We start from the raw sequence: 92944 nt of genomic DNA, 5'->3' as shown, positions 1-92944 counted from the left end.
CACTGCTTCATTCATAAAATGGCCTTCAGAAAGGAGGCACGATAATAGACCTGTTGCATGAAACCAGGAATTTATCCCATCCAGTCAGGACAATTCCCTTATTTATTCACTCAACAAATCAATATTACCGTGCGATTCATTAAATCAATGATTATTTAATAAAGCTTACGTGCTTACATATTTCGTCAGCGACGATCTCTTTACGCTGGTTGAATATAACCTTATTTTGCTCAAACAGGTTATTGCCGTGTGTATCAATTGAGACAATCAACGGACCAAATTCTTTCACCCGGCACACCCATAACGTTTCCGGCATTCCCAGGTCGCGCCACTGGGCATCTTCAATCTCTTCGACACAGACCGCAGCAACAACCGCGCAGCCTGCCGGGAAGACACAGTGCAGCGCCTTATGCTCCGCACAGCCCTCTTCGGTGCCTTTGCCCATGCCGCCTTTACCCACGATTAACTTCACGCCGGTTTTAGCAATAAATTCTTTTTCGAATTTTTCCATGCGCATGCTAGTGGTCGGCCCAACGGAGACCATTTCGAATTTATCGTCGCTACCCGGGATCGGGCGAACAATCGGGCCTGCATGCAGAATCGCCCCGCCTTCGATATTTACCGGCAGCTCACGACCGCCTTCGATTAAGCGGCGGTGCGCCACATCACGGCAGGTAACAATATGGCCATTAAGATAAATAATATCGCCCGCTTTAATATCGGCTAAGTCTTCATCTTTAATTGGCGTAGTCAGGATTTTTTTAGTCATCAGAAAGTCACTCCGCTGTGAGATGTAATGGTGTAGTTGAGATCTTTATCGAAAACGATATGGCCCTTACGGTGAGACCAGCAGCCAACGTTGACCGCCACCCCGATGGTGGAAGGGTGACGCGCTGTGTTTTCAATATTCACGCCCATAACGGAGGTGTTGCCCGACATGCCCTGCGGCCCGAGGCCGATTTTGTTAATGCCGTCTTCCAGCATTTTCTCCAGCGAAGCGGCGCGTTCATTTTCGTTGTGGGAACCGATAGGGCGCATCAGCGCTTTTTTCGACAGCAGCGCCGCCGTTTCTACGGAGGTTGCTACGCCCACGCCAACCAGCAGCGGCGGGCAGGCGTTAAGACCGTAGCTGGTCATCACGTCCAGTACAAAACGGGTCACCCCTTCATAGCCTGCGCCCGGCATCAGTACCATGGCTTTACCGGGAAGCGAGCATCCGCCGCCCGCCATGTAGGTATAAATGCTGCACTGGTCTGAATCAGGGACGATCTCCCAGAATACGGTTGGCGTACCTTTACCGACGTTCTTACCGGTGTTGTATTCATCAAAGGTTTCAACGCTATTGTGGCGCAGCGGGGAGTCTACGGTCGCTTTGATAACCGCTTCGCGCAGCAGCGCTTCCAGTTCGCCAATCAGCGGGAAGTTGGTGCCGCACTCCACCAGGAACTGAATAACGCCGGTATCCTGACAGGAAGGACGGTCCAGCTCTTTTGCCAGACGCTGGTTCTCAATCATGGTGGTAAAAATGACGTCCGCCAGCTGGCTGGTTTCTTTCTTATGCAAATCTTTCAGTTTTGCGGTGACGTCATCAGGCAGAACTTTGCCGGTATATCCCACAAACTTGGCCATAACGTCGGTCATATGGGATATCTGTTCACTTTTGCTCATAAATGCTCCTTAGTCTGAACAGCTTCCGTTAATTACGGATGAAAAGGGAATAGGATTGGCAGCAAAATCAGGCTGACAATGGTTGAAACGATAATCAGGGGAATACCGGATTTGGCGTAATCGACAAACTTATAGCCGCCCGCAGAGAGCACCATCATGTTGGCGGGCATACCAATGGGCGTGGCGTAGGCGCAGGAGCCGCCGATAACGGTGGCCATCAGTACGGCGCGCGGATCGGCACCCATGCCCGCGGCAATGGAGAGGCTCACCGGCACCAGCAGCGCGGTGGTGGCGGTATTGGACATGAAGTTGGTCATCACGACGGAGAGGGCGAAGACCACCACCATCAGCATAAACGGCGAAGAGTTCTGGCCCAGCATACCGATAACCTGATCGGCAACCAGCTTGCCCGCGCCCGTTACTTCCAGCGCTTTTGCCAGCGCCAGCGTTCCGCCGAAAATGAAAATAGTTTGTGAATCAATAGCTTTATAAGCCTGTTTCTCATTCAGAACGCCGGTAACAACCAGCACCAGCGCGCCGATGCAGCCCGTTACGGCAAGACTGATGCCAATGCGTTTTTCGAAAATCATGCCGAGGATGGTCACGATCAGCACTACCAGCGACAGGATCTGCTTCCACTGCGGAACATTGCTGTAGTCGCGCTGCTCGCCAACGCTTCCCACGTCGCCGCTGTTGGGATGATTGGGCAGGAATTTATAACCGATAGTCAGGAAGTAGATGATGCCGCAAATCAGCATCGGCAGGCCTACCTTCGCGTATTCAAAAAAGCCGAAGCCGCTGCCGATATTTTGTAACGCCGACTGGGCAATCAGGTTGCCCGGCGCGCCAATCAGCGACAGGTTGCCGCCGAGCGCGGCGGCGAACACCAGCGGCATCAGCAGACGCGAGCGGGTAAAGCCGGATTTTGCCGCCACGCCGATAACCACCGGGATGAGAACGGCGGCAGTACCGGTGTTGGAGAGCACGCCGGACATCACACCCACCACGACCATGATGGTGAAGATGAGCTGTTTTTCCGTTTTAGCAAAGCGGGTGATCACCCCGCCCACTTTGTTCGCCATACCGGTTTCAAACAGCGCGCCGCCGACGATGAACATGGCGACAAACAGAATGACGTTCGTATCAATAAAGCCCGCAAACGCCTGTTTCAAATTGAGCACGCCGGTCAGCACCAGCGCGACACAGACGATCATTGATGTGACCGCTAACGGCAGTTTCTCCAGCACAAACATGACGATAGCAAACACCAATAAACAAAGGGTGATGGTAATCGGTTCCATAAAAGTCCCTATCATTGATATATGATAATGTATCCAATTTTAGCGAGAGGGAAAATATGCCCACACAAAAAACAAGTCAATTCGTTTATCAGGAAAGGTATGGAAATGCGATCTATATCAAGATATTTGCAGGGTATTGATAACTATGGTGAATGTAAGGAGTTAACCCGCCGGGGCGGCGGGTATACATCAGACGCAGGGATCGACAACGTAACGCGTCAGCATGTTCTCCATAGAGCGAATAATATGCGCGCGCATACGCTCTCGCGCCAGCGGCTCGTCATGCCGCTCCAGCGCCTCCAGAATCCCTTTGTGTTCGCCAAGAGAGATGACGGCGTACTCCTCTTCGCTAACTTTGTGGCCCATCGATAGCCCGTTCCACATGTTGCACAGCAGCATCTTCATTTTTTCATTACCCGCCGCGTTCCAGATTTCCATGTGGAACGCCTGGTTCAGGTCTGAATATTCTGCGGAATTGTTCGCCGCCAGCGCTTTTTCCGCCGAGTGGTAAACCTGGGCAATACGGGAGATATCGACGCCGGGCCGGGACGCTTTGCCCACGGCTTCACTCTCAAGCAGCGCGCGAATTTCATAGTGTTCGCGGATTGTTTGCTCGTTTATGCCCAGCACCACGGCACCTTTGTTCGGCCGCACTTTTAGCAGGCCGTCCGCCGCCAGGATCTGAAACGCCTCCCGAACAGGCATGCTGGAAACCCCCACCATGCTGGCGATCGACTCCAGAGTGATCTCCTGCCCCTCCACCAGATCGCGCGACAGAATCGCTTTGCGTAATACCGCAGCAACCTGCTCTTTTGCCGAAAGAAGCTTAATTCGGCCTAACTTATGCTTCGGCATCACTGCACTCCTTTAAGTGATGACGCATGATTTCAGCCAACGACAGAAAATAACGCAGCGTTGTCTGGGTAATTCGCTCCTGGTCCCCTGCGCCGATGCTGTCGGCAAGTTCTGCCAGCAGCTGCGCGGACTCCTGAGCATCCTTTTTCAGGTGCAGAATCACATAAGAGATATACCCCTCTAAAAACTGCAGGTAGACCTTCTCAAGATAGCGATTGTCGACCCAGGCGATCAGCGCCTGATGAAATTCAAGCTCGCGCGCGTTATCGCCAGGCTGCGCCAGTTTTTCAGCCTGCGCCCGTAGCGATGCGCCATTGGACGCAGGCACAAGGGAGAAAAGTTCCGCCGCCATAACGGCAATAATGCGGAAAATATGGCTCACGTGGTCAGGCTCAAGCCTGGCCACCTGCATATGGCGGTTCGGCAGTCGTATCAGGAATCCTTCCTGCTCCAGCGACTGTAAAGCCTCACGAACCGGCATGCGTGAAAGCCCCAGCTGCTCCGCTATACTCTCCTGCGCCAGCTCGTCGCCGGGCTTGATACTGCCGGAGAGGATTTCATAGCGAATCATTTGAGTAATATGGTCCCGGGTCTGCTTTCTCTGGATCTTTTTCACAACGTCCTCGTTTGTTGCCGGTAAAGACGCGGGGGAGTTTAGCAGATTTGCCGATAAATTTTGTATTAGCAAAATGAGAATAAATCTCAAACAGCCATAAAGCTGGCCGCGAATCCCAACGCGGCCAGCCTGAAACCACGATTAATGCAGATGATGCGCCTGCAAAAACGCCTCTCCGCCCAGCTGGCGCATCTGGCGCATGATCCACGCCTGACGGCTGCGCACGTAACCGGATGGGGCATCCACCTTAAAGCGCAGCGGATTGGTTAACACCGCCGCTAACAATGCCGACTCGGACATCGACAGTTTGCTGGCGGGCTTGTGGAAATAGCGCTGCGACGCCGCCTCCACGCCAAATATGCCTTCACCAAACTCTGCGATGTTGAGATAGACGGTCAGAATACGCCGCTTGGTCCATACCACCTCTGTCGTCAGCGTCAGCCCGGCCTCCAGCCCTTTACGCACCCAGCTTTTACCGTCCCATAAAAACAGATTTTTCACCGTCTGCTGGGAGATAGTGGACGCGCCACGAATGCGCGTGGCATGTTTTTCGTTATGGGAGATGGCCTTTTCGATAGCGCCGAAGTCCAGCCCGCGGTGCTCGGGAAAGCGCTGATCCTCTGCGGCAATCACCGCCAGCGCCATCCAGGGGGATATCTCATCCATGCCCACCCAGTCCGAATGGGCCACATAGCCGAAATCGCCGTGCAGCCACGCGCTTATCTGCCGCTCCGCCATGACGGCGGAGAAGGGAACCGGCAGGAAGCTGAACAGCACAATGCCGCCGCCCCAGACAATCGCCAGCGCCAGCAGCAGACGAAGAAACAGCGTTTTCAGCCTGACTTTCGGCCATCTCATTCGGCAAGCACCAGCACCCGCGAGACGAGCTTTTCAATGCCCGCCGCCGCCTGGGCGATATCCTCTGCCAGCATATAAGCCGGGGTGGTGACCACTTTGTTATCTTCATCCACCACGATATCGTCAACCGGACAGGTGATGTGCTCAGCGCCCATATCCTCCAGAACTTCGGCGGTGTCGATATCCGTGCCGATGGTCAGACGCAGCGGAAAGGCGAAGATCTTCGGCAGCATCGCCGGGGCAATGCAGAGAAAACCCAGCGGTTTACCCGCCGCGTGCATCGCCAGCGCCAGACGCTTCAGGTCGGGGTCCACGGTACATTCGCTCCCCTGGCTGGCGAAGCTGCTCAGGTTCTTCGCCGCGCCAAAACCGCCGGGAACAATCAGGGCATCCAGATCGTTTACCGATGCCTGAGCCAGAGGGGTGATGGCCCCGCGGGCGATGCGGGCCGCTTCAATCAGCACGTTGCGGATTTCCGCCATCGACTCGCCCGTCAGATGGTTAATCACATCCGTCTGCGGTTTATCCGGCGCAAAGCAAACCGCCTCCGCCCCCTCGCGGGCAATAGCTAATAGAGTAATAACCGCTTCATGGATTTCTGTGCCGTCATAAACGCCCGATCCGCTGAGGACGACTCCCACTTTTTTCATTTTGCTCATCCTTTATGCAACATGCCTGAGATAATTAAAAATTTTCATAAGGACGCCGTGCTTCACACATTTCACTGATTGATGTAACAAATCGTTTAAGATTTGCTATCTTATGTGCGTGCAGTTCAACTTTTTCCGGCTGCGCCTTTGAAAAAATATGAAAAACTCTTTACGGCGCAGCCACGATTTCCCTGGTGTTGGCGCAGTATTCGCGCACCCCGGTTAATCCGGGGTCATTTTTTTCCAGCGTTTGCCACCCAGGCTTTCAGTACCGCCACGTCGTGCTGCCACTCCTGTTTCATCTCTTCAACCCATTCGCCCACATTATCCCACCACGCAGGTAAATCAGGCGACTGAATCTGTTGACCCAGCTGCTGAAGATGACGAAGCCCCACCGATCCCGCTGCGCCCTTAATTTTATGCCCCTCTTCAACGATCCCTTTCTGGTCACGCGCGGTCAGATTGGATTCGAGGACGCTCAGATAGCCCGGCATCATCTTCTCAAAGACCGCCAGGCCATCGGTAATCAGCTTTGGCCCTACCAGCTCGATATACTGTTCCAGCATGGGGATATCCAGCAGGCTTTGTTTGTGGTTTTCAGCGGCAGGCATGGTCTCATCATCCTCTTTGTCGGTATCCCAAAACTTCTTAATAATGGACGTTAATGCCGGAACCGCCAGCGGCTTGCTTAAGACATCGTCCATACCCGCGTTGAGATATTCCCGTTTGTCTTTCAGCACGTTGGCGGTCAGCGCCACCAGCGGCGGCAGCTCCTCACGGGCGAACTGGCTGGTCAGGATACGGGAGATATCCAGCCCGGTCATATCCGGTAGCTGAATGTCCAGCAGCACCAGGTCGTATTCGCCCGGTCTGAACATATCCAGCGCCGCCTTGCCGGTCATCGCCACGTCAACGCTACAGCCCAGTTTTTCCAGCACCGAGCGGGCGACGATCACGTTCAGTTCAATATCCTCCACCAGCAGCACATGCAGGGCCGGCAGCGGCATATCGTCATCCTCAAAGGCGTCTTCGACCTCTTCCGCCACCGCAGGGGCATGCACCGTCAGGGTAAAGCAGGAGCCTTTGCCCGGCTGGCTGCTCACGATGATGTCGCCTCCCATGCTTTTGGCCAGCCGACGCGATACCGCCAGCCCAATGCCGGTGCCGGTTGCCGGTTTTCCGCCGTGGCTGTCTTTCACCTGGTAATACATGGCGAAAATTTTGTCCTGCTCATCCCGGGGAATACCGATGCCGGAGTCTTCTACTTCAAAGTGCAGCATATCTCCCGCGTCATAGCGAACGCGCACCGTTACCTGCCCGTCGCGGGTGAATTTGACGGCGTTGCTGATAAGGTTCCAGAGAATTTGCCGCAGCCGCGTGCCGTCGGTCACCACTTTATGAGGCAACGGCAGCGTCGGCTCCATGACGAAGCGCAGCCCCTTCTGGTGCGCCTGCAGGCCGGAGAGGTTTTCCAGATCGGCCAGGAAGCTGGTGAAATCGACAGGCTGGTTATCGAGCTGCACTTTGCGCCGCTCCATCTTGTCCATATCGATGATATCGTTAAAGATGTTCCCCAGCGTCACGGCAGAAACGTGGATCGTTTTCAGGTACTTTTCCTGTTCGGCGGTAAGCTCGGTATCAAGCAGAATGCGGCTCAGGCCGACGATGCCGTTTAACGGGGTGCGCAGTTCGTGACTGATGGTAGAGATAAAGGTGGTTTTATCGCGGCTGGCCCGCTCCAGCGCATCCTGATACCGCTTACGCTCGGTAATATCGCGGCCAAACCCCATCAGGCCATGACGGCGGCCCACGCGATCGTAGTAGGGAACCTTACGGATTTCGAAACAGGCTTTTCGCCCGTCCGGGTAATCCAGCCACTGCTCATAGGTTAGTGAGACATTATGGCGGAACACTTTTTCATCGGTTTCAATCACTTTCTCTGCCGCATCCGGGGCGTAAACATCCTGCGGTTTCAGGTTGATAAGCTGCTTTTCGCTTTTGCCGGTGAGCAGCTCCATCGCCCGGTTGCAGCCGGAAAACTCTTTATCTTCGTTACGGTAGAAGACCAGATCCGGCGACGCATCGAGAAATGAGCGCAAAAAAGAGGACTGCTGCTCCAGTTGGATCTGCGTCTCCTCTCGCTCTTTCATTTCCACTTTCAGGCGTTCAAACGTGGACTGGCGTTCCGCTTCGGCTTTCTCGCGATCGACCATCTCCTGATTCAGCCGGGTGATGTTGTCTTTAAGCTGAACATTGAGTTTAAGATCGCGTTCGCGCATCTCCTCCAGTTTATCCACCAGCCGCGACAGGCGCTGGCGCGACTCTTCAAGCTGCTCGACCACCACCGACAGAAAATAGACCGCCCACGGTGTGATCAGCAGGCCGAAAAAGATGGACCGTATAACGTCAATCTTGTCCACTTCGCCCTGCAGCACCATGGTCACCGCCATTTGTACCACCATGGCCAGCACCACCAGCGCCAGCGCCAGCAGCATCGAGAAACGCACCAGCCCGAGCTTCATCATCAGGTCGACGTAATATTGCGCCAGTAAACGGATCTGCTTCATAAGGGTTTCCTTGAACAATTCCGCTCAATAATACCCAATTCTGCGCGCGCCGTTGCACGTTGTGCAAAAAAGTGAGAGCACCGTTGATAGCGGTTAAATTCTCAACGCAAATATATCGTCTAAAAACATTCATAAAATCAATAAATAAGCTTGCTAACTGTTTTTGCTCAAATGTGACGCAATTCAAATTTTCATTTTATGCATACTTGTATGGTAAGTGGCGTATCTCAAGAACGGTTACTGAAAAGGACAATTAAAATGAGAAGCGTCGTCGTACAAGAACCTGGAAAACTCCTTATCGAACAGCGTTCCCTGCCTGTTCCTGCCGCCAATGAACTGCGTGTGAAAGTGGCTTACGCGGGCATATGCGGTTCCGACGTGCACATTTATCACGGGCATAACCCTTTTGCGAAGTATCCTCGCGTTATCGGCCATGAATTTTTCGGCATTATCGATGCAGTGGGCGAAGGCGTTGACGCCAGCCGTATCGGCCAGCGTGTTTCCGTCGACCCGGTGGTGAGCTGCGGGCACTGTTACCCCTGCTCCGTTGGCCGCCCGAACGTCTGCACCGAACTGCAGGTGATCGGCGTTCACCGCGATGGCGGTTTCAGCGACTATGTTTGCGTGCCGCAGCAGAACGCCTGGCAAATTCCGGCCTCTATTAGCGACCAGCACGCCGCGATGGTGGAGCCCTTTACCATTGCCGCCAATATTACGGCGCAGTTGAAACCCACCCAACAGGATATTGCGCTGGTATACGGCGCAGGACCAATGGGCCTGACAATCATTCAGGCGTTGAAAAATGTGTTTGCCGTCAAACAGGTTATCGTCGCCGACCGCATTCCTGAACGCCTCAAAATGGCTAAAGAGAACGGCGCTGACTGGGTTATTGACAATAGCCACCAGCCGCTGGCGGAGGTGTTCGGTAAAGAGGGCGTGTTACCGACCCTGATTATCGACGCTGCCTGCCATCCTTCTATTTTGCAGGAAGCCATCAACCTCGCCTCCCCGGCCGCGCGCATCGGTATCCTTGGCTTTTCAGGCGAACCGTCAACCATCACTCAGCAAAGCATCACCAGCAAAGAGATTTCTATTTTCTCGTCCCGACTGAACAGCCATCGCTTCCCGATGGTGATCGAGTGGATGGAGAAAGGACTTATTCAGCCGGAAAAACTGATCACCCACTGCATGCCGTTGGAAGAGGTGAAACAGGCCATGGAGATTTTTGCTAACGACCAGAAAACCTGCTGCAAAGTGCTCCTGAAACTCGACTAAATCTGTTTATTACCCGGCATTCGCTGGCGACATATTATTTTATGTCGCTGGCCTTCCTTTACTATCGATAATGATGCGGTGTTATTATGCTAAAAAACCTTCGCTGGACTATCGTATTCTTATTATTTCTTGTTTATATGATCAATTATCTGGACCGGGTGGCATTATCCATTACCGTGCCAATGATTGAAAAAGATCTCACCCTTAATCCGGAGCAGTTTGGGATTATTTTCGGCAGCTTCTTTTTGGCTACGCGGTATTTAATTTTATTGGCGGCCTGGCCGTTGATAAATTTGGCGCGACGCTGGTGATGGGGTTAGCCGTTGGGCTGTGGTCGCTGTTTTGCGGGCTGACGGCATTTGCCACCGGGTTTTATTCTATGCTGATCCTGCGGGTGCTGTTCGGCATGGCGGAAGGGCCTATCTGCTCCTCGGCCAACAAGATGATCAACGGCTGGTTTCCCAAGAAACAGGCGGCGACTGCCGTGGGCTTCCTGAGCGCAGGCTCGCCATTAGGCGGCGCGGTGGCTGGCCCGATCGTTGGCTATCTGGCTATCGCTTTTGGCTGGCGTCCGGCTTTCCTGATTATTTTCACTATCGGCATTATCTGGATGATAGCGTGGTTTTTTATTGCCGCGAACTCCCCGGAAAAACATAAACGCGTCAGCCAGCAGGAATTATTGCTTATTCAGCAGATGAAAAAAGAAGAGGAAGCGGTTGAAGTCATTGCCGAAGACAACACCGCAAAATCGCTGGGTTATTACCTGAAACAACCTATTATTCTGGTTACCGCCTTTGCCTTCTTCTGCTACAACTATATTTTATTCTTCTTCCTGAGCTGGTTCCCGTCTTATCTGGTGCAGCAACATCACCTGGATATTAAATCGATGAGTCTGACCACCATGATTCCGTGGATTGTGGGTTTTGTCGGTCTGGCGCTGGGGGGATATATTTCCGATAAGATTTTCAAAATTACGGGCCGCCTGCTGCTGTCACGTAAAATTGTGCTGGTGGTCTGCCTGCTGCTGGCCGCGCTTTGTGTAGGGCTGGCGGGAACCGTAAGCAGCGTAGCCTCCGCCGTGCTGCTGATGTCGGTATCTATCTTCTTCCTGTACGTTACGGGCGCAATCTACTGGGCCATCATTCAGGATGTGGTGCATAAATCCCGCGTTGGCGGCACCAGCGGCTTTATTCACCTGATCGGCAGCATTTCCGGCATTGTCGGGCCGATTGTCACCGGTTATATCGTTCAGTCTACGGGCAAATTTGATAGCGCCTTTATCCTTGCCGGTACGGTTGCCGCGCTGGGGGCGATTCTGGTGCTGTTTGTAATTAAAGCGCCACGCGCGACCCATACTGCCGCCCAGGCATAAGCGGTTTATTCCCCTCCCCCAATGGGGAGAGGGAATTAAAACATCGCCGGGTCCCAGGCGCGCCCCAGCGCCGAGCCCTGCACGCCCTGTTCATTCAGGTAACGATCCAGTTCTACCATTCCCGTCCAGCGGTTCTCACACCACAGCGGCGCCAGCAGCGTCGGGCGGCGTGCGCTGGCGGAGATGCGATGGTAGATAACCTCCGGCGGCGTATGGCGGATCATCTCCCCGGCGGTCACCGTATAGGCGTCCAGTTCAATCCCGTCCAGCCGACCCGCTTCCCAGGCTTTCGCCATAATGCTGCCTTTCACAATATGCAATGGATGCAGCTTGATGCCGTCAACGCCCGTTTCCACAACCTGCTGCAGCGTCTGCAGGCACTCCCGCTGCCCCTCTCCGGGCAGGCCGACAATCAGGTGCGAACAGACTTTCAGCCCGCGCGCGCGGGCAAGGCGCGTGGTGCGCTGATAGCAGGCGAAGTCATGGCCGCGGTTGATGCGGCGCAGCGTTTTATCATGGGCGGTTTGCAGGCCCAGCTCCAGCCATACTTCGTAGCCCTGCGCTTTATATTCGCTGAGCAGGTCAAGCACCGCCTCTGGCACGCAGTCGGGGCGTGTACCGACGCACAACCCGACAATACTGGCCTGGCTTACCGCCTGCTGATACATCGAACGCAGCACCTGCACTTCGGCAAAGGTGCTGGTGTAGGCCTGAAAATAGGCCAGATAGCGTTTGGCGCGGTTTACCAGCCGTGCCTGATGGGCGAGCTGCTCGGCAATAGAGCGGTGCTGCTGCGCCTCATCGGCAAACGAGGCCACATTGCAAAAAGTGCAGCCGCCGCGGCCGATGGTGCCATCGCGGTTCGGGCAGCTAAAGCCGCCGTGCAGGGTGAGCTTATGGACTTTTTGCCCGTAGCGACGGGCGAGATCGCCGCCAAACATATTGACTAATTTTTGTAACTGCATAATCTGACAGGCCGTGCCCTGAAAAAGGGGCCAGCCTGCCATTTTTAGCGCTCAGCGGCGATGATGTGGATCAATCGCCTGGCAACGCTTTTACTCATTGCATAATCAAGCAACATTAACGCAATTTCATTCAGATTTTCGCTCATTACAAATCCTTATGTTCAGCGACCATTTTACAAAAATTAGATGACTGGCTAAAAAGAGTGTATTCCGATGTATATAAGATAATCCCTAGAATAATATTCTGGAATACCCCTTTTGGTTAGTGAAGTAGCGCAACTGCAGCGCTTTGTAATAGTGAGTCAGATCACATTACCCCGCGAGTCCTTCTGCCTTACTGAATCGGTTAAAAACAGACAAAAACCATTAATATCAAAGCGATAACTACGCTTTAGCACATTTTCAGATAAATAAGCCTGGCATTTGACCTGTGTAAGGATTCCCGATAAGTTGGGAATCCGCTGGAAGCTTTCTGGATGAGCGGTTTGCTCATCATATTTATGCAGTTTTGAGACTCCCTCTTACAGCAAGTCCTCAAACTTGTTTTGACCAAAGCGAAAAGGAAATTAAAGAGGGCGAATGCGAGGCTATATCAGCCCCGTCGCCATGCTCTTTCTGCGCCTGTGCGCAACGGTCAGGAGGAAGTCCCGCAGAGCCTGGGGAGGTTCACTGATATGTTGTACGATAAATCTCTTGAGAGAGATAACTGTGGTTTCGGCCTGATCGCCCACATAGAAGGCGAACCTAGCCACAAGGTGGTGCGTACCGCTATTCACGCACTGGCCCGCATGCAGCACCGTGGCGCGATCCTCGCCGATGGCAAAACCGGCGACGGTTGTGGCCTGCTGCTGCAAAAACCCGACCGTTTCTTTCGCATCGTCGCGCAAGAGCGCGGCTGGCGATTAGCTAAAAATTACGCCGTCGGCATGCTGTTCCTGAATCAGGATCCTGAGCTGGCCGCCGCGTCACGACGTATTGTTGAAGAAGAACTTCAACGGGAAACCCTCTCTATTGTTGGCTGGCGCGACGTGCCGACCAACGAAGGCGTTCTTGGTGAAATCGCCCTCTCCTCGCTGCCTCGTATTGAACAAATTTTTGTTAACGCCCCTGCGGGCTGGCGTCCGCGCGATATGGAGCGCCGCCTGTTTATCGCCCGTCGCCGCATCGAAAAACGGCTGGTAGACGATAAAGAGTTCTACGTCTGTAGCCTCTCGAATCTGGTGAATATCTATAAAGGCCTGTGTATGCCGGCGGACCTGCCGCGCTTCTACCTGGACCTTGCGGATTTGCGTCTGGAGTCGGCTATCTGCCTGTTCCACCAGCGCTTCTCCACCAACACCGTGCCGCGCTGGCCGCTGGCGCAGCCGTTCCGCTATCTGGCGCACAACGGCGAAATCAACACCATTACCGGTAACCGCCAGTGGGCGCGCGCGCGCACCTATAAATTCCAGACGCCGCTGATCCCCGATCTGCACGACGCCGCGCCGTTCGTCAACGAAACCGGCTCGGACTCCAGCTCCATGGATAACATGCTCGAACTGCTGCTGGCGGGCGGGATGGATATCGTGCGCGCCATGCGCCTGCTGGTGCCGCCGGCCTGGCAGAACAACCCGGATATGGACCCGGATCTGCGCGCCTTCTTTGACTTCAACTCCATGCACATGGAGCCGTGGGACGGCCCGGCGGGTATCGTGATGTCCGATGGCCGCTTCGCCGCCTGTAACCTTGACCGTAACGGTCTGCGTCCGGCGCGCTACGTCATCACCAAAGACAAACTGATCACCTGTGCCTCCGAAGTGGGCATCTGGGATTACCAGCCCGACGAAGTGGTCGAAAAAGGCCGCGTTGGGCCAGGCGAACTGATGGTTATCGATACCCGTGGCGGGCGCATTCTGCACTCGGCGGAAACCGATGACGATCTGAAAAGCCGCCACCCGTATAAAGAGTGGATGGAGAAAAACGTCCGCCGTCTGGTGCCGTTTGAAGAGCTGGCCGATGACCAGGTGGGCACCCGTGAAATGGACGATGACCTGCTGGCAAGCTACCAGAAGCAGTTCAACTACAGCTTCGAAGAGCTGGACTCGGTGATCCGCGTGCTGGGCGAAAACGGCCAGGAGGCGGTCGGCTCAATGGGTGACGATACCCCGTTCGCCGTGCTCTCCAGCCAGCCGCGCATTATTTACGACTACTTCCGTCAGCAGTTCGCCCAGGTGACCAACCCGCCTATCGATCCGCTGCGTGAAGCGCATGTTATGTCGCTGGCAACCAGTATCGGCCGCGAAATGAACGTCTTCTGCGAAGCGGAAGGCCAGGCGCATCGCCTGAGCTTTAAGTCGCCGATTCTGCTCTGGTCCGATTTTAAACAGCTCACCACCATGCGCGAGCATCACTATCGCGCGGACGTGCTGGACATCACCTTCGACGTGACCGAAACCACGCTTGAAGAGACGGTGAAAGCGCTGTGTGATAAAGCCGAGCAGATGGTGCGCGACGGCACCGTGCTGCTGGTGCTCTCTGACCGCAATATCGCGAAAAATCGCCTGCCGGTGCCTGCGCCAATGGCGGTAGGCGCGGTGCAGACGCGTCTGGTCGATAAGAGCCTGCGCTGCGATGCCAACATCATTGTCGAGACCGCAAGCGCGCGCGACCCGCACCACTTTGCGGTGCTGCTGGGCTTCGGCGCGACGGCTATCTATCCGTATCTGGCTTATGAAACGCTGGCGAAGCTGGTGGATAACAAAGCCATCGAGAAAGATTACCGCACGGTGATGCTGAACTACCGTAACGGCATCAATAAAGGTCTGTACAAGATCATGTCCAAAATGGGCATCTCGACTATCGCCTCTTACCGCTGTTCGAAGCTGTTTGAAGCCGTGGGCCTGCACGAAGAGGTGTCAGCGCTCTGCTTCCAGGGCGTGGTCAGCCGTATCAGCGGCGCCAGCTTCGCCGATTTCCAGCAGGATCTGTTAAACCTCTCTAAACGTGCATGGCTGGCGCGTAAACCGCTGGAAGCGGGCGGCCTGCTGAAATATGTCCACGGCGGCGAATACCACGCCTACAACCCGGACGTGGTGCGCACCCTGCAACAGGCGGTGCAGAGCGGCGACTACAGCGACTATCAGCAGTATGCAAAACTGGTGAATGAGCGCCCGGCAGCCACCCTGCGCGATCTGCTGGCTATCAAGCCAGGGGATCAGGCGGTCAGCATCGACGACGTTGAACCGGCAAGCGAGTTGTTTAAACGCTTTGATACCGCGGCGATGTCCATCGGCGCGCTGAGCCCGGAAGCGCACGAAGCGCTGGCCGAAGCGATGAACAGCCTCGGCGGCTTCTCTAACTCCGGCGAAGGCGGTGAAGATCCGGCGCGTTACGGCACCAATAAAGTGTCACGCATTAAGCAGGTGGCATCCGGCCGCTTTGGCGTCACCCCGGCTTACCTGGTCAACGCTGACGTTATCCAGATTAAAGTCGCTCAGGGCGCGAAGCCGGGCGAAGGTGGTCAGCTACCGGGCGACAAAGTCACCCCGTACATCGCCAAACTGCGCTATTCGGTGCCGGGCGTGACGCTAATCTCCCCGCCGCCGCACCACGATATCTATTCTATCGAGGATTTAGCGCAGCTGATTTTCGACCTGAAACAGGTTAACCCGAAGGCGTTGATCTCCGTGAAGCTGGTCTCCGAGCCGGGCGTCGGCACCATCGCCACCGGCGTGGCGAAGGCCTATGCGGATTTGATCACTATCGCTGGCTACGATGGCGGCACCGGCGCAAGCCCCCTCTCCTCAGTGAAATACGCGGGCTGCCCGTGGGAGCTGGGGCTGGTAGAGACCCAGCAGGCGCTGGTGGCGAACGGCCTGCGCCATAAGATCCGTCTGCAAACCGATGGCGGTCTGAAAACGGGCCAGGACATTATCAAAGCGGCCATCCTCGGCGCGGAGAGCTTCGGTTTCGGCACCGGCCCGATGGTGGCGCTGGGCTGTAAATATCTGCGTATCTGCCACCTGAACAACTGCGCGACCGGCGTCGCAACCCAGGATGAGAAGCTGCGTAAGAACCACTACCACGGCCTGCCGTTCAAAGTGACCAACTACTTTGAATTTATCGCCCGTGAAGTGCGTGAATTAATGGCGCAGCTTGGCGTGAAACGCCTGGTGGACCTGATTGGCCGCACCGACTTGCTTAAAGAGCTGGACGGTTTCACCGCCAAACAGCAGAAGCTGGATCTGGCGAAGCTGCTGGAGACCGCCGAGCCGCATCCTGGCAAAGCGCTCTACTGCACCGAGAACAACCCGCCGTTCGATAACGGCGTGCTGAATGCGCAGCTGCTGCAACAGGCGAAGCCGTATGTGGATGAGCGCCAGAGCAAAACCTTCTGGTTTGATATCCGCAACACCGATCGCTCTGTCGGCGCGTCGCTGTCGGGCTATATCGCCAGCATCCATGGCGATCAGGGTCTGGCATCCGACCCGATCAAAGCGCACTTTAGCGGCACCGCAGGCCAGAGCTTTGGCGTGTGGAACGCGGGCGGCGTGGAACTGTATCTGACCGGCGACGCCAACGACTATGTTGGTAAAGGCATGGCGGGTGGTCTGGTGGCGGTACGTCCGCCGGTCGGCTCTGCCTTCCGCAGCCATGAAGCCAGCATTATCGGTAACACCTGCCTGTACGGCGCAACCGGCGGGCGTCTGTTTGCCGCTGGCCGCGCGGGCGAGCGTTTCGCGGTGCGTAACTCCGGGGCGATTACCGTCGTGGAAGGTATCGGCGACAACGGCTGTGAATATATGACTGGCGGTATCGTCTGCATTCTCGGTAAAACCGGCGTTAACTTCGGCGCGGGCATGACCGGCGGCTTCGCCTACGTGCTGGACGAAGACGGCGAGTTCCGCAAACGTGTGAACCCGGAACTGGTCGAAGTCCTCAGCGTTGACGACCTCGCCATCCATGAGGAGCACCTGCGCGGTTTAATCACGGAACATGTACAGCATACCGGTTCATCCCGTGGGGAAGAGATCCTGGCGAACTGGCCGGCATACTCCGCGAAATTCGCTCTGGTTAAACCGAAGTCCAGCGATGTAAAAGCACTGTTGGGTCACCGTAGTCGTAGCGCAGCTGAGCTGCGCGTGCAGGCGCAGTAAGGGGTAGCAATGAGTCAGAACGTATACCAATTTATCGACTTACAGCGCGTTGACCCGCCGAAAAAACCGCTGAAGATCCGTAAAATTGAATTTGTGGAAATTTATGAGCCCTTTTCGGAGGGCCAGGCCAAGGCGCAGGCAGACCGCTGCCTCTCCTGCGGCAACCCGTACTGTGAGTGGAAATGCCCGGTGCATAACTACATCCCTAACTGGCTGAAACTGGCCAACGAAGGGCGTATTTTTGAAGCCGCTGAGCTCTCTCACCAGACCAACACCCTGCCGGAAGTGTGCGGGCGCGTCTGTCCGCAGGATCGCCTGTGCGAAGGGTCGTGCACCCTGAACGACGAGTTCGGTGCGGTGACCATCGGCAATATCGAGCGTTATATCAACGATAAAGCGTTTGAGATGGGCTGGCGTCCGGATCTGACCGGCGTACGCCAGACGGGTAAACGCGTGGCGATTATCGGCGCGGGCCCGGCGGGCCTTGCCTGTGCGGACGTACTGACCCGCAACGGCGTGAAGGCGGTCGTATTCGACCGTCACCCGGAGATCGGCGGGCTGCTGACCTTCGGCATTCCGGCCTTCAAGCTGGAAAAAGAGGTCATGACCCGTCGCCGTGAAATCTTCACCGGCATGGGCATTGAGTTCAAACTCAATACCGAAGTGGGCCGCGACGTGCAGCTGGACGCACTGCTGAGCGAATACGACGCGGTGTTCCTCGGCGTGGGCACTTACCAGTCGATGCGCGGCGGGCTGGATAACGAAGACGCAGACGGCGTGTTCGACGCCCTGCCGTTCCTGATCGCCAATACTAAGCAGATTATGGGCTTCGGCGAAACCACCGACGAGCCGTTTGTCAGCATGGAAGGCAAGCGCGTGGTGGTACTGGGCGGCGGCGATACCGCGATGGACTGTGTACGCACCTCGATTCGCCAGGGGGCTACCCACGTCACCTGCGCCTATCGTCGTGATGAAGAGAACATGCCGGGCTCAAGACGCGAAGTAAAAAACGCGCGTGAAGAGGGCGTCGAGTTCCAGTTCAACGTGCAGCCGCTGGGCATTGAAGTGAATGCCAACGGCAAAGTCAGCGGCGTGAAGATGGCGCGCACCGAGATGGGCGCACCGGATGAGAAAGGCCGCCGTCGCGCTGAGATCGTTGCCGGTTCCGAGCATGTGGTTCCCGCCGATGCGGTAGTAATGGCGTTTGGTTTCCGCCCGCATAGCATGGAATGGCTGGCTAAGCACAGCGTCGAGCTGGATTCTCAAGGGCGGATTATCGCCCCCGAAGGCAGTGACAACGCTTTCCAGACCAGCAACCCGAAAATCTTCGCCGGTGGCGATATCGTCCGCGGTTCAGACCTGGTGGTCACGGCGATTGCCGAAGGCCGCAAGGCGGCGGATGGCATTATGAGCTATCTGGAAGTGTAAACCTCTCAGGCCCTGCACTCGCGGGGCTTTTTTTCGCCTGGCTTTAATGCCCATCAACGACCATTAGAGCAACATTATCCGACGCATTACTCTCAAGAATCGGCAGCGTTACCTGCCGCTCAACTCGCCTTCCCCACCTTTATCACTCTACAAACTGCCTAAAAACCAGGATAGAAACGTAGGAAAAAACCTAAAGCAAAAACTGCGCGAAGGGCAAATTTAATCAGATAAAACCGCTACTCCAGTTAAGAGCGCTTAATTAAAAGAAAAGCGCCAGCGAAAACACAATCCCCTATTCGCCATGAAAAGTAACAATTCGATAAAACGGTAAAAAAAGCATCGAAAAATCGCCGCGATCCCTCTGTCTGGCGGTATTTGTTGCTTGCAGGCACTTAAATTTTGCAATAAAAAGCGCAACACCGTTTATCAATAAGTAATTCATATATATAAACGATCTCTAATTATTACAGATTATATATTAAATATGCATTATGCTTTATCTCAGCGTGTTATAAGAATTTTTTGCGCTTATCTTTCGCTTGTTTTAATAAATAATTGAATGGCATAACCAACTTTATTTTCATCATAAACAAATTATTATTGTTAGCAGGAAATAATATTTCTTGAGTTGCAAACACATTCCTGCGCAACAGTAAGAAATTCATTTAATAAAAGGATTTCATCATATGAAGTACTACTTCATCTCTGATGACAGGTTACTCCTGTCTGGTATAAAAGAGATCACGCAAGAAATAGCTGGCTCTTCATTATTCCTGAATCCAAATGAAGGGATCCGACATTTTTCTCCTGATATCGGGGATATTGTTGTGCTAGCGGTTGAGAACAGCGAATATCGCAGTTTGTTAATGCGAATTGCGTATAAGAAAAACTGCCGGTTACTGATATTACTCGATATGCCTGTGGTTGCCACAGCGCGCACATTTTTCCCGTGGTTTGCACCTAAGAAGCTGAATGTAGAAGAGTTTTTTACTCTTCTCAGGAAAGCAAAACAGGCCCCTTGCTATCGTAAAAAGAAACCGGTTTCGCAAAAAATCATCGACATCTTTACCTGTTTGGGCAGTGGTCATCCTGTCGAAGAGGTTATTGAAAGCCATAACATTTCGGCAAAGTACATTCACCAGGCCAAGCGAGACATACTGTATAAATACGGTTTTATGAGCTGCAATTCGCTGGCGGTTTTGGTCTGCCGCGACATGCTCGAAATGAAAAGATTCTGACACTTTTATATTTTAAAAAAACATACCTCGAGCAATTTTTATCGCTCCATCATGACTGTGGGCGCTAAATAAGCCAAATGTTTTACAGGATATAAATAATATTACCTCCGGATAGCTATTGCTTTCTGGCTGGTATTTTTCAACAAAAAAATGGAGTTTTATATGAAAACAAATCGTCTCGTACTGGCCGCGCTGGTCTCTTCTGCTCTGCTGTCAACCAACGCACTGGCAGCTGACGGTACTATCAACTTTACCGGTTCAATCACTGCAAGTGCTTGTACCACTGTTGTGGGTGCGGCATCTGCGGGTGGTACTGCTTCTACTAACGCAACTATTGCATTACCGAACCTCCCAACAACAGCGTTCACTGGCGCTGGCACTTTCGCCGGTAACACTGCTTTTACCATCCAGTTAAACGGCTGCCAGTCTACTGCTGCGCTGACTAACGTTCGCGCGCTGTTCACCACTGCAACTCCGCAGCCTACTGATATTTATGTGATGAAAAACACCGCAACAACTGGCCCTGCGACAGATGTAGCGGTTGCGATTCTGACTTCTGCAGGCACCCAGATCGATCTGAACGGCGGCCCTAACCTGGATCCAGGTGCCGCATTACCGTCAACGAGCGGCAATGTTACCCTGAACTACCAGGCAGCATACAAAGCGCTGAGTGCTACCGTAGGCGCTGGCTCTGTAGCGGCTAACGCTGACTACACCATCTCTTACTACTAATAAAAACTTCCCTTTGAAGTGATTACAGCTCCGAAATTTTCGGAGCTGATTTTAACGGCGGACATTCTTTACCGCCTTTTTTGTATCCAGCAGGCCCTGGGACGGATCTGTAGTAGAAAATGGAGTGCGTGTATGAGGCGATCGGTTTGGTTACCTCCCCTCACATCTCATCGCAGGGAGGTGTTAGGCGTGTTGATGCTCGGGGTTACAGGATGGCTGCCCGTCAGCGCTATTGCTGATTCTGACTTCGAGGAAGGCTTTTTAAAGCGCGATAAAAACGGCGCCTCACCGGACGTTTTTATCTACCGTAATGCCGTCACGCCCGGCGTGAAAAATATCGATGTCCGCTTAAATGACCGCCTTGCCAGTCATGAAGAGATCCTTTTTATCAGCGATGAAAAGCAGGACGTGAAAGCCTGCCTGACCCGCAATCAGCTTGAACAACTGGGGGTAAAAGTTGATCTCTACACCGGGTGGCGCACAGCGGAAGAGAGCGCGGGTCCGGTCACTGCCGCGCAGTGCGAAGATATTCCGGCACGTATTCCAGCGGCGGAAGTCAGCTATGACGACACGCAGCAGGTTTTGACGCTGACCGTTCCACAGGAAGCGGTGGACAGCCGACGCTTTACGATGATCTCCCCGACTGAATGGGATCATGGAGTTACCAGCCTGCGCACCAGCTATAACGGCTATTTCTACTCTTCAGAAATAAAATCCCAGGGTTCGTCTTCAAAAGATGAGACCTCACGTAGCGCCTATATCAACCTCAACAGCACGGGCACGCTGGGGGCATGGCGGCTGTACAGTATCGATTCGTTTTACCGTAACCCCGGTGAAAAGTGGGAATCCAACCACGACCGGATGTATTTTGCGCGTGATATCGCCGCCCTGCGCAGCAATTTTCAGGCCGGTGAAATTTACACCCAAACCTCAGGCTATATGACCGGGGCGGTTCCCCTGAGCGGTGTCTCGCTGGCCACCAATGAACAGATCTCTCTTGATAGCCAGTTTAGCTACTCGCCGGTTATTCGCGGCGTCGCCCGTACCAACGCCAGGCTTATCGTCCGCCAGCGCGGCAATATTATCTACAGTACCACCCTGACGCCGGGGGCTTTTGCCATTGATGACCTGTACAGTGCCCAGGTAGGGGCGGATCTGGATGTCACGGTAGAAGAGTCCGATGGCACCTCACAACGTTTTCATGTGCCTTATACCGCGCTGCCGAATATGATCCGCGCGGGCACGATGCGTTACTCACTCGCTGCCGGGCAGTACCGCGATCAAAACTCCGGGTCGGATGAGCCCTGGGTCGCCGCCGCCAGCATGGACTACGGGTTTGAACATTTCACCTGGAACTCCGCGCTGCTGGCCTCGGAGGATTACCAGTTCGCTTCGACCGGCATCTCCTGGAACATCGGCGCTATCGGCGCGTTTTCTACCGATGTGGCCTGGTCGCAGTATAACGAGACATGGAATGACAACCGCTCCCGTAGCGGCCAGGCGGCGCGCTTCCTCTACGCACGCTATTTTGATATCACCGATACCTCATTGCAGATCCTCGGTTATCAGTACCGCTCCCGGGATTTCCGCGAATTTTCAGAGTTTATCTCCCGTCATAATTATAAGAACGACTACAGCAGTTACGATGACGACGACTGGCAAATCAACGACTGGCAGCATAATAAGCGCAGCCGTATTGAAATGAATATGACGCAAAACCTGGAGGATTATGGTTCGTTATATTTCACGCTAAGCCAGGACAGATATTACGGCACCGATAAAAAAACCACCTCTATCAGCGGCGGCGTAGGCACGAATATTGGCCCGGCCACGGTATCCCTGTACTGGACAAAAAATAAGGACTTCGAATACAACGAAAATCAGGTGAACCTGTCCATCAGCCTGCCGTTAGGCAGTCGCAACACCAACAGCCGGGATTATGGCACCCTGAACTACAGTCTGACCCGCGACCGTGATAATCGCTATAGCCAGAGTATGGGTTATTCAGGCAGCGTTCTGGATAACACCATCAATTATTCGGCGAACGTGCAGCGCAGCACTGACAATAAATACAGCGAGTCGGGTACGGTCGGCTATAACGGCAGTCTGGCATCCGTCAACGGCGGCATCAGCCATAGCCATAATTACACGCAATATTCTGCGGGCATGAGCGGTGGCCTGACGTTATATGGCGGCGGTCTGATCTTATCCCCGCAGTTAAATAATACGGTGGCGATTATTGAAACGCCTGATGCGTCCGGCATTGGCGTTTCAGGAACCAATAACGCAAAAACCGACTACTTCGGTCATGCGGTGGTCACCTCGCTGACGCCTTATCGCTATAACGAAATCAACCTCGATACCTCCCAGACAGAGGGCGTGGAGCTAAAAGAAACTGCCCGCAAAGTTGTCCCCAGCGATGGCGCTGCGGTGTTACTGCGATTTGCAACGCGCGTGGGACGCCGGGCAATGGTGGAGATTCGCAGCACCAGAGCGATTCCGATTGGCGCAATGGTCTTTGTCGAAGGCGAAAAAGAAGAGGCCGGCATTGTGGGCACGAAAGGCATGACCTATCTCAGCGGCCTTGATGCGAAGCACGATCAAAAACTGAACGTCATCTGGGGGGAAACCAAAGCAGAGCAGTGCTCGTTTACCCTGCCCGCGCTGCCTGGCGCGCAGCAACCGGATGAATGGTACGAAAAAATTGTTGTGGATTGCCGTTAAGGCCATTCAGGTGGTAACAGGAGAAATCAAATGCAGTTAAAGAAAATATTCCACGCAGGGCTGGCGATTGCGGTACTGGCGGCGGGCAGCGCCTCGGCGGCCGTGCGCCCGCAGCTAACCCGCATCATTGCTTATACCACGGACAAAGAGACCCCGGTTGATATTGTCAACGACAGCAAAGATCCCTTTATGGTGCAGTCATGGCTTGAAGATCTGCAGGGGAAAGACACGGATATTCCCATTGTGCTGACGCCGCCGGTGATGAAGCTGGAAGGCAAAAAGCAGGGCAAGCTGCGTCTGGTCATCATGAAGGGGGCGGTGCCGCAGGATCGTGAATCGGTTTACTGGCTCTCATTGCAGGAGATCCCGCCGAAAGCGAAAGATGTCGATAACCGGCTGGTTGTCGCCGTCCGCAGCCGACTGAAAGTGTTTGTCCGCCCGGCGGGTTTCAACGCCGATGGCTCCCGTAAAGCGGCAGAAGGCCTGACCTGGAGTATTGAAAAAGAGGGCAATAAAAGCTGGATCAAAACCAGTAATAACGCCGCCTACTACGTGAGCTTTGGTGAGCTGGCGGTGGCATTCCCCGGCTATAAAAAGAAACGCATCGAAGAAAAAAGTGAAATGGTGCCGCCAAAAGGCAGCGCGCGTTATCTGCTGCCAGAGAGCTATAAAGGCGGCAAAGTCACCATCACCTGGAGCGGCATGCACGACTGGGGCGGCGCTGGCGCGGAAAAGACGTTAGAGGTCGCACCGTAATGAATTCTGTCAGTACTTATTGAGCGCTTTAAACATCAGGCTAAGCCCCTAAAGCGGGGCTTAGCCATAAAACCATAAGGCCATCATTCATTTTTTATTGTTACTTCATCTGTTATCTCAGCCCGATAAAAACTCTCCTTAATCATGTAAAGATCATTTTTACCTCTCTGGACAAAACAATGAAAAAAAATCTCTGGCACCCCGCTTCAATTAATACAAAAACAAACCGCTACAGCTTCCTGGCATGCGCTATCGCTATCACCACTTTTTTGACAGCCAGCACAGCGCAGGCGGCTGTCTATTACTATAACCGTACATGGCTAAACGGCAGTTATCCGGGATATGTGGCGGCAAATTGTTATGTTCAGCTACCCGATCAAAGACCGATGGCCGTGCCCAGAACCCTGGTAGTGAGTGAGGACACGCCGAATAATACGGTAATCTTTAACTTCGGTGAGATGTTCGGCGCTTATTTCACAACGAACTGTGTGAGTACTGGCAGCGTAAACACGACGGCCGGAACAACGAACGGTACTTATACCTACTGGGATATGAATATATTGATCACGGCCGCCGGAGGGGTAGAGGGGATACAATTAAACGATCCAGGTCTTCGCCTGCGTTTATATATTACCCCCGCGGCGCTGGATACATACTCATTGCCGGTCGTTGCCGCAGGCGCTTACAGTTCCAGTACGCGAATGTTTGTCAATCAAACCTATAAACTTACCGGGATAGGTTCTGGCAACACGACGCAGGTCCAGTATCTGCTAAACCCGCACGGCGGAGGCACTTCGTGGGCGCTAGGAGGCTGGAGCTCTTTTGCCATTAGCGGTGAAATTGTCAAAGTGGGTAACCTCACCTATCCCGCTGCGTTATCAACCGTCAGCTCCTCTGCTTTTTCAGTTCGGACGCCGCCTGCCGTAATAAACGGGATGCTGGACGGCACAGGGATTAGAGTGGTTCGCCCATCCTGCGTCCTGAATACCACTGATTATACTATCCCGATGAAATCGTGGTTCTCCTGGCCATCGTCATTACCGGCTTACGGGCCTAAAGAGCCGGTTAACTTGACCATTAAGTGCTCGGGCAAAATGAACCATGTCCGTTTCCGTTTTGAAGATACGGGCTCATCTCCGTCGAGCACAAAAAACGTAACGCTGTATGACTCCCTGGGCGGCACTAAAATCACTGGCGTAGAGATAGAGATGCTCTACAACAACAGTAAAGTGAATGTCGACAGCGTGACCAAAATTGACGCCGGGAGTTTTGGCCAGGCAAAATCCAATTTCTGGGCGACACCAATATACGACTCCTTTGGCACCGCCGCATTCCAGGCACGCTATGTGCAAACGGCGGCGATTAAAAAATCAGGCAGTAATTACACCGGCCCTATCGTAGGTAAAGTGAACATGTACGTGACCTATGATTAGTCATGCTGGCGGCCAGCGCCCGCTGGCCGCTTAATCTCTACCGGCTCTCCTGGTATATCCTCCCCGTCAGATAGTCCGGCCAGTTCTTTTCAAAGAAAATCGTCGACAGATCGCCCAGCGGACGCAGCGGTTTTGCCTCAACCGTAAACTCGCCGTTTTGCCAGCGAACCTGCAGCTGCTCCTCACGATGCGCCGGGTTTTCGGAAAGGAAACGGAACGCCGTCAGCTCCCCTTCGCGGGTCTGCGGCGCGACGTCCCCCTGCGCTGAACAGAGCATTCGCGCGCCACGGCTGCCGCCGCCACGGGCAATGTAGGTTTCCAGCGCCACCAGCAGCGCTTCGGACGCCAGCGCCATCTGCCGCCACTGGCAGCTGAACGCGGCCTGATTAGGGTGCTCAAGGGCGATACCGTGTTCGGCGATGCGCTGGTTCAGCTGCCGGGCCGCCGCTACAGCAGCAGGTACCTGCGCGGCATCGCAGACAAACCCGGCGCGCTCGCTCATGCGCTGCTGGATTTCGGCGCGTACCTCTTCAATATGCAGCGCCTGCGGATGGCTACTGTCGCGTTGGAACTGGCGCAGCAGCGTGGCCGCCTCTTCCACAAACGGGGATGACGGCGCGCTGTAACCGGCGGCAGCAATATGTTTGGCGCAGCGCAGGCCAAAAACCTGCCCGGCATTGAGCGCCGCGCCGCCGGGGCGTGTTACGCCATGCGTGCCCGCCGCCTCGCCAATGGCATAGCACCCGCTCAGGGAGGAGTGTCCCCACGTATCTACGGCGATGCCGCCGTTCATATGCTGATGATTAACGTTAAACGGCAGCGGCTGCGCCGCCAGATCGTGGCCATGATGTTTATACAGCTCGATAGCCAGCGGGTTCATACGCCGCAGACGGTCGATGGGCATCTCCAGGCAGGCCTCGTTATTACGCAGATAGTTGTAGACATCCTCATCCAGATTGCCAATGGCGAAAGGCTCGTCGCCCGGCACCGGTAAAGGGTTACGGTTAAAATCCATATAGATGGTTCGCCCGGCCTGCGACTCATTGTAAATCGCCAGGTCAACCAGGCTTGAGCCGAAATCCAGCATCCGGCTGGCATGAATCGGCCACTGGTAGCCCTTGCGGAAGATATTCGACGCCAGCTCGCGGGTGGTACGGTAGTAGCGGGCAAGGAAATTATGTTCCTCTCCCTGCGCGTCCACAGAGTAGATGTAGGGCATACTCTGCACATAGGTGCCGGAGAGGTTCCACGGGAAGTCATCGCGCCGGGTGCCAATGCCAAACTGGTGCTCCGTCAGATTGACGGTGGCAATCCCGGCCTCCAGCGCCAGCCCCAGCGAGCCGAAACAGCGCTTCGGGTAGACGCTGTCGCGGAACAGCTCCCCCGGCCCACCTGCCGCCAGCACCACCGTCGCGCTGCGCAGCAGGCACAGCCCCCACGGGTTATCTGGCGCTTTCGCGCCTTTAACAATAGCCAGCACCCCCGCGACCCGCCGCTGTTCGCCCTCTCCTTCGGTCAGCAGGCGCACTGCCGTGGCGTGATCGACAAACGGCACGCCAAGCAGCACCGCCTCTTCCGCCAGCACTTTAACCATCAGCCGCGAGGTGCGCGGCCCACAGCTGGTCGCGCGCCCCACTTCATCATGATCGGTCTGATAGCGCAGCACCGCGCCGTAGCGATCTTCCGGCAGCGGCAGACCGATACTCTTAAGGCCGATAAACGCCTCCACTGACCCCACCGCCTCGACGTAGGCGGTATCGGCGTCCATGGCGCCGCCTGCGCCAATGGCCCCGGCAAGGGCGGTAAAATTATCGCCCCGGTAGCTGGTGGAGGCGGTATGCAGCGTCTGTTTATCCGACCCAGAGCAGGCGGAAGTCCCCCAGAACAGCGTCTGGGTCGCTACCAGCACATCCATCTTACGGCGCTTTAGCTCCACCGCCGCCCGCAGCCCGGCAGCGCCGCTGCCGATAACCAGCGCCCCGCTGGTGTATACCGGGATGCGATATCCCTCCACCTCCAGCATCTGCTGCGGCTCCGCCTGCAGGACGTGGCGCGGCATGGTCACATTCGTCAGGTTCTCGAGGATCGCTTGCGGGATCGCTGTACTCATGGTTTACCTCGTTAAATTCGTGAAGAGAGACCGGAGACTTCCATCTCGCGCGCCGGTTTTGCCACTTTGCGCACGCCCAGCAGCAGCACCGAACTCACGATCATCACGCAGGCGGCGACAAACCAGACAGTGGACATGGAGTATTTATCCGCGAAGTAGCCCGCCAGCACCGGTGAAATCCCGCCAGCGGTCATGCCGACATTCATCACGAAGCCGATAGCGGACCCGCGCAGCTGCGGCGGCACCAGTTCAGCGGTGAAGGAGAGCACCAGCGGCGTGATAGGGTAGCCCAGCAGCCCCAGCAGCAGCACAAGGATGACCACCGCGAAGACCGGCAGTTGCAGCACCATTGCCGCCATCAGCAGGCTGCTCACCAGCGTGACGCCAATCAGTACGGCGCGCTTGCGGGAGAAATCGCCGCCGTCGCAGAAACGCCCAAGCAGAAAGCCGCCCAGCGCCCCGGTCAGCCCCAGCAGGCTGGCGATGGTGCCCGCCACGCCGATGGAGAGCTGCTTAACGTTTATCAGGAAGGTGGGCGCCCACAGCAGCACAATCCACCAGCCACTCAGCAGCAGGAAGTAGTAAAAGGCCATTAGCATCACAGACTGATTGCGGAACAGCTGCTTGAGCGGCACTTTTTCATGGGCGGCAACGGCGACGACCTTTTTCGGCTCTGATTTCACCAGTACGGCGTAGGCAATGGCGACCAGAATGCCCAGCCCCCCGGCAACATAGAACACCACGCGCCAGCCGTACTCCGGCCCTAATACTGCCCCCAGCCAGGTGCCGAAAAAGCCGCCGATGGGGTAGCCCATCCAGTAGAGTGACATCACCGTGGTGCGCTGTTTTTCCGTGGTGACGTTCGCCACCTCCAGCGAGGCGGCGGGCCAGAAGACCCCTTCGCCGATGCCGGTCATCACGCGGTAGAAAATGAGCGAGGTCAGGCTTCCCGCCACGCCGGTGAGCATGGTAGCCAGCGAGAACATCACCAGCCCAAGGATCAGCACCGGTTTACCGCTCAGCTTGTCGGCAATGATCCCGGAGATGAATAAAAAACCAATAAAACCGTAAAAGAACGAACTCATCAGGATGCCGGACTGAGCTTTACCCAGGCCAAAATCCGTGGCGATAAGCCCGATGGCGGAGGAGACGGTCATGCGGTCCACGGAGTACATCATGTAGCCCAGGCCGCACAGCACCGACACCAGTATCATCTTCTTTGTATCTGTATTCATAAGTTCCTCGACTAACCTGGTAAGACTGACGAGACATCAGATACAGCCAAATCTGATTAACCATGCGCCAGATGGCGCGCTTTGCAGGTAGCCAGCACCGTATCCGGGTCCCGTTGCCACCACTCCTGCGAGAAAATCTCCACCTCATGCGCGCCGGTGTAACCCAGCGCCTCCACCGCCAGGCGGGCGGCGCGAATATCAATCACCCCGTCGCCCATCATGCCGCGATCCAGCAACAGGTGCCGGGTTGGCACCAGCCAGTCGCAAATGTGAAAACCGAGAATGCGCTTGCGTCCGGCGCGTTCGATCTGCGCATAGAACTGCGGATCCCACCAGGTGTGGTAGAGATCCACCGCGATGCCCAGGCCATCGTCACCCAGCTCATCGCAAAGATCGTTGGCTTGCGCCAGGGTATTGACGCAGGCGCGGTCCGCCGCGTACATCGGATGCAGGGGCTCAATCGCCAGCGGCATCCCTGCGCGGCGGGAGTAGTCCAGCAGGCGGCCCAGGCCGTCCCGCACCTGGCTGCGTGCGCCGGCAATATCTTTAGAATCCCCGGGCAGGCCGCCCACTACCAGTACCAGGCAGGCGGCATCCACCGCCAGCGCTTCGTCCACGGCCCGGCGGTTGTCGTCATCAGCGGCACGGCGCGCCGCATCGTCCACCCCTGGAAACATCCCGCCCCGGCAGTAGCCGCTGACGGTAAGCTCATTGCTGCGGATCAGCTGCGCGGTGCGTTCCAGACCCAGCGCCTGCACCTGATCACGCCAGGGCGAGATGCCGCGAATCTCATGGCGGGCGCAGCCGTCGATAATTTTATCCAGCGTCCACTGCTGGCGAACGGTGGCGGTATTCAGCGATAACCGCCGGGAATCAGGCTGTTGCATATCGCCCCCTTAGCGCACCAGTGATGGAACGTCGACCCAGCGGCGCTCCTGCCAGCTTTGCAGGGCCAGCTCAACCAGCTGCACCCCTTTGGCCCCTTCCAGCAGGTTCCAGCGGAAATCCGTCTCGCGGTGTACGTGGCGCAGGAACAGCTCCCACTGCACCTTGAAAGCGTTATCGTAGGTGGTGGTATCCGGCACCGGCGACCAGTCATCAAAGAAGTTATGCGTCTGGCGCACGTCCGGGTTCCAGATGGGTTTGGGCGTATTCACCCGGGACTGAGTGAGGCAGTCGGTAAGGCCCGCGACCGCTGAGCCGTTTACGCCATCCACCTGGAAGGTCACCAGGTCGTCGCGGCGCACGCGCACGCACCAGGAGCTGTTGATCTGCACGATGGTGCCATTGTGCAGTTCGAAGGTGGCGTAGGCGGCATCGTCAGCGGTGGCCTGATATGCGTTGCCCTGTTCATCAAAGCGTTGCGGGATATGGGTCGCCCCCAGGCAGCTTATGCTCTTGATCTCGCCGAACAGATTATCGACGACATAGCGCCAGTGGCAGATCATATCGAGGATAATGCCGCCGCCATCCTCTTTACGGTAGTTCCAGGAGGGCCGCTGGGTCGGCTGCAAATCCCCTTCAAATACCCAGTAGCCAAACTCGCCGCGCACCGACAGCACCTGACCAAAGAAGCCTGCCTGGTTGAGCATCTGCAGTTTGCGCAGCCCAGGCAGCCACAGCTTATCCTGCACTACCCCGTGGCAAACGCCCTGCTGCTCCGCGTAGTGATAAAGCTCCATCGCCTCTGACAGGCTTACCGCCACCGGCTTCTCACAGTAAATGTGTTTCCCGGCGGCAATCGCTTTTTTCAGCAGGCCCGGGCGTGCCTGGGTGGTCGCGGCATCGAAGAAAATGGTGTCAGCGGGGTTTGCCAGCGCCGCCTCCAGGTCAGTGCCCCAGCGGCTGATGCCGGTCTGTTTCGCCAGCGCGGCGATTTTCTCTTCGTTGCGGCCAATCAGGATAGGGTCGGGAAGCAGGCGGTCGCCATTCGACAGCGCCACGCCGCCCTGCTCGCGGATCGCCACGATAGAGCGGATCAGGTGCTGGTTTTTGCCCATCCGACCGGTTACGCCGTGCATGATGATGCCAACGGGAATTGTAGCCATTATTGTGCCTCGCGATTAAAAGTGGGATTTGGTCAGGCCGCCGTCGACCTCAATAATCTGTCCGACGGTGAAAGGGAGTTTGCCGCTGGCCAGCGCGTCAACCACGGTGGCGATATCTGCCGGCTGTCCCCAGCGTTTCATGGGCACCAGCCCGTCGCTGATAAGCTGGTCGTATTTCGGCTTCACGCCGCTGGTCATGTCGGTCTCGATAATGCCGGGGCGAATTTCGTAAACGCCGATGCCCTCCTGCGCCAGCCGCAGGGCGAAAAGCTGCGTCACCATGCTGGCCGCCGCTTTCGATACGCAATATTCGCCGCGGGAGACAGAGAGGCTGTAGGCGCTGCAGGAGGTGATATTGACAATGGCGCGGTGCTGGCCGCCGATTTCACCCTGCTGCAGCATGGCGCGCGCCGCTTTCTGGCAGAAGAAGAACATCGCCCTGGTATTGACGTCCTGGCAGTACTGATAATTTTCCGCCGTCACCTCCAGCAGGTCGCCCCGCTGCTTCGCTGCCGTTCCGGCGTTATTGACCACGCAGTCCAGCCGCCCCCAGCGCGCCAGCACCTTGTCGATCATCGGCTGCTGGAGGGCTAAATCTGAAACATCGCCCGGCAAGGCAAGCGCTTCAATGCCAAACTGTTCTAATTCCGTTACCATGGCTTGCTGTCGGGCGCGTCCCTCTGCATTATCGCGCCCGTTAATCGCGACATGAAATCCGGCACTGGCCAGCGCCAGCGCGCACGCTTTACCAATTCCCCGTGTCGAGCCTGTCACCAATGCTACCGGACGTTGCGAATGGATCATGAGCATACTCCCTGATGAAATTGCTACATTTCAACTAATCAGTTGAAACTACGGAAACAGTATAGAAAGGGAGAAAAATTAAATTCATGATCGACTTCTCAAAATCAACTAGATGGTTGATTTAATTAAAACTATAATTAAAACAAGAAATTGAATGGAGAATCTATGAAAGGGGAAGCCAGAACGAAACGTCGGCATGATCCAGATCTCACAAAGAGCCTGATTCTTGAGGCGGCGAAAAAGGAGTTCGCGGAGAAGGGTTTTGACGGCGCGAGGATCGATCAGATCGCCGCAACGGCGCACGTGAACAAGCAGCTGATCTATTACTACTTTGAGAACAAAGATACCCTCTTCACCCACGTGTTGCAGGTGGCGTATAAGGATATCCGCAGCAAAGAGGCGGCGCTGGAGCTGGATCATCTGCCTGCCCGCGACGCGGTGCTGGAGCTGATGGATTTCACCTGGCGCTACTATCTGGAGAACCCGGAGTTTATCCAGCTGCTCAATAGCGAAAACCAGCTTAAAGCGCGCCATCTGAAAGGGGTGGACACGATTGTGCCTATCAACAGTAGCTGGCTTGCTATTACCCAGCGCATACTTGAACGTGGCCAGCAGGATGGCACTATCCGCCCGGGGATCGATGCGATGCAGCTGAACATCACCATGTCGGCGCTGGGCTTTTTCTATTTGATCAACCAGTCAACGCTGTCGATTATTTACCAGCAGGACTTAAAACGGCCGGAGGCGCTGGCGACCAGACGCCAGGTTATGCGGGAGACCATCGCCTGCTGGCTGATGCCGGGGACGAAGGCATAAAAAAAGCAGGGTTTGAGAACCCTGCTTTTTGCAATTACTTCACGACACGCAGCGATGGACGCCCACCGCGCGGCGGCGGATCGTCATCCGGTTCGTTATCGTCACTGTGATCGGGCTTGTCGCCGTCGATCACTGACATAACGGTTTCGCTCTCCTCAACGGAGGGCTGTTCGTCATCGTTCACCGTGGCCATCTCTTCGTCATAAGCGGTTTCCGGCTCGAACATCGTACCGGCGCCGTTTTCACGCGCATAGATAGCAAGCACAGCAGCCAACGGAACGGCGACCTGACGCGGAACGCCGCCAAAGCGCGCGTTGAAACGCACTTCGTCATTCGCCAGCTCCAGGTTACCCACGGCGCGCGGCGCAATGTTCAATACGATTTGACCGTCGCGTGCGTATTCCATAGGCACCCGCACGCCCGGCAACGTTACGTCCACCACCAGGTGCGGAGTGAGCTGGTTATCCAGCAGCCACTCGTAAAATGCACGCAGCAGGTAAGGACGACGCGGTGTCAGTTGCGACAAGTCCATTCAGTTAGCCCCGGCCCAGACGCATTTCGCGCTCGGCTTCTGTTAAAGATGCGAGGAAAGAATCACGCTCGAAGACGCGCGTCATATAGCCTTTCAGCTCTTTCGCGCCCGCACCGCTCAGCTCAATACCCAGCACCGGCAAACGCCACAGCAACGGCGCCAGGTAGCAATCCACCAGGCTGAACTCATCGCTTAAGAAATAGGGCTTCTGGCCGAACACTGGCGCAATCTGCATCAGCTCTTCACGCAGCTGACGACGCGCGTTGTCAGCCTGCGCGCCGCTGCTGGACATGATGACTTCCATCAGCGTGTACCAGTCTTTCTCAATACGGTGCATGTACAGGCGGCTTTCACCACGCGCAACCGGATAAACCGGCATCAGCGGCGGATGAGGGAAACGCTCATCCAGATATTCCATGATAATGCGTGATTCCCACAGAGTGAGTTCACGATCGACAAGGGTCGGTACGCTTTGATTCGGGTTGAGGTCAATCAGATCCTGAGGAGGATTATCCTTTTCCACGTGCTCAATTTCGAAGCTGACACCTTTTTCGGCCAGCACGATACGGACCTGATGGCTATAGATGTCAACAGGACCAGAAAACAGCGTCATTACCGAACGTTTGTTGGCAGCGACAGCCATGAAAACCTCCAGGTATAGTCAAATTTTTACTGCTACCGGCCTTAACCCGACCGGCCCAGATGTCGGTTACCTGCCCACGCGCACCGTCAATTCTGTTCAAAAAGCAAACAAAAAATGAACAATCCCAGGCATTTGGGCAGAAAATTGGATGATAGTTTACCAGATTTTGCGGGCTTTGTGGTGAGGGGATTCTGGAAATGCTGAAAAAGAAGCGAGAATCAATCCATTACTGTGGATAACGTGATTTTTATCCATAAAAAAACCCGGCATAAACCGGGTTTTTTCGCCAATCGTTCTGCTTGCGCAGAGGACAATTAACGTTTGGAGAACTGCGGACGACGACGTGCTTTACGCAGACCGACTTTCTTACGTTCAACCTGACGAGCGTCACGAGTAACGAAGCCAGCTTTACGCAGTTCAGAGCGCAGGGACTCGTCGTACTCCATCAGAGCGCGGGTGATACCGTGACGGATCGCACCTGCCTGACCGGAGATACCACCACCTTTAACGGTGATGTACAGATCCAGTTTCTCAACCATGTCGACCAGTTCCAGCGGCTGACGAACTACCATGCGGGCAGTTTCGCGACCGAAGTACTGTTCCAGAGAACGCTGGTTGATAACGATTTTACCGTTGCCCGGTTTGATGAAAACGCGAGCTGCGGAGCTTTTGCGGCGACCAGTGCCGTAGTATTGATTTTCAGCCATTGCCTATAATCCCGATTAAATGTCCAGAACTTGCGGTTGCTGTGCCGCGTGGTTGTGCTCGTTACCCGCGTAAACTTTCAGTTTACGGTACATAGCACGACCCAGCGGGCCTTTTGGCAGCATGCCTTTAACCGCGATTTCAATCACACGCTCAGGACGGCGGGCAATCATCTCTTCAAAGGTCGCTTCTTTGATACCACCGATGTGGCCGGTGTGGTGGTAGTACATTTTGTCAGAACGCTTGTTGCCGGTTACAGCAACTTTTTCTGCGTTCAGAACGATGATGTAATCACCGGTATCAACGTGCGGAGTGTATTCCGCTTTATGCTTACCGCGCAGGCGACGTGCCAGTTCAGTAGCCAGACGGCCCAGAGTTTTACCGGTCGCGTCAACAACATACCAGTCGCGTTTTACGGTTTCTGGTTTAGCTGTAAAAGTTTTCATTAAAAGCTTACCCAAATAAATAAGTTACACGTTGGCGAACACCCAAACGTTTTAAAATGTTGAGGTTCACACGACATTGTCCAGTAAACCTACCCCCTCGGATATGTTTCACCGGCACACAAAGTTTCGGGAAAAAAACTTCGTTGTAACGTGGGGTCGCAGGATTATAGAGAAGTCGGGGTCAAAGATCGACCCCTTTTGTGATTTGAATGCGGTTTTTCCGGGTTGGGAGGCGCAGCCCTTCCCCGGGGGCAGCGTTGCCGGTTAGGGCATATGCTCGCGTTTGAGGTACTCTTCGCTCTGCATCTCCTGTAAACGCGACAGGCAGCGCTGAAACTCAAACTTGAGTCGTTCGCCCTTATAGATATCAAACAGCGGCGCCGCCGCGCTCACCGCCAGCTTGACATGGCGCTCGTAGAACTCGTCCACCAGCGCAATAAAACGCCGCGCCTCGCTCTCCATGAGCGGCGTCATCACCGGTACGTCAAAGAGCATCACGGTATGGAACATGCGCGAGAGGGCGATATAGTCATGCTGGCTACGGGCATCCACGCATAAGGTGGTAAACGATACGGCGAGCGTCTGGTTAGCCACCCCCATCGTTGGCAACGGACGGTGGTTAATTTCCAGCGCTGGCGACGACGCGCGTTTTTCCCCGGCCAGCGCCAGCCACAGCTTGTCCATCTGCTGCGCGGTCTCTTCACCCAACGGCGACAGCCACAGGTGCGCCTGGGTCAACGTGCGCAGACGATAATCCACACCCGCGTCGACATTCATCACCTCGCAATGCTGTTTTATCGCCTCAATGGCCGGTAAAAAGCGCGCCCGTTGCAAACCGTTACGATAAAGTTCATCGGGCGGGATATTTGAGGTGGCAATCAGGGTGATCCCCCGGGCGAAGAGCGCCTTCATCAGGCCGCCAAGGAGCATGGCGTCTGTAATATCCGAGACAAAAAACTCATCAAAGCAGAGCACGTCGGTCTCGGCCTTAAAGCGATCGGCAATGGTCTCCAGCGGGTCGGTCTGCCCTTGCAGCGCCCCCAGCTCTTCGTGCACCCGCAACATAAAGCGGTGAAAATGAAGACGCTGCTTTCGCGTGCCCGGCAGGCTCTGATAAAAGAGATCCATCAGCCAGGTTTTGCCGCGCCCCACGCCGCCCCACATATAAAGGCCGCGCACGGGCTCAGGCGCTGCGGTTTCTCGCCGGGTTAGTAGCTTGCTGAATCTGGAGAGCAATCCGCCGCTTTGCGCCGCTGGCGCTTCTTGCGCGATAAGCTGTTGGTAGATGGCATCCAGTCGGTTAACCGCCTCTTTTTGCACATTGTCCGGCTGATGACTACCCTCCTTGAGGGCATTGAGATAACGCGATGACGGGGAAAGGCTTTGCATGGTATTAACGTTTTTCCTTGAAAATCGTTCCGATCCGCAGGGTTGGCGAAAAAAAGATCGTCCTACCCTACGCGATGCCGCGTCGGGATTCCACTTCTGCGCGAATAGCGGTTATAGTGGCATAATCAGGCGCAGGCAAGGCGCTTGTCGCCAACACCCTACGGAATCATAAGCTATTGGGAGAAGTACATGACCTGGGAATATGCGCTAATTGGGCTAGTGGTCGGTATCATTATTGGTGCCGTGGCCATGCGTTTTGGAAACCGTAAATTACGCCAGCAGCAGGCGATGCAGTACGAGCTGGAAAAAAATAAAGCAGAGCTGGAGGAGTACCGCGAAGAACTGGTGAACCATTTTGCCCGCAGCGCTGAACTTCTCGACACCATGGCGCACGACTATCGCCAGCTGTACCAGCACATGGCGAAAAGCTCCAGCAGCCTGCTGCCGGAAATGTCTGCCGAAGAGAACCCATTCCGCAATCGCCTGGCCGAATCCGAAGCGGGTAACGATCAGGCACCGGTGCAGATCCCTCGCGACTACTCCGAAGGGGCTTCCGGCCTGCTGCGCGGCGGCGCAAACCGCAAATAAATTTTGTTCTGCATTTTTAACGGGCGCACAGGTTGCGCCCGTCCTGTCTTTATAATCACAGCTATTATTTAATCATTATCCGCATTGTTACCCGGTTGAAAATTCAATAACATCAAGTTGTTTTGCGCCGTTTCCCTTTTACTTTAGGTTGCGAGAGCCGCATCAATGAAGAAACAAACCCTGCTGTTGAGTGCGTTAGCGTTAAGTGTCGGGTTATCTCTCTCGACGCCCAGCCAGACCATTGCGGCCATGCCGTCACAGGTGCCGGGCCAGGGAGCGCTTCCCAGCCTCGCGCCGGTTCTGGAAAAAGTTCTGCCTGCGGTTGTCAGCGTGCAGGTGGAAGGAACGGCGGTACAAGGCCAGAAAATTCCGGAAGAGCTGAAAAAATATTTTGGCGACGAGCTGCCAGACCAGCAAGAGGCGCAGCCGTTTGAAGGGCTTGGCTCCGGGGTCATTATTGATGCCGCGAAAGGCTATGTTCTGACCAATAATCACGTTATCAACCAGGCACAGAAGATTAATGTCCAGCTCAACGACGGGCGCGAATTCGAAGCCAAACTGATTGGCGGCGACGACCAGAGCGACATTGCGCTGCTGCAGCTGCAAAACCCCAGCAACTTAACCCAAATCGCCATTGCCGATTCCGACAAGCTGCGCGTCGGCGACTTTGTAGTGGCCGTGGGCAACCCCTTCGGACTTGGGCAAACCGCCACCTCCGGCATTGTCTCCGCCCTTGGGCGCAGCGGCCTGAATCTGGAAGGGCTGGAAAACTTCATCCAGACCGACGCCTCTATCAACCGCGGTAACTCCGGCGGCGCGTTGCTTAACCTCAACGGCGAACTGATCGGCATTAATACCGCCATTCTCGCCCCCAGCGGCGGCAGCGTCGGGATCGGCTTTGCCATCCCCAGCAACATGGCGCAGACGCTCTCTCGCCAGCTGATTCAGTTCGGCGAAATCAAGCGCGGGCTGCTGGGCATTAAAGGCACCGAAATGAGCGCCGACATCGCCAAAGCCTTTAACCTTAATGTGCAGCGCGGCGCGTTCGTCAGCGAAGTGTTGCCCAACTCCGGCTCGGCGAAGGCGGGAATAAAATCGGGCGATGTGATTGTTAGCCTGAACGGTAAGCCGCTGAACAGCTTCGCCGAGCTGCGTTCGCGTATCGCCACCACCGAGCCGGGCTCAAAAGTGAAGCTTGGCCTGCTGCGCGACGGCAAACCGCTTGATGTGGAAGTCACGCTCGATAAAAGCACCTCGTCTTCCGCCAGCGCCGAGATGATCTCCCCTGCCCTGCAGGGCGCAGCCCTCAGCGACGGGCAGTTAAAAGACGGCACCAAAGGGATAACCATTGAGGACGTAGAGAAAAGCAGCGCCGCCGCGCAGGCCGGGCTGCATAAAGATGACGTCATCATTGGGGTTAACCGCACGCGGGTGCAGTCTATTGCGGAAATGCGCAAAGTGCTGGAGACGAAGCCATCGGTTATCGCGCTGCAAATTGTGCGCGGCAACGACACGCTTTATCTGCTGCTGCGCTAGCTTCTGGCGTGGTCATAGTGCGGTTCCGGACATCACCGCCGCATGTGATGTCCGGATAACTCGTGGTATGCTGCTGCCGGTTCCCTTATAACGACGTCCGTATCATGTTTTTGAAGCTTTTACGCTCAGTTGCAATCGGTTTAATTGTTGGTGGCCTGATCCTCGCCGCCATGCCCTCGCTACGCCAGTACAATGCCATGACGACGCCGCAATTCGATAGCGACGACGACAAACCGGTGAGCTATAACCAGGCGGTACGTCGCGCGGCGCCCGCCGTGGTGAACGTCTACAACCGTAGCATGAACAACTCCTCCCATAACCGCCTGGAGATCCGCACGCTCGGCTCCGGGGTTATCATGGATCAGCGCGGCTATATCGTCACCAACAAACACGTCATCAACGATGCGGATCAGATAATCGTCGCCCTGCAGGATGGCCGCGTGTTCGAAGCCCTGCTGGTAGGCTCAGACTCGTTAACCGACCTGGCGGTACTCAAAATCAACGCCACGGGCGGCCTGCCGGTGATTCCCATTAACGCCCGGCGCGTCCCCCACATTGGCGACGTGGTGCTGGCGATCGGCAACCCTTATAACCTTGGGCAGACCATTACCCAGGGGATTATCAGCGCCACCGGGCGTATCGGCCTGAACCCGACGGGCCGCCAGAATTTCCTGCAAACCGACGCCTCCATTAACCACGGCAACTCCGGCGGCGCGCTGGTGAACTCGCTGGGCGAGCTGATGGGCATCAACACGCTCTCCTTTGATAAGAGTAACGATGGCGAAACGCCGGAGGGGATCGGCTTTGCTATCCCCTTCCAACTGGCGACCAAAATTATGGACAAGCTCATCCGTGACGGGCGCGTTATTCGCGGTTACATCGGCATTGGCGGCCGTGAGATCGCCCCGCTGCATACCCAAAGCAGCGGTATCGACCAGATTCAGGGAATTGTGGTGAACGAAGTGGCGCCTGACGGCCCGGCGGCAAGAGCGGGTATCCAGGTCAACGATGTGATTATCAGCGTCAACGGCAAACCGGCGGTCTCGGCGCTGGAAACCATGGATCAGGTGGCGGAGATTCGCCCTGGCTCAGAAATTCCGGTGGAAGTGATGCGTGACGATAAGAAACTGAAGCTGAAAGTGACCATTCAGGAGTATCCGGCCACCAGTTGATATGGGGTGTGGACGTTGTCCCGGATGCGCTGCGCTTATCCGGGCTACCCCGGCACCGGATGTAGCCCGGGTAAGGCGCAGCCGCACCCGGGACGGTCAGGCTTATTTATTCACAAAATCTTCGCCCAGCTGAATATCCTTTTTCAGGGTATCCAGCATACCTTCCAGCGCCTGCTGTTCGAAGGCGCTCAGTTTGCCAATCGCCTTGCGCTCTTCGATACCGTTTTTACCTAACAGCAGCGGCTGCGAGAAGAAGCGAGCGTACTGGCCATCGCCTTCTACGTATGCGCATTCAACCACGCCCTGCTCACCTTGTAACGCGCGCACCAGCGACAGGCCAAAACGCGCCGCCGCCTGGCCCATAGAGAGCGTTGCCGACCCGCCGCCCGCTTTCGCTTCAACCACTTCGGTCCCCGCATTCTGGATGCGTTTTGTCAGGTCAGCGACCTCCTGCTCGGAGAAGCTAACGTCAGAGACCTGCGACAACAGCGGCAGGATGGTCACGCCAGAGTGGCCGCCGACCACCGGGACTTCAATGTCGCCCGGCTGCTTGCCTTTCAGTTCGGCCACAAAAGTATTTGAGCGGATGATGTCCAGCGTGGTCACGCCAAACAGCTTGTTCTTATCATAGACGCCCGCTTTTTTAAGCACTTCTGCAGCGATAGCGACCGTCGTGTTAACCGGGTTAGTAATGATGCCAATGCATGCCTGCGGACAGGTTTTGGCAATCTGCGCGACGAGGTTTTTGACGATACCCGCGTTGACGTTAAACAGGTCTGAGCGGTCCATACCGGGCTTGCGCGCCACGCCTGCGGAGATGAGCACAACCTCTGCGCCCTGCAGCGCTGGCGTGGCATCTTCGCCAGAAAAGCCCTTGATTTTAACAGCGGTGGGAATATGGCTCAGGTCGACGGCAACCCCGGGAGTCACAGGAGCAATATCATAGAGGGAGAGTTCAGAACCTGAAGGCAGTTGTGTTTTCAGAAGTAGAGCTAACGCCTGACCGATACCACCAGCGGCGCCGAGGACTGCGACTTTCATCATAAACTCCTTATTATGGTTAGCTAAATATCTTGTTACTCCATTGCGGCGACCATAATTCACCCTGATAATCATGGCAGCGAACGTGGCAAAATTCTGCCGCACGGCTCGCTTTTAAAATATTATAATGGGTTTTTAACGATCGTTAGGCCAGCAAACTAAGCAACTAACACTAAGAGTCTACAATATAGCTCTGATATCGAGCGAAACAATATCATTTTCATAACATTTATTTTACTTTTGTTCAAATTTGCGACACATCACACACTGTGTTCGCCATAACGGATACTGATAAAATTTGCGTTACTCATAATATTATTTCAGTTATTCCTCCAGCGGATTATTTGCATAAAAATTCATCCACATGCATAATAATGTAGTTTTCACGACCTGAATACGGGTGGCTTATGCGAAGCTCGGCAAAACAAGAAGAATTAGTTAAGGCGTTCAAAGCGCTGCTTAAAGAAGAAAAATTCAGCTCACAAGGCGAGATCGTTCAGGCTTTGCAGGAGCAAGGCTTCGACAACATCAACCAGTCCAAAGTCTCCCGCATGCTGACGAAATTCGGCGCGGTACGTACCCGTAACGCGAAGATGGAGATGGTCTACTGCCTGCCGGTAGAGCTGGGCGTCCCCACGACATCCAGCCCGCTTAAAAACCTGGTGCTGGATATCGACTATAACGACGCGGTGGTGGTTATCCATACCAGTCCTGGCGCTGCGCAACTTATTGCGCGCCTGCTGGATTCACTGGGTAAAGCGGAAGGGATCCTCGGCACCATTGCCGGTGATGACACTATCTTTACTACCCCGGCCCGTGGTTTTACTGTTAAAGAGCTCTACGAGGCGATCCTCGTGCTGTTCGAGCAGGAGCTGTAATCTCTTCTCCCCCGCTAACCCGGGGGAATCATCCCTTTCGGCACTTCACGCTTCATTTTTTTAACACAAAATGCGATTTTCTGACGCAATTCATTCATCCCATCAATACCAGCGCCAAAAAGCGACGATCTATTAACCCATTAATTTATAAGCTTTTTAAATCCTGCAAGCCGTTCCGCTTACACATTTTTATATCGATTCAGATATAAAAAAAGGTTTCTTTACGACTTACTTTCGATAGAAATAATTAGCGGGGTATTAATTTTTCACGTTATTAGTGTATACTTGATTTTGTGATGAGGGTCACGAAAAAAGACTCTCAGGAAGAAAATACGACGAGGAAATCATTATGAAAATCAAATCAACTGTAGCAACACTTAGCCTTCTTTCCGTTCTCTCTTTTGGCGCTTTCGCCGCTACCTCTATTGACGCGCAGCAGGCGCAGAACCGTCAGTCATTAGGCACGGTATCTATTGGCGCGGTAGCAAGCTCGCCGATGGACATGCACGAAGCGCTGGATAAAAAAGCCGCTGAACAGGGCGCATCTGCTTATCGCATCATTGAAGCGCGCACCGGCGACGAATGGCACGCAACGGCTGAACTGTATAAATAATCACTACCCTTCACCCTATGAAACACGGCTCGACGGCACCAGGCATAAAAATAGCAGTTCAACCCTTCCTGCCGTCGGGTTTTGAGGAGAAAAGACTATGAAACGCAATCTCATCATCGCGACCCTTGGTTTAGCTTCACTGATGTCGTTTGGCGCAGGCGCCGCAACGCAGCTCTCCAGTGAGCAAACGCAGAATTTACAGCCGATGGGCAGCATCTCTGTTTCCCAGACGGCCAGCTCTCCAATGAGCATTCGTGAAGAATTATCAGCCAAAGCAGACAAAGCGGGCGCGACCGGTTATCACGTAACCGAGTTGCAGGAAGGGGATACCTGGCACGCTACTGCGCAACTGTATAAATAAACCCTCGTCGTCTACACTGACGACTTGCCCCCGCCTGTCGGGGGCTTTTTTTTGCCCGGCGCTAGCGGACATTAAAACGCAGCTGTCCCTCAAGCTCCTCTTCGGCTTCATCAAAGAGCAAAATTAACGCGCCAAAACGGCGGCGGGTTCTCTCCGGCAGGTGGATAAACTCAATCTCCACCGGCACAGGCAACTTTTGCGTCACGACATCCCATAGCGAATCCAGATCGGTAATGGCTTCCCGATCGATAGCAAACTGGCGGGAAAATTCGCGATAGAATGAATTCTGATTGTCTATCTTATTGAAATCGAAAGTGTAGGTAGTCATTATCCGCCATCCAGCCGGTGGGGCGGCAGCTGCCGCCCCGAATGATTATAATCCCCCAATATGCAGGGTTTTTACTTCCAGGAACTCTTCCAGCCCCAGTACAGAGCCTTCACGCCCCAGCCCGGACTCTTTTACCCCGCCAAATGGTCCCAGCTCGGTAGAGACCGCACATTCATTAATGCCGATCATGCCGCTTTCAATGGCCTGCGAAACGCGGAAGACGCGGGAAAGATTCTGCGTATAGAAGTAGGCAGCCAGCCCGAATGGCGTAGCGTTGGCGCGCTGAATAACCTCGTCTTCGGTGGTGAAACGGAAACAGGCCGCCACCGGGCCGAATGTCTCTTCGCTCGCCAGCTTCATGCCGTCGCTACAATCGCCCAGCACCGTTGGCTGCCAGAAGTTGCCGCCCAGCGCATGGGCCTTACCGCCAGCCAGCACTTTCGCCCCTTTGGCCACGGCGTCTTCAACGTGCTCGCGCACTTTGTCTACCGCGGAGGATTCAATCAGCGGGCCGACAACCACCCCCTCCTCCAGTCCGTTACCCACTTTCAGCGCTTTCACTTCGTCAGCAAGCTTTTGCGTAAACGTATCGTAGACGGACTCGTGAATATAGAAACGGTTAACGCTGACGCAAACCTGCCCTGCGTTGCGGAATTTGTTGGCAATCGCCCCTTTCACGGCGGCATCTATGTCAGCATCGTCAAACACGATGTACGGCGCGTTACCGCCAAGCTCCATGGAGACTTTCTTCATGGTCTCCGCCGCGTTACGCACCAGCGTTTTGCCAACGGCGGTGGAGCCGGTAAAAGAGATTTTGCGCACGTCGGAACTGGCCATAATGGCGTCGCTAATTTCAGACGTATTCCCGGCGACGGCATTGAGTACCCCGTCCGGCACGCCGGCTTTTTTAGCCAGCGCCAGCAGCGCGAAGGCGCTGAGCGGGGTGTTGTTGGCGGGCTTGATCACCCCGGTACAGCCTGCCGCCAGCGCCGGACCAAGCTTACGGGTCAGCATGGCCATGGGGAAGTTCCACGGCGTGATAGCCGCAACCACGCCAATCGGTTCGCGGGTGGCGAGAATACGCGAGCCCGGCTTCACCGGGGGAATGATTTCCCCGTTGGCGCGTTTCGCCTGTTCAGCAAACCACTGAATAAAGCTGGCGGCGTAATCCACTTCCCCCTCCGCCTCTTTCAGCGGCTTGCCTTGCTCGGTGGTCATCAGCTGTCCAAGCCAGCGCTTGTTTTCGATAATCAGTTCATACCAGCGATAAAGGATGGCGGAGCGCTCTTTGGCGGTTTTCGCCCGCCAGGCAGGAAACGCTTTCGCGGCGGCGGCAATAGCCTCCTCGGTCTCTTTTTTTCCCGCTTTCGCTACCTGAGTGATGACCTCGCCTGTTGCCGGGTTCAGTACGTCAAATGTCGTATCGAGCGATTTCCAGACGCCATCAACCAGATAACCGGTCTGGAAAAGTTCGCTGTCCTGCAGTGCCTGCGTTGTCATTGGTTCTCCTTCGCTGCAATTGACAAAACCTCCTCAAAGTATAGCCATAAAAAACCGACGCTTCTGGCGTCGGTTCGGGGGTTAGCTGCTGCTGGTCAGCGCATGCTGGTATTTATGCATTATGCCGACCAGACGGCTGACCGGCTCAGTGACCTGCGGCGGAGCATCCCAGGCCTGGAGTTTTTGCTGGTAGATATCCAGCTCCTCCAGCAGGCGGGAGAAGTAGTACCGTCGCTTACTGTCGCTGCTGGCGGCGATCACCGCATCTGCGGTGCGCCGGAGCTGACGGTGAAAAGCAGAGAGATCGCTGTTTACCGGCACCGGCGCGTCGCGCAGACGCTGATGGGCGATAATCAGGGTCAGCGCCAGGCGAAACTTCGGCAGATCGCCGGGGAATTTATTGAGCAACAGGAACAGCTGCTGGTAAAGCGCAGGCAGATGATTTTCCTTACGCCGCGCCATATTCGTCGTCATCGCGGAAACCGCCGCCGAGACAAACTGGTTCAGCAGCACACGACCGGTGCGCGCCTGGGAGTTATCCCTGACCAGCAGAATAACCAGCAGCGCCAGCGCACAGCCAACTATCTGCCCAAGGGCGCTATCAAGAAACTGGCTGAAATGAAACGTCATCGGGTTATCCAGCACGATGATATTAATGGTACTCGCCAGCGCCCCCAGCGAACCGAGCCGCCGCTTCTGCACTTCGATGCCGATAAAAAAGGCCAGCACCGCCAGGCTGATACATAACAGCAGCATGCTTTGCTGGGTCGACGGGATGATGACCAGGAAATAGAGCGCCCCCAGCGGCAGCGCCGCCAGCGTACCGTAGATAAAATCAACGGCCACCATTTTGGGGTTGGGCAGACGCATGGCCAGCGAGGTAACAACCGCAATCATTACCATCGCGCCGCTGCCGGATGTCCAGCCGGTCCACAGCCAGAACAGCGTCCCCAGCATGCAGGAGAGCGCCGTACGCCAGAAGTTGACCATCGCATGGTGCCGCTCCGCCGAAGGGGGCTTCACGATCGCTTCCGCTTGCAGCACCTCTTCTTCGGTAGCGCTGATTTTGGTGTTGCCCACCACGCCGCGTCTGAGCAGCAGATAGCGCGTCGCCGCCCCCACCCAGCTGTAGATAGTGACAGGCGTATCGCGCTCGCCGGTCCAGGCGATAACCCGGCGCATGCGCTTCATCTGTTTATGAATGTCCTGCACGCTCTCCACCGGCTCGGCAAAAAGCTCGCGGAACGTGTCGGTGATAAGCTCAGGCCGGGTATTCTGAATCAGGTAGGTTTCACACGCCTGGGTTATGAGCGTCAGGGAGAGGGTATTAATGACTTTCAGGCGTCGGTTTGCCCGCCCCCAGCGCGAAGATTCAATTTGCAGGTTGCTGCGCATCCCCTCCAGCGCCGTAGTGCGGCGCACCAGCGCCCCCCAGGCTTTATCCACCTCTTCGGATTCGCCATGCCTGATGCAAAGCTGCATCAGTTGATATTGCGCAACCAGCAGGCTGTCCAGCTCGCGGTCAATTTCGCGCTTAATGGAGCGGGGAGAAAAGAGCAGGTCCGCCACAATCGCGCACACAATCCCAATGACGATTTCGCTACAGCGTTCGACGGCAAACTGCGGCGTCAGCAGCGGCTCAGCCTGAATGGTGATGACGATAATCAGCGCGGTGTAGCCCGCCAGCCCCCAGGCATAGGAGTTCTCTACGCGTACCAGCGATGAGACCCAGGTGCAGAACCCGGCCCACAGGCAGCACACCATCAGCATCAGCAACGGCGCGCGGATCATCGCGATGATAATAATCAGCCCGGCAATACAGCCAATAAAGGTGCCGATAATACGCAACATGCCGCGGTAGCGAATAGCGCCCGACCACGGTTCTCCGCCTGCCGCAAACGCCGGGCCTGCCGCCACGATGGCGGCCGTCAACACCGCCCAACGCGGTGTTTCCAGCTGGAAATGAAAGCCGACGAATAGCGCCAGCACGATAGCGCAGGCCAGCTTTACGGCGAAGCGAATGTGCTGGCTGGCAATGGTGAAGATGCTCATGGCGATTAACCAAACTCGCGCAGGCGGTGGGCCAGTTTACGGAAGAAAGAGTCGTTGCTCTCATCACGATCTTTTTCGCCGGTGACCACTACGGTCGCGGTAGTGCCCGCAGGCCACAGGTTACCCTGCTGACGATCGAGATGAATGCGTACCGGCACGCGCTGCGCCAGGCGGACCCACTCCAGGTTTGAGTCGACCGTCGCCATGCCTTTGCTGTCTTTGCTGCTGCTGGCATTGGTGACGCCGGCGGCGATGCTCTCCACCGTACCTTTCAGTACTCGGTTACTGCCCAGGGGGGTGATTTCAGCGCGAAAGCCAGGGCGCACACCTTCCAGTTTGGTCTCTTCCATATAGGCCATAACGTAAAAGGAGTTCTGCTTAACCAGCGCAACGGCGGTGGAACCGCGGGTAATAAATTCACCGGTATACACGTTCAGGTTGGTTACCCAGCCATCAGCCGGGGCGCGAATCACCGTGCGCTCCAGATCCAGACGCGCCAGGTCGCGGGTCGCCTGGGCTTTGGCAAGCTGATGCAGCACCGTTTGCAGAACGTTGTTGGCCTGATCTATCTCCTCACGGGACATGGCCTGCACGCCCAGCTGGTTACGCCGCCCGGCTTCTTTCCGCTTTTCGTTTACCAGCGCCTGATAATAGGAGACATCAGCCTCTGCTTCTTCCAGCGCTTTCTGATAACGCGGCCGGTCGATGGTGAACAGCACCTGATCTTTTTTCACCAGCTGGTTATCGTGGACATTTACCTCAGTGATTAACCCGGCTACATCCGGGGCAATTGCGACCACATCGGCGCTAAAGCGGGCGTCTCGGGTCCAGGGGGATTCGGTGTAGTAGACCCATGCGCGAAAAATAGCGATAAAAGCCAGTATTACCAGCACCACAGTGACGGCGGTACGGGAAAGATTTCTTGTTAGTGTTTTCACTTCTACCTCAGATAAACAGACGCGACAGCAGGTAAAACAAGCAGCAGTAAAGCGCCGTATTAAACAACGCCGGATGCCAGACAAAATCGTAGATCCCGGTGGGGATAAGCACGCGGCGCACCAGCCAGAAGATCGCCAGTGACAAAAGCAATTCAAAGAAAATCGGTGGGAACGACAGACCGAACACCACGATAACAGGAAACAGACTCATGTTGACCTTGATTAGAGAGAGTGCAGGCGACAGTATTTCTTATTGGCGCCGCTACCAGAGCAGAAAGCAGAAGACAGGCGAAAGCGGCGCAGTAATTATTCAGCGAATAGTATATTAGCGTAACTGTTATACTGTTATCTATATTATGTGATCTAAATCACTTTTAAGCCAGAGTGAATAATGGAACGACTAAAACGCATGTCGGTGTTTGCCAAAGTGGTGGAACAGGGCTCCTTCACGGCCGCCGCCCGACAGTTACAGATGAGCGTCTCCTCCATCAGCCAGACGGTGGCGAAGCTGGAAGACGAGCTGCAGGTCAAGCTGCTCAACCGCAGCACCCGCAGCCTGGGCCTGACGGAAGCGGGAAAAATCTACTTTCAGGGCTGTCGGCGGATGCTCCATGAAGTGCAGGACGTTCATGAACAGCTCTACGCCTTCAACAACACGCCCATCGGTACCCTGCGTATCGGTTGCTCTTCAACCATGGCGCAAAATGTGCTGGCGAAAATGACCGCGGAAATGTTGAAAGAGTATCCGGGCTTAACGGTCAATCTGGTCACGGGTATCCCGGCCCCGGATCTTATCGCTGACGGGCTGGACGTGGTGATTCGCGTAGGCGCATTACAGGATTCAAGCCTCTTTTCACGCCGTCTGGGGACGATGCCGATGGTGGTGTGCGCGGCAAAGAGCTATCTGGCGCAGTATGGCACGCCGGAGAAACCCGCCGATCTGGTTAACCATTCGTGGCTGGAGTACAGCGTGCGGCCCTATAACGAATTCGAACTGATCGCGCCGGAGGGGATCTCAACGCGGCTGATCCCGCAGGGCCGTTTCGTTACAAACGATCCGATGACCATGACCCGCTGGCTAACCGCCGGGGCCGGGATCGCCTATGTCCCCCTGATGTGGGCGATCGAGGAGATCAATAACGGCAACCTGGAGATCCTGTTTAGCCGCTATCAGTCCGATCCCCGGCCGGTTTGGGCACTGTATACGGAAAAAGATAAGCTGCCGTTGAAGGTGCAGGTCTGCATTAACTACCTGACGGACTATTTCATTGATGTCGCGAAGCTGTACCAGGGGATGCTGGGGCGGGGATTGTGATTGCGGTTCTCCCTCAGGCCGAGGGAGAACGCGGTAGAAAACGTCGCCCGGATACGCGTTAGCGCATCCGGGACGCTGGCGGTGGTTACGCCGTGCCGCCCACGGTGAGGCTGTCCACTTTCAGGGTTGGCTGACCCACCCCTACCGGCAGGCTCTGCCCCTCTTTACCGCAAACGCCCACGCCGTTATCCAGCTTAAGATCGTTACCCACCATCGAAATTTGCTGCATCGCCTCGATTCCCGAGCCAATTAGCGTCGCGCCTTTCACCGGCTTGGTAACTTTCCCTTTCTCAATCAGATACGCTTCTGAGGTAGAGAAAACAAACTTGCCGGAAGTGATATCGACCTGCCCGCCGCCGAAGTTTGGCGCGTAGATCCCAAACTCCACCGATTCGATAATCTCCTGCGGCGTGGATTTACCCGCCAGCATGTAGGTGTTGGTCATACGCGGCATTGGCAGGTGCGCATAGGATTCGCGGCGGCCGTTGCCGGTCGGCGCAACGCCCATCAGGCGCGCATTGAGTTTATCCTGCATGTAACCTTTCAGGATGCCGTTTTCAATCAGCACGTTGTACTGCCCCGGCGTGCCTTCATCGTCAATGGACAACGAACCACGGCGGTCAGCCATCGTTCCATCATCCACGACCGTACACAGTTCAGAGGCGACGAGTTCACCCATCTGGCCGCTGAATACCGATGTGCCGCGACGGTTGAAATCCCCTTCCAGCCCGTGTCCGACGGCTTCATGCAGCAACACGCCGGGCCAGCCTGCCCCCAGCACCACCGGCAGCGTTCCGGCCGGTGCGGCAACGGCTGACAGGTTTACCAGCGCCATGCGTACCGCCTCTTTCGCCCAGGCATCCGCCCGGACATCACCGTCCACGTCACGCAGGAACCAGTCATAGCCAAAGCGGCCGCCGCCGCCGCTGGCGCCGCGCTCGCGTTTACCGTCCTGCTCCACCTGCACGCTGACAGAGAGGCGAACCAGCGGGCGAACGTCCGCCGCCAGCGTGCCGTCGGTGGCGGCAACCAGAATCAGTTCATAAACGCCGGTCAGGCTGGCGGTTACCTCCTGTACGCGGCTATCGGCAGCGCGCGCTACTTTATCCACGCGGCGCAGGATATCCAGCTTCTCTTCGCGGCTCATGCTCTGCAGCGGGTCGATGCTGGCGTAAAGCGCCTGATGTTCTACCGCGCCCAGAGTCTGTACGCGGCCGTCGCCAGCCTCGCGCACGATGGTGCGGGCGGCTTGCGCGCTCTGTTCAAGCGCCAGCAGGCTGATTTGATCGGCATAGGCGAAACCGGTTTTTTCGCCGCTCACGGCGCGTACGCCCACGCCCTGATCGATATTGTAAGAGCCATCTTTAATGATGCGGTCTTCTAAAACCCAGGATTCGTGATAGCTCGACTGAAAATAGAGGTCGCCATAATCGAGTCGACGTTCGGTCAGTTGGCCGAGAATGGAAAACAGATCCTGATGGCTCAGGCCATTTGCTGCCAGCAGGTGTTCACTTACCAGGTTCAGACTCATTGTTTGCTACTCGTCGTTGCCGCCGCAGCGGGCACTAAAAAAGAGGATATAAGGAGCTTGAGGCAATTCGCTGACCACGTCAAATCATTGCTTTTTATCTGTTCGCGGCTGGCGCATGACTTCATTAATCTGCGGTTTATCTACCGGCCCGGTGATCTGATAGCGCAGAATAGAGACTTTATTCCACAGCGGCCCCAGCACCTTACTGGCCGCGAACACCGCCGCGCCGACAATGGGGTTAACCGCAAACGCGGCCGCAACGCCCACGGTGGCGGAGATCTCCGGCGCGACAACCGCTTCGATATCAAGCTCGCGGCGAACCAGATCAACCGACCCTTTCAGGGCGATATCCGCCTCCAGGCCATCCACCAGCGTCTCATCGGTATGCAGCATACCGTCTTTAATCCATGCGGTGCTGCGAATGGAATCGAAGTAGAAGCCGTCATTGCTAAAGGTATCGCTGAAATCAAAACGCAATTTGCGCAGCAGCGCGTCCACGCTGAAAAGGCGTAGCAGCTGCCCGGCATGGCCGGTGCTGATATCAGTAATATCGCCTTTGCCAAGGCGGGTCCGTAAAATACCGTTAAGCGATGCTTCCTCTGGTTGCCACGGCGTGCTGCGCCAGTGCAAATCGTAATTCACATCGAAAGGCGCGTTGCGCACCGGCGTAGAGATGCCGAAGAAGTTCATCGCCGAATCAATTTTGTCGCCGTGCAGCGCGCCTTTAATGGAGGTGCGTTCGTCACCCTGGCGGTTAACCCACTCCCCCTCGGCGGTGAGCCGCGCGAAACCGATATCCACCAGCCCCTTCGCCAGGCTGAGGGTGTCATCCTTAACGGCGAAATCGCCCTCTATGCGGCCATATTTCTGCCCCCACAACCAGCACTCCGCACAGCGGAGCTGTAGATCGGGCCAGCCGGAAAAGTCCAGCTGCGACGCGCCCTTAAACAGGGTATCGGGAGACGAAATATCGTTATCATTCGCAGCGGCGGCCGACGGATTGTAATAGAGGTAGCGAATCGCCGCCTGCCACGGCGCATTATCGCGCAGGGTCAGCGTGGCGTTGATCTCGCGCCCCTGCGCCTCAACCACGGAGCCAGCCAGCTGCGGCTGGGCGACAATGCTGAGGTTGTTCCACTGCTGCCCGCCGAGGGTCAGCGCCGGGGTGCGCAGCGTTACCCGGGAAGGGAACTCGGTGTTGCTGCTGACATTATTCGCAACCCCCTGACGGAACAGCCCCAGCCACTGCGCGCCATCCATCGGCGGCAGGTTTAACTCTACTCCGGCCTGTTGAGGCAGCGGCGGCACCGTGCGGCTATCTGAGGCCCAGATAGCCCTGTCCAGCGTGAGCTTCTGGTTGAGCAGCCAGCGGCTGTTAAAGTGGTTATCGCCCCCGGCGCTGCCCGTCAGATCAAAGCTGCGCAGGTTCCCTTTAACGTTCAGCTTCACCGGCAACGATTTGCCCGCCGGCTTATCAAGCGGTGACGGTAGCTGGCTGGCGAGATTTTTTAAATCGCCTTCGATATCTACCCCATAACGCGCGCCAGCGTGGTAGGGCAAGTCGATATTCACTTTCCCTTTCCAGCCCATGCTGCCGCTTAGCGCCTTGCTGACCTGCGGCGGCAGAACGCCGAGGCGCGCGGGCTGCCAGTTACCGTTCAGGTTCACCGCCACCTGATAGGCTTTTTCACCTTCGGTGGTGGTGAAATCCAGATTGAGCGGCTGGTTAAACCAGGTGGCGCGCAGCGGCTCGCTTTTCAGGTTGCCGTTCACAAAGCTGAATTTACCGCTCAGGTCGTGGACCGTGCTGTTAAGGGGTTTGATAAACAGTGTATTGCGGTTCAGCGCCACATCGCCTTCGGCGGTGGTCATCTCGCCGTCGAGGGGAATATCGAGATGCAAGCGAGCGCTCACATCGCCATCAAGCTGTAGCTCATCCAGCGCGGCGGCGAGGGTATCGTCCAGCGGCGTCTCTTTGAAATAAGGCCCAACCGCCTTGCCCGGCCCGTTAATGTCGGCGTCAATCAGCAGCTTCTCTTTGATGTAGTCCGGGATTACGGCGGTCAGATTGCTGGCCTTAACGCCGCCGAGCGCCACTTCGTCTGATTTCATCCACAGACCGTCGTTGATGAAATCGAGATCGATGGCAAAATTTTTCAGCGCGGGCCAGCCCGGCTGGAAGGCAAACGTGGCGTTGCGCAGCGGCACCAGGACTTCAAACTGCCCTTCATTATGCTTGTAGGGGAAGAGATGCGGGTTGCCGCCATAGACCAGCGTGGCGTTCTCCGTCTGGCCGCCCTGAATCGCGCCGCTGAGGTAATCCACCAGCTTTTTGCCCATTAAATTTTCCGGGAAATAACGCCAGGCCTGTCCGGCATCGCTGACGTTTATCCCCGCGAGAATACCGAGCCAGGGCTCATCGCCTTCCGGCTGCAGGTAACGAAAGTCGCCACGGGCATGGATAGCATTGGCCTGAACGTCAATATTGCGCCCATCAAGCTGCAGCCCGCGCGCATCTTTTTGCCAGTTAAGGGTGGCGACGCCTTTTTCGATCTCCAGCGGCGCGCGAAACACCGTGGCGTAGGGCATTTTCGCCTGCGCGATCTCGGCGGTGACCCGGCCATCCTCTACGCTGCCTGACAGCGTGCCGGAAAGGTTCTCGACGCCCGGCAGCAGCTGCCACTGACGCCAGGAGATATTTTTCCAGCTTGCCTGAAAACGGGTTTTTTCGGTGGCCTGCAGAGGAATATCCAGCGCCAGGCGCTCAAGTGACCCTGCGGGCTGCATCGTACGCCATACCTCGCCGAGCGCAGGAGAGAGCTTTTCGGCAATCGGCAGCGCGCCTTTCAACGCGTCGAGTTCAATATTGTTCGCCCGCACGCGAAGCTCATCGCTACGCACGCCATCGGGGCCGCCCGCCTCCTGAGCAGGCACCCAGGCAAGCGACAGCGCCCCCTGCGGCCAGGGGCGATCGTCTAAGGTAATTCGCGTCACGGGGATGTCGAACTGCCACCCCTGCTGCTGACGGGAGACGTGCGCCGTCAGGTTGTCTACCGCCAGCCGATGGGTGGTTTTATCCCCCTGCCAGCTGGCACCCCCTTTTTTCAGCCAGACGTCGCCGCTCTCGATATCGCCTTTATTAAGCGTCATCCAGCCCTCAAGGCTAAAGCGGGCCGTATCAAGGGCGATATTGTCCTGCATCCATTTGCCAAGCCAGGGCTTAACGTCGATATCGTCCGCCTGCAGCCAGACCCGCCCGTTATTCAGCAGCCCGTTATCATCCCGCAGATCCATACGCACCTGCATGATGCCATGCTGCCCGGTCAGGCTGGAGAGGCTCACCTGCCCCTCCGCACGGTGGCGATCGGCGCTGTTAAGCCAGGTTAACTGTGGAATGGCGAGCTCGGCGCGCTGGCCGGACAGAGTCAGGAAGCTGAGACGGCTGTCGCGCAGATCGAAGTGATCGAACTGGCGCAGAAAGAGATCGCTGATACGATCGCTGGCCGGGCTTTCGCCGTCTTCATTACGCTGTATCGGGGTGTTGGTACGCGCCGCAAGCTGGTAAAAGGTGAGATCGCGAAACTGCGGGCGCAGATGCAGCAGGCTTTGCCATACATCCAGCGCCAGCGTGACGCGTTTAATCGAGAGATAGCCGCCGTCTTTCAGGCGGGCGTTGATATCGCGGACATCGAGGTTCGGCCCGTAGTTTTCCCAGCTCGCCTGCAGGCTGCTGGCTTCCACGGCAATGCCGGTTTCCGCCTCGATTTTGGCCAGAATCGCCGGACGCCAGCTGTCCAGATGGGGCAGCATAAGGCGCAGACCGCTTACCAACAACGCCACGATAACAATCAGCGTTGCCCCTGTAAGCAGTAAAATCCCCGGCAATCGCCTCACGCACTTCTCCTTGTTAAAACCACGGGGCGTCAGCCCTTACATCATCACCACATCAAACTGCTCCTGATTATAGAGCGGCTCAATTTGTACTTTTACCTGCTTGCCGACGAAGATTTCCACTTCGGCCAGCGCGTGCGACTCTTCCCCTTTCAGGGTTTCCGCCACCGCAGGAGAAGCATAGACCAGGAAGCGATCCGAGTCGTAGGCATGATGCACGCGCACAATTTCGCGCATGATTTCGTAGCAGACGGTTTCCACCGTTTTCACCGTGCCGCGTCCGTGGCAAGTTGGGCATTCATTACACAGCACATGCTCTACGCTCTCTCTGGTACGCTTACGCGTCATTTCTACCAGACCAAGCTGTGAGAAGCCGTTAATGCTGGTTTTCACCCGATCTTTACTCAACGCCTGCTCCAGCGAATGCAGCACGCGGCGGCGGTGGTCTTCATTATTCATGTCGATAAAATCGATGATAATGATCCCGCCCAGGTTGCGCAGGCGAAGCTGACGGGCGATGGCCTGCGTGGCCTCGATATTGGTGTTAAAGATGGTATCGTCGAGGTTACGGTGGCCGACAAACGCGCCAGTGTTGATATCCACCGTGGTCATCGCTTCGGTCTGATCGATAATCAAATAGCCGCCCGATTTCAACTCGACTTTGCGCTCAAGCGCCCGCTGGATCTCATTCTCGACATCGAAAAGATCGAAGATCGGCTGACGACCGCTGTAGTGCTCCAGCTTGCTGGTCATCTCAGGGATATACTCCGCCGTGAACTCCTGTAACGCTTCATAGGTAAGGCGGGAGTCGACGCGGATACGATCGAGATGGGCATCGGCGAAATCACGCAGCACGCGCTGCGCCAGCGCCAGCTCGCCATAGAGCTTGCAGCGGGTTTGATGGCGCTTTTTACGCTCCATCACTTTAGTCCAGACGCGCTTGAGATAGGCCGCATCGGCGGCGAGATCTTCTTCGCAGACCCCTTCCGCGGCGGTGCGGATGATAAATCCACCCTGCTCGTCGCAATAGGCGGCCACCACCTGTTTTAAACGCTCGCGTTCCGCTTCGCTTTCAATGCGTTGCGAAACGCCGACGTGCGACGCGCCGGGCATAAATACCAGGTAACGGGAAGGCAGGGTGATATCCGTGGTCAGGCGCGCGCCTTTGGTGCCCAGCGGATCTTTCACCACCTGGACCATTAAATCCTGCCCCTGACGTACCAGCTCAGAGATATCGCGTACGGTGAAGTTCTTTTGCTCTTCCCCCGCGACGCATTCGGTATGGGGCATGATGTCCGAAGCGTGAAGAAAGGCCGCCTTATCCAGGCCAATATCTACAAAAGCCGCCTGCATACCCGGCAGTACGCGACTGACACGGCCTTTGTAGATATTGCCCACGATCCCGCGTCGCGCCTCGCGCTCGATGTGGATCTCCTGCAATATGCCGCCATCGATATAGGCCACACGTGTTTCCGATGGCGTGACATTGACTAACAATTCAGCCGTCATGATTCTCTCTTCCCTCGCGTAACGCATTAAAATTGCTCAACAATTCCCAGGTCTCCACCAGCGGCAAGCCGACCACCGCATGATAGCTGCCATTAATTTTTCTGACGAAGCAGCCGCCGAGCCCCTGTATTCCATATGCGCCAGCCTTGTCCAGCGGCTCGCCGCTGGCCACGTAGCCGGTAATATCTTTTTCGGAAAGCGTACGGAAGGTCACCTCCGTCATCACCAGGCAATCCAGCAGATGCTGGCGATCCGCCAGCGCCACCGCCGTCATCACCTGATGGGTTTGACCGGAGAGCTGCCGTAGCATTTTAGCAGCATGCGAGGAGTCCTTCGGTTTTTCAAGCACTTCACCATTAAATATGACAATGGTGTCCGCGCCGAGTACCGGCAAATCGCGCGGCGCCATCGCCACGCCCGCCTGCGCTTTTTCCCGCGCCAGCCGCACTACGTATTGTTGCGCGCTCTCCGCCACACCACGCTGCTCCTCAATACCGGGGACAATTCGTTCGAAGCTGACGCCCAGCTGAGTGAGCAGTTCCTGACGACGCGGGGAACCAGAGGCAAGCCAGATATCTGTCATAAAAACCTTATTGCACGGCAAACTGCTGACGAATTTTACGCATTAACAGGAAGAGCCACGGCCAGAGCAGGCCATTAACAAAGCTGCTCCAGAAAATCTCAGGTTTAAACGAGACGTTAATCACCAGGAATTCAGCCCAGAAGACGATAACTTCGGTCGCCAGCGATAACACCATCACCATCAGCGCCTGTTGCCAGAGCGCCAGATTGCGAAACAGCTGAAACTTAAGCGCCACCAGATAGGCGATGATGCTCAACGATAACGCGCGTACGCCAAGCGTGGAGCCGCTAATCAGATCCAGTATGGCACCCATCACGAAACCCGTACCGACATTTACGCGATGCGGCAACGCCAGGATCCAGTACAGCAGAATGAGCAAAACCCAATTTGGCCGGTAGACAAGGATGTCGTCCGGCCAGGGCATAACCTGAAGCAGCAGAGCAATAAGAAACGAGAGCCAGATAACCCAGCGCCCCTGGCTACGGTAACTTGCCACTATTGGCCTCCCCGGCTGCCCTGAGCAGGCGGCGCGGCGATACCGGTTGCCGGTGCAGGGATCGGCGCAGGCGGCCCCATGGCATCAGGCGACGGCAAAACTTGCGGCATCATCTGCATTAAACGCTCGTTCGCCACGCGGTGTACCTCTTCCGGCGTCATAGGATTGGAGCCATTCCGATCGGCTCCCCACAGCAGCAGCAGATAACGCAGACGCTGTAAGCCAGCGGTTGGGCGCGCCTGAATAACGGTATAGGCGCGCTGGGTATCCAGCTTCACGGAGGAGACCACCCCAACCGGATATCCCTCAGGGAAACGCCCGCCCAGCCCGGAGGTCACCAGCACGTCGCCCACGCGAATATCCGTGTTGGCGGGAAGGTGTTCCAGCTGCAGGTCGTCGGTGCAGCCGTTACCGGCGGCAATCACCCGAATATCGTTACGCAATACCTGGATCGGCAGCGCGTGCGTGGCATCGCAAATCAACAGCACCCGGCTGGTTAATTTCGCAACGGCGACCACCTGGCCGACCACGCCTTTATCGCTGATGACCGGCTGACCTTCGTACACGCCATTCACGCTGCCTTTATCGATAACCACCTGGTCGCTATAAGGGTCGTTCACCGTGGAGATGACCTGCGTCACCATTTTTTGTTCGTCCTGGCGCAGCGGCGAACCCAGCAGCTCGCGCAGACGCGCGTTCTCCTGTTTGTATTGACCTAACATCAGCAGTTCGCTGTTTTTCAGCAGTAACTCCTGACGCAATGCCCGGTTTTCAAGCTCAAGTTGATCGCGCGAGGAGAGCGTTTGCGACACGCTGTCCAGTAATTCGCGGGGACCGTTGGATATAAAGTAGAAGGGGCTGACGGCAGTATCCATGTACGTTCTGATTTGACTGAACGTACCGAGGCGGCTGTCGGCAATGATAACTCCAAGCGCCACCAGCACCGCCAGGAAAAGGCGAATCTGTAGCGACGGGCCACGGCTAAAAATTGGCTTCATAGGCTTTGCGTATTCTCAGGCCAGGCAGATTCGGAGCACATTCGCGCTCCGAACCTGACGCAGACTACTCTTCGCTGAACAAATCGCCGCCGTGCATATCGATCATTTCCAGCGCCTTGCCGCCGCCACGGGCTACGCAAGTCAGTGGATCTTCTGCAACTACGACAGGAATACCTGTCTCTTCCATTAACAGGCGGTCGAGGTTACGCAGCAATGCGCCACCACCGGTCAGAACCATACCGCGCTCAGAAATATCAGATGCCAGCTCCGGCGGGCACTGCTCAAGGGCGACCATGACGGCGCTCACGATGCCGGTCAGCGGTTCCTGCAGCGCTTCGAGGATTTCATTGGAGTTCAGGGTAAAGCCGCGCGGAACGCCTTCCGCCAGGTTACGGCCACGGACTTCGATTTCGCGGACTTCATCGCCCGGATAAGCCGAACCGATTTCATGTTTGATACGCTCTGCGGTCGCTTCACCGATAAGCGAGCCGTAGTTACGGCGCACATAATTGATGATGGCTTCATCAAAGCGGTCGCCGCCGATGCGTACGGAAGAAGAATAGACCACGCCGTTGAGGGAGATAACGGCTACTTCGGTTGTACCGCCGCCGATATCAACCACCATGGAGCCGGTTGCTTCGGAAACCGGAAGACCCGCACCAATTGCTGCTGCCATCGGCTCTTCAATCAGGAATACTTCACGGGCGCCAGCGCCCTGGGCGGATTCACGAATAGCGCGACGTTCAACCTGGGTCGCGCCGACCGGTACGCAGACCAGCACGCGCGGGCTCGGACGCATGAAGCTGTTGCTGTGCACCTGTTTGATAAAGTGCTGCAGCATTTTTTCCGTCACGAAGAAGTCGGCAATAACGCCGTCTTTCATGGGGCGAATGGCAGCAATATTGCCCGGAGTACGCCCAAGCATCTGCTTCGCATCATGACCAACCGCAGCCACGCTTTTCGGCGAACCGGCACGATCCTGACGAATGGCCACAACGGAAGGCTCATTCAATACGATGCCTTGTCCTTTTACATAAATGAGGGTATTCGCGGTACCCAGGTCAATGGACAGGTCATTGGAAAACATGCCACGAAATTTTTTCAACATACTAAGGGATAATCCTGAAAGCTGGGGCGGAAAACAAAATCCGCTTACTTTACCAACCACGCGCAGCAGCGACAAGGCGGAAAAATCATCTGCTGCGGTGAAAATTAGTGCAGTTTGTTTCCTTTGTTACAAACACCCCAGCCTCCTTACGGAAGGAATATCGAATGGAGCATTCCCTGCCCTGCGTTTGCAACCTGTCAAAGGTAAAAACTTGCGTTCACGCTGCGGCATTCTGGCGGGCAGACAAGCACACCCCCATACGATACAGCGCGCGTTATTCTACGTGAAAAAGGCTTAAACGGCAGTTCAAACCGAGTATCTTTGCGAATATTTTTTCACGCTGGTATCAAGCGGCTGAGACGAGGCAAAAAAATCGCCCTGACCGCCGGAGACACCGCGTTCAACCAGCGTCTGCCATTCGCCGCGCGAGCGGACGCCGGTGGCAAAAACCCGCGTGCGCGTTCCTTTGCAGGCTTCCACCAGGCTTTGAACCAGCAGCTGGTTTTCCGTGCGTTTTTCAATATTCCTGACCAGCCCCGGATGAAGCTTCAACAGCTCCACCTCCAGCGCTTTAATCCAGCTGGTGCTGACCAGTGTGAGACCCGCTTGTGTGACAGCCACTCGCGCGCCCAACGCGTTAATTAACCGCACCACCGGTTGTAACCGGCTGATGTGTTGACAAACATCTGCCTCGGCAAGTTCAATAATAATCCGACTTCGCTGCGATTTTTCGCACTGCATCAAGGTATCGCGCAGCCAGCGCTGAAAACGTGGGCGAATCAACGACTCTACCATCACCTGCAGCGCAAGGGTCTCTTCCGGCCAGAAACGTAAAAAAGAGATAAGGCGGCTAACCTGCTGCCGGTCGTACTCTTCCGACAGACCAAACTGCAACACCATCGGCATATATTCTGCCGCAATCACCTCTTGCTCGCCGTCGTAGATGCGGCACATCAGCTCACGGTGATGCACCATACCCTCACGGTTGACCGCCGGTTTCTGGTACACCCGCGGGCCGCCGCGGCTTAGCATCTGTTCGATGAGGGTGCGCCAGCGCACGTTGCCGCGCCCCTGCTCCGGCAGGGAATCGTCATAGACGGACCAGCTGTTCCCCCCTTGCAATCCGGCATTACGGGCCGCCGCTTCCGCATGCTCCATCACCTGCTCGGTCGACTGGCCGCTACGCCAGGCACAGATGCCAATATGAATCATATCTTCCCAGACGAGCATCTTACTGGGCGGCAGCCCTTCCACCGCCTTTAAGATTTGCCCGGCGATACTTTCCGCCTCTTTAAGCGTGCGATGGGGGAGCAGAACGGCAAAATCGCTGCGGTAGTAACGCGCCAGCAGCGCCCCCGGGTAGCGCATAATAAATGTCGACAGCAGGTTAACCAGCATAAAGAGGTGGTCTTCCACCGCCGGTTTTCCCCAACTGTCACGCAGCAGATCAAAATCAGGCAGGCGGATCATCATAACGACGCCGTATGCGCCAACTTTCTCCTGGTCTTCCAACAGCGTCGCCAGCTGGTTGTCGAAGAAGAGCCGGTTATTGAGGCCGGTTTTGGTATCCTGGGCGACATAAGAGCGGATCATCGTGTCGATATGGCTACGCTGCTCGCTGGCAAAGTGGATTTCAGAAAGCAGTACATCCAGCGCGCTGCTGGCGCGTGAAGGCCATTCATGAATGGAACCGCGCACCCGTGCGCCACGCTCACCGTTAAGAATGCGGGTAGCGCGCATCTCCAGTAATTCCTGACCCGAAAGCTGACGCCGCAGCCAGCGCACCGACAGAAAAATGATAACAATCATAAAGCCGATCGCGAGGGTCAGCGGCACTGTATTCGCCAGCGAACTGAAATAGTGGGCCATCGGATCCTGGTAGAGCATGGTGATGGTCATACCGGGGTTCTTGATTGAATCAACCTGCAGTTTACGGTATTGATAGGCGCTGCCCGCGGGGCGGTAAGTGCTGTTGCGGGTATGTTCAAGAATGGTCTTTTGCCCCTGACGCACCTCGACGCTGACAATATCGACGGGCACCATCAGTTCATCCAGCCGGGTTAACAGAATCTCAGGCGGCATAGTGATCAAACGCGTGTCCACCACCGCCGCGACCGAGTGCACGCGGTTGGCGACTTTTTGCTGGATCGCGTTATAAAAGCTTAACGAACAGCCAAACAGGGTGACGAATATCGCCAGGCCCGTTAGCAGCGTTAAAAAAGCGGAAAATCTCGTCGTTAATCGCATCCTTGTGTTAACTCCGTCGTGTAAAAGAACAAGGCGCAATGACCTGCCGAATGCAGAGTAAGCGCTAACTTGCAAAACGAGACGGCATACTAACAGTCCTGCCGCGTCTGGCAACCCGTATTGCGCCTGAATATGCGAGTATAGTTCGCAGATTTTTTTTGCCAATCTTCGCGGGCACCCGCTTTCCAGCGCTTTTTTCAATGATTAGTAACACACTCTTGTTAGCGTTTTGTTAACGTTTCCACCATGATTAAAGAGCTAGGGTAGAGGATGACATGAAAGATGAAAAAACTGACCGAAGCCGATGTCACCGCGGAAGCGGTTTTCCTGCTGCAACGTCGGCAGATCCTAAAGACGTTGGGAATCAGCGCCGCGGCGCTCACGCTTGCCCCTGCCGCGCGGGCCGATCTGCTGGACTGGTTTAAAGGCAACGACCGTCCTAAAGCCCCCTCAGGCAGACCGCTGGAATTCAGTAAGCCCGAACAGTGGCGAAGCACCCTCGCCTTAACGCCGGAAGATAAAGTCACCGGCTATAACAACTTCTATGAGTTCGGACTCGATAAAGCCGATCCGGCCGCCAACGCCGGGAGCATGAAAACGATGCCCTGGACGTTGAAAATCGACGGTGAAGTGGCGAAACCCCTGACGCTCGATTACGACGATCTGACGAAAAAGTTTCCGCTTGAGGAGCGCATCTACCGAATGCGCTGCGTGGAGGCCTGGTCAATGGTTGTCCCCTGGATTGGCTTCCCGCTGCATAAGCTGCTGACGCTGGTCGAACCCACCAGCAAGGCCAAATATGTGGCTTTTCAGACGCTCTACGCGCCTGACGATATGCCCGGACAAAAGGACAGGTTTATCGGCGGCGGCCTGGAATACCCCTATGTAGAAGGCTTACGCATCGACGAAGCCATGCATCCGCTCACCCTGCTATCTGTTGGGGTTTACGGTAAAGCGCTGCCGCCGCAAAACGGCGCGCCGATCCGCCTGACCGTACCGTGGAAATACGGTTTTAAAGGCATTAAATCCATTGTCAGTATTAAACTGACCGAAAAGCGCCCGCCCACCACGTGGAATCTCGCCGCGCCCGACGAGTACGGTTTTTATGCAAACGTTAACCCGCACGTCGATCACCCTCGCTGGTCGCAGGCGACCGAGCGTTTTATTGGTTCAGGCGGTATTCTTGATGTAAAAAGGCAGCCGACGCTGCTCTTTAACGGCTACGCCGAGGACGTCGCTTCGCTGTATCGCGGTTTAGATTTGCGGGAGAGTTTTTGAGTGCGCTTAACGCTAAAACAGATTAGCTGGCTGAAAGTAGTGCTGCATCTGGCGGGCTTCCTGCCGTTTGTCTGGTTATTCTGGGCGGCATCGCAGGGCTATTTCAGCGCCGATCCGGCCAAGGATATTCAGCATTTTACCGGCAGAATGGCGCTCAAATTTCTGTTAGCCAGCCTGCTGGTCACTCCCCTCGCGCGCTATGGTCGTCAGCCGCTGCTGATCCGCACCCGCCGTCTGTTAGGGCTATGGTGTTTTGCATGGGCGACGCTCCATCTGACCAGCTATGCGCTACTGGAATTAGGGATTAACAACCTGCTTTTACTGGGCAGCGAACTCGTCTCGCGCCCCTATCTGATGCTTGGCATCGTCAGCTGGCTGATCCTGCTCGCGCTTGCCGCCACGTCTACTCAGTGGGCGCAGCGAAAATTGGGCAGACGCTGGCAACAGTTGCATAACTTCGTCTATCTTGTGGCGATCCTCGCATCCGTTCATTACCTGTGGTCGGTGAAGATCCTGTCGCCCCAGCCGCTCGTCTATGCCGCCATCGCATTTGCCTTATTAGCGTTGCGATACAAGAAGTTCCGTCAGTGGTGGCGTTAATGATTCGTTATGTGCTGTTCTCCGCAGTTCCCTTATCAATTACTGTTATAGCGCTAATAGCGGTTGATAATCTTCCCTGATAAGACCAGTATTTAGCTGCCAAATGCTACGAAATCGTTATAATGTGCGACTTTGGTTTTGCCGACGGGGTTTTTAGGACTCTGAAAAGGTGACAACCACGCAATCAAGGTATATGTTGTTTTTTACCGATAAATTGCAGGAGATACCGGCACAATGGCGCGCAGATTGCGGATTTTGCTTTTTGAACGCAGCCATTTTAACATGCCGGAAACAGACGGCTGAAAAGGCCCGCACCGTTCACATTGCAGTTCGCTTTTTATGCAGTGTTAGTACGCATGAACCTTTTCGTTTCCGCCCAGTCTCTATGAAATCGCTGCTGACGCCAGCACCCCTGTTTCGGCGTCGCAGCTATTCACACGCTTTACAGACGGCGGTAAAACGCCTGTCACAATCAAACTAAACAAGAGTACGGAACCCACTCATGGATATTCGTAAGATTAAAAAACTGATCGAACTGGTTGAAGAATCAGGCATCGCTGAACTGGAAATTTCTGAAGGCGAAGAGTCTGTACGCATCAGCCGCGCACCGGCGAACACGGGCTTCCCGGTGATGCAGCAAGCTTATGCGGCTCCGGTTATGCAGCAGCCTGCGCTTGCAGGCGCGGTCGCTCCGGCGGCTCCGGCCCCGGCGGCAGAACCTGCGGCTGCGCAAATCAGTGGTCACATCGTACGTTCCCCGATGGTCGGGACCTTCTACCGCACGCCGAGCCCGGACGCGAAAGCGTTCTGCGAAGTTGGCCAGAAAGTCAACGTAGGCGACACCCTGTGCATCGTTGAAGCCATGAAAATGATGAACCAGATCGAAGCTGACAAAGCGGGCGTAGTAAAAGCCATTCTGGTTGAAAGTGGCCAACCGGTTGAATTTGACGAGCCGCTGGTCGTCATCGAATAACGAGGCGCACATGCTGGATAAAATTGTTATCGCTAACCGTGGCGAGATCGCACTGCGTATTCTTCGTGCCTGTAAAGAGCTGGGCATTAAGACGGTCGCCGTGCACTCCACCGCGGATCGCGATTTAAAACATGTACTGTTGGCGGATGAGACGGTCTGTATCGGGCCAGCCCCGTCCGTAAAAAGCTATCTGAATATCCCCGCGATTATCAGCGCCGCTGAAATCACCGGCGCGGTAGCGATTCACCCCGGCTACGGCTTCCTCTCCGAGAACGCCAACTTTGCCGAGCAGGTTGAGCAGTCCGGCTTTATCTTTATTGGCCCGAAAGCCGATACCATCCGTCTGATGGGCGATAAAGTGTCTGCCATCACCGCCATGAAAAAAGCGGGCGTACCGACCGTACCGGGCTCTGACGGCCCGCTGGGCGACGATATGGATAAAAACCGCGCCCATGCTAAACGTATCGGCTACCCGGTTATTATCAAAGCCTCCGGCGGCGGCGGCGGTCGCGGTATGCGCGTCGTGCGCAGCGACACCGATCTGGCCCAGTCCATCTCCATGACCCGTGCGGAAGCGAAAGCCGCTTTCAACAACGACATGGTGTATATGGAAAAATACCTGGAAAATCCGCGTCACATTGAGATCCAGGTACTGGCCGACGGCCAGGGCAACGCGATTTATCTGGCAGAGCGCGACTGCTCCATGCAGCGTCGCCACCAGAAAGTCGTTGAAGAAGCGCCGGCGCCGGGCATCACCCCGGAACTGCGTCGCTATATCGGCGAGCGCTGCGCGAAAGCGTGCGTGGATATCGGCTATCGCGGGGCGGGTACGTTCGAGTTCCTGTTCGAAAACGGCGAGTTCTACTTCATTGAGATGAACACCCGTATTCAGGTAGAGCACCCGGTAACCGAGATGATCACCGGCGTAGACCTGATTAAAGAGCAGCTGCGTATCGCTGCCGGTCAGCCGCTGTCCATCAAACAGGAAGAGGTGCAGGTTCGTGGTCATGCGGTAGAGTGCCGTATTAACGCCGAAGATCCGAATACCTTCCTGCCGAGCCCGGGTAAAATTACCCGCTTCCACGCGCCGGGCGGTTTCGGCGTGCGCTGGGAGTCTCATATTTACGCCGGTTACACCGTACCGCCGTACTATGACTCCATGATCGGTAAGCTTATCTGCTATGGCGAAAACCGTGATGTGGCTATCGCCCGCATGCGTAACGCGCTGCAGGAGCTGATCATCGATGGCATTAAAACCAACGTCGATCTGCAAACCCGCATCATGAACGACGAGAACTTCCAGCATGGTGGTACCAATATCCACTATCTGGAGAAAAAACTTGGACTGCAGGAAAAATAGTTCTGCATTCCCAGCAAGAGGCCGGATTTTCCGGCCTTTTTTATTTCTGGGGCGACCCCAGGCGCGTAAGGTACAATCCCCACTTTCTTCATCCACAAGGGACAAACAATGGACAAGCGTTTTGTTCAGGCCCATAAAGAGGCGCGCTGGGCGCTGTGGCTGACCCTTCTTTATCTGGCTGCATGGTTAGTGGCCGCTTACTTACCAGATTCGACGCTGGGTTTTACCGGGCTTCCACACTGGTTTGAGATGGCCTGCCTGCTGCTGCCGCTGGTCTTTATTGTGCTCTGCTGGGCGATGGTGAAGTTTATCTATCGCGATATTTCGCTGGAGGATGACGATGCAGCTTGAAGTGATTCTGCCGCTGGTCGCCTATCTGGTTGTGGTATTCGGCCTGTCGCTATACGCCATGAAAAAGCGCCACACCGGCACATTCCTCAACGAGTATTTTCTTGGCAGCCGCTCTATGGGCGGTGTCGTGCTGGCGATGACCCTGACCGCCACCTATATCAGCGCCAGCTCCTTTATCGGCGGGCCGGGCGCGGCCTATAAATATGGCCTGGGATGGGTGCTGCTGGCGATGATCCAACTGCCTGCAATCTGGCTCTCGCTGGGGATTCTGGGGAAAAAGTTCGCCATCCTTGCGCGGCGATATAACGCCGTGACGCTTAACGATATGCTCTTCGCCCGCTATCAGAGCCGCGTGCTGGTGTGGCTGGCAAGCCTGAGCCTGTTGGTGGCGTTTATCGGCGCGATGACGGTGCAGTTTATCGGCGGCGCGCGTTTGCTGGAGACGGCGGCAGGGATTCCATATGAGACCGGCCTGTTGATTTTCGGGGTCAGCATCGCGCTTTATACCGCTTTCGGCGGTTTTCGCGCCAGCGTCCTTAATGACACCCTGCAGGGGCTGGTCATGCTGATAGGCACGATTGTCTTGCTGGTAGGGATTGTTCACGCCGCCGGCGGGTTAGGCCATGCCGTTGAAACCTTACAGACCATCGATCCGAAACTGATTTCCCCTCAGGGCGCGGATGATATTCTATCTCCCGCCTTTATGACCTCCTTCTGGGTGCTGGTGTGCTTTGGCGTCATTGGGCTGCCCCATACCGCCGTGCGCTGTATCTCGTACAAAGACAGTAAAGCCGTCCACCGGGGAATGATCATTGGCACTGTCGTCGTCGCTATCCTGATGTTTGGCATGCACCTGGCCGGCGCGCTGGGGCGGGCGGTGATCCCCGACCTGACCGTGCCGGATCTGGTGATCCCTACCCTGATGGTCAAAGTGCTGCCTCCCTTTGCCGCCGGGATCTTTCTGGCGGCGCCAATGGCGGCGATCATGTCGACGATCAACGCCCAACTGCTGCAAAGTTCCGCTACGATCATTAAAGATCTCTACCTGAATCTGCGCCCTGAGCAGATGAATAACGAGCGGCGGCTCAAGCGTATGTCGTCGGCCATTACGCTGCTGCTGGGCCTGTTGCTGCTGCTGGCCGCCTGGCGTCCGCCTGAAATGATTATCTGGCTGAACCTGTTAGCGTTTGGCGGGCTTGAGGCCGTTTTCTTATGGCCGCTGGTGCTGGGGCTGTACTGGGAGCGCGCCAACGCCGCTGGCGCGTTGAGCGCCATGGTCGTCGGCGGCGTGCTGTATGCCGTGCTGGCGACGTTAAAAATTCAGTATCTGAACCTTCATCCGATTGTGCCGTCGCTGGTGATTAGCCTGCTGGCGTTTCTTATCGGTAACCGTTTTGGCCGCTCCGTTGCCGGGGCGGATACATTGAGTGAATAAATAAAGAGTTTCCTATGCCGTGGATCCAACTGAAGTTAAATACCTCCGGCGCTAACGCCGAAGAGCTAAGCGATGCGCTAATGGAAGCGGGCGCCGTATCCATCACGTTTCAGGATACGCACGACACGCCGGTGTTTGAGCCGCTACCGGGCGAAACGCGCCTGTGGGGCGATACCGATGTTATCGGCCTGTTCGATGCCGAAACCGACATGAAAGAGGTGGTGGCGATACTGGCGCATCATCCTCTGCTTGGCGCAGGCTTCGCGCATAAAATCGAACAGCTGGAAGATAAAGACTGGGAGCGCGAATGGATGGATAACTTTCATCCGATGCGCTTTGGCGAGCGCCTGTGGATCTGCCCAAGCTGGCGCGACGTGCCGGATGCGAATGCGGTCAACGTCATGCTCGACCCTGGCCTTGCGTTCGGGACAGGTACGCACCCAACGACCTCCCTGTGTCTGCAATGGCTGGACGAGTTGGATTTAGCAGGCAAAACCGTTATCGATTTTGGCTGCGGCTCCGGCATCCTCGCCATCGCGGCCCTTAAGCTGGGCGCGGCGAAGGCGATCGGTATCGATATCGACCCGCAGGCTATCCAGGCAAGCCGTGACAACGCCGAGCGCAACGGCGTCTCTGAGCGCCTGGAGCTTTATCTGCCGAAAGACCAGCCAGAAGCGATGCAGGCGGACGTGGTGGTCGCGAATATTCTGGCTGGCCCGTTACGCGAGCTTGCGCCGCTTATCAGCGTACTGCCTGTTTCAGGGGGCCTGCTGGGCCTTTCTGGCATCCTCGCCAGCCAGGCGGAGAGCGTATGCGAAGCCTATAACGAGACTTTTGCGCTTGATGCCGTGGTGGAAAAAGAGGAGTGGTGCCGTATTACCGGGACTAAAAAGTAAGCGTAACGGCATACTGTGACGGCTACGTCATATTCATCAGCATAATGCTCCGAAAGGTGAAAATGGGAGTGAGATCTCATTTTCACCATGGTTTTTGGCGATTAAAACAGCAAATTATGCCGTCCGGACCGCCCTCTCTTTAAGAAAAAACAAGAAGTTTTACGAATTTATATTTGCTCACAAATCAATCGTAATTGCTTAACACCATGATTTTAATAAAATAATATTTTGACGTAATCGCACAGACCGGGATTCATTGATCTACGACAGTGGATTGCTCAAAGTTTGGCCTTTCATCTCGTGCAAAAAATGCGTAATATACGCCGCCTTGCAGTCACAGTATGGTCATTTCTTAACTCATGCGCATCGGAAACCACCAGCTCAGAAACCGCCTTATCGCAGCGCCAATGGCTGGCATTACCGACAGACCCTTTCGTACCTTATGTTACGAGATGGGAGCGGGGTTGACCGTATCCGAGATGATGTCCTCCAACCCGCAGGTTTGGGAGAGCGATAAGTCCAGGTTACGTATGGTGCATATTGATGAGCCCGGTATTCGTACCGTGCAAATTGCTGGGAGCGACCCGGAAGAGATGGCGCAAGCCGCGCGTATCAATGTGGAAAGCGGCGCCCAAATTATTGATATCAATATGGGCTGTCCGGCCAAAAAAGTGAATCGTAAGCTTGCGGGCTCGGCCCTGCTGCAGTACCCGGATCTGGTGGAGTCTATCCTGACCGCGGTAGTGAAGGCAGTGGATGTTCCCGTCACGCTAAAGACGCGTACCGGCTGGGCTGTGGAACACCGTAACTGTGTAAAGATTGCCCAACTGGCTGAAGACTGTGGCATTCAGGCTCTGACCATTCACGGACGCACCCGCGCCTGTTTGTTCAACGGAGAAGCTGAATACGACAGCATTCGGGCAGTTAAGCAGAAAGTTTCCATTCCGGTTATCGCGAATGGCGACATTACTGACCCGCTTAAAGCCAGAGCTGTGCTCGACTATACGGGGGCGGATGCCCTGATGATAGGCCGCGCAGCTCAGGGAAGACCCTGGATCTTTCGGGAAATCCAGCATTATCTGGACACTGGGGAGTTGCTCCCGCCTCTGCCTCTGGCAGAAGTTAAGCGCTTGCTTTGTGCGCATGTTCGGGAATTGCATGACTTTTACGGTCAGGCAAAGGGGTACCGAATTGCGCGTAAACACGTCTCCTGGTATCTCCAGGAGCACGCTCCAAATGACCAGTTTCGGCGCACATTCAACGCCATTGAGGATGCCAGCGAACAGCTGGAGGCGTTGGAGGCATACTTCGAAAATTTTGCGTAATAGAAATAAAGAGCTGACAGAACTATGTTCGAACAACGCGTAAATTCTGACGTACTGACCGTTTCTACCGTTAACTCTCAGGATCAGGTAACCCAAAAACCTCTGCGTGACTCGGTTAAACAGGCACTGAAGAACTATTTTGCTCAACTGAATGGTCAGGATGTTAATGACCTCTATGAGCTGGTACTGGCTGAAGTAGAGCAGCCACTGTTGGACATGGTGATGCAATACACCCGTGGTAACCAGACCCGCGCAGCCCTGATGATGGGCATCAACCGCGGTACGCTGCGTAAGAAACTGAAAAAATACGGCATGAACTGATACTAATCAGTTAAGTGTTTGTTTAAAAAGGCGCTACTCGGCATGGGATAGCGCCTTTTTTATTAGAATGACTACACCATTGACTACACCATTTAATAAACATTAACAAACTTTAACGAACAAGCTTGATCTCTGTGTAGGTTTAAATAAAGTTAGGAGGAGAAAAAATTACACAATAGGAATAAGCCCAAATGAAAGGTACTGAAATAAGTATACATATGGTGCCCCCAGTTCCCCTAGCTCCATCAGAGATAGCGCTTCTGCAAAGTGCATTATCTACTGTTCGTGATGAAGTTACGGACTGTCCCTATATTTCTGAGGCATTACGCGTATTACCAGTAAAAGGATACAGAAGTGCCATTACTGCCTACTGGAATGCTGTAGTTGATGACTTACGTAAGAAAATCATGCATCGCAGTCTTGATCTCTTCAATAAAGAATGTAAGCAAAAAAAGACATTAAAACCTACGAAGATTTTCAAGATTACGTTAGTGATTTTGATTTAATAGATGGCGCCTTCAAAATTGGTGTAATAGACCGGGAAGGCCATAAACTCTTGCAGCAAGCTCGTGATACAAGAAATCTTTTCGGTGGACATCCACAAAGTAGCGACCCTGATCTAATTAAAGTTGTAAACCTTATCAATGATTGTAATAAATACGTTCTTTCTAAGGAATATCCACCAAGCATTATTGACATTGCAACTTATTTATCAGAAATGGATTCGGCGACATTTAATAAAAATAAGTTAGCTGTTGAGCAGGCATTTTCCGACCTTCCTGATATTTATATAAGTGAATTATCAACCCGTTTTTTTGGTACATATTGCTCGGCAAATATTTCAAGTGAATTACGTAACAACATAGAATTTTGCGCACCAATTTTATGGGGGCTACTAAAAAAAGATGATAAAAGAAGAGTTGGACAACAATTCGATAAATATCTTGTTTCAGGAAACATAAGTAAGATTGAGAAAGCTCAACAATTTATTCTTCTTGTTGATGGCCTGATGTATATTAGCCCCGCATCGCGTAAAGTTATCATAGAGCCACTCATAAGTAACCTTGCAGAGTCTTTAGATAGTTGGGCTGATGAAGAAAAACACACCACAGCTTTAATGCCATTCTCAAGCTTTATCCCAGAAGATAACATATTCGAATTTGTATCAGCTATAACTAAGACATATGTTGGGCATCGTGGTTCTAGCTTCCAATATAGCAGAAAGAACTTTTATTCAGATGGGGCGGCACCATTAATTTTAGAAATGTTTGAGCACTTTGATATTAATAAAGTTTCAGCATTTGTTGAGGTTATAAAAACTGACAGTACTCTTAGATATAGAATTCAAGAAGATGGTCAGTTCTTAAGGCTTAGAAAGTTAGGTGAAACTTTACTCAACCAAAGCACGTGCGCTCCAACCGATAAAACTTTCTTAAAAGCTTTAACAGATTCAGGAAAGCCAAAAGAAATATTTTTAAAGACACTCCCCAAAATAATAGCAAAATGATTACAAGGCATGATGCTATTTTAGCATCATGCTTTTTCACCCCCATAAAAACACTCACTCCAAATAAAGTCTTAATATATAAATGAATTAGATGCCATCAAAATTCGCTAGCCGTTTTTTATAGCTACCGCTCATCTCAAAGGCAAAATCCTCATGCTCTGCCTGGAAGGCGCCGAACGCCATTAGCGCAGACACAGCCGGGTCGATCTTGTTGGAGGATTTCTTTTTGTTGGGCTTGATGTTGGCATTGGCGTCAGACTCCATCACCACGTTACCAATCGCCCAGGCCAGAACCGGATCACCACGATGGCGCACCACCTTACGGTTAACGAATACCTCAAAGGATTTAGCCACTGGACTGAACTTGATATAGGTTTGCGGGAACGGCTCCACATCAAGCCCTGCCCCCTGTAACTGGGTGCGTAAATGCGTGGCGTTCCACGTATCGAAGCCCACCAGCCGGATATTGAAGGTTTCAGCGTCGCGCAGGATATCGTCACGGATACGGTCATAGTCGATACAGTCGCCGGGTGTGGTGCGTATCCAGCCCGCTTTCACCCACTGGCGGTAGATGGCGCGGTTTTTGTTGGCGACGTTAAGCAGTTGGGCTTCCGGCAGATAATGACGGGTCAGCAGGCGGATCTCCCTGTCGAATGGGAACGCGTAGCTCACGCTGGTAATGTCGCTGGTTGAGGACAGGTCAAATCCGGCGTAACACTCCATCCCGGCCAGGTCTTCTTCGGCATAGTCGAGTGCACAGGCATCCCATGCGCCAGCACCCATCCACGGCGTGGAGCCCTGACACCAGATATTGAAACGTTTGGTGAGCATTTCCACCCATTGCGACGGTATACCCCGCGCTTTCTGAATGGTGGATTCCAGCTTCGCGGCATCAACGGAAACATGAAGGTTAGGGTTAGCCTTGATCCACATTTCCGGCTGCTCAACCTCGCTTTCGTCGTCAAACTCGTAGATGAGGACAAACAGCGAATCGTTGCTCTCTTCCCCGGCCAGAATCTGACAGCAGTAGTCATAATGCTGCTTACAGGCCGAGACAACGTTACTCCCGGCGGTGGTGATGGCGAACAACATCGCCTCCGGACGAGCGCCCATACCCAGCTCAAGCGCGGAATAAACGCCGTTATCCGGGTGAAGGTGGTACTCATCGACAATCGCCAGGCTGGGGTTAGTCCCTTCAATCGTGGCCGCTTTCGCCGCCAGCGGCTTTAACAGGCTGTTGCTCTTAGGGAAAATGACCTTGTGCGCCTGAATACTGACGCGCTTTTTCAGCGGTTTTGACAGCAGACACATCTGGCGGGCATCGTCGAACACGATTCGGGCCTGATCCCGGCTTACCGCCGCCGTGTAGATATCCTGCTGGCCCTTCTCCATCACCAGAAACCAGTTAGCCAGCATTGCAGCCACGGTGGATTTGGCATTTTTGCGCGGCACTTCAATAAAAGCGCTGCTGTACTTCCGCCGGCCTGACTCCCTGACTTTAAACCCCAGCAGGTTAGCAAAGGCGAACTGCTGCCACGGCTCCAGCTCGATAGGCTGCCCGCGCAACGGGCCTTTGACGTGAGGACAGAGCCGCGAAAACGCAATAAACCGCTCTACGGTCGCCACATCGAACACATAACGAGGGTCATTCAGGTCTGAAAAGTACCGTTCGACGGCCTGTTTCACCCGCTTACAGGCGGGAATTTCGCCCGTTTTTATCGCGTTTGCGTACTTATCCCAGACGGTCAAGATCGTCTTCCTCTTCCGTTTCTACCGGGTTACGGCGGCGGCTTACCGGATCAAACCCCAGCAGCGACGACATTTTAATCATGATTTTTTCAGCGTCGGATTTCGCTTTCAGCGCCGGATTGCTGGTGGTTGCGCCGCGCGAACCTTCGACGGAAAACCCACGCAGGGCAATGTCTTCAACGGCTTTCCGGTACATCGAGTAGTTAACGCAATAAAGCTCCAGGCTGTTCCAGTCGGCAGGAGTCAGATCTCCGCGTTCGGCCAGTTGCTTCGCTTTCGTCTTCCACTGCTGCCCTGCAATTTCATCAAGGTAAGCGGGTGGTTTAGGTGGTCTTGCCATAACGTCCCGTTTCCTTAAGGCTTACTGCTGTCAAAAAAATCACCGTGCGTAAAAATTTGAGGGGGCGGGCGGTGCCTTGCACCCGGGGTTTTGTCCTGAAAACCTCCCCCACCCTGCCCATGCGTCCCGTCAGCGGTTGCGGAAACATTCCATCACCTCCCGATCACGTTCACTCATACGCTTCACGGGCTGGCCCTCATCGCGTCTGACACGGCCCTTCATGAAGCCATCACGGCAGCGCATTAATGATCGGTACAGATTCACCACGTCTTTCTCATTCATCGCGTGCCTCATACATCCAGTCATTACGTTGTGCTGCACGCTCTTCCTGCTCGCGGTAAAGACCTGCTTTGCGCTGCACTTTGGTGATTGGGTCTTGCTGTGTGGTCTTCTGGTTATGATGCGTCTGGCATAACGGCTGGTGATTCCACTCAGGCCAGAACAGAACATCATTACCGCCGTCGACAGGGATGATGTGATCGACAATCTTTGCAGGTACGTAGAGGCCCAGCTTCTGGCACTCAACGCACAGGGGATGACGTTTCAGATACTGAGCGCGGTACTTCTCCCATGAAGCTGAATAACCGCGGGCGCGACGGTGGCCGCGTCGGGCATCCTCTGCCCGCCACGCTTCCCTCTTGTGTTCATCGCATTTGCCGGACTTCACCCGCTTATTGCATCCCGGCTCGGTGCACCGTCGTAGTGGTTGCCACGGCATCAGTACACCCCCACATCACGGTAGACAGACCACAAAGCAGAGACCGCCATCGGTATCTCTCTGGCGTCGGTATCACCAATCATTGTGCGGTACTCATACAACTGAGAGACGTACATCAGGCAGCCAATCCTGATAGCGGGGGTAAACTCCAGACCGTTATCAAATCGCTTGCCGATATGCTTCTGGCAAACTTCCAGTGCCGCTTCTATATACGCCTGTATCAGAGTGTCTTCGTAATCATCATCAATACGGCAATGCAGCTTTGCTTCTTCAAGTGTGATTTCTGCTGTCATTTTTCCGTTCCTGTCTTACAGAGAATTTCCAGCCGCGTACCTTCCGCATCAGGTACAGGAGGCCCGATAATATTGAGAGTGCTGCCAGCAAATGGGCCAGTGAGTACTTTCAGACGACTGGCGGCCGTGATATCACGGCGAAAACGCACCCACACGCGGATTGTCGCTTCGGCAAGCTCAGCACCTGACGCCATTAATTCCCGACCGCTGATCCCCTTTACCTCAGCCCAGATAGTTTCCCCGTCTTCCCATACCTGAATAACCTGCCCGGAAGGTGTTCTCGATGAAGTGAAAGTGCGGATAGTGACGCGATTTCTCAGTCCTCCGGCTCTCATTCGTCACCTTCCTTGTTGTCATTGCTGATCTTCACTTCCTGTTTCCATGCCTGGCTGTATTCGTCGCCACCTTCACGCGGCGGCATCCCCTCTTTTTCTCGCGCTTCGTTCGGATTAATAATCCCGTTCTTGATCCCGCGCTCATAAGTGGCGTAACGGTCGGTAGGGGTGGCACGAAGAAGATCGGCAGAGTCGAATTCCACCTGGTAGCGGATGCCCGGGACAGGTGATGCCACCAGCAGCGCGGATTTAATCTGCTGCTCGAAGTTGGCCAGCCAGGGGCGCATTGTCATGGTGAGAAAGGCGCGGCTCGCCTCACTGAAGTTGCTGTAGGTGCTGTTGCTGTATTCCTGCAGAAAGATGGGCGACACGTTGAACATGCGGGCAATGTCTTCAATAGAGAACCGGCGGGAGGCCAGCCACTCGGCATCCTGATTGCTCATGCCAAGCTGCTCGTATTCCATGCCACCTTCAAGGATCGGCGTTTTACCGGCATTTCTGGCACCTTTGTAACGCTCCAGCGCATCCAGCGCTTTCTTGCCGTTAGTGCTGTCGAGCCACTCTTTAGCCTTCACGATACCCGCCGCCATCATGCCGTCTTTCATAATGCTGGCGCCGTGGCGCTGCTGGGCCAGACCTAACCCCAGCGCCTCACGGCAGATGGTGATCGGCGAGCGCCCCAGAAAACCATCATCGGTCGAGTAACGCAGGTGCAGAATCTCTTCCTGCAGGTAGGTACGTACTACCCCGGTAAACGGTTCAGTGATGGTGTATTTGTACTTATGCTCGCCGATACGCTCAGGCACCACTGCACCCGGCGCATACGGATGCAGGGACTGCGGCTGGCCGTCTCGGCCCCACTGGATCACCGCATAGGCGTTACCGTTCAGCAGACAGTGGCGCATCATCGTGCGCTTGAACTGGTAAGGTGTCTGGCAGTCGTTCGGCTGCTCATTCAGGAGAAAATCGACCGGGTGATTGCTCAGCCATTCCCGCGCCTCGCGCCCGTTATCGTTGCGCACCCGGTACAGATAGCAGGGCATTGTTGCCACCGCCTCGCTGATAACCGCCACGGCATTCATTACCGCCGGCAGGGATTCCGCAGTACCCGCAGACACATATTCGCCTGATCCGGTATTTGGAATCCCTGCCATCGCCAGAAACTCATCAATGGTCAGGCTGCGCTGATCTGTTTTGCGGCCAAAAGGCCAGATATTCCACATATCACAGCCCCGCCAGGTCAGCCCAGCGGCGACGGTTATCACCAGTGCGCATAAGTTCAGGATGCTGGGAGAAAAGCGAACGGTGCGCGATTTCCACGCCGGATTCAGGGTAAGCAGGCATTGAGGTAACGGTGATTTCCCGCAGTTCGGCAGCGGTCACGGTACGCAGGTAAGGAGACTGGCCGACATCCCACGCCTCTTTCAGTGCCCGGAAACCAAAGCTCATGCCGGAAATATCCCCGCGCTCCACCAGCGCCAGCACATCATTACCAAGCTGAGTGTCTGGTGGCGTCAGCTCGAAGCGCAGCCCGGTATCATCTTCGGACAGTACCAGCGTGCCGGATTTGGTACGCCCCAGCAGTTGGGCATAGTTATGCTCATACAGCGCACGCACATCACTGCCGGAAGCCAGGCTGTCTTTAAACGCTCCCGGCGCGAACTGCTCGCGGAACTCATCCCAGATCACTTCTGAGAGGCTGTTCCAGCGCACCGCGTACCCCACCAGCTTTTTGTTGCTGGCGCTCAGATCGGAAGTGCGGATTTCAAAATCGATTGTTTTCATTGTCTGGACTCCACAGAGGGCAAAAAGGGGCCGGAGCCCCTTAAACATCAGATCAGGAACCGGAGCCGGAAAGCTCAAGCACCTTGATGGCACTGGAGTCCACCACACCACCGCCCAAGTATTTATCGGTGTGCACCTTGTAGAAACCGGGTTCGGTGATGTTGTCGGGACGGGTGCGCACGCCAGTGGTGTGATCCACGATGAAGTAACCGCGCTTGAAGTCGCCGACTGCCAGGAACGCTTCACCGGCAGCCGCATCAGGCATCGTCTCCAGATACTGAACCGGACGGCCCAGCAGGGTATCAGGGGAGTCAGCGACAAGACGATCGCGCCAGATGTAATCGCCGTTGCCGTTTTTCAGCTTTTGAAGCGTGGCGGCGGTGTTGGAGTTCATCACCCATACAGCATTTTTGCGGTATTTGGCTTTCAGCTTGTACAGCAGGTCGATCAGGCCATCGGAGTTAACAGCAGCGGTGGTCATCTTCTCCAGCGTGCCGAACGGACGGGTTTTATCGCTGGTGGCCGCGCGTGGATAGGACAGGAACCCTCTGGATTTTTTATCACCGTCGCCGTTCACAAAGTCGCTTTCTTCGGTAGCGGTGAAGGTGTCGGTAATTTCGGAAGACAGCCAGCCCAGAATATCCACCTCGGAGAAGTCGAGGATCTCCTGAGTTGTTTTCGGGTAGGCGTAGATCGGGTTGAGTTTGATATCAACGCGCTCCATCTTCGACGTGCTGGTTTCGGTACGTGCTTCGCCTTCGGTGCCACGTTTAACGGTAGTCCCACCCACAGACACCAGCTTCTGGTATTCATTGGTTTTAGTGGTCTTCACCGTGGCGATAGAGCGCATAATGCTGTCATCCTGCAACTGGCGCATGATCTCTTTGTCCAGCTCAGGGATAACGGTATAGCCGCCGTCAGCCTGCACCAGCGTGGAAAGAGAACGGGTATCGCCGGTCATGATGTAGTGGCGCAGCTCATCGTTGCTCACGCCTTTACCTTCAACAGAAGTACCAGGCAAATTGCGCTGATCGTCAGCGACAGCTTCAAGGCGGGTAATTTCAACTTCAAGCGCATCAGCCTGGGCGCGGAGTTCGTCGAACTGCTTGCCCTCTTCATCGTTCAGGCTGCGCTTTTCGCTGTCGGCTTTTTCCAGCAAGGCGCGCATCTGGGTTTTGAGTGCTGCTTTCTGCTGGCGTAATTCGAGTAATTTCTTCATGGAGTGGTTTCCGTAACAATTAACGTTGAGACGTGAAACCAGCGCTTGGAGGGAAGGCCGTCAGTAAAGGAGCCTGTCTGATGGGCAAAAAACCTGACGGCCAGTGGCGGCTCACGTCTGAGTGCCACTCTTTAAGATATATATTGAATTATTGATGTAAACGAGTATTTTTTGATTCAAACAGCAATGAACAACATTGAACAAATAATTTACAAAGCAAGGACCGATTAATGGAAAAAGAAACAATCTTTAATAACACCTTTGGTTTGGGCAATGGTCGATTTGATTGGCTGAATGCTTGCGTCGGAACGAATGGTTTCCCTGACTCATTAACTTATGCTGAAGGTTACCTTAGAACCCCAGAGATACTTACTGACTATATATACAAAAATAACAAGAGAGGAGAAGTTGATTTACTTGTTTATCCGATTGCCTACTCTGCCAGGCACGGAATTGAGCTTTCTCTAAAGACTATCCTCATTGACATGGCAGATCTCCGAGGATTGGCGATATCAGTTCCTGATGTGACAAAAATCCACAGCATCAAGAAACTATGGGATGCCACGATTAATGTCGCTGAGAGGACAGATATACGACTATTTCACATTACAAAAAAATCGAGCCTTATATATTAGACTTTGTGGCTATAGACGACACAGCACAAACTTTTAGATACCCTGAGTCCAATGTCGGAGCGACACATTTGGAAAAAACACCAATCATTAACCTTGTAAGATTTGTTGTTTATTTCAAAAAGCTCACGGAAGGTTTGCGAGAAATAATTAAGCTCACTCTAAATCTGAAAGATGAGTATAAAACAGGTACGTTTACCGATAAATTTTCACGCCGTGATCTAATCAAGCTTTCAAAAGCTCTAGGTAATAAAAATGAATGGGTAACTACACTTACAGTGAAAAAAAGGAATTCATCAAGAAAAATTTAATCTCAATAGCAACAAACAACTTATAAAAGCAATCGACAAAATTGTTGTAAATAGATACCTATCATCTTTAATTGGCGTTGAATTTCCACTTAAACATAGCGGGAAAAATACACTATTGCGTTTTAAAAAAGCTTGGTACGCACTACATATAAAAGACGTAATGAAAAAAATAGCGTATTTCTGGACCCTCTACAGGATTCAGGCATTAGTTTATCCGATATCAGAGCAGAAGATTTTTTAGACTACCTACGGTTAAAAATGCACATCACCACTACTTACCTACCTCTCTTTTCAGAGGAAGAATTAGCAGATTTAACCACATTGATTATTATGGGCCGACAATCCAATCAATATTACGCAGAAGATTATGAAAGAGAATTTGAAAGAAATTTAAGAGATGCACAACAAGATAAAAATGAAGCCTTCCGCTACATTATCGACAATACCGCTGCTTTATATTACATTCGAAAAGCTTTAAAATTATTGGGCTGCAAACAACTTTCAGTTGAAAGTCACTTTAATTATTGAAACATTCAGGGGCTTGGAATCAGCCCCTAACAAATTTCTAGGCAGAAGGCATTCTGTCTCTGTATTGTTGTAGATGCTCAATTATTGCATCTAGTTGCTCCTTGTTTGTTGCCAAGATTTCATCGGAAAGAGTGCTGCGAACAAAATCATGATGATCCATCCAGAACAAAGCACCATTAGCTAAAATCTGTTGGTATTCTTTCGTTGACATTGAGACCATATCATGAAGCCCGTAATAATCGTAATGTTCCTTTATTTCATGAATCGTAATAGGCATAAATTCTCCTTGTTTGTCTAACTTGCCGCATTTAGTGCCGCGTTTAGTAATGCCGCACTTAGCGCCGCACCAGTTATCTCAAAAAATCATGCAAAACCAGTAATGACGGTGGTTTCAGTGAAATGCCGCACTTAGCGCGTGTATACAGGGGCTAAGTGCGGCATTTGGTCATAAAACATACTAAATGCCGCACATGCCGCACTTACCGCCGCATTTACTCGACTGTTACCGGGTAAAGGTTCTCACCCTCGATGCGAATAATTTGCTCACTCTCCAGCTTGTCCAGCCAGCGCGAGAATGACTTTCTCACTTTATCTGCCCCCAGTGTTGCACGCAGATCATCTTTAATGACGGAGATAGTGCATGGCTCCCCCTTAGCTGTGCGGCTGCGTACTGCCTGCCATAATGCATGGTGGTTATCGCTAAGACGGGTTACATTGGCCAGCTCAGGCTCAACCTCTTTAGCCTCTCTCGGCTGATCGTGCACAACCAAAGAGCAAACAAGCTCGCCATCTTCATCGGTGTAAAGCTCTGCCGTTCTAAGGTCATACGCCTTACGTTCTGGCTCTTCAGCATCTTTCATCTTGGTACAGGACAGGATCAGTGCCTGCCCTTCTCCCTCCCGCTTCACATTGAATTCAGCATCCAGCGCAGCCCGGAAAGAACTGGAACCGCGCGCGCCTTTGGCCTCATCCTTGCCGGAGTGGTGCACCACCAGCACCGTGGCGCCGGTTTTCTGTTTGATAACGTCGCAGCCCTCGATAAACGCCCCCATATCGCGGGCATCGTTTTCATCATTACCACCGAAACAGCGGGCCAGAGTGTCGATCACCACCAGGCGAACCGGCATGCCGCATTCCGCAGTGATCTGCCTTGCGGCAAGAATCACCTCTGATACTTCGGATTCACGCACCGGGAACACCGGGCGATTCACCAGCCAGAGATTGTCCACCTGCTGCCCGTGCACCTGCTCCCATGCCCTGATCCGGCGTGGCACACCCACACCACCCTCACCAACAACATACAGCACCGCGCCCTGTTCAACTTTCCGGCCAGACCAGACAACACCAGCGGCAATGTGACAGGCCAATGACACTGCGAGGAAGCTCTTATACGAACCGCTCGGGCCGTAAATGCTGCACAGGGACTGAGCAGGGAGCATATGCTTGATCACATAGTCCTGCCGGACGTTATATCCCTCAGAGCCACGGGTAAGCGGTAACTTTGAACGTCGATCGCCAGTAGTGGCATCAGGGAAAGCACGCTGAATGCGCTGTGTGTCCGCCAGCAAGGTATTCATTTCAACCTCGCCTATCTCCTCCACCAGTACAGAACGGCGGGCAATAATCATCTGCTTACGGTCGGTATCGAGATAACCGGCATCACACAGATCCTCATACGACATTTCTACGATCTGCTTTAACCGAACCGCCAGCTTGCCGTAGCGGGTTGTCGGGTCTTTGTGCTGGTGGAGCGCTTTATCAGCATCCGTGCGGCTGTAGTTCCGGCCATGCGCCCACAGATACGAACAGGTAAACAGTGCATCAGATACTGTCTCTACTGCTGCGAGTTGAGCCGTCATTGCGGGATACCTCCGCTCATCTGGAACTTGCCAAGCAGTGGATGAAACCAGTAGGCCGAACCGTATTTACGTTTGGCGCTGCGTAGCACCAGCCGTGCCGCCTCCCTGAATTTTTCATCAGGTGCAATGAATCCACCGGATCTCATTTTGACCAACATAACGCCGGTGTTTTTCGCCAGTTCTTCGGCCTTTTTAGTCGATATGCCAAACTCGGCCGCCAGTGTGGCAACAGGTGTCATCCCCGGCGGGATCTCCCCGCCCTGGCTGTCAGTCAGTGAGCGGACATGCTGCTCAAGCTCAAGCACGCGGTTAACCAGCAGATCAACGCGCTTTTCCAGTTCATTGAATTTAACGTTGCTGATCATGACTTTTTCCCCTTGTCACGCTGGGTGCGCACATAGTCCGCTGCATCACTGTTTTGATTCAGAGCCTGAGCCATTCTCGGAAGGTGACGCAACGCGTGGCTGATAAGCACCAAATCCCGGCGCGCATCTTCATCGGAATAGTCTTCTGCATTGGTTGCATCGAACGCCAGATTGCCAATCAGCGTGAGCGCACTGTTGATGGCAAATGCGCCAGCAGCATAGAGATCACTGGATTCAGCTAAATCCTGATCAGAGAAGTGCTTAAAATCGGGCGTACTCTTTACAAGCTGATGGTAAATATCACGCATTTTTACGCCCTCCTTCATCACGGAAGGCCTGGTCAATTTCACGAACACGAAACAGTGCCTTATCCAGAAGCTCGAAGGAGAGCTCATTTTCATCAGGATCTGTCCCATGCAGCTCTGCGCTGGCAGTCAAAAGGGCGCTCAGTCGGCGGAACTCATCTTCAAAATCGAGATCTGCAATTTTCCTGATCATGAAAGCTCCTCCGGTGCTGGCAGACGAGCAGCCAGAGAAAGGATGAAGTGTGGAGCCAGAATGCAGCGAGCTTCGCGCTCGGTTGATGCCTCAACTGACAAGCGGCATGGTTTAGCTTTTTTATCGTGACGGTTCAGCGCCAGAAAACGCCAGATGTAAATATGCCGCCCTTGCGGGTGTGTGATAAGATCTTTCATAGCTGCCTCGTTACTTGCGATAACGTTGGTGGTAAGAGGCCCGGTTAGTGTTGACGCACTGCCGGGCTTCGCATTTTCAAGGTGTATTTCACCTTCACTTTTAAAATTAGCCCAAAGTGAAATACACCTCAAGCCTTTTCTTCTCATTTCTTTTGCGTATACTGACATACACCTAACACATGGAGTTTCAGCAATGGCAACTGGTGCGAAGAACGCAAAATCACAAATGACCACCGTAAGAATCCCCCACGAAGTCATGGAAGACATTGAACGGCTCAGGGAAGAGGGCGAGAGCACTGCTGGTTTTTTAGTCACCGCTGCTAAGGGCGAGATCAAACGCCGGCAGCGCAAAAATGCCAAAGAAGCAGATAAAAAGTGATACCCAAATCCCAGGTAACTGTAGGCGGAATTCCGCCCTCGGTTAAAAATCAGTCGCCCCAAATCTGGGGAGATTGCAGGGGTTACAAAATTTTTATAGGTCTGCGCCGATGGCGCAGACCTCTGCCGGGTGCAAGCCGCGAGTTGCAGATTTGCAACACGGTTACTCGGTAACTTCCACCAGTGGTGTAAGTCAATAATCTCTGAGATTTCGGTGGCGGCTAACTCCCTCCAATGGAGGACGTTAGGATCGGCTGAAATTTCAATGCCCAACAACTCACCCCATTGGGGGAAGTTAAGCGCTCCTGTATTTGCAGGAACGGTCAGGCTTTGACCACCAGCGCAACGCCTGGTATGCTGATCCTGTTTCGTTGTAGTGCATTGGCGGCCATGCGGGGCCGCCTTTGTTTTATCTGGCATGACCCACCCCTTACGCTGCTTTGCTGCGGCTCTGCTGCCAAGCAGAAACTTCGGACAATAGCCAGCCAACAGCGCGACCACCCAACTTACGGCGGGCCGGAAACTTTCCCTCTTTTTCCATCATGTAGCGGGTAGTGCGGCAAATACCAGTTAACTGGCGACATTCAGCCTCGCGGATGACACGTTCTGCGAGTGGAAATGGTTGTTTTAATTGATTCATAAAGAAACGCCCTCGTTCATTAATATTCAATAAGCGAGGGCATTAAATATCGGTACATGATATTGCTGTGGAATATTCCAGATAAACTATGGAAGTTCCATTAACTCTTATCTATATCAATGTCCTTGAGCCATGTCTCGATGGCCTTTCCGCTTGGAATTCGAAGCCCTTTGCTTTCGAAATCAACTTTTATTTTACTTCGAGGGTTATCAAGAAATTTACGTGGGCTTTCTGCTGCCTCTTCGCCATAGCAGACATACAGTAAAGATTTAATAAACATCGCCCTGTAATTCATAGTTTTTGGATTATTTTCTGCGATGATATTGTTAGGTTTTTCATCCTGAAAATTTGCTAATGATAATAAAACTTTCTGTCTTACACCTGAGATCAGTTCAATGCTTTCTCTAGATATAAACAAATCAGAGACGGAAAACTCGCTGCCACCCCAGTATGTTGCATGTCCTACCCACTCATGCTTGCATCTGAATGGCCTAACAGTATGCAAATTAACCATACCGTCATCAATTGAAAAATTAGCCAACTCCCAAAAACCAGATAGATTACACTCCAAGGTATACTCAATCATGTCATGTTCAGCATTGATCTCACCATTGAATTCATAATCTTCATAATCATCTGGTGTAAGTGAAAACGAGCAAAACTGAGACAAAAGAAAATCGCCAAGACCTGGATCTATGTCCCGCAGGCTTTTGTATAAATCAACGCTATCACTGAATTCAATTCTCGCGGCGCCTGAAACTTTATTTGTGAATTTAACCATCAATGGGATAGCTCTTATTTCTGCCCAATGTAATAAATCTTCTAATTCACATCCAAGTAATCGGCTGGCCCGGTCAAGTGAACAATATTCTAATGCAGGTAAATCGAAGTCTTTCATTTTTCCATCTCCAGAATAGCAACGTTGGAATAGTCAGAAGAAATAACCTCTAACCGCTCCATCCATTTATTCAACGCATCCAGTTTCTCAGGAAGGTACTGACTGCGGTTATATACGGCCATCACGCCGCCCAGCGTATGCCCCAGCAGTTGTTCAACAACATGAGGCGCAATCCCCATATTGTTCAGTGTGGTGGCGAATGTGCGGCGCAGGTCGTGGAGCGTCCAGGGTTCGGCGTGGCCAAGACGTTTATAGATACCCCGCCCCCACTGGCTGACAGCTTCCGGTTTCTTCATTTCGCCCAGCAGCAGGCCGCTATCCCGGTTTTGCTCTATCAGGGCAGTGATAAACGGCCTTATGGCATCGGGTACCGGGCGCAATATCTTCTCGCCGCCCTTACTGTGCTCCTTCGGCACTGTCCAGATCCAGTCCTGCAAATCCCACTCCCTGATCGCTGATAACCTCAGTTCCTGGGTGCGGCAGCCGAACACCACCAGCAGGCGCAGCAGCGAGGTATAGTAAGGTTTGAATTTCAGACCGGTACTCTCGCGCCAGATATCGGCAAGCTCCTGCCGGGTATGCTCCCTGTCGCGCTTCTCCTGCTTTTTACCCACATCATCAATGGTCAGATCGCTTAGCGCGTTACTCGATGCGTAGCGGTGAACACGGCAGAATTTCAATGCCTGTTTGCACATCTGCAAGAGGTAGCCGGCGGCAACCGGTGCATTTTTACTGACGCGGGAAAAACACTCCAGCCAGTGGCGAGTTTCACACATCGAAAGCGGGTGATCACCTATATACGGAAAGATATGCTTATTCAGTTGCTCGACGTGCTTATCAACGTTCGCGCGACGCCGGGAAGCATACTCACGGATCCAGTAATCAAGTGCTTCTTTTACCGTGACAGGCTTTAAGGCTTCCTGAGTGGCGATGTTGAGATGGTGCTTCGGGTTTTTACCCTCGGCCAGCCAGGTGCGGCACTGCTCCCGCTTTTCGCGCGCTGACTTTAGTGATAGGTCAGGATAGTTACCCAGCTTCATACGCTGCGGCGCTGTGGTGCGGCCGCCAATACGGTATGTGTAATACCAGGTCATGACGCCAACCTTTGACACCTTGACGCTCAGGCCGTCTCCATCGGCGTAAAAGCTGTCGCCGGGGCTTTCCCTCCCGATCATCTTACGCAGCGATGTATCGCTTAATTTATTCGTACCACCAGCCATAAAAACCTCAGTTCATTCGCAGGACTGACTACACCACTGACTACACATCTTAATGCTACCCCATGAACGACGACGAACAAAGCCGAGCGATAAAAGATAATTTATCTTTTTATATCAAAAAGTTGAATGAACACTACTAAACAGGCACGAACCATAAAAAACACAGGTTTTGAAAATACGGCATGAACTGATACTAATCAGTTAAATGCTTGAATTAAAAGGCGCTACTCGGCATGGGGAAGCGCCTTTTTTATTGCCTGTTATTGCCGCAAAAAAGTTCTTTCGCCTCATCTTCTCTCCAGGCTGATTTCGTGTATATTCGCTGCGAATAATTGCGAGAAAAGGATACGCGGGATGATTAGAAAGTACTTCTGGCTGGTTATTTTTGCCCTTTCTGTCCTGTTGCTGGATGCATTGATCATGCAGTGGATCGAATTCCTGACAACGGAGACCGACAAATGCCGAAACATGAATTCCACCAATCCACTCAAACTGGTGAACTGCGCCGACCTTGAGTAGCCAGACGCCGCCCCTGGCGTCCGTCCCGCTCCCGCTCAGCCCCGCCATATTGAGTCGTTAATGCATTGATCATGCCCTGCGTTGTAACCACTCCCCTTAATTAAGCATTAACGTCTTTTTGTGAATGGGTTGATGACACCATGCTGGTTAGCCAATATGACCAAATCCTTGTTGTAGTCTCTTTTATTGTCGCCATCCTGGCTTCATACACCGCACTGAACATGGCAGGCCGCGTCTCCACCAGCACAGGCACCTCTTCCTGGGCATGGCTGGCTGGCGGCGGCGTGGCGATGGGCATCGGCATCTGGGCGATGCATTTTATTGGAATGCTGGCGATGGATATCTCCATGCGCCTGAGCTATGACCCTTTCCTGACGGCCATATCCATGGTCATCGCTATCGGCGCATCGCTTTTTGCTCTCTGGATGGTCAGCAACACCGAGCTTACGATGCGCCGTCTCCTGCCTGGCTCATTTATTATGGGGATGGGGATCGTCGCCATGCACTATACCGGCATGGCGGCATTACAGGTGGAACCGGCTATCGTCTGGAAGGCAAGCTGGGTTGCGGCTTCCATTGTTATCGCGCTCGTCGCCTCCTTTGCGGCGCTGTGGCTGACGTTTCGCCTGCGTCATGAAGCCGCTCAGGTCGCGCTGATGCGTTTCGGCGCCGCCGTATTGATGGGGATTGCCATCGCGGGTATGCATTACAGCGGCATGATGGCGGCGCAATTCCCCCACCAGCATGCGATGCACCATCATGGGGTCGACGGCAACTGGCTGGCAGTGCTGGTCAGCGTTGTGGCCTTTTCCATTCTGGGTATTACGCTGCTGGTCTCAATGCTCGATGCGCGTCTGCAGGCGCGAACATCGCTGCTGGCCTCTTCCCTGGCGCAGGCGAACCGCGAACTGGCGCAGCTGGCTCTGCACGACACCTTAACGCGCCTGCCGAACCGGGTACTGCTGGAAGATCGTCTGGAACAGGCTATCAATAAAGCGAAACATGAAGGCACCTTTTTCGCGCTGATGTTTATGGATCTCGATGGTTTTAAGACCGTTAATGATGCCTATGGTCACGACGTAGGGGATAAGCTGCTCATTGAGGTCGCCGGTCGGCTCAGGCAGCAGCTTAAAGGGCAATATACGCTGGCGCGAATGGGCGGCGATGAGTTTGTCCTGCTCACAGAGGTAAACGCGCCGGATGATGCAGCCACCCTCGCCGCCTCGCTGGTACGGGTTATCGATAAGCCCTTTAATATCGATCCGTACGATATGATGGTCACCCTCAGCGTAGGGATAGCGCTCTATCCACACGATGGTAAAAACGAGCGTGAACTTATGTTCAATGCCGATGCCGCGATGTACCACACCAAACATACCGGGCGTAATGGCTACCATTTCTTCCAGCCTACTATGAACACGCTGGCGCAGACGCAGTTGCAGCTGATGAATGATTTATGGCTGGCAGCGGAACGTAAAGAGTTCCGCCTGGTTTACCAGCCGAAGTTTCAGGCGCCGTCCGGGCCCATCATTGGTTTTGAGGCATTACTTCGCTGGCAGCATCCGAGGCGTGGCCTTCTCACTCCCGATGTATTCCTTCCGCTGGCTGAAAAAACCGGCCTGATTGTGCCGCTGGGCAACTGGGTGATTGATGAAGCCTGTCGCCAGCTAAGCGAGTGGCGGGCGTTGGGCTACCTGTCATGGTCGGTAGCCGTCAACCTGTCAACGCTACAGTTTGAACAGCCTGCGCTGGTGCAGAACATCCTCGAGAGCCTGCGTAACCACGGCGTACCTGCTGAACAATTAATTCTGGAAGTGACAGAAACCACGGCAATGAGCAACCCGGATGAGAGCGTGCGAATTTTAACGGAGCTTACCGCGGCGGGCGTTCAGGCTTCTATTGACGACTTTGGTACCGGCTACTCAAGCCTGCTGTACCTGAAACGCCTTCCCGCGTGCGAATTAAAAATCGATCGGGCATTCGTGCGGGAACTGAGCACCGACAGTGATGATGCAACCATTGTCTCTGCCATCATCGCCCTGGCAAAAACGCTGAACCTTAAAGTTGTGGCGGAAGGCGTCGAGACCCGCGAACAGCAAGCTTTCCTGACGCAGCTGGGCTGTAATACGCTGCAAGGGTATCTGCTGGGGCGGCCGGTCCCGGCAGAAATTATTAGCGCTCAGGGTGATATGCTGTGCCAGCAACAGTTAAATTAACGGCAGAGTACAAAAGCGCCTTCGGGCGCTTTCTCGTATTTATTGCTCCCCGCTAAGCGCACCGTAATGTTAACCTGTCGATATATCATATTCATCTTCATAATTCCTGCACGATCCTGAAATTTCCGCCGCTTCTCTTCACGATGTTTACAAAGCTCATACTTTGAGATTATTAAAGCCGGGCGGAGCCGAATTACCCGGTGGTAAAATGGCGCATCGATTCCAGACTGGTGTCGATTTTAGATATCGGGAATCGCGTTATTTTGAGGTAACATTATGAAAAGATTAATTTCCGTTGCGTTGCTGACCGCTACCCTTGCAGGGTGTGCACATGATTCGCCGTGCGTGCCGGTATATGACGATCAGGGCCGTCTGGTCCATACGAATACCTGTATGAAAGGCACAACCCAGGACAACTGGGAAACCGCAGGCGCAATCGCTGGCGGCGCGGCCGCACTGGCAGGGCTTACGCTGGGTATCGTGGCCTTAACCAAATAACAATCCAAAGCGCGGCATTCCGCGCTTTGCTTTATTAGAGTGCACCGTTTTTAGAATTACCCGATTGTTTTCCTCAAATCCGGGCATTTGTATTCACTATTTAAAACCCTTCCCTGTTATTTCCCCGGTCATTCCCTTTTTATTTAACATCGGATGTGACGCGTTTCACAAATAAACGTTAATCGCTTCCAAGCTTATATTAACCTGCGTAATTGTTTTTATGAAATGACCTGACGCTGAAAAGTTTTTGCTCTATTTTGTGGCGCAGGTTGGAATTTTGCACCGTTGCAGGGCGCTGCGATTATTTTTTCCTGTCTACACTCATCCTGATGCAGGCGAAATTAAGATTTTTCCGCATTCGCAAACCTGGCATCTCCTTTGCTTTAAAAACTATGGCCACAGCCACAGACAGGTACAAAGCGTTTCACCAACGCTTATATAACGATAATTTTAGCCACACAGGATGCATTATGAAAAAGATGATGATTGCCAGCCTGGCCGCTGCCGGCGCGCTGTTTGCCGTCGTAAACCAGGCTCACGCAGGCGCAACGCTGGATGCCGTTAAAAAGAAAGGCTTCGTACAATGCGGTATCAGTGATGGTCTGCCTGGCTTCTCGTATGCAGATGCGAACGGTAAATTCACCGGTATCGATGTGGACGTTTGCCGTGGGGTCGCAGCGGCCGTATTCGGCGATGACAGCAAAGTCAAATATACGCCGCTGACCGCTAAAGAGCGTTTTACCGCTCTGCAGTCCGGCGAAGTGGATGTCCTTTCACGCAATACGACCTGGACCTCTTCCCGCGATGGGGGAATGGGCATGTCGTTTACTGGCGTGACCTATTACGATGGCATCGGCTTCCTGACGCATAATAAAGCCGGTCTGAAAAGCGCCAAAGAGCTGGACGGCGCGACCGTCTGTATTCAGGCGGGGACGGATACCGAGCTGAACGTGGCGGATTATTTCAAATCCAACAACATGAAATATACCCCGGTCACCTTTGACCGCTCTGATGAATCCGCTAAAGCGCTGGAATCCGGGCGCTGCGATACGCTGGCTTCCGATCAGTCTCAGCTGTATGCGCTGCGTATCAAATTAAGCAATCCGGCAGAGTGGATCGTGCTGCCGGAGGTTATCTCCAAAGAACCTCTTGGCCCGGTTGTTCGCCGTGGCGATGACGAATGGTTCTCTATTGTTCGCTGGACGCTCTTCGCCATGCTCAATGCCGAAGAGATGGGCGTCAACTCGAAAAACGTTGATGAAAAAGCGGCCAACCCCGCCACGCCGGATATGGCGCACCTGCTGGGTAAAGAGGGCGACTTCGGTAAAGATCTGAAGCTTGATAACAAGTGGGCCTACAACATTATTAAAAAGGTCGGCAACTACGCGGAGATTTTCGAACGTAACGTAGGTTCGGAAAGCCCGCTGAAGATCAAACGTGGCCAGAATAATCTCTGGAATAACGGCGGTATTCAGTACGCTCCGCCGGTACGCTAAGCCGCAAGTGCTGTAACGGGCGTCGCCCTGCGCGACGCCCAGCCCAGAGTCATGGTTACCGAGGTTTCCTTATGTCCCATCGCCGCCCAACCGTGAAAGGCGCCTTCTCCTTTTCAAACCCTGCGGTTCGTGCCTGGCTATTCCAGATTATCGCCATCCTTGTCGTCGTTGGCGTCGCCGCCTGGTTGATTCACAACACGGTGACCAACCTGAACAATCGGGGGATTACATCCGGTTTTGCCTTCCTCGATCGCGCTGCCGGTTTCGGCATTGTCCAGCACCTGATTGACTATGAGCAGGGTGACACGTATGGCCGGGTCTTTTTTGTCGGCCTGCTGAATACGTTACTGGTCTCGGCGCTGTGTATTGTTTTTGCCTCATTCATCGGCTTTTTTCTTGGCCTTGCGCGGCTTTCGGAAAACTGGCTGCTGCGAAAACTCTCTACCATCTATATCGAGACTTTCCGCAATATTCCGCCGCTGCTGCAGATCTTTTTCTGGTATTTCGCCGTACTGCGTAATCTTCCCGGCCCGCGCCAGGCAATTGACGCCATGGATCTGGTTTTTTTGAGTAATCGCGGCCTCTATATCCCTTCTCCTGAAGCGGGCGAAGGCCTTGCTGCTTTCATCGTTGCCATTATCCTGGCCGTCGCAGTAACCGTTGGGCTGTCCCGCTTCAATAAAGCGCACCAGATGAAAACCGGGCAGCTCCGGCGGACATGGCCTACGGCGGTAGTACTGCTGGTAGGGCTTCCGCTCATAGCGCAGTGGCTATTCGGCGCGGCGCTGCACTGGGAGATACCCCAGCTGCGCGGCTTCAACTTCCGCGGTGGGATGGTTTTAATTCCGGAGCTGGCGGCACTGACCATCGCGTTATCCGTTTACACCTCGGCCTTTATTGCCGAGATTATCCGTGCCGGTATTCAGTCTGTACCTCATGGGCAGCATGAAGCGGCACGCTCTCTGGGCCTGCCCCACCCGGTCACTCTACGCCAGGTCATTATTCCGCAGGCGCTGCGCGTGATTATTCCCCCGTTGACCAGCCAGTACCTGAACATTGCGAAAAACTCCTCGCTGGCGGCGGCGATTGGCTACCCGGATATGGTGTCGCTCTTTGCCGGTACGGTGTTGAATCAGACCGGCCAGGCTATTGAGACCATCGCCATTACCATGTCGGTCTATCTGATTATCAGCCTGTCGATTTCATTGCTTATGAATATCTACAACCGTCGCATCGCCTTAATCGAGCGCTAAGGAACTCCGATGACAAAAGCGATTCTGTCTCACTCTTCGCGCCCGGCCCCCACAGGGAGCAGCGGTGTGCTGATATGGGTAAAGAAAAACCTCTTTTCCAGCTGGTCAAATACCCTGCTTACCCTGTTTTGCCTGTGGCTGATGTGGGAATTACTACCGCCACTGCTGAACTGGGCTTTTCTGCAAGCCAACTGGATAGGCTCTACCCGGGCTGACTGTACAAAAGAAGGTGCCTGCTGGGTGTTCATCCACCAACGGTTTGGTCAATTCATGTATGGCCTCTATCCCCATGACCAACGCTGGCGGATTAACCTGGCGCTTATCATTGGCCTGGTCTCCATCGTGCCGATGTTCTGGCAAGGCTTACCACGACGGGGCCGCTATATCGCCTGCTGGGCGATCCTCTATCCCATTGTGGTCTGGTGGCTGATGTATGGCGGTTTTTTAGGGCTTGAGCGGGTAGAAACCCGCCAATGGGGCGGCCTGACCCTGACGCTTATCATCGCCTCGGTGGGTATCGCTGGCGCGCTGCCGCTAGGGATCCTGCTGGCGCTGGGGCGACGCTCCAGGATGCCTGTCGTCCGGATTCTGTCGGTCATCTTTATTGAATTCTGGCGCGGCGTGCCGCTGATTACCGTGCTGTTTATGTCTTCCGTCATGCTGCCGCTATTTATGTCGGAAGGGACCAGCATCGATAAACTGATCCGCGCGCTGGTAGGGGTGATTTTGTTCCAGTCCGCCTACGTGGCGGAGGTGGTGCGCGGCGGTTTACAGGCGTTGCCGAAGGGGCAGTACGAGGCCGCAGAATCACTGGCGCTGGGCTACTGGAAGACGCAGGGATTAGTGATCCTGCCGCAGGCGCTCAAGCTGGTTATTCCAGGTCTGGTTAATACCATTATTGCGCTCTACAAAGATACCAGCCTCGTGATCATTATCGGCCTGTTCGATCTGTTTAGCAGCGTGCAGCAGGCCACTGTCGATCCTGCATGGTTGGGGATGTCTACTGAGGGCTACGTTTTCGCCGCCCTCGTCTACTGGATTTTCTGTTTTAGCATGTCGCGCTATAGCCAGCATCTGGAGAAGCGCTTCAATACCGGGCGTTCAGCGCACTGAGGAAAATATGAGTCAAATTACTATGCAGCCTGCCGATGCGATGATTACGCTCGATAACGTGAATAAATGGTATGGGCAGTTTCATGTCCTCAAGAACATCAATTTACGCGTAAAGCAGGGGGAGCGTATCGTTTTATGCGGTCCGTCAGGATCAGGAAAGTCGACAACGATTCGTTGCATTAACCATCTCGAAGAGCACCAACAGGGGCGTATTGTGGTTGATGGGATCGAGTTAAATGAAGACATTCGCAACATTGAAAAGGTGCGCCAGGAAGTAGGAATGGTATTCCAGCATTTCAATCTCTTTCCCCATTTGACGGTACTGCAAAACTGCACGCTGGCGCCGATCTGGGTGCGGAAAATGCCGCGTAAAGAGGCGGAAGCGCTGGCTATGCACTATCTGGAGCGTGTGCGCATTGCTGAGCACGCCCATAAATTTCCGGGGCAAATCTCTGGCGGTCAGCAGCAGCGTGTCGCTATTGCTCGCTCACTGTGTATGAAACCTAAGATCATGCTTTTTGATGAACCCACTTCCGCGCTCGATCCGGAGATGGTGAAAGAGGTGTTGGATACCATGATAGGTCTTGCCGAATCAGGAATGACAATGCTTTGCGTGACGCACGAGATGGGGTTTGCCCGAACCGTAGCAGATCGGGTGATCTTTATGGATCGCGGTGAAATCGTTGAACAGGCTCCGCCGCAGGAGTTCTTTGCGCATCCTAAATCCGAGCGTACACGCGCGTTCCTTTCGCAGGTTATTCACTGACGATACGGGCCATCCATAAGGATGGCCTTTTGCTTTGCCGAAGTAATGCATAAACAAAAGGCCCGTTCTTTCGAACGGGCCTTTTG

Annotated in this window: 90 protein-coding genes and 1 pseudogene; 40 read left to right on the top strand and 51 right to left on the bottom strand. The window is 54.4% G+C overall.

The features are described 5' to 3' along the window. Positions 1–151: 151 nt before the first annotated feature. The 8 genes from ttdB to arcB form a co-directional block, all read right to left on the bottom strand. On the bottom strand, positions 152–769 hold the full coding sequence (gene ttdB, locus ENTHG_RS10830; RefSeq protein WP_044179569.1) for a L(+)-tartrate dehydratase subunit beta: 618 nt from the start codon (positions 767–769) through the stop codon (positions 152–154). Continuing rightward, positions 769–1668, bottom strand: a complete 900-nt coding sequence (gene ttdA / locus ENTHG_RS10825) for a L(+)-tartrate dehydratase subunit alpha (RefSeq protein ID WP_044179567.1) — start codon at positions 1666–1668, stop codon at positions 769–771. The genes ttdB and ttdA overlap by 1 nt, the downstream gene beginning before the upstream one ends. Positions 1669–1700: 32 nt before the next feature. Beyond that, positions 1701–2969, bottom strand: coding sequence for an SLC13 family permease (locus tag ENTHG_RS10820; protein WP_044179564.1), 1269 nt, complete (start codon positions 2967–2969; stop codon positions 1701–1703). A 189-nt stretch (positions 2970–3158) separates the two neighbouring features. Beyond that, positions 3159–3824, bottom strand: a complete 666-nt coding sequence (locus tag ENTHG_RS10815; RefSeq protein ID WP_044179563.1) for a GntR family transcriptional regulator — start codon at positions 3822–3824, stop codon at positions 3159–3161. Continuing rightward, positions 3811–4440, bottom strand: a complete 630-nt coding sequence (locus ENTHG_RS10810) for a GntR family transcriptional regulator (protein WP_044179561.1) — start codon at positions 4438–4440, stop codon at positions 3811–3813. Before ENTHG_RS10810 ends, ENTHG_RS10815 begins: the two co-directional genes overlap by 14 nt. 141 nt (positions 4441–4581) lie before the next feature. Further along, a complete protein-coding gene (gene mtgA / locus ENTHG_RS10805) occupies positions 4582–5298 on the bottom strand; it encodes a monofunctional biosynthetic peptidoglycan transglycosylase (protein ID WP_044179559.1) in 717 nt (238 codons plus the stop codon). Continuing rightward, positions 5295–5948 carry an isoprenoid biosynthesis glyoxalase ElbB gene (gene elbB, locus ENTHG_RS10800; RefSeq protein ID WP_044179557.1) on the bottom strand — a complete coding sequence of 218 codons (654 nt, stop codon included), beginning with the start codon at positions 5946–5948 and terminating at the stop codon, positions 5295–5297. Before elbB ends, mtgA begins: the two co-directional genes overlap by 4 nt. A gap of 233 nt (positions 5949–6181) precedes the next feature. Continuing rightward, the gene (arcB, locus tag ENTHG_RS10795) at positions 6182–8515 is read right to left on the bottom strand and encodes an aerobic respiration two-component sensor histidine kinase ArcB (protein WP_044179555.1); all 2334 of its coding nucleotides are present in this window, start codon (positions 8513–8515) and stop codon (positions 6182–6184) included. Between the two features lie 258 nt (positions 8516–8773). Between arcB and ENTHG_RS10790 the strand changes: the two genes are divergently transcribed. Next, positions 8774–9790 (top strand): Zn-dependent oxidoreductase, encoded by a 1017-nt coding sequence (locus tag ENTHG_RS10790; protein WP_044179553.1) that lies wholly within the window; start codon positions 8774–8776, stop codon positions 9788–9790. Positions 9791–9876: 86 nt separating this feature from the next. Then, positions 9877–11162: pseudogene (locus tag ENTHG_RS10785) on the top strand (MFS transporter). Positions 11163–11197: 35 nt separating this feature from the next. Here the strand turns inward: ENTHG_RS10785 and mnmL are convergent. Beyond that, positions 11198–12127 (bottom strand): tRNA modification radical SAM protein MnmL/YtqA, encoded by a 930-nt coding sequence (mnmL, locus tag ENTHG_RS10780; protein WP_044180655.1) that lies wholly within the window; start codon positions 12125–12127, stop codon positions 11198–11200. 674 nt (positions 12128–12801) lie between these two features. Here mnmL and gltB point away from each other — a divergent pair. The 7 genes from gltB (at position 12802) to ENTHG_RS10745 (ending at position 25573) form a co-directional block, all read left to right on the top strand. Further along, positions 12802–17262 (top strand): glutamate synthase large subunit, encoded by a 4461-nt coding sequence (gltB, locus tag ENTHG_RS10775; protein ID WP_044179551.1) that lies wholly within the window; start codon positions 12802–12804, stop codon positions 17260–17262. A 9-nt stretch (positions 17263–17271) separates the two neighbouring features. After that, positions 17272–18690, top strand: coding sequence for a glutamate synthase subunit GltD (gene gltD / locus ENTHG_RS10770; RefSeq protein WP_044179549.1), 1419 nt, complete (start codon positions 17272–17274; stop codon positions 18688–18690). A gap of 686 nt (positions 18691–19376) precedes the next feature. Further along, positions 19377–19928, top strand: a complete 552-nt coding sequence (locus ENTHG_RS10765; RefSeq protein ID WP_044179548.1) for a hypothetical protein — start codon at positions 19377–19379, stop codon at positions 19926–19928. A 162-nt stretch (positions 19929–20090) separates the two neighbouring features. Continuing rightward, complete coding sequence (locus tag ENTHG_RS10760; RefSeq protein WP_044179546.1) at positions 20091–20660, top strand: fimbrial protein; 570 nt, start codon at positions 20091–20093, stop codon at positions 20658–20660. 195 nt (positions 20661–20855) lie between these two features. Continuing rightward, positions 20856–23384: a fimbria/pilus outer membrane usher protein gene (locus tag ENTHG_RS10755; RefSeq protein WP_044179544.1), complete on the top strand. Its 2529-nt coding sequence runs from the start codon at positions 20856–20858 to the stop codon at positions 23382–23384. A 30-nt stretch (positions 23385–23414) separates the two neighbouring features. Continuing rightward, a complete protein-coding gene (locus ENTHG_RS10750) occupies positions 23415–24140 on the top strand; it encodes a fimbrial biogenesis chaperone (RefSeq protein ID WP_044179542.1) in 726 nt (241 codons plus the stop codon). A gap of 179 nt (positions 24141–24319) precedes the next feature. Continuing rightward, positions 24320–25573: a hypothetical protein gene (locus ENTHG_RS10745; protein WP_044179541.1), complete on the top strand. Its 1254-nt coding sequence runs from the start codon at positions 24320–24322 to the stop codon at positions 25571–25573. 37 nt (positions 25574–25610) lie between these two features. Here ENTHG_RS10745 and ENTHG_RS10740 read toward each other — a convergent pair whose 3' ends face one another. The 5 genes from ENTHG_RS10740 to ENTHG_RS10720 are packed head-to-tail and all read right to left on the bottom strand — an operon-like array spanning position 25611 to position 31770. Beyond that, positions 25611–27683: an FAD-dependent oxidoreductase gene (locus ENTHG_RS10740; RefSeq protein ID WP_044179539.1), complete on the bottom strand. Its 2073-nt coding sequence runs from the start codon at positions 27681–27683 to the stop codon at positions 25611–25613. Positions 27684–27694: 11 nt separating this feature from the next. Further along, positions 27695–28918, bottom strand: a complete 1224-nt coding sequence (locus ENTHG_RS10735) for an MFS transporter (RefSeq protein ID WP_081653620.1) — start codon at positions 28916–28918, stop codon at positions 27695–27697. A 56-nt stretch (positions 28919–28974) separates the two neighbouring features. Then, entirely contained in the window at positions 28975–29805 is an 831-nt protein-coding gene (locus ENTHG_RS10730) for a sugar phosphate isomerase/epimerase family protein (protein WP_044179534.1), read from the bottom strand. Positions 29806–29814: 9 nt separating this feature from the next. Further along, positions 29815–30966 (bottom strand): Gfo/Idh/MocA family protein, encoded by a 1152-nt coding sequence (locus ENTHG_RS10725; protein ID WP_044179532.1) that lies wholly within the window; start codon positions 30964–30966, stop codon positions 29815–29817. 15 nt (positions 30967–30981) lie between these two features. Further along, positions 30982–31770, bottom strand: coding sequence for a 3-ketoacyl-ACP reductase (locus tag ENTHG_RS10720; RefSeq protein WP_052332700.1), 789 nt, complete (start codon positions 31768–31770; stop codon positions 30982–30984). Between the two features lie 165 nt (positions 31771–31935). On the opposite strand from ENTHG_RS10720, the gene ENTHG_RS10715 reads away from it, so the two are divergent. After that, the gene (locus tag ENTHG_RS10715; protein ID WP_044179528.1) at positions 31936–32586 is read left to right on the top strand and encodes a TetR/AcrR family transcriptional regulator; all 651 of its coding nucleotides are present in this window, start codon (positions 31936–31938) and stop codon (positions 32584–32586) included. Positions 32587–32620: 34 nt separating this feature from the next. Here ENTHG_RS10715 and sspB read toward each other — a convergent pair whose 3' ends face one another. From sspB to zapE, 5 genes are all read right to left on the bottom strand, one after another. Beyond that, positions 32621–33118 carry a ClpXP protease specificity-enhancing factor gene (gene sspB, locus ENTHG_RS10710; RefSeq protein WP_044179526.1) on the bottom strand — a complete coding sequence of 166 codons (498 nt, stop codon included), beginning with the start codon at positions 33116–33118 and terminating at the stop codon, positions 32621–32623. Positions 33119–33122: 4 nt separating this feature from the next. Then, positions 33123–33761 carry a stringent starvation protein SspA gene (sspA, locus tag ENTHG_RS10705; RefSeq protein WP_044179524.1) on the bottom strand — a complete coding sequence of 213 codons (639 nt, stop codon included), beginning with the start codon at positions 33759–33761 and terminating at the stop codon, positions 33123–33125. Between the two features lie 314 nt (positions 33762–34075). Further along, positions 34076–34468: a 30S ribosomal protein S9 gene (gene rpsI, locus ENTHG_RS10700; protein WP_000829818.1), complete on the bottom strand. Its 393-nt coding sequence runs from the start codon at positions 34466–34468 to the stop codon at positions 34076–34078. A gap of 15 nt (positions 34469–34483) precedes the next feature. Next, on the bottom strand, positions 34484–34912 hold the full coding sequence (gene rplM, locus ENTHG_RS10695) for a 50S ribosomal protein L13 (protein ID WP_002437467.1): 429 nt from the start codon (positions 34910–34912) through the stop codon (positions 34484–34486). A 264-nt stretch (positions 34913–35176) separates the two neighbouring features. Next, the gene (gene zapE / locus ENTHG_RS10690; RefSeq protein ID WP_044179520.1) at positions 35177–36301 is read right to left on the bottom strand and encodes a cell division protein ZapE; all 1125 of its coding nucleotides are present in this window, start codon (positions 36299–36301) and stop codon (positions 35177–35179) included. A gap of 189 nt (positions 36302–36490) precedes the next feature. On the opposite strand from zapE, the gene zapG reads away from it, so the two are divergent. The 3 genes from zapG (at position 36491) to degS (ending at position 39597) form a co-directional block, all read left to right on the top strand. Beyond that, positions 36491–36889 carry a Z-ring associated protein ZapG gene (zapG, locus tag ENTHG_RS10685; protein ID WP_044179517.1) on the top strand — a complete coding sequence of 133 codons (399 nt, stop codon included), beginning with the start codon at positions 36491–36493 and terminating at the stop codon, positions 36887–36889. Between the two features lie 165 nt (positions 36890–37054). Beyond that, positions 37055–38425, top strand: coding sequence for a serine endoprotease DegQ (gene degQ / locus ENTHG_RS10680; RefSeq protein ID WP_044179515.1), 1371 nt, complete (start codon positions 37055–37057; stop codon positions 38423–38425). A 104-nt stretch (positions 38426–38529) separates the two neighbouring features. Further along, positions 38530–39597: an outer membrane-stress sensor serine endopeptidase DegS gene (gene degS / locus ENTHG_RS10675; protein ID WP_044180652.1), complete on the top strand. Its 1068-nt coding sequence runs from the start codon at positions 38530–38532 to the stop codon at positions 39595–39597. Positions 39598–39699: 102 nt separating this feature from the next. Here degS and mdh read toward each other — a convergent pair whose 3' ends face one another. Then, positions 39700–40638 carry a malate dehydrogenase gene (gene mdh / locus ENTHG_RS10670; RefSeq protein ID WP_044179513.1) on the bottom strand — a complete coding sequence of 313 codons (939 nt, stop codon included), beginning with the start codon at positions 40636–40638 and terminating at the stop codon, positions 39700–39702. A 407-nt stretch (positions 40639–41045) separates the two neighbouring features. Between mdh and argR the strand changes: the two genes are divergently transcribed. The 3 genes from argR (at position 41046) to yhcN (ENTHG_RS10655) (ending at position 42490) form a co-directional block, all read left to right on the top strand. Beyond that, positions 41046–41516 (top strand): transcriptional regulator ArgR, encoded by a 471-nt coding sequence (argR, locus tag ENTHG_RS10665; RefSeq protein ID WP_044179511.1) that lies wholly within the window; start codon positions 41046–41048, stop codon positions 41514–41516. Between the two features lie 349 nt (positions 41517–41865). Next, entirely contained in the window at positions 41866–42129 is a 264-nt protein-coding gene (yhcN, locus tag ENTHG_RS10660; protein WP_044179509.1) for a peroxide/acid stress response protein YhcN, read from the top strand. Positions 42130–42226: 97 nt separating this feature from the next. Further along, positions 42227–42490, top strand: a complete 264-nt coding sequence (gene yhcN / locus ENTHG_RS10655; protein WP_044179507.1) for a peroxide/acid stress response protein YhcN — start codon at positions 42227–42229, stop codon at positions 42488–42490. Between the two features lie 61 nt (positions 42491–42551). On the opposite strand, the gene ENTHG_RS10650 is transcribed toward yhcN (ENTHG_RS10655), so the two are convergent. The 5 genes from ENTHG_RS10650 to aaeX form a co-directional block, all read right to left on the bottom strand. Beyond that, a complete protein-coding gene (locus ENTHG_RS10650; RefSeq protein ID WP_044179505.1) occupies positions 42552–42818 on the bottom strand; it encodes a barstar family protein in 267 nt (88 codons plus the stop codon). Between the two features lie 45 nt (positions 42819–42863). Next, entirely contained in the window at positions 42864–44318 is a 1455-nt protein-coding gene (locus ENTHG_RS10645) for an NAD-dependent succinate-semialdehyde dehydrogenase (protein WP_044179503.1), read from the bottom strand. Between the two features lie 81 nt (positions 44319–44399). Continuing rightward, positions 44400–46370: a p-hydroxybenzoic acid efflux pump subunit AaeB gene (gene aaeB / locus ENTHG_RS10640; RefSeq protein WP_044179501.1), complete on the bottom strand. Its 1971-nt coding sequence runs from the start codon at positions 46368–46370 to the stop codon at positions 44400–44402. Positions 46371–46375: 5 nt separating this feature from the next. Beyond that, on the bottom strand, positions 46376–47308 hold the full coding sequence (aaeA, locus tag ENTHG_RS10635; protein WP_044179499.1) for a p-hydroxybenzoic acid efflux pump subunit AaeA: 933 nt from the start codon (positions 47306–47308) through the stop codon (positions 46376–46378). 7 nt (positions 47309–47315) lie between these two features. Further along, positions 47316–47519: a p-hydroxybenzoic acid efflux pump operon protein AaeX gene (gene aaeX / locus ENTHG_RS10630; protein ID WP_044179496.1), complete on the bottom strand. Its 204-nt coding sequence runs from the start codon at positions 47517–47519 to the stop codon at positions 47316–47318. A gap of 180 nt (positions 47520–47699) precedes the next feature. Here aaeX and aaeR point away from each other — a divergent pair, with 180 nt between their 5' ends. Next, on the top strand, positions 47700–48623 hold the full coding sequence (gene aaeR / locus ENTHG_RS10625; protein ID WP_044179493.1) for an HTH-type transcriptional activator AaeR: 924 nt from the start codon (positions 47700–47702) through the stop codon (positions 48621–48623). An 85-nt stretch (positions 48624–48708) separates the two neighbouring features. Here the strand turns inward: aaeR and tldD are convergent, their stop codons facing one another. The 7 genes from tldD to mreB form a co-directional block, all read right to left on the bottom strand. Then, on the bottom strand, positions 48709–50154 hold the full coding sequence (gene tldD / locus ENTHG_RS10620; protein WP_044179490.1) for a metalloprotease TldD: 1446 nt from the start codon (positions 50152–50154) through the stop codon (positions 48709–48711). An 84-nt stretch (positions 50155–50238) separates the two neighbouring features. After that, positions 50239–54048 (bottom strand): AsmA2 domain-containing protein YhdP, encoded by a 3810-nt coding sequence (yhdP, locus tag ENTHG_RS10615; protein WP_044179487.1) that lies wholly within the window; start codon positions 54046–54048, stop codon positions 50239–50241. Between the two features lie 36 nt (positions 54049–54084). Then, on the bottom strand, positions 54085–55554 hold the full coding sequence (gene rng / locus ENTHG_RS10610; protein WP_044179484.1) for a ribonuclease G: 1470 nt from the start codon (positions 55552–55554) through the stop codon (positions 54085–54087). Continuing rightward, entirely contained in the window at positions 55544–56137 is a 594-nt protein-coding gene (locus tag ENTHG_RS10605) for a Maf family protein (protein ID WP_044179480.1), read from the bottom strand. The genes rng and ENTHG_RS10605 overlap by 11 nt, the downstream gene beginning before the upstream one ends. 7 nt (positions 56138–56144) lie before the next feature. Continuing rightward, positions 56145–56633 carry a rod shape-determining protein MreD gene (mreD, locus tag ENTHG_RS10600; protein ID WP_044179478.1) on the bottom strand — a complete coding sequence of 163 codons (489 nt, stop codon included), beginning with the start codon at positions 56631–56633 and terminating at the stop codon, positions 56145–56147. Continuing rightward, positions 56633–57631: a rod shape-determining protein MreC gene (mreC, locus tag ENTHG_RS10595; protein ID WP_044179476.1), complete on the bottom strand. Its 999-nt coding sequence runs from the start codon at positions 57629–57631 to the stop codon at positions 56633–56635. Before mreC ends, mreD begins: the two co-directional genes overlap by 1 nt. A 64-nt stretch (positions 57632–57695) precedes the next feature. After that, on the bottom strand, positions 57696–58739 hold the full coding sequence (mreB, locus tag ENTHG_RS10590) for a rod shape-determining protein MreB (protein WP_000913396.1): 1044 nt from the start codon (positions 58737–58739) through the stop codon (positions 57696–57698). Here mreB and ENTHG_RS25465 point away from each other — a divergent pair. Next, entirely contained in the window at positions 58708–59037 is a 330-nt protein-coding gene (locus ENTHG_RS25465; protein WP_161624523.1) for a hypothetical protein, read from the top strand. The genes mreB and ENTHG_RS25465 overlap by 32 nt on opposite strands. 8 nt (positions 59038–59045) lie before the next feature. Here the strand turns inward: ENTHG_RS25465 and csrD are convergent, their stop codons facing one another. Then, a complete protein-coding gene (gene csrD / locus ENTHG_RS10585; protein WP_044179474.1) occupies positions 59046–60986 on the bottom strand; it encodes an RNase E specificity factor CsrD in 1941 nt (646 codons plus the stop codon). 282 nt (positions 60987–61268) lie between these two features. Here csrD and msrP point away from each other — a divergent pair, with 282 nt between their 5' ends. The 11 genes from msrP to ENTHG_RS10535 all read left to right on the top strand — a co-directional run bounded on the left by msrP (position 61269) and on the right by ENTHG_RS10535 (position 71032). Then, complete coding sequence (gene msrP, locus ENTHG_RS10580) at positions 61269–62264, top strand: protein-methionine-sulfoxide reductase catalytic subunit MsrP (RefSeq protein ID WP_044179472.1); 996 nt, start codon at positions 61269–61271, stop codon at positions 62262–62264. Continuing rightward, on the top strand, positions 62265–62864 hold the full coding sequence (gene msrQ, locus ENTHG_RS10575) for a protein-methionine-sulfoxide reductase heme-binding subunit MsrQ (RefSeq protein WP_044179470.1): 600 nt from the start codon (positions 62265–62267) through the stop codon (positions 62862–62864). A gap of 502 nt (positions 62865–63366) precedes the next feature. Continuing rightward, positions 63367–63837 carry an acetyl-CoA carboxylase biotin carboxyl carrier protein gene (gene accB, locus ENTHG_RS10570; RefSeq protein ID WP_044179466.1) on the top strand — a complete coding sequence of 157 codons (471 nt, stop codon included), beginning with the start codon at positions 63367–63369 and terminating at the stop codon, positions 63835–63837. Positions 63838–63847: 10 nt separating this feature from the next. Continuing rightward, the gene (gene accC / locus ENTHG_RS10565) at positions 63848–65197 is read left to right on the top strand and encodes an acetyl-CoA carboxylase biotin carboxylase subunit (protein WP_044179464.1); all 1350 of its coding nucleotides are present in this window, start codon (positions 63848–63850) and stop codon (positions 65195–65197) included. A 108-nt stretch (positions 65198–65305) separates the two neighbouring features. After that, the gene (locus tag ENTHG_RS10560; protein ID WP_044179461.1) at positions 65306–65548 is read left to right on the top strand and encodes a YhdT family protein; all 243 of its coding nucleotides are present in this window, start codon (positions 65306–65308) and stop codon (positions 65546–65548) included. Continuing rightward, positions 65538–66983 carry a sodium/pantothenate symporter gene (gene panF / locus ENTHG_RS10555; RefSeq protein ID WP_044179458.1) on the top strand — a complete coding sequence of 482 codons (1446 nt, stop codon included), beginning with the start codon at positions 65538–65540 and terminating at the stop codon, positions 66981–66983. The genes ENTHG_RS10560 and panF overlap by 11 nt, the downstream gene beginning before the upstream one ends. Positions 66984–66997: 14 nt before the next feature. Further along, positions 66998–67879: a 50S ribosomal protein L11 methyltransferase gene (prmA, locus tag ENTHG_RS10550; RefSeq protein WP_044179455.1), complete on the top strand. Its 882-nt coding sequence runs from the start codon at positions 66998–67000 to the stop codon at positions 67877–67879. A 359-nt stretch (positions 67880–68238) separates the two neighbouring features. Further along, positions 68239–69204 carry a tRNA dihydrouridine synthase DusB gene (dusB, locus tag ENTHG_RS10545; protein WP_044179453.1) on the top strand — a complete coding sequence of 322 codons (966 nt, stop codon included), beginning with the start codon at positions 68239–68241 and terminating at the stop codon, positions 69202–69204. A gap of 24 nt (positions 69205–69228) precedes the next feature. Beyond that, positions 69229–69525: a DNA-binding transcriptional regulator Fis gene (fis, locus tag ENTHG_RS10540; RefSeq protein WP_000462905.1), complete on the top strand. Its 297-nt coding sequence runs from the start codon at positions 69229–69231 to the stop codon at positions 69523–69525. A gap of 191 nt (positions 69526–69716) precedes the next feature. Continuing rightward, a complete protein-coding gene (locus tag ENTHG_RS26025) occupies positions 69717–70031 on the top strand; it encodes a hypothetical protein (protein ID WP_237567477.1) in 315 nt (104 codons plus the stop codon). 50 nt (positions 70032–70081) lie between these two features. Continuing rightward, entirely contained in the window at positions 70082–71032 is a 951-nt protein-coding gene (locus ENTHG_RS10535; protein WP_237567476.1) for a hypothetical protein, read from the top strand. 87 nt (positions 71033–71119) lie between these two features. Here the strand turns inward: ENTHG_RS10535 and ENTHG_RS10530 are convergent, their stop codons facing one another. The 9 genes from ENTHG_RS10530 to ENTHG_RS10490 form a co-directional block, all read right to left on the bottom strand. Next, positions 71120–72781, bottom strand: coding sequence for a terminase large subunit (locus ENTHG_RS10530; RefSeq protein ID WP_044179450.1), 1662 nt, complete (start codon positions 72779–72781; stop codon positions 71120–71122). After that, the gene (locus ENTHG_RS10525) at positions 72765–73121 is read right to left on the bottom strand and encodes a phage terminase small subunit P27 family (protein WP_044179447.1); all 357 of its coding nucleotides are present in this window, start codon (positions 73119–73121) and stop codon (positions 72765–72767) included. Before ENTHG_RS10525 ends, ENTHG_RS10530 begins: the two co-directional genes overlap by 17 nt. A gap of 129 nt (positions 73122–73250) precedes the next feature. Next, positions 73251–73403, bottom strand: a complete 153-nt coding sequence (locus ENTHG_RS25700) for a hypothetical protein (protein WP_044180648.1) — start codon at positions 73401–73403, stop codon at positions 73251–73253. After that, entirely contained in the window at positions 73396–73839 is a 444-nt protein-coding gene (locus ENTHG_RS10515; RefSeq protein ID WP_044179444.1) for an HNH endonuclease signature motif containing protein, read from the bottom strand. Before ENTHG_RS10515 ends, ENTHG_RS25700 begins: the two co-directional genes overlap by 8 nt. Further along, complete coding sequence (locus ENTHG_RS10510) at positions 73839–74132, bottom strand: head-tail connector protein (RefSeq protein WP_044179441.1); 294 nt, start codon at positions 74130–74132, stop codon at positions 73839–73841. The genes ENTHG_RS10515 and ENTHG_RS10510 overlap by 1 nt, the downstream gene beginning before the upstream one ends. Continuing rightward, complete coding sequence (locus tag ENTHG_RS10505; RefSeq protein WP_032979707.1) at positions 74129–74467, bottom strand: phage head closure protein; 339 nt, start codon at positions 74465–74467, stop codon at positions 74129–74131. The genes ENTHG_RS10510 and ENTHG_RS10505 overlap by 4 nt, the downstream gene beginning before the upstream one ends. After that, positions 74464–75690 carry a phage portal protein gene (locus tag ENTHG_RS10500; protein ID WP_044179436.1) on the bottom strand — a complete coding sequence of 409 codons (1227 nt, stop codon included), beginning with the start codon at positions 75688–75690 and terminating at the stop codon, positions 74464–74466. Before ENTHG_RS10500 ends, ENTHG_RS10505 begins: the two co-directional genes overlap by 4 nt. A gap of 1 nt (position 75691) precedes the next feature. After that, a complete protein-coding gene (locus ENTHG_RS10495) occupies positions 75692–76252 on the bottom strand; it encodes an HK97 family phage prohead protease (RefSeq protein WP_044179433.1) in 561 nt (186 codons plus the stop codon). A gap of 52 nt (positions 76253–76304) precedes the next feature. Then, positions 76305–77471, bottom strand: a complete 1167-nt coding sequence (locus ENTHG_RS10490) for a phage major capsid protein (RefSeq protein ID WP_044179430.1) — start codon at positions 77469–77471, stop codon at positions 76305–76307. A 230-nt stretch (positions 77472–77701) separates the two neighbouring features. Here ENTHG_RS10490 and ENTHG_RS10485 point away from each other — a divergent pair, with 230 nt between their 5' ends. The 3 genes from ENTHG_RS10485 to ENTHG_RS25070 all read left to right on the top strand — a co-directional run bounded on the left by ENTHG_RS10485 (position 77702) and on the right by ENTHG_RS25070 (position 78942). Beyond that, on the top strand, positions 77702–78106 hold the full coding sequence (locus ENTHG_RS10485) for a hypothetical protein (protein WP_044179427.1): 405 nt from the start codon (positions 77702–77704) through the stop codon (positions 78104–78106). 5 nt (positions 78107–78111) lie between these two features. After that, positions 78112–78414 carry a hypothetical protein gene (locus ENTHG_RS25460; RefSeq protein ID WP_145973663.1) on the top strand — a complete coding sequence of 101 codons (303 nt, stop codon included), beginning with the start codon at positions 78112–78114 and terminating at the stop codon, positions 78412–78414. 258 nt (positions 78415–78672) lie between these two features. Then, positions 78673–78942, top strand: a complete 270-nt coding sequence (locus tag ENTHG_RS25070; protein ID WP_106403253.1) for a DUF3775 domain-containing protein — start codon at positions 78673–78675, stop codon at positions 78940–78942. A gap of 37 nt (positions 78943–78979) precedes the next feature. Here the strand turns inward: ENTHG_RS25070 and ENTHG_RS10480 are convergent, their stop codons facing one another. The 6 genes from ENTHG_RS10480 to ENTHG_RS26020 form a co-directional block, all read right to left on the bottom strand. Continuing rightward, positions 78980–79219 (bottom strand): hypothetical protein, encoded by a 240-nt coding sequence (locus ENTHG_RS10480; protein WP_006178879.1) that lies wholly within the window; start codon positions 79217–79219, stop codon positions 78980–78982. A 214-nt stretch (positions 79220–79433) separates the two neighbouring features. After that, on the bottom strand, positions 79434–80801 hold the full coding sequence (locus tag ENTHG_RS10475) for a helicase RepA family protein (protein WP_044179419.1): 1368 nt from the start codon (positions 80799–80801) through the stop codon (positions 79434–79436). Then, entirely contained in the window at positions 80798–81166 is a 369-nt protein-coding gene (locus ENTHG_RS10470) for a hypothetical protein (RefSeq protein WP_044179416.1), read from the bottom strand. The genes ENTHG_RS10475 and ENTHG_RS10470 overlap by 4 nt, the downstream gene beginning before the upstream one ends. Then, positions 81163–81474 (bottom strand): hypothetical protein, encoded by a 312-nt coding sequence (locus ENTHG_RS10465; protein ID WP_044179413.1) that lies wholly within the window; start codon positions 81472–81474, stop codon positions 81163–81165. Before ENTHG_RS10465 ends, ENTHG_RS10470 begins: the two co-directional genes overlap by 4 nt. Continuing rightward, positions 81467–81664, bottom strand: coding sequence for a hypothetical protein (locus ENTHG_RS10460; RefSeq protein WP_044179410.1), 198 nt, complete (start codon positions 81662–81664; stop codon positions 81467–81469). The genes ENTHG_RS10465 and ENTHG_RS10460 overlap by 8 nt, the downstream gene beginning before the upstream one ends. Beyond that, the gene (locus ENTHG_RS26020; protein ID WP_044179408.1) at positions 81661–81861 is read right to left on the bottom strand and encodes a host cell division inhibitor Icd-like protein; all 201 of its coding nucleotides are present in this window, start codon (positions 81859–81861) and stop codon (positions 81661–81663) included. The genes ENTHG_RS10460 and ENTHG_RS26020 overlap by 4 nt, the downstream gene beginning before the upstream one ends. Positions 81862–82054: 193 nt before the next feature. Between ENTHG_RS26020 and ENTHG_RS26015 the strand changes: the two genes are divergently transcribed. Next, on the top strand, positions 82055–82240 hold the full coding sequence (locus ENTHG_RS26015) for a YlcI/YnfO family protein (RefSeq protein WP_044179405.1): 186 nt from the start codon (positions 82055–82057) through the stop codon (positions 82238–82240). A gap of 429 nt (positions 82241–82669) precedes the next feature. On the opposite strand, the gene ENTHG_RS24215 is transcribed toward ENTHG_RS26015, so the two are convergent. The 3 genes from ENTHG_RS24215 to ENTHG_RS10435 form a co-directional block, all read right to left on the bottom strand. Further along, entirely contained in the window at positions 82670–82879 is a 210-nt protein-coding gene (locus ENTHG_RS24215) for a helix-turn-helix transcriptional regulator (protein WP_032981747.1), read from the bottom strand. A gap of 100 nt (positions 82880–82979) precedes the next feature. After that, positions 82980–83777: a hypothetical protein gene (locus tag ENTHG_RS10440; RefSeq protein WP_044179397.1), complete on the bottom strand. Its 798-nt coding sequence runs from the start codon at positions 83775–83777 to the stop codon at positions 82980–82982. Beyond that, positions 83774–84997, bottom strand: a complete 1224-nt coding sequence (locus ENTHG_RS10435; RefSeq protein ID WP_044179395.1) for a tyrosine-type recombinase/integrase — start codon at positions 84995–84997, stop codon at positions 83774–83776. The genes ENTHG_RS10440 and ENTHG_RS10435 overlap by 4 nt, the downstream gene beginning before the upstream one ends. Before the next feature lie 354 nt (positions 84998–85351). On the opposite strand from ENTHG_RS10435, the gene ENTHG_RS24210 reads away from it, so the two are divergent. From ENTHG_RS24210 to ENTHG_RS10400, 7 genes are all read left to right on the top strand, one after another. Continuing rightward, a complete protein-coding gene (locus tag ENTHG_RS24210; protein WP_044179392.1) occupies positions 85352–85516 on the top strand; it encodes a DUF2556 family protein in 165 nt (54 codons plus the stop codon). 140 nt (positions 85517–85656) lie between these two features. Continuing rightward, positions 85657–87732: a putative bifunctional diguanylate cyclase/phosphodiesterase gene (locus ENTHG_RS10425; RefSeq protein WP_044179389.1), complete on the top strand. Its 2076-nt coding sequence runs from the start codon at positions 85657–85659 to the stop codon at positions 87730–87732. A 276-nt stretch (positions 87733–88008) separates the two neighbouring features. Next, entirely contained in the window at positions 88009–88230 is a 222-nt protein-coding gene (locus ENTHG_RS10420) for a lipoprotein (protein WP_044179385.1), read from the top strand. A 470-nt stretch (positions 88231–88700) separates the two neighbouring features. Next, positions 88701–89726, top strand: a complete 1026-nt coding sequence (locus ENTHG_RS10415) for an amino acid ABC transporter substrate-binding protein (protein WP_044179383.1) — start codon at positions 88701–88703, stop codon at positions 89724–89726. Positions 89727–89797: 71 nt separating this feature from the next. Beyond that, positions 89798–90979, top strand: a complete 1182-nt coding sequence (locus ENTHG_RS10410) for an amino acid ABC transporter permease (protein ID WP_044179381.1) — start codon at positions 89798–89800, stop codon at positions 90977–90979. Between the two features lie 9 nt (positions 90980–90988). Beyond that, a complete protein-coding gene (locus tag ENTHG_RS10405) occupies positions 90989–92092 on the top strand; it encodes an amino acid ABC transporter permease (RefSeq protein ID WP_044179379.1) in 1104 nt (367 codons plus the stop codon). Positions 92093–92099: 7 nt separating this feature from the next. Further along, the gene (locus ENTHG_RS10400; protein ID WP_044179377.1) at positions 92100–92858 is read left to right on the top strand and encodes an amino acid ABC transporter ATP-binding protein; all 759 of its coding nucleotides are present in this window, start codon (positions 92100–92102) and stop codon (positions 92856–92858) included. The last annotated feature ends 86 nt before the right edge of the window (positions 92859–92944 follow it).

Origin of the sequence: Phytobacter massiliensis JC163 (assembly GCF_000321045.1) — a bacterium.
GTDB lineage: Bacteria > Pseudomonadota > Gammaproteobacteria > Enterobacterales > Enterobacteriaceae > Phytobacter_A > Phytobacter_A massiliensis.
Note: the sequence above shows the minus strand (reverse complement) of the source record. Positions and strands in the feature narration are given on the sequence as shown.

Coding starts and splice junctions, on each gene's coding strand:
- csrD (WP_044179474.1), bottom strand. CDS start 60,986: ATGCGATTAACGACGAGATTTTCCGCTTTTTTAACGCTGCTAACGGGC.
- sspA (WP_044179524.1), bottom strand. CDS start 33,761: ATGGCTGTCGCTGCCAACAAACGTTCGGTAATGACGCTGTTTTCTGGT.
- prmA (WP_044179455.1), top strand. CDS start 66,998: ATGCCGTGGATCCAACTGAAGTTAAATACCTCCGGCGCTAACGCCGAA.
- ENTHG_RS10435 (WP_044179395.1), bottom strand. CDS start 84,997: ATGGCTGGTGGTACGAATAAATTAAGCGATACATCGCTGCGTAAGATG.
- ENTHG_RS24215 (WP_032981747.1), bottom strand. CDS start 82,879: ATGAATCAATTAAAACAACCATTTCCACTCGCAGAACGTGTCATCCGC.
- ENTHG_RS10725 (WP_044179532.1), bottom strand. CDS start 30,966: ATGGCTACAATTCCCGTTGGCATCATCATGCACGGCGTAACCGGTCGG.
- ENTHG_RS10525 (WP_044179447.1), bottom strand. CDS start 73,121: ATGGCAAGACCACCTAAACCACCCGCTTACCTTGATGAAATTGCAGGG.
- degS (WP_044180652.1), top strand. CDS start 38,530: ATGTTTTTGAAGCTTTTACGCTCAGTTGCAATCGGTTTAATTGTTGGT.
- tldD (WP_044179490.1), bottom strand. CDS start 50,154: ATGAGTCTGAACCTGGTAAGTGAACACCTGCTGGCAGCAAATGGCCTG.
- ENTHG_RS10470 (WP_044179416.1), bottom strand. CDS start 81,166: ATGATCAGCAACGTTAAATTCAATGAACTGGAAAAGCGCGTTGATCTG.
- yhcN (WP_044179509.1), top strand. CDS start 41,866: ATGAAAATCAAATCAACTGTAGCAACACTTAGCCTTCTTTCCGTTCTC.
- gltB (WP_044179551.1), top strand. CDS start 12,802: ATGTTGTACGATAAATCTCTTGAGAGAGATAACTGTGGTTTCGGCCTG.
- ENTHG_RS10755 (WP_044179544.1), top strand. CDS start 20,856: ATGCTCGGGGTTACAGGATGGCTGCCCGTCAGCGCTATTGCTGATTCT.
- ENTHG_RS10460 (WP_044179410.1), bottom strand. CDS start 81,664: ATGATCAGGAAAATTGCAGATCTCGATTTTGAAGATGAGTTCCGCCGA.
- ENTHG_RS10605 (WP_044179480.1), bottom strand. CDS start 56,137: ATGACAGATATCTGGCTTGCCTCTGGTTCCCCGCGTCGTCAGGAACTG.
- ENTHG_RS10500 (WP_044179436.1), bottom strand. CDS start 75,690: ATGTGGAATATCTGGCCTTTTGGCCGCAAAACAGATCAGCGCAGCCTG.
- mreB (WP_000913396.1), bottom strand. CDS start 58,739: ATGTTGAAAAAATTTCGTGGCATGTTTTCCAATGACCTGTCCATTGAC.
- ENTHG_RS10740 (WP_044179539.1), bottom strand. CDS start 27,683: ATGAGTACAGCGATCCCGCAAGCGATCCTCGAGAACCTGACGAATGTG.
- ENTHG_RS10400 (WP_044179377.1), top strand. CDS start 92,100: ATGAGTCAAATTACTATGCAGCCTGCCGATGCGATGATTACGCTCGAT.
- ENTHG_RS26025 (WP_237567477.1), top strand. CDS start 69,717: ATGAAAGGTACTGAAATAAGTATACATATGGTGCCCCCAGTTCCCCTA.
- rng (WP_044179484.1), bottom strand. CDS start 55,554: ATGACGGCTGAATTGTTAGTCAATGTCACGCCATCGGAAACACGTGTG.
- arcB (WP_044179555.1), bottom strand. CDS start 8,515: ATGAAGCAGATCCGTTTACTGGCGCAATATTACGTCGACCTGATGATG.
- ENTHG_RS10715 (WP_044179528.1), top strand. CDS start 31,936: ATGAAAGGGGAAGCCAGAACGAAACGTCGGCATGATCCAGATCTCACA.
- ttdB (WP_044179569.1), bottom strand. CDS start 769: ATGACTAAAAAAATCCTGACTACGCCAATTAAAGATGAAGACTTAGCC.
- ENTHG_RS10735 (WP_081653620.1), bottom strand. CDS start 28,918: ATGAATACAGATACAAAGAAGATGATACTGGTGTCGGTGCTGTGCGGC.
- yhcN (WP_044179507.1), top strand. CDS start 42,227: ATGAAACGCAATCTCATCATCGCGACCCTTGGTTTAGCTTCACTGATG.
- ttdA (WP_044179567.1), bottom strand. CDS start 1,668: ATGAGCAAAAGTGAACAGATATCCCATATGACCGACGTTATGGCCAAG.
- ENTHG_RS24210 (WP_044179392.1), top strand. CDS start 85,352: ATGATTAGAAAGTACTTCTGGCTGGTTATTTTTGCCCTTTCTGTCCTG.
- dusB (WP_044179453.1), top strand. CDS start 68,239: ATGCGCATCGGAAACCACCAGCTCAGAAACCGCCTTATCGCAGCGCCA.
- ENTHG_RS10650 (WP_044179505.1), bottom strand. CDS start 42,818: ATGACTACCTACACTTTCGATTTCAATAAGATAGACAATCAGAATTCA.
- ENTHG_RS10510 (WP_044179441.1), bottom strand. CDS start 74,132: ATGACAGCAGAAATCACACTTGAAGAAGCAAAGCTGCATTGCCGTATT.
- argR (WP_044179511.1), top strand. CDS start 41,046: ATGCGAAGCTCGGCAAAACAAGAAGAATTAGTTAAGGCGTTCAAAGCG.
- ENTHG_RS10485 (WP_044179427.1), top strand. CDS start 77,702: ATGGAAAAAGAAACAATCTTTAATAACACCTTTGGTTTGGGCAATGGT.
- aaeR (WP_044179493.1), top strand. CDS start 47,700: ATGGAACGACTAAAACGCATGTCGGTGTTTGCCAAAGTGGTGGAACAG.
- ENTHG_RS10490 (WP_044179430.1), bottom strand. CDS start 77,471: ATGAAGAAATTACTCGAATTACGCCAGCAGAAAGCAGCACTCAAAACC.
- sspB (WP_044179526.1), bottom strand. CDS start 33,118: ATGGACTTGTCGCAACTGACACCGCGTCGTCCTTACCTGCTGCGTGCA.
- degQ (WP_044179515.1), top strand. CDS start 37,055: ATGAAGAAACAAACCCTGCTGTTGAGTGCGTTAGCGTTAAGTGTCGGG.
- accB (WP_044179466.1), top strand. CDS start 63,367: ATGGATATTCGTAAGATTAAAAAACTGATCGAACTGGTTGAAGAATCA.
- ENTHG_RS26015 (WP_044179405.1), top strand. CDS start 82,055: ATGGCAACTGGTGCGAAGAACGCAAAATCACAAATGACCACCGTAAGA.
- ENTHG_RS10465 (WP_044179413.1), bottom strand. CDS start 81,474: ATGCGTGATATTTACCATCAGCTTGTAAAGAGTACGCCCGATTTTAAG.
- ENTHG_RS10410 (WP_044179381.1), top strand. CDS start 89,798: ATGTCCCATCGCCGCCCAACCGTGAAAGGCGCCTTCTCCTTTTCAAAC.
- elbB (WP_044179557.1), bottom strand. CDS start 5,948: ATGAAAAAAGTGGGAGTCGTCCTCAGCGGATCGGGCGTTTATGACGGC.
- aaeB (WP_044179501.1), bottom strand. CDS start 46,370: ATGAGCATCTTCACCATTGCCAGCCAGCACATTCGCTTCGCCGTAAAG.
- mnmL (WP_044180655.1), bottom strand. CDS start 12,127: ATGCAGTTACAAAAATTAGTCAATATGTTTGGCGGCGATCTCGCCCGT.
- ENTHG_RS10745 (WP_044179541.1), top strand. CDS start 24,320: ATGAAAAAAAATCTCTGGCACCCCGCTTCAATTAATACAAAAACAAAC.
- ENTHG_RS10760 (WP_044179546.1), top strand. CDS start 20,091: ATGAAAACAAATCGTCTCGTACTGGCCGCGCTGGTCTCTTCTGCTCTG.
- aaeX (WP_044179496.1), bottom strand. CDS start 47,519: ATGAGTCTGTTTCCTGTTATCGTGGTGTTCGGTCTGTCGTTCCCACCG.
- fis (WP_000462905.1), top strand. CDS start 69,229: ATGTTCGAACAACGCGTAAATTCTGACGTACTGACCGTTTCTACCGTT.
- ENTHG_RS10425 (WP_044179389.1), top strand. CDS start 85,657: ATGCTGGTTAGCCAATATGACCAAATCCTTGTTGTAGTCTCTTTTATT.
- rplM (WP_002437467.1), bottom strand. CDS start 34,912: ATGAAAACTTTTACAGCTAAACCAGAAACCGTAAAACGCGACTGGTAT.
- accC (WP_044179464.1), top strand. CDS start 63,848: ATGCTGGATAAAATTGTTATCGCTAACCGTGGCGAGATCGCACTGCGT.
- mreC (WP_044179476.1), bottom strand. CDS start 57,631: ATGAAGCCAATTTTTAGCCGTGGCCCGTCGCTACAGATTCGCCTTTTC.
- ENTHG_RS10730 (WP_044179534.1), bottom strand. CDS start 29,805: ATGCAACAGCCTGATTCCCGGCGGTTATCGCTGAATACCGCCACCGTT.
- ENTHG_RS10720 (WP_052332700.1), bottom strand. CDS start 31,770: ATGATCCATTCGCAACGTCCGGTAGCATTGGTGACAGGCTCGACACGG.
- gltD (WP_044179549.1), top strand. CDS start 17,272: ATGAGTCAGAACGTATACCAATTTATCGACTTACAGCGCGTTGACCCG.
- ENTHG_RS10645 (WP_044179503.1), bottom strand. CDS start 44,318: ATGACAACGCAGGCACTGCAGGACAGCGAACTTTTCCAGACCGGTTAT.
- mdh (WP_044179513.1), bottom strand. CDS start 40,638: ATGAAAGTCGCAGTCCTCGGCGCCGCTGGTGGTATCGGTCAGGCGTTA.
- ENTHG_RS10405 (WP_044179379.1), top strand. CDS start 90,989: ATGACAAAAGCGATTCTGTCTCACTCTTCGCGCCCGGCCCCCACAGGG.
- ENTHG_RS26020 (WP_044179408.1), bottom strand. CDS start 81,861: ATGAAAGATCTTATCACACACCCGCAAGGGCGGCATATTTACATCTGG.
- ENTHG_RS10440 (WP_044179397.1), bottom strand. CDS start 83,777: ATGAAAGACTTCGATTTACCTGCATTAGAATATTGTTCACTTGACCGG.
- ENTHG_RS10820 (WP_044179564.1), bottom strand. CDS start 2,969: ATGGAACCGATTACCATCACCCTTTGTTTATTGGTGTTTGCTATCGTC.
- panF (WP_044179458.1), top strand. CDS start 65,538: ATGCAGCTTGAAGTGATTCTGCCGCTGGTCGCCTATCTGGTTGTGGTA.
- ENTHG_RS10475 (WP_044179419.1), bottom strand. CDS start 80,801: ATGACGGCTCAACTCGCAGCAGTAGAGACAGTATCTGATGCACTGTTT.
- ENTHG_RS10815 (WP_044179563.1), bottom strand. CDS start 3,824: ATGCCGAAGCATAAGTTAGGCCGAATTAAGCTTCTTTCGGCAAAAGAG.
- ENTHG_RS10750 (WP_044179542.1), top strand. CDS start 23,415: ATGCAGTTAAAGAAAATATTCCACGCAGGGCTGGCGATTGCGGTACTG.
- ENTHG_RS10415 (WP_044179383.1), top strand. CDS start 88,701: ATGAAAAAGATGATGATTGCCAGCCTGGCCGCTGCCGGCGCGCTGTTT.
- zapG (WP_044179517.1), top strand. CDS start 36,491: ATGACCTGGGAATATGCGCTAATTGGGCTAGTGGTCGGTATCATTATT.
- ENTHG_RS25070 (WP_106403253.1), top strand. CDS start 78,673: ATGCACATCACCACTACTTACCTACCTCTCTTTTCAGAGGAAGAATTA.
- mtgA (WP_044179559.1), bottom strand. CDS start 5,298: ATGAGATGGCCGAAAGTCAGGCTGAAAACGCTGTTTCTTCGTCTGCTG.
- ENTHG_RS10505 (WP_032979707.1), bottom strand. CDS start 74,467: ATGAGAGCCGGAGGACTGAGAAATCGCGTCACTATCCGCACTTTCACT.
- ENTHG_RS10480 (WP_006178879.1), bottom strand. CDS start 79,219: ATGCCTATTACGATTCATGAAATAAAGGAACATTACGATTATTACGGG.
- ENTHG_RS10420 (WP_044179385.1), top strand. CDS start 88,009: ATGAAAAGATTAATTTCCGTTGCGTTGCTGACCGCTACCCTTGCAGGG.
- ENTHG_RS10495 (WP_044179433.1), bottom strand. CDS start 76,252: ATGAAAACAATCGATTTTGAAATCCGCACTTCCGATCTGAGCGCCAGC.
- ENTHG_RS10515 (WP_044179444.1), bottom strand. CDS start 73,839: ATGCCGTGGCAACCACTACGACGGTGCACCGAGCCGGGATGCAATAAG.
- msrP (WP_044179472.1), top strand. CDS start 61,269: ATGAAAAAACTGACCGAAGCCGATGTCACCGCGGAAGCGGTTTTCCTG.
- ENTHG_RS10765 (WP_044179548.1), top strand. CDS start 19,377: ATGAAGTACTACTTCATCTCTGATGACAGGTTACTCCTGTCTGGTATA.
- ENTHG_RS10560 (WP_044179461.1), top strand. CDS start 65,306: ATGGACAAGCGTTTTGTTCAGGCCCATAAAGAGGCGCGCTGGGCGCTG.
- rpsI (WP_000829818.1), bottom strand. CDS start 34,468: ATGGCTGAAAATCAATACTACGGCACTGGTCGCCGCAAAAGCTCCGCA.
- ENTHG_RS10790 (WP_044179553.1), top strand. CDS start 8,774: ATGAGAAGCGTCGTCGTACAAGAACCTGGAAAACTCCTTATCGAACAG.
- zapE (WP_044179520.1), bottom strand. CDS start 36,301: ATGCAAAGCCTTTCCCCGTCATCGCGTTATCTCAATGCCCTCAAGGAG.
- ENTHG_RS25700 (WP_044180648.1), bottom strand. CDS start 73,403: ATGAATGAGAAAGACGTGGTGAATCTGTACCGATCATTAATGCGCTGC.